This window comes from Burkholderiales bacterium (assembly GCA_036262035.1).
GTDB lineage: Bacteria > Pseudomonadota > Gammaproteobacteria > Burkholderiales > SG8-41 > JAQGMV01.
In genome coordinates this window covers 228,299-341,540 of the sequence record DATAJS010000013.1, presented here as the reverse complement: position 1 = coordinate 341,540, position 113,242 = coordinate 228,299, and the positions used below count along the sequence as shown (strand labels likewise).

The window sequence follows — 113,242 nt, the reverse complement described above, 5'->3', positions numbered from 1 at the left end:
CGCCGCCATGGCGCGCGCGAGCTCGAGCTTGCGCAGCTCCACCTGCGAGAGCTGGCTCGACGGTGTGTGCGCCTTGTCACTGAGCCCGATGCGCTCGAGGATGTCCATCACCTCCCGCTCGTTGCCGTGCGCGACGTATTGCAGCGGCACCAGCAGGTTTTCGAGCACCGACATGCTGGCGAACGGCCGCGGCACCTGGAACGTGCGCGCCACGCCGCGCCGCGTGCGCAGGTAGGCGGGCAGGCGCGAGATCTCCTCGCCGTCGAACACGATCGAGCCCGACTCGTTGCGCAGCGTCCCGGAGATGCAGTTGATGAGCGTGGTCTTGCCCGAGCCGTTCGGGCCGATCAGGCCGAAGCGCTCGCCGCGCGCGATGTCGAGGCTCACCCCGGCCAGCGCGGTGAACCCGCCGAAGCGCCTGGAGACGTCTTTTACCTGGAGGAACGCGTCCATTTCCTGAAGAGGCCGATGATGCCTTCCGGCGCCGCGACGACGAAGAGCACGAGCAGCACGCCGACGACCAGCACGTTGATCTCGTTCGAGATCGTGACCGTCACGATCTGCTGGAGCGAGGCGAGCAGCAGCGCGCCGATCACCGGCCCGAGCCAGTGCGTGGTGCCGCCGATCATCGGCGCGGCCAGCGCGCCGATGGCGTAATTCAGGTTGAAGCTCGACGCGGGCTCGATGAACGACAGGTACATCGGCATGGGCGCGCCCGCGGCGGCCATGAGCGCGCCCGAGACGACGCATGCGAAGAGCTTGAGCTTCAGCGTCGGCACGCCGCTCGCCTCGGCGGCCTCCTCGCTGTCGCGGATCGCGCGCAGGCCCCGGCCGAGCCAGGAGGTCTGGATGTGGCGTGCGATCGCGACCGCCGCGACCGCCATCAGCGCCATCACCGCGAACAGCATGCGCGTGTAGCTGCCGAACGGCGCCAGGGTCTCGGGCCGCAGCAGTTGCAGGCCGGTCGCGCCGCCGACGTAGCGCCAGTTGATCATCAGCGTTTCCATGATGAACACGACGGCGACGGTGGCGATGGCGAAGAAGATGCCGCGCAGCCTCAAGGTCAGCATGCCCACGCCGAAGCCGAGCAGCCCGCCGACGAGCGCGGCGCCGGCGATCTGCACCGCGAGCGGCGCGCCCGCGGCCTTGAACAGCACCACCGCCGTATAGGCGCCGATGCCGAAGAAGGCCGAGGTGCCGAAGTTCACGTACCCGGCGTAGCCGCCGAGGATGTTCCACGCCGTGGCGAGCACCACGAACTGGAGCACGACGAAGCCGGCGTAGAAGAAATACTCGTTGACACCGCTGAGCGCGGCGACCAGCGCGACGGCGAGAAGCACGGCAGTGCCGATCCAGAATCTCATCGGCCGAACAATCCCTGAGGCCGGATTCCCAGCACCACCAGCAGGAGGCCGAAAGCCACCGCCGGCGCCCACGACGCGCCGAACATCATGAGCACGATCGATTCCACGATGCCGAGGATCAGCCCGGCGGCGAGCGTGCCCGTCATGCTGCCGAGGCCGGCGAGCACGACGACGCAGAACGTGCGGCCGATGTAGAGGCGGTCCATCGCGGGCTCGACGGGACCGACGATGATCAGCATCGCGCCGGCGAGCGCCGACACGCCCGTCGCGATGCCGAACGCCCACTGCTTGATCCGCACCGGGTTGGCGCCCATCAGCCGCAGCGCCGGCTCGTCCTGCGCCACCGCCTTGATCGCGCGCCCGGTGAAAGTCTTCGAGAGGTACACCGTCAAGGTCGCGGTGAGGACGAGCGCGACCCCGAAGGCGACCAGCATGCGGTAGGGGAAGCGGTAGTCGCCCAGCTCGAAGCTCGATCCGATGTAGGGCGCCTGCACCGTGCGCTGATCGACGCCGAAGGCGAGGATCAGGCCGACCTCGACGATGAACGCGATGCCGAAGAAGAACGCGAGGCCTCTCACGCCGGCTTCGGTGCCGCGCTTCTCGAAGGACTCGTGGTACAGGCGGTAGATGAGGATGCCCAGCACGAAGAACGCCGGCATGAGCGTAACGCCCGCCACGATCGGGTCGAGCCCCCAGCCCGCGACGACCCACGTGCAGTACGAGCCGAAGACCATGATCGCCGGGTGCGCGACGTGCGGCACGTCGAGCAGCCCGAACGACACCGACAGCCCCATGCTGACCGCGGCGTAGAAGCTGCCGAGGAGGATGCCGAAGAGGACAGCCTCGAACAGCAGGTCGAAGGAGAACGTCACGGCCTGCTGTCCTTTTCCGAGGCGTCGTTATTTCGCGGAGCGGGCCTTTTCGAAAGGCGTGATCGCGTTACCGGTCTTGTAGGCGTCCGGATAGATCACGACCTGCTTGCCGGGCTGGCGGAACTGCTCGGTGTCCTTGTCGACCACGCCGCGGAACTGCGCCTGCACCACCCGCGGGTTGGCCCACTCCCCGTGCTTGTCGTAGCGGATCGGGCCGACCAGGGTCTTCATCTCGTTCTTGCGCAGGTACGCGGCGAGCTGCTTGTGGTCGAGGCTCCTGGTGCCGTTCACCGCCTGCTCGAGCATCTGCCCGATGGCGTAATTGAACGGCGGCAGGTAGAAGCCGAGCGGATCGACCCTGGCCTCGGCCGCGCGCTTGGCGTAGCGGGCGAGGAAATCCTCGATGCCCGGATACTTCATGCCCGGCACGTACGAGTTGTAGTTGATCACGCCGTTCATCAGGCTGCCGAGCGAGGTCATGATCGGCGTGAACTGGAGTCCCACCATGCCGCCGCCGAAGACCTGCACCTGCGAGCCCACCCCGATCTCGTTCACCGCACGGATGATCGCCACCGAATCGTTCGGGTACGACATGACGAACACCATCTCCGGCTTCGCCGCGCGTATGCCGCGGATGAGCGTCGAGAAATCGGTGGTGGTCGGCGGATAGTTCTGGTCGTAGACCGACTTGATGTTCGCCTTCTTCGCGAGCTCGCGCGCGCCGTTCGCGAGGTTCTGCGCGAACTCCTGGTCGGCGGCGAGGATCGCGATGGTCCTGGCGCCCGCGCCCTGTCCGGCCTTGATGAAGCCGTCGGACCAGCTCGCCGCGTCGTTCCAGGGCGAGTTGTTGAACCACATGTCGTGCTGCACCTTCGCGTTCACCTGGAACGAGAAGTTGCCCATCAGGAGCAAGCCACGCTCTTTCACCATCGGCATGACCGGCGCCGTCGGCACCGTGCCGTAGGGCGCGATCAGGAGGTCGACCTTGTCGACGTCGAGGAGCTTGGTGTAGATGCCGGGAACGTTCGCGGGATTGGTCTGGTCGTCGTACGCGATGAGCTCGACCTTGCGGTTGAGCAGGCCGCCGCGCTGGTTCACGTCGTCGACCCACAGGCGCAGCGCCACCAGCGCGGCCTGGCCGCCGGCGCCGAGCGAACCGGTCTGGGGCATGCTCATGCCGATCTTGACCGGGCCGGCTTGCGCGCGAGCGAACCGGGGCAGGGTCACGGCTGCGGCGAGCGCCGCGCCGGCTTTCAGAACCTTGCGACGGGATTGCCTCATGATGTCCTCCCCCGTGTCGGACTATCGGACCTGTCGAGCAATCTTAACTTTTCGGCGGGTGTGCCCGCACCGCGGCCTCGTTCACTTCCACACCCCAGCCCGGCTTCGTCGGCAGCACGAACTCGCCGTTGTCGATGACCGGCGGCGAGTCGACCAGCTCGTCGCGCCAGGGCACCGCGTCGACGTCGGTCTCCATGATACGCATGTTCGGCACGGCGGCACAGAAATGGGCCGAGATCACGCTGGAGAGATGGCCGTAGAAGTTGTGCGGCGCCACGTTCATCTCGTACACGTCGGCCATCGCCGCGATCTTGAGGGACTCCATGTAGCCGTTCCAGATGACGTCGACGATCGCGACGTCCATCGCGTACGCTTCGAAGAAGGGCTTGAAGTCGCGCCGCTCGCACAGCGTCTCGCACGAGGCGATCGGCGTCGAGGTGCTGCGGCGGATCAGCGCGAGCGACTGCGCGTCGTGCGTGTCCATCTCCAGCCAGGTCATGCCGACGGGTTCGACCGCCTTGGCGATGCGCAGATAGCCTTCGGTCTTGTAGTTGAAGTTCAGATCCATCATCACGCCCAGGCTGGATCCGCCGCCTTCGCGAAACGCATGGGCCGTTTTGAACGCGGCGTCGACGATGTCGTTGGTCCAGTTGAGCTCGGGATAGCCTTTGCTCGCGCCGAAACCCGGGCGATAGGCGGCCAGCGTTTTGCCGTCGTGGATCATCACGTTGGTCTTGCACGCGCGATAGCCGCGGCTCTTCACTTCCTCGGCGAGGCGCGAGAGATCGTCGTAGCTCGACACTCGCGGCACGCCGAGGAGCTCCGGATAGCGCGCGCGATAGCTGCCGCAGTGCGACCAGTAGACCGGGATGCGCTTGCGCACCGCGCCGCCGAAGAGATCGTAGACCGGCACGCCGAGCGCCTTGCCCTTGATGTCGAGCAGCGCGTTCTCGATCGCGGCCACGGCCTGGCGGTTGATGCCGCCGCGCGACTGCACGGTGTGCGTGCGAAGATGCGCGTTGATGAGCTCGATGTCGCGCGGATCCTTGCCGATCACGGTCGGCGACAGCGCCTCGATGACCGCGGAGAGACCGTGGCTGCCGAAGCTCTCGTTGTATTCCGACCAGCCGACGATCCCTTCGTCGGTCATGACCTTGAGAAACGAGAACGTGCGCCAGCCGGCGTCGCAGCGGAGCGTTTCGATGCGGGTGACTTTCATGGCCTCCTCCCTGAGCGGTTATGGTTTGCCCTTTACCTTATACTGCCCGGCGAGCAGCGACAAAAGGTTTGAGTTGGATGGGTGTTGCAAGGCGAACGATACGCGCGGTCACGCTCGACCTCGACGATACGCTGTGGCCGTGCGAGCCGACGCTGGTACGCGCCGAGCGCCTGGGTTTCGACTACCTCACCGCGCATGCGCCCCAGGTCGTCGCTCCGTGGTCCGTCGAGCGACTGCGGGAGCGGCGCATGGCGATCCACGCCGGTCGCCCCGATCTGAAGCACGATTTCGTCACCCTCCGCCGGCTTGCGCTTCAGGAGGTGTTTCGCGCCGCGGGTGCCGACGACGCGCAATCCGCTCCCATCATCGAAGGCGCGATCGAGGTGTACATGCGGGCGCGGCACGACGTCGAGCTCTATCCGGAGGTGCGGGCCTGCCTCGAGCGGCTGGCCTCGCGCTATCGCATCGCGTCGCTGTCCAACGGCAACGCGTGCCTCGTGACGATCGGGCTCGATCATCTCTTTCACACCATGATCGCGGCGCACACCCACGGTGCGTCCAAGCCCGACGCCGCGTTCTTTCATCTGGCGTGCCGCGAGCTCGGCTGTTCGCCGGAAGAAGTGGTGCACGTCGGAGACGATATCGAGCTCGACGTGCGGGGGGCGCGCGGCGCGGGGCTGCATGCGGTCTGGATGAACCGCGGAACTCATTCGTGGCCGGGCGAGGACGTGCCCGACACCGTCGCCGATCTCGAGGCGTTCGAGCGCTGGCTCGACCAGACGTGACCGTCATTCCCGCGACCCGACCGTCATTCCCGCGGAGGCGGGAATCCACCGAGCGTCATTCCCGCGGAGGCGGGAATCCATTTTGGACTTTTTCCATGACCATCAAAATCTACGAATACGCCGGCTGCAGCACCTGCAAGAAGGCGCTCAAGTATCTCGACGCGAAGAACAAGAAATACGAGAGCGTTCCGATCGTCGACCAGCCGCCGACGGCGAGCGAGCTGAAGAAGATGCTCGGCTACCTCGAGGCGAACGGCAAGACCTTCAAGAACCTGTTCAACAGCTCGGGCGAGCAGTATCGCGCGCTCAAGATCGGCGATCGCCTCAAGGCCGGCATGACCGAAGCCGAGGCGATCGAGCTGCTGTCGAAGAACGGCAAGCTGATCAAGCGGCCTTTCCTGCTCACGGACAAAGGCGGCACGACGGGGTTTCAGGAAGAAGCCTGGGACGCGCTGGTCTGAATACGTCATCGCGAGGAGCGCAAGCGACGAAGCGATCCCGTGGCGCACGGAACGGACGTTCCGAGATTGCTTCGTCGCGACTGCTCCTCTCAATGACCATTCACGCCATGCGCTCCAGCTTCTGCAGGCTGCGCAGGTACTCCGGCGCCGGCTTGCCGGGATTGATGTTGGCGTAGTTCGTATACGACACCTCGCCGACGTAGATGTCGCCGCGCGAGTCCATGCACACGCCGTGCGGCGCGAGGAACTTGCCGATCTCCTGACCGGGGCCGTGCTCGCCGCCCAGGCGCGCGATGCGCTTGCCGTACTTGTCGACGAACGTCAGGCGCGGTCCGAGGTTCGGGTGGTTGCGATTGACGTTCATGCCCGGACCGAGCTCGCCGATCAGGAACTCGGCGCGGGCGCCCTGATGGCGATACAGCCCGCACGGCCGGTGCAGGTTGTTCCACTGCATCTCGTACTTGCCGTTGCCGTCGAACACCTGCACGCGGTGGTTCTCACGGTCGGCCACGTACACCCAGCCTTCGTCGTCGGTGACGATGTTGTGGACGATGTTGAATTCGCCCGGATCGGTACCGGGCTCTCCCCACGAGAACAGGAGCTTGCCGTCCGGCGAGTACTTGTGGACGCGCGCGTTGCCGTAGCCGTCGGAGATGTACAGCTCTCCCTTCGGCGACAGCGCGGTGTGCGTGCAGCGATGGAACGGCTCGCCGCTCATGTACGGCGCCGGCTTGTCCGGGATGCCGATGGTGAACAGCACCTTGCCCTCGGTCGTGCACTTCCTCATGGTGTGATCGCCGTCGTCGGTGAGGTACAGGTTGTCCTCGCGATCGACGAGTATCCCGTGCGCGCGCTTGAAGAGACCCTCGCCCCACGAGCGCAGGAAACGGCCTTCGCGGTCGAACACGATCATCGGGTGCTCGCCGCGATTGAAGACGTAGACCCGGTCCTTGCTGTCCGTGCCGACGCCGCCGACGTCCTTGAAGCTCCAACCGGGCGGAAGTTGCGCCCAATTCTCGATCACGCGATAGCGATGCTCACCGCCGCCCAGGATGACCGACATGCCGCTCTCCTCATTGCGCCTTGATGCCGGCGCCGCGTATGACCTTGGTCCACTTCGAGATCTCGCTCACGACGTGCGCGGTCGCCTGTTCCGGCGTGTTGCCCACGGGGTCCGCGCCCTGATTGACGAGCTTCTCCTTCATATCCGGAGCGTTCAGCGCCTTGACGATCTCGCCATTGAAATAGTCGACGATCGCGCGCGGCGCCTTGGCGGGCGCCGCGAAGCCGTACCAGGTCGTGACCTCGAATCCCGGCACGCCGCTCTCGGCGACCGTCGGTACTTCCGGGGCCGCGCTCGCGCGTTTCGCGCCGGTCACCGCGATGCCGCGCAGCTTGCCCGAGCGCGCGTGCTGGATGACGCTCGGCAGGTTGCCGAAATAGAGCACGAACGTTCCGCTGAAGAATTCGATCATCGCCGGTCCAGCGCCCTTGTACGGGATATGCACCCATTTCACGCCGGTCATGTACTGGAACAGCTCCGCGGACAGATGCACGGTGGTCCCGATACCGGAGGAGCCGTAGTTGATGTCGCCGGGACGTTTCTTCGAAAGGGCGATCAGCTCCTTGACGCTTCTCGGCGGAAACGAAGGATGCAGCACCAGCAGATTCTGCGATTCCGCCGCGACCGTGATGAACTGGAAGTCCTTGATCGGATCGAAGTTGAGCTTGAGCATCGCCGGGTTGGTCGCATGTCCCGGCGCGACCTGCATGATCGTGTAACCGTCGGGTGCCATGCGCACGAACGCTTCCGACGCGATGGCGGTATTGGCGCCGGCTCGATTCTCGACCACGTACGAAACGCCGCTTTGCTCGGTGAGCTTCTGGGCGAGCAATCGGGCGATGATGTCGTTCGTGCCGCCGGGTGGGAACCCGACGATGAACCGAACCGGCCGGGACGGAAATCCCTGCGGCAGTTGCGCCACGGCTTGCGCGGCAGGGAAGAGCAATAGCGCTGCAACAACGACCCGCTTCAGTGCCTTCATGTCTCCTCCGACAGGGAAGGTGAAGATGGAGCGCCCGCCGTCGCGCGTCGCCGCGACCAGCGTTGTCTTCGTGCTACGTGCCGCCGCGTCGAGTCGCCTTGTCGATCGCCGCCAGATCGTCCGCGGACAGGCGCCAGTCGACCGCGCGTGCGTTCAGCTCCACCTGTTCGGGCGTGGTTGCGCCCGCGATGATGCTCGCCACCAGCGGATGCGACGCGAGCCAGCTCATCGCGAGCTCCAGCAGCGTGTGGCCGCGCGCTTCGCAAAACGCGGTCAGGCGTTCCACGACTTCCCAGTTGGCGTCGCTGATCCAGCGATCGGCCTGGCGCTTCTCGCGCGCGATGCGCGCACCCGCGGGCAGCGGCGCATCGCGCCGATATTTCCCGCTCAACAAGCCCGCGGCGAGCGGCGTGTGCGGGATCAAGCCCAACCCGTACGCCTGCATCGCCGGCTGGAGAGCGGTCTCGAAGCCGCGCTTGAGCAGGTTGTATTCGTCCTGGCAGGTCACGAAACGATTGAGCCCGTGGTGCGTCGCCGTCCACTGCGCCTCGACCATCTGCCATGCCGCGTATCCCGAGCAGCCGATGTAGCGAACCTTGCCCGCCTTCACCAGGTCGTCGAGTGTCCGCAGCGTTTCCTCGATCGGCGTCAGCGGATCGGGGCGGTGGATGTAATAGAGATCGATCCAGTCGGTGTTGAGCCGCTTCAGGCTCGCCTCGATCGCCGACTGGATGTAACGGCGCGAGCCGCCTTTCAGCGTGCCGGCCTCGTCCATCTGTATCCCGAACTTGGTCGCCAGCACGACGTCCTTGCGGCGATCGCCCAGACATTTGCCCAAGATCGTTTCGGATTCGCCGCGATTGCCATAGACGTCGGCGGTGTCGATGTGGGTAATGCCCAGATCGAGCGCCTTGTGGATGACCTGGCGCGAGGCCGCAAGATCGCATCGATCCCCGCCGAAGTTGTTGCAGCCGAGGCCGACGACCGAAACTTTCAGCTCGGATTTGCCCAGATTGCGCTGTTGCATCGAGTTTGCCGCTCCGTTGAGTAGCGCACTCTACCAAGCGCACGTCCGCGAAACCAGCCGCGGTTGCTCTCCGCGCGCACACCGGCGTAGCCTTTGTCGAGCCGCGAACCGTTCGCCTCACTCATCAAGGAGGGACCGTTTATGCCTATCGAGCAGGCGCCGCGCCTCAGCCACGTCGGCCTCTATGTGACCGACGTGCCGAAGATGGTCGATTTCTATACGAAGGTTCTCGGCTTCGTCGTCAGCGATTGCGCGGAGGACGGACGGATCACGTTCCTGAGCCGCAATCCGAGCGATCACCACCAGGTCGTGCTCGTGCGCGGCCGCACCACCGACGACGGCAAGCCGATGGTGCAGCAGGTCTCGTTCAACGTGGGTACCCTCGCCAACGTCAAGCGCGCCTTCCGCAAGGTGAGCGAGGCCGGCTGCAAGGTCGTCGACCCGCGCTGTCACGGCAACGCCTGGTCGGTCTATTTCAGCGATCCCGAAGGCAACCGCATCGAGATGTTCTGCGACACGCCGTGGTACGTGCCGCAACCGCTCGGCTTCGAGATCGACCTCACCAAGCCCGAGGACGATCTCTACCGCGAGACCGAAGCGATCTGCCGGGCCAAGCCGGGCTTCAGGCCGATCGAGGAGTGGCGCGCCGAGATCGGCCGCAAGATCGCGGCCCAGCTCGAATACGCCGACGAGGCCGAGGGAACGGCGCAGCGCGGTTAGGGCGACACCCGCTTGGCGGACCAGCTCGTGGTGGTCGCGCGCCCTTTCGCAGTACCGCTCATCGTGTCGCCGCTGATGCGGCCGGTGTATTCGACGCCGTTGACGAAGAAGTCGATCTCGTCGCCTTTGAGCCGCCCGTTCTCGACGTAGACGGTGATGCCGTCGTAGTCGTAGCTGCCCCACACGTACTGGAATGCCTGGTCCAGTATGAGGTCGCCTTCGGGCAGGCGCCACGTGCCCGCGACTCTGGCGGGCACGATGTAGAGATGCGCGCCGCACCAGCTCGCGCAGAGCGGCAGCCGCTGCGTGTCGTCGGGTTCCCAGCCGCCGCCGATCTCGTAGGTGTTGGAGACGATGCGCGTGCCGGGTTTCATCGCGACGAACTTGGGCGCGAGCTTTTCCAGGTTCTGCGGGATGAGGAAGAGGATCAGCGCGCTCGCCTGCGAGAGGTCGGCGGCGAACATGTCGCCCTGCGCGAACATCGCTTTATCGCCGACGCCCGCGGCCGCGGCGTTGCGCTTGGAGAGCTCGACGAGATCGGGGTTGTACTCCACGCCGAGCGCTTTCGCGCCGCGCTTCGCGGCGGCGATGACGTTGCGGCCGTCGCCGGAGCCCAGGTCGATCACGAAGTCCTGCGGCGTCACCTTCGCCATGTCGAGCATGAGGTCGACCATGCCGGTGGGTGAGGGGATCCAGACGACGTCCTTGCCTTTCTGCCCCATCACCGGCTTGTAGTCCTCGGCCGCGTGCGTCGGGGTGCACGCGAGCGCGAAGACGCACGCCAGGATGAAATGAGCCTGCTTCTTCATTCCAGCGATTCGAGGAGGGGACCGAGCATCGCCGCGCCGAGCTTGCGGCTGCGCTCGCCGCTCCAGCCGACGCGCGGATCGGGCATGTTCGCATTGTCCTTGAACGGCATCTCCAGCGTGAGCGAGAGACAGCCGTAGGTGTGGCCGACCCATTTCGAGGCGAGCTTGAGCGCGTCCTTGTTGTACTTGCTCGCGTCGTAGCCGTGCACGTCCTGGAAATCGGGGCTCGCGCGCTTGAAGCTCGCGACGAAGGCGTCCTGCTGCGCGCGCTGCGCGTCGGTGAAGCCCGGCAGCATCTCGCCGCCCGCGACGAAGACGTAAGGCAGACCTTCGTCGCCGTGGATGTCGAAGAACGCGTCGACGCCGGTCTCCTGGAGCTTTTGGCGAACGACGAAGACTTCCGGACTGCGTTCGGGCGAAGGCTCCATCCACTCGCGATTGAGATTCGCGCCGGCGGCGTTGGTGCGCAGGTTGCCGCGCACGCTGCCGTCGGGGTTCATGTTCGGCACGAGATGGAACACTGCGCGTTCGAGCAGCTTGCGGGAGATCGGATCGGAGTCGTCCAACAGTCGGTCGATCAGGCCTTCCATAAACCATTCGGCCATCGATTCGCCGGGATGCTGGCGGGCGATGATCCAGACCTTCTTCGAGTCCTGATGGGCTTTACCGATGGTGATCAGATCGATATCCCGCCCATCCACCGTCGCCCCCAGCCGTTCGGTCGTCACCAGCGGTGAGTCGGACGCGCGTCCGATCAGCGCCTGGTGGCGCTCCAGGGAGTACGGCTCGAAGTACGCGTACCACACCGCGTCGCGCTCGGGCGTGTGCCGCACGGTCATCACCGTGCCGTCGAAGGTCGTCGGCACGCGGAACCAGCGCTCGCGGTCGTACGACGCGACCGCGTTGTAATCCTTCCAGCCCTTGGTGTACGTGCACGCGGACGCGTTCTCGAAACGCAATGTGCACGCGAGCCCGCGCGCACCGGACAGGCGGAAATGGAACCACTGCGTGAACTCGGCATGCGAATCCTTGCGCACGCGCAGCGAGAAATCGGCCGCGCCGTCGCGCGTATCGCCGGCAACGACTTCGATCGCGCCCGAATCGAACGCGCAGGAGATGGCGGCAGTCACGGGTCATCCGTCACAAAAAAACGAGCGCCGAGTTTAGAAAAAATCCGGGTCGGAGTCACTTTATTGGGGAGAAATGTGACTCTGACCCGGATTTACGGGCGGGGCGTTACATCGCCGAAACAAACGGTTTCCGTAGCGACATTCGCCGAGCACAGACGCCCCCTAGACTCGCGCCCTGTCCCTGTCACGCAAAGGCGAACACATGACGACGAACGATGCAGAGCTGCTGGAAGCGATGATGCTCACGCGCGCTTTCGAGGAGCAGAACCGCGCGCTGCAGGCCGCCGGCAAGGCGCCGGGCACGTGCGCCTCGGTGGGGCAGGAAGCCGCCGCGGTCGGCGTGATCAAGGCGCTCGGGAAGGACGACCTGATCCTCACGAACCACCGCAGCGCAGGCCATCTCCTCGCACGCGGCGCGGAGCCCGGGCGCGTGCTCGCCGAGATCATGGGGCGCAGCAGCGGCTACTGCAAAGGCAAGAGCGGCTCGCTGCACATCTCGGCGAAAGAGCTCGGCGTGGTGCTGACGTCGACCATCGTCGGCGGCGAGCTTTCGATGGCGCCCGGCGTCGCGCTCGCGCTGTCCATGCAGAAGAGCCGGGCAATCGTGGCGTGCGTCTTCGGCGACGGGGCCGCGTGCGAAGGCAGCTTCCACGAATCGCTCAATCTCGCCGCGGTGTGGAACCTGCCGATCCTCTACGTCTGCGAGAACAACCAGTGGCAGGCCTACGTTCACCGCCGGGAAACGATGCTGACCGAGAAGATTGCGGCGCGCGCCGCCGCCTACGGCATCAAAGGCATCACCGTCGACGGCAACGACGTGCAGGCGGTGCACGCCGCCGCGCGCGAAGCCGCCGCCGAAGTGCGCGCGACCAAGAAACCCATCCTGCTCGAGACCTACACCTATCGCACCTGGGGCCATTACGAGCCCGACGACCAGTCCTACGTGGACAGTAAAGAGCTCACCGAGTGGCGGGAGCGCGACCCGATCGAATACCTCAAAGGCCGCCTGCTCGCGCGCCGCGAGATCGAGACGCGAGAGATCGAGGCGATCGAAACGCGAGTGAAGCAGCGCATCGCCGACGCGCTCGCGTTCGCGTCCGAATCGCCATTCCCGAGCGCCGCCGAGCTCGCCACCGACGTCTACGCGTAAGGAGCCCGCCATGACCCAGATGACCGTCAACGATGCGATCGGCCGCGCGCTGGCCGAAGAGATGCGGCGCGACTCGCGCGTGATCATGTTCGGCGAAGGCGTCGCCACCAAGCGGCAGGACCTCTTGAAAGAGTTCGGCGCCGAGCGCATCCGCAACACGCCGCTCGCCGAAGGCGTCATCGCCGGCACCGCGGTCGGCGCTGCCGCGATGGGCCTCAGGCCCGTGATCGACATGCTCTTCGCGCCGTTCCTCTGCTACGCCATGGACGAGATCGTCAACAGCGCGGGCAAGCTGCGCTACGTCTCGGGCGGCCAGTTCTCGTTCCCGATGGTGGTGATGGCGATGACCGGCGGCGGCTGGGGCGTCGGCGCGCAGCACAACCACAACCTCGAAGCGTGGTTCGCGCACGCCCCGGGGCTCAAGGTCGTCATGCCGTCGACCGCCGACGACTTCCGCGGCCTGTTGAAATCCTCGATACGCGATGACAACCCCGTCATGTTCTTCACCGACATGACGCTCGGCTACACGCCGGGTGAAGTCTCCGAAGCGGACGGCGCGATCCCGCTCGGCCAGGCGGCCATCCGCCGCGCGGGCAAGGACTTGACCATCGTGTCGTACTCGAAAGCGGTGCACGCCTGCGTCGCGGCCGCGCAGCAGCTCGAGGGAATGAACGTCGCGGCGGAAGTGATCGACCTGCGCACGATCAAGCCGCTCGACGAAGCGACCCTCCTCGCCTCGGTGAGGAAGACCGGGCGGCTGCTCGTCGTCACCGAAGCGAGCGGGCTTTGCGGGGTTGCTGCGGAAGTCGCGGCGCTGGCCGCGGAGAAGGCTTTCGGGGCGCTCAAGGCGCCGGTCGCACGCCTGACCGGGCCGGATGCACCGACGCCGTCGAGCCATGCGCTCGAGCAGGCGTACCTGCCGACCGCGGAGGGGATCGCCGCGGCGGCGAAGAAGCTCGTCAGCGCTGGCGGTTGACCGCGAAGTACGAGGCGAGGCTCTGCAGGATCGCCGGCGGCGACCGCTTGACCGTCGGCACCTCGTCGGCCGCGTAGCGGTCGATCGGAATGTCGTTCCCCGGTCCCAGCGTGAGCGGCGCGGTGCGGCGCATCGTGATCGATGCGTGGGCACTGGGGCCGGTGATCACCCGGTCGCCGCGATAGATCAGGGCGCCTCGCCCGGCCTTGAGGTGCTCGCCTTCGCGCTCGATGCGCACGTCGCCTTTCGAGCGGTTCACCACGCCGATAGGCTCGGCCGCCAGCACCGAACCCGCCATCATCGCGATCAGGGCCGCGACCGCCACCTTGCCCGTTGCTTCCACGTTGCCGCCAATGCCGAGAGTGTCATCCTGACCTTATCTAAGCATTTGGCGGGCCCAACCCGCCGGTGTTACTGCGCGCCTTCGGCAGTAATGCCGGCACTCTTGATGACTTTGCGCCAGCGCGCGGTCTCGGCGACGATCAATTCCCGGAACGTCGCGGCAGAGCCGGGCGTCGCCTCGACCCCCTGATCGAGCAGGCGCTGAACCACGGTCGGGTTGGTCAGGATGCGGTGCAGCTCGCCGCCGAACTTCTCGATGATCGGCTGCGGCGTACCCGAGGGGACGAGCAGCCCGTACCACGTGTTGCAGTCGAAGCCGGGGAAGGCCTCCGCCACCGGCGGCAGGTCCGGCGCGACCCGCGTCGGCTTGGTCGTGCCGACCGCGATCGCCCGCAGCCTTCCCGCCTTCAGCATCCCGGAGACCTGCGGCAGCCCCGAGAACAGGATGTGCACCCGTCCCGCGACGAGGTCGTTCACCGCCAGCGCCCCGCCCTTGTAAGGGACGTGCGTGAACTTCACCCCGGCGAGGATGTTGAGCAGCTCGATCCCGAGGTGGTTCGGCGTCCCGACGCCGGGCGAGGCGAAGTTGAGCTTGCCGGGCTGGGCCTTGGCGAGCTCGACGAGCTCCTTCACGTTGCGCGCCTTGACGTCCGCGTTCACGACCAGCAGATAGGGGATGTAGACCATCAACCCGATCGGCGCGAAATCGCGCAGCGGGTCGTACGGCATCTTCACCCCGAGCGCGGGATTCACCGCGAGCCCGGCGGACGTGCCGAAGGTGACGGTGTAGCCGTCGGCCGGGGCCTTGGCGCCGAGGGACAGCCCGAGCAGCGTCCCGCCGCCCGGGCGATTGTCGATCACGACCGACTGGCCGAACGCCTGCGACAACCCGTTGGCGACTTCGCGCCCGACGAAGTCGGTCGACCCGGCGGGCGGATAGGGGATGATCAGGCGCACCGGGCGCGTCGGGTACGACGCCTCAGGCTTGGGCGCAGGCGCTGCGAGTGCGACGGCGCTTGCGCACGCACAAAGCGTGGCGGCGGCCGCGCGTGACACCTTCTGCATGGACTCCTCCTTCCGCGCTTTCATGGACGACGGCTTCGTTGCATTATGCGAGTACCGTTGAAGAAGGAGAACAAACCATGCATCTCGAAGGCAAAGCCGCCGTCGTCACCGGCGCCGGGCGCGGCATCGGCCGCGAAGTCGCGAAGCTGCTCGCCGCGGAAGGCGCGAGCGTCGTCGTCAACGACCCGGGTGTCGGCCGCGGCGGAGAGAAGACCGAAGAGCGTCCCGCCGACGACGTCGTCGCGGAGATCCGCAAGGCGGGCGGGCGTGCGTCTGCGAACTACGACTCGGTCGCGGAGTACCTCAAGGCCGGTCTCATGATCAAGCAGTGCGTGGACGAGTTCGGCAAGATCGACATCGTCGTCAACGTCGCCGGCAACCTGCGCGAGCGCATGATCTGGAACATGTCGGAAGACGATTTCGACTCGGTCGTCGCGGTGCACCTGAAGGGCCACTGGAACATGTGCCATCACGCGATCAAGTACATGCGCCAGGCGGGCTTCGGCCGCATCGTCAACTTCTCGTCGGATGCGTTCAAGGGCTCGGTCGGGCAGTGCAACTACAGCGCGTCGAAGGCGGGGATCATCGCGCTCACGCGCTCGATCGCGAAAGAAGCCGCGAAGTTCGGCATCACCGCCAACGCGATCTGCCCGTCGGCGGACACCCGCATGACGCTGACCGACGCGGTGAAGGCAAATCGCAAGCGCAGGTTCGAATCCGGCCTCATGACCAAGGCCGAATACGAGCGCACGCTGCTCAACCGCGGCCCCGAATATATCGCGCCCATCGTCGCGTATCTCTGCAAGGACGAGGCGGACGTCATCAACGGCCAGGTGTTCCACATCGAGCGCAGCCGCATCCACACCTACTATTTCGGCGAGGAATACCGCTCGCTCTTCAAGGGCGGCGACGGCATGTTCAGCATCGACGACCTCGTCGAGACGATGCCCGGCCTGATGAGCGGCGTCACGCCGGTCGTGCCGCCGGTGAAGATGAGCGAGGCGGTGAAGTCCGGCGACGTCAAGAAAACCGCGTAAACCGCGGGTCTGACCCCGCAGGGTCAGACCCTGGTTCTGTCGCGGCACACCCATTGCCTCGTCAAGCTTGTCACATCGACGAGGCAGCCATCATGAAGAGGCTCATTCTCTTCGCGGGCATCGCGCTCGCGTTTGCTGCACCTGCGTTCGCGGTCACGCCGATCGGTCCCGACGTCAGCGGCATGGGCGGCGCCGACGCCGACAAATCCGATCCGGTGAATACGAGCAGGCAGCCCGACCGCGCGCTCGAGACGAAGCGGCCGGAAGGCAGCGAGCCGATCAGCGGCGACGCCAAAGCCGAGGCCGAGATCATCAAGCAGGACGCGCCGCGCAGCGCGACCCATCCGAGCGCCCCGGCGCCGACCGGCTCGACGCGCGGGCAGGGTGCGCGCGGCTCAACGCCCTTGCGATAACGGTGGGGTGCTGACCGGCGGCTTGCGCGGCTTGTACGCCTGCTCGAACGCGTAGGCGTACGCGAGCAGCCTCGCTTCGGTGTAGTCGAGCCCGAGCAGCTCCGCGCCCACCGGCACGCCCAACGGCGCACTCGCAGTGGGCGCCGAGAACCCGCCCGGGAACGTCACCGCCGGAAAACCCGTTCCATTCGACAGCGTACCGTTGCGCTCGAGCTGATCCGCGTCGGTCACTTTGGCGACGAGGATCTTTTGCAGTGGATAGAGAATCGCGTCCAGCTTGAGCTCCGCCATCTTGTTCGCGACCAGTATCTTGAGCTTCTCGCGATTCAGCGTGCGGTCCTTGTACGCGGCGCTGTTCATGCCGTCGACGATCGCGATCTCCGCTTCGAGCGTTTTCTGCACCGCCGACTTCTTCGCGGCGACGAGGTCGGCGAACGTCTTCACCGGTGCGTTCGGCGGCAGCGTCGCGAAATAGCGGTCCATCACCGTGCGCGCTTCGTACTGCGAAGTCGCGACGGCGCCGGCGAGCTTGTCGTATGCGGGAAGATCGAAGCGCACGAGCGTCGCACCGAGCGCGGCCATTTTCGCAGCGACGTCCTCCATCACCTTGTTCACTTCCTGATGGCGCTCGGCGCTGCCCATCAGGTTCGTCATCACGCCGATACGAGCGCCGCGCAGCGCGTCCCTGTTCAGAAGCTCGGTATACGACTTCGGGACGCGCCCCGTCGACAGCGCCGTGATCGGGTCGGCGGGGTCGTAGGCCGCCATGACGTCGAGCAGCAGCGCCGCATCGGTCACGGTGCGCGCGATCGGGCCGATCTCGTCCTGCGTGAGGCTGTTCGGGATGACCCCGGCGCGGCTGACGAGGCCGCGCGTCGGGCGTATGCCGACGAGGTTGTTCGCCGAGGCCGGCGAGCGTATCGACTGGCCGGTGTCGCTGCCGGTGCCGAGGATCGCCATGTTCGCCGCGATGGCGACACCCGTGCCGCCGCTCGATCCCCCCGGCGTGCGCGTGAGATCGTACGGGTTGAGCACCTGCCCGCCGAGGCTGCTGACCGACATGCCGCCGCGCGCGAATTCCTGGAGGTTCGCCTTGGCGAGGATCAGTGCGCCGGCCCTGCGCATGCGCGCGACCGTGAACGCGTCGCTCGCCGGCACCGAGTCTTTCATGCTGACGTTGCCGCCCGTCGTCGGCATGTCGGCGGTGTTGAAGTTGTCCTTGAGGATGACCGGGATGCAGTGCAGCGAACCGACGGCGTTCGGGTTCGCCTTGTATTGCCGATCCATCTCGGCCGCGGTTTCCAGCGCGCGCGGATTGACCGTGAGGATCGCGCGCAACGTCGGGCCTTTGAGGTTGTAGGCTTCGATGCGCTCGAGGTAGCGCGTCGTCAGCTCGGCGCAGGTGATGGCACCGCTCGCGAGCGCCTGGTGTACGCCGGCGACGGTGGCTTCATGGAGATCGAAGTTGGACATGGGGCCGGGTGTTGTGCATCCAGCGATGGCGATGGGGAGGAGGGCGGCGAACGAATGGGTATTCATCGGTCGAGCTCGGGATAGTGCCGGAAGATGTCCTGCCGGTTGAACTTCAGCCGCCGCTTCGATTTGAGATAGCGCTTGAGCCGCGGCCGCGCGAAGACTTCGTCGTGGAGCGCCATCACCCTGGGGTAACTGTCGAAGGCGGCCTTGGCGGCCTTCGGAAAAGCGTAGCGCAATCCCGCGACGACCTGCGCGAGCGACAGATCCGCGTACGTGATGGTCGCACCGACGAGGCCGCTGCCGCGGGTGTTGCGCTGGAGCACGCGCTCGAAATAGCCGAGGTATTTGGGGATGCGCGCTTCGATGAAGTCTTTGGCGCGGCGTTTCGCTTCGCGCTTCTGCTGCTCGTAATAGAGGCCGCTCGCGACCGGATGGTGCACGTCGTGCGCCTCGGCGACGAGGTCCGCGATCGTGAGCTGGAGCTGGTTGGTCCAGAGCCGGCCGTCTGCATCCCGCGGCGCGAGCCCGAGCCTGGGACCGAGGTAGAAGAGGATGTTCGCCGTCTGGCCGACGATCCGGCGGCCGGCTTTCAGAAAGGGCGGCGCGTACGGCGGGCGCGCGATGTCCTCGCCTGCCAGGTAACGCATCAGCGCGGGAACGCCGCCGCCTTTCTTCTCGGGCGCCAGCGCGATGTCGACGTAGTCCGCGCCCGCGTCTTCGAGCGCGAGGCGCACGTATTCGCCGCGGCCCTGGATGCCGGGCCAGTAGTAGAGCTCGTATTTCATGGGCTCGCCTTGGAGTAAACCGGGGTCAGACCCCAAAAATCGGGGTCTGACCCCGATCGCAAAGACTACACTGAAGTATCCGCTTCACGGAGAACCGCATGGCATCGACCCCGCTGCGCATACCGGCCGCCGACGGACACGAGCTCGCAGGTCGCCTCGAGACGCCCACCGCCACGCCGCGCGCTTACGCGCTCTTCGCACACTGCTTCACGTGCTCCAAGGATTCGAAAGCCGCCGCTTACATCGGCCAGGCGCTCGCCGCGCGCGGCATCGCGGTGCTGCGCTTCGACTTCACCGGGCTCGGCGCGAGCGGCGGCGAGTTCGCCGATTCGAGCTTTTCCTCGAACATCGAAGACCTCGTGTGTGCGGCGAACTATCTCAAGGAGCGCTACGGTCCGGCGCAGATCCTGATCGGCCACAGTCTCGGCGGCGCGGCGGTGCTCGCAGCCGCGGGCCGCATCCCGGAAGCGCGCGCGGTGGCCACGCTGGGCGCGCCGTACGACCCGCGTCACGTCGAGCATCTCATCCGGAACAAGGACGAGCTGCGCACCAAAGGCGAAGCGACCGTCGACATCGGCGGCCGGCCTTTCCACATCCGCAGGGATTTTCTCGAGGATCTCGCGCGTCACGATCCGTCGAAACACGTCGGCGAGCTGCACAAGGCGCTGCTGATCCTGCACTCGCCCCGCGACGCGATCGTGGAGATCGACAACGCCGCGAAGATCTACGCCGCGGCCAAGCACCCCAAGAGCTTTGTCTCGCTCGACAACGCCGACCACCTCCTGACGAAACAGGAAGACGCCGCGTACGTCGCCGAGATCCTGTCGGCGTGGGCCACGCGCTACATCGAAGCCGCGCCGCAGGAGAGCATCCCCGGCGTGCGCGTCGTCGAGGCGGGGCACGGCAAGTTCGCGCAGGACGTCTACGCCGGCCGCCATCGCCTGCGCGCCGACGAGCCGGTGTCGGTGGGCGGCTTCGACAGCGGCCCCAATCCCTACGATCTCTTATGCGCCGCGCTCGGCGCGTGCACGTCGATGACGGTGCGGCTGTACGCCGATCACAAGAAGCTCCCGCTCACGCGGGTCAGCGTGGATTTGAAGCACGGGAAAGTGCACGAAGCCGACTGCGAGCACTGCGAGGAGTCGGGCGCGAAGATCGACCACATCGACCGCGTGCTGACGATCGAAGGCGATCTCGACGCCGCTCAGAAAGCGAAGCTGCTCGAGATCGCCGACAAGTGTCCGGTGCATCGGACACTGCACTCGAAGATACGGATCGAAACCCGGCTGGCGGACTGACGCACGCGTTTCCGCATCAACGCGAGTCGGCGCGCCTGCGCGCCGCAGCGGCGTATCACGCCAGGGCGACGCTGACCGTGCGCAGCCAGTCGAGAAGCGCCGCGGAAAGCTGCTCGGGCGCGCTCACGACGGTGTAATTGCCGGCGCCGAAGAGCGGCGCGAGGTGCCGCGAAGCATGGCGCTCCACGGTCACGCAGTACGGCGCTATGCGCTGGAGCCTCGCCTCCGCGAGCGCCTGGCGCGCGTCTTCCACACCGTAACGGCCTTCATAGCGATCGCAGTCGTTGGGTTTGCCGTCCGACACGAGCAGCATGAGCCTGCGATACGCCGGCTGGCGCATGAACGTCGCCGCGGCGTGCCGCAACGCCGCGCCGGTGCGTGTGTACTCGTCGGGCTCGAGCGCGCCGATGCGCCGTCCGATGTCGCGGCCGTAGCGTTCGTCGAACCGCTTCACGTCGCGCACGCGCACGTCGCCCGGACCGCAGCCGCTGAACGCCTGAATCGCGAACGGCACGCGCAACGCGTCGAGCGCCGCCGCGACGATGACGAGAGCTTCTTTCTCGAGATCGATGATGCGATGCGCCCCGCCGCACCAGCTTTCGGTGGAGGCGCTCACGTCGATCAGCAGGAGCACCGCGAAATCGCGGCGCGCCGGGCGGCTCGTGAGGTATACGCGCTCGTTGCGGGGCAGGCGTGCGCGACGATCGGCGTGGCTGCCCACGAACGCGTTCAGGTCGAGGTCGTCGCCTTCGGGCTGCGCGTGCTGCACCGATCGGCGCGCCCGCAGCGCCTCGAACCGGCGCCGGACGCGCGCCAGCGTCGGCCGGTGACGGCGTATCGTGCCGTCTACCCACGCGTCGGGGCCCTGGTGTGCGTCGATCACGCGCACCACCGCGGCGCGCTCGTTGTAGGCGCCGACGGTGTAATCCCATTCGGGATACGCCAGTCGCCCGGCCTGTGAAGGCGCGGGCGGGACCGCAGCCGCGGCCCTCACGATCGATTCGTCGTCGGCGGTCAGGATTTCGCGCGTGCTGCCGGGCGTCGACACGAGACGCAGCGCCTCGAGATCGGCGATCGACTCGGCGGTGCCCGCGAGATCGGCATCGGGCTGTTTGTCCACGGGACGCTGCAAGCCCATCGCGTCCTCGACGTGCTCGTTGGGCGCCGAGGGCTGGATCATCCACAGCCCGGCGCCGTCGTCGTCCTCGTCGTCCTGCGCGCGGCGTGCTCGCGGGCGCCGCGTCATGGGCCGGGTGATCGCCGGGCGAGCAGACGCGTCGGCGTCCGCAGCCGCGCACGACCCGGAAGGCGCCGCATCGGCGCGCAGCACGGCGCCGAGGAACACGTCGGGCAGCAGTGCGCGGTAGCGACCGGAACCGGCAAGCGCCTGCGCCTGCGCTTGCGCCCACGCGAGCGAGCGCCGGGCGGTGCGGGCGTCGCGCTGCGGAAACGTCCCGCCGCTCAGATACGTGCGGTACAGCGACTCGACGGCGCCCGCCTCGTCCCTGTGCGCGTCGGCGCGGGACCGCAGCGCGACCGCGCGCGCGCGCCGCAACGCGCGTGCGAAGCCCGGCAATGCCTGCGCGAGCATTGCGTCGACGGCGGCCGCTTCGCTCGCGAGATACAGGTCCTGCACGATCGCCGGGGCGCGCCACGGAAAAACGTCGGCCGTGCCGCGGCGAATGCGGACGGCCTGCTGAAGCGCCGCCACGCGATAGACGTCGAGCGCCTCATCGATCGCGCCGTTCAGCCGCGCCGGCAGGTGGATCGCCGCGCCGTCGGTGCCGGGCACCGCTTCGGATCGCGCTCGGCGCTCGGCGCCGCCGAACATGCGCGAGAGCAGCGTACGCGCAGGGGGCGCGAACGCTGCGCGGATCGGGGCGGTGACCGCGACGGCCGCCTCGACGAACAGCGAGAGCCGCTCGCGCACGTCGCGCAGCTCGACGCCGGGCACGTCCGGGCGCACGCGGTTGCGGCGCCACAGATCCATGGCGTACGCCGTCGCGTGCCGCGCGGCATCGACGATGACGTCTTCGGCTTCAGGCACCGCAGATCACACGAAGGTGGCCTCGACCATGTCGCGCATCGCCGCGAGCAGCGTGGCCTCGTCCGAAAGCGGCATGACGATCGCGACTTCGCTCGCGCGCCGGCGTTCGACGCCGCTCGCGATGAGCTGTGCCGCCGCGACGAGGAGGCGGGTGCTGGGCACTTCGGCGAGACCACGGTCCTGCAGCGTCCGCAACCGCTGCGCGAGCGCGACCAGCGCGCGTGCGTCGGCCGGATCGGCGCCGCTCTCGTGCGCGACGACGCGCGCTTCGTGCTCGGGCGTTGCGTAGCCGAAGTCGAGCGCCACGAATCGCTGCCGCGTGCTCGGTTTGAGATCCTTCAGCGCGTGCTGGTACGACGGGTTGTACGAGATCACGAGCTGGAAACCTTCGGCGGCCTCGACCAGCTCGCCGGTCTTGTCGATCGGCAGCAGCCGGCGGTGATCGGCGAGCGGATGGATGACGACCGTGGTGTCCTGCCGCGCCTCCACGATCTCGTCGAGGTAGAGGATCGCGCCCGCACGCACCGCGCGCGTGAGCGGACCGTCCTGCCATACCGTCTCGTCGCCGCGCACGAGGAACCGTCCGACCAGATCGCTCGCCGTGAGGTCGTCGTGACAGGCGACCGTCACGAGGGGGCGCTTCACGCGCCAGGCCATGTGCTCGACGAAGCGCGTCTTGCCGCAGCCCGTGGGTCCTTTGAGCATCACCGCGAGGCTGCGTGCGTGCGCGTGCTCGAAGATCGCGACCTCGTCGGCGCTCGCAAGGTAATACGGCTCGGCGGCGATGTGCTGAAGCCCGTCGCCGGCGTGCGCGCCCGCAGCTTGCGCCGCCGCCCGATCGTTCATGCCGGCGCGGGACCTCGCGCGGCCGGGGATGCGCGGCCGGCCTCGGCTGCGTCGTCGGCGACTACCCGGAAGCGCGGCCGCGTCCTGAAGAAGTCGTAGATATAGAGCACGCCGCCGATCACGAACAGGGTCGCGGTGCCGATCAGCATGAGGAAATGCACCTGGATCTTGAGCTGCGTCTCGAGAAAGCCGACGCCGAGAATCCGCTCCAGATATACCTGGCCGATGCCGGCGGTGGCGAACGAGATCGTCATTCCGAACATGCCGGCGAGCTGGAGCCAGAATGCCCAGTAGCCCAGCGTGTGGCCGAGCTCGGCGGGCGCCTCCGCCGGCTGCGGCGTCTCGCTCGCGGGCCGGTTTTCGGTCAGCGTCGGCAGCGCGTAGGCGATCACCGCAAGCACGATCATCGCGTACGCCCCGTAGAACGCGGCGTGGCCGTGCATGGCGGTGATGAGCGTGCCGTGCGTCCATTTGTTCACCGACGGCCACGTGTGCGCGAGCCCCAGCAGCCCGGCCCCGAACATGGTGAAGACGGCGCTGCCCACGGTCCAGTGCAGCGCGAGCGTGTTCGGGTGCTGCAGACCCGAGCGTCTCAGCGCCGAGTACGCATAGATCGCCATGCCGACGAGCGCGACCGGCTCGAGCGCGCTGAAAAAGCCGCCGATCGGCAGCCAGTAGTGCGGCACGCCGATCCAGTAGTAATGGTGCGCGGTACCGATGACGCCGGCGATGAACACGAGCCCGACGATGACGTACAGCCACTTCTCCATCACTTCCCGATCGGCGCCGGTGAGGCGGATGAGGAGGTAGGCGAGCAGGCTTCCCTGGATCATCTCCCAGACGCCTTCGACCCAGAGGTGGATCGTCCACCACCGGTAGAAGGTGCCGACGGTGTAGTTGTCGAAATCGATCAGCGCCGGCAGATAGAGGATTGCCGCGAGACCGATGCCGCCCAGCAGCACGCCTTCGGTGGTCGTGAAGCGGCTGCCTTTGCGCACCGTCATGATCATGTTGTACAGGAACATCAGCATCACGATGATGATGACGATCTTGTGAGGGATCGGCTGCTCCAGGAGCTTCGTCCCGGTGCCGTAGCGGAAGAAGTAGCCGATGATCGCGGTGACTCCCATCACCGCCCACAGCGCGAGCTGCCAGTACGCGAGCTTCGTGCTGTAGAGCTCGGTGCGCGACTCTTCCGGCACCACCCAGTATGCCGCGCCCATGAACCCGGTCAGTACCCAGACCACGAGCAGGTTGGTGTGGATGACCTTGGCGATGTCGAACGGAAGCACGTTCAGCAGCGGGTCGGGACCGAGATACTTCGTGGCGGCGAGCAGGCCGAAGGCGAGCTGGAGCCCGAAGAGCACCATGGCAAGAGCGAAATACCAGTAAGCGACGGATTGCGAGCGGTAGCGCATGTTGCCTCTCCCCGACCTATTTCAACGTTGTTAGATACGCGACCAGATCGTCGATCTGCGCCGGTTGGAGCGTCTTGCCGAAGTGATCCGGCATGAACGAGCGGCCGTTCGCCGAATACGTCGCGCCCGGAACGAGGTAGGCGTGCGGATCGGTGATCGACTCGCGCACATAGCCGACGGCATCTTTCGCGGCGCCTTTATAGGCGGGGTTCTTCAGCGTCGCCTCGGCGCGGGTGCCGATGCCGGCGAGCGTCGGGCCGGCGAGATTGACCCCTGGCGCGACCGAGTGGCACGCGAAGCAGCCCGAGGAGGCGTTGTTGAACAAGGCCTGGCCGCGCGCGACCGGCTCGTCCGACGCGGGCGTGGGTTTTTCCGCTCCGGGAACCGGCGGCGTCGGCGCGGTGCCCGTGCCCGGCGGCACCGGCGTCGCCGTGGCGAGGTTGGCTCCGGGAATGGCCGAGCCCGACACGAGTATCGGGCGCGGCGGCCATCCCTGGGTATCGATCTTCGAAATCCATGTGAGGAACGTGATGACGTCGTCGATCTCCCGATCCGACAGTCCCTGCTTCGGCATCACGCGGCGATATTTCTGCTCGTCATAGAAAGCGGCGGGATCCTTGATGAACGCGCGCAGGTATTCACGCCCGCGCTGCGCCGCGATCTTCGTGAGGTCGGGCGCGTAGTAAGCACCCTCGCCGAGCAGCGTATGGCAGTTGGTGCAGTTGTACTTGTGCCACACCGTTTTGCCCGCGAGAACCTCGGGCGTGATGGCGTCCTCGTTGGTGAGCTTGGGGAATTGCCGGTGGCTGTCGATCGTCATGCCGAGGAAAACGACGACCGCGATGGCGGTCGAGACGATCGCGAAGAGACGTGTCTGCCTGCGATTCATGTGGCCTCCGCGTTCAAACGCCGATGCCGGGCCAGTAGCGCAGCGCCATGGACGCTGCGTACACGATCGCGCCGAGCGCCGCCGCGAGCGCCACCCAGCTCAGGATTTTCAAGGCCGTGAAAAAAGGCTCGCCGGTCGACTCGTTCATCGCGATTCCTCCTCTGCGTTATTGACTGCGTTCGCGTCGTGGCGACGGCTGTAGAGTTTTTTTACGTCTCCTCGCCGCGAAAAACCGACCGCTTGTAGCAAGCATCATGCCAACGACATGAGCGCCGAACCTCATTAGAATGGATCCGGGCCCAGACAGATTTGATCCAGATCAAGCCGCGGCCGAGTGAACAGTGATGCATTTCGACAACCGTGTGGTGAACGTGCCGGTCGACTGCGCGGGCATACCGCTTGCGTACCCTGCGCCGGCCGCCCCGTCATGAAACTCCGTTCGTCCGTCGTCGCTGTCTGCCTCCTTGCGTGTTGCGTCATGGCGCCGTCATCCGCCGCGCAGGACGACGCGCTGCCCGCTTTCAAGGATGTCGACTCGATGGAAGCGCGGGTGCAAGGCTGCGTGACCTGCCACGGTCAGAGCGGGCAGGGCACCCGCAACGGTTACTTCCCGCGCATCGCGGGCAAGCCCGCCGGTTATCTCTACAACCAGTTGATCGCGTTCCGCGACGGCACCCGCCGTTACGCGCCGATGAACTACCTCGTCGCGTATCTCCCGAACAGCTATCTGCGCGAGATGGCGGAGTATTTCGCCAAGCAGCGCCCGCCGTTCGTCGCGAGCGAAGCGCTCACCGTGCAGCCGCCCGTGCTCGCGCGCGGGCAGGCGGTCGTGACCACAGGAGACCCGAGCAAAGGCATACCCGCGTGCGTGGCCTGTCACGGCGCCGGACTGACCGGAATGGAGCCGGGCATTCCGGGTCTCGTCGGTCTGCGTCCGGCCTACATCGCCGCGCAGCTCACGCGGTGGCGCGTCGGCGAGCGCCGTGCCGCCGAGCCCGACTGCATGAAGCGCATCGCCTCGCGTCTGTCCGACGCCGACATCGCCGCGGTCTCGGTGTGGCTCGGGCAGCAGAGCGCGCCGAAGGACCCGTCGCCGGAATCGTCGAACCTCGTGCGCATGCCTTTTTCCTGCGGGAGCCAGAAGTAGCATGGCCAAGCTCGCCGGTTTCGTGCTCGTGCTGCTGGTCGTCGTCGGCATGACGCTGGCGGCGTGGTGGGCCTTGAAGCCCGGCGCGCTGCCGTCGCGCGGCGGCGGCGGCGCCGTCAATGCGACGACGCTGGTCATCAACAAGGGCGAGTACCTCGCGCGTGCGGGCGATTGCGTCGCGTGCCATACCGCGCCGGCCGGCATTCCGTTCGCGGGCGGCCGTGCCATGCCGACCCCTTTCGGGAATATTTACGCGCCCAACATCACGCCCGACGAAGAGACCGGCATCGGCAAGTGGAGCGCCGACGAGTTCTACCGGATGATGCACACGGGCATCTCGCGCGACGGCTCGCTGCTCTACCCCGCGATGCCGTTCGCGTCCTACACCAAGGTCACGCGCGAGGACAGCGACGCGATCTTCGCCTATCTCCAGTCGGTCGCGCCGGTGCACCAGAAGAATCGCCCGCACGAATTGAGGTTCCCCTACAACAAGCGCGAGCTCCTCGTCGGCTGGCGGGCCCTGTACTTCAAGGAAGGCGAGTACGTCCCCGATCCCAGGCAGACCGCGCAGTGGAACCGCGGTGCGTACCTGGTCGAGGGGCTCGGCCACTGCTCGATGTGCCATACCGCGATCAACGTGCTCGGCGGCAGCAGCGAGTCGAAGGAGTTCGAAGGCGGCATGATCCCGAACCAGAACTGGTACGCGCCTTCGCTCACGTCGAACCGCGAAGCCGGGCTCGGCAACTGGAGCCTGAAAGAGATCGCGGATTTGCTGCAGGTCGGCGTGTCCCATCGCGGCACGGTGTACGGGCCGATGGCCGAGGTCGTCTACAACAGCCTGCAATACCTCTCCGACGAGGACGCCTTGGCGATGGCCGTCTATCTCAAGTCGCTGCCTCAGCGCGATTCGGGGCCGCCGATCGAAAGCAGCGAGCGCCTCGTGCAGCCGGCGGTGATGGAGCTCGGGCGCAAGGTTTACGAAACGCAATGCCGCATGTGCCACGGCAGCGACGGCAAGGGCATGCCCCCGATGTATCCGCCGCTCGCCGGCAACCAGTCGATCACCATGGCCTCGCCGGTCAACTCGATACGCATGGTGCTGAACGGCGGCTATCCGCCGGGCACGCGCAAGAACCCGCGGCCTCACGGCATGCCGCCTTTCGCGCACATCCTGAACGACGACGAAGCCTCCGCGGTCGTCACCTACATCCGCGTCGCGTGGGGGAACACCGGCACGCCGGTCACGCCCGCGCAGACCAACGAGCTGCGCAAGCTCCTGCCCGAATGAGAGTGCATCGATGAGCGACAGCGATCAGGAAGAAGAAGACCGGCGCGTCGAGGAGATCGCGAGCCGCGGCCCGTCGGGTACGTTCGCCGTGGCGGGTATCGCGACGGCGATCGTGGTCGCGATCTATTTCGCGTTCTACGTCTTCGTCTACCTGCCGCGAGGTGCGGTGCAATGAGCGCCGAGCACGTCGCCGTCGCGGCCGAGCGGCGGTGGGCCTACATCGTCGGGGGCACCATCGCGGTGCTCGTGCTGATGATGATCGTCACCGGCATCCACTGGGCGTCGATGCCGCCGTCGCGCGTCGAGACGATCGATCCGCGCACGCTGCACGTCTCGGGCGAGTTCGTCGAATCGAATCTCGGCACCACGCTGACGCCCGACGGCAAGGCGATGGTGCGACTGATCGCGCAGCAGTACTCGTTCGAGCCGCAGTGCATCGTCGTGCCGGCGGCCATGCCGGTGACGTTCCGCGGCACCGCCACCGACGTCGTGCACGGCTTCATCGTCGGCACGACCAACGCCAACGTGATGCTCATACCGGGATTCGTGGCGACGTTCACCACGACTTTCCACACCGCCGGCGAGCAGCTCATGCCGTGCCACGAATACTGCGGCACCGGCCACGAAGCGATGTGGGCGCGCGTGCAGGTGATCCCGCGCGACGAGTTCCTCTCCCGCGCGCGCAACGGCGAAAGGCTCTCCTGTGTTCGTCGCTAGAAAGCTGGTCCTCGCCCACTTCTGGGTCGCGTTCGTCGCGTTCGGAGCCGCGATCGTGCTCGGCGAATGGCAGATGTTCGTGCGCAGCCCGCTCGCGCAATGGGTCAACAATCCCGAGCATTACTACCGCTCGGTGACGGGCCACGGCGTCGTGATGGGCTACGTGATGCCGACGCTGGTGGCGATGGGCTTCGGCTACGCGCTCACCGAGCTCTCGCTCAAGCAGGCGCTGATCGGTTTGCGCTGGGCGTGGGCCGGGTTCTGGCTCGTGGTGATCGGGACCGTGACGGCGGCGACGCCGATCGCGCTCGGCCAGGCGTCGGTGCTCTACACGTTCTATCCGCCGATGATCGCGAACGTGTTCTTCTATCTGGGCATCGTGCTGGTCGTCGTCGGCTCGTGGTTCTGGGTCGCGCTGATGTCGATCAACCTGCACGCGTGGAAGAAGGCGCATCCGGGCGAGACCGTGCCGCTCGCCATGTTCGGCAACGTCGCCGGCGCGTATCTCTGGGTATGGACGTCGGTCGGCGCGGCGACCGAAGTGCTGGTGCTGATCCTGCCGGTCGCGCTGGGGCTCAAGGACACGATCGATGCGGGACTCGCGCGCGTCTTCTTCTCGTGGACGCTGCACGCGATCGTGTATTTCTGGCTGATGCCCGCGTATATCGCGTTCTACACGATCGTGCCGCGCGCGATCGGCGGGCGGCTCTACAGCGATACCATGGGACGCGTCGCCTTCGTGCTGTTCCTGGTGTTCTCGATGCCGATCGGCATCCATCATCTCTTCGCCGATCCGCAGGTCGGCGCGGGCTTCAAGTTCGTGCATGCGACGCTGACCGCGATGGTGTCGGTGCCGACGCTGCTGACGGTGTTCACCATCGTCGCCTCGGTCGAGATCGCGGCGCGGCTGCGCGGCGGCAAGGGCGCGCTCGGCTGGGTGAAGGCATTGCCGTGGGACGAGCCGTTCATGCTCGCGGTCACGTTCGCTTTCGTCATGCTCGGCTTCGGCGGCGCCGGCGGCCTCGTCAACATGAGCTACCAGCTCAACGAGACGATCCACAACACCCAGTGGGTGACCGGCCACTTCCACCTGATCTTCGCCGGCGCGATCGTCATCATGTATTTCGTCGTCGCCTACGACCTGTGGCCGCAGCTCACGCGCTGCGCGCCGCTGCCGCGGGGCCTCATGCGGGTGCAGCTCTGGCTGTGGTTCGTCGGCATGATGGTGCTGACGATGCCGTGGCACTGGGTGGGCCTCCTCGGCATGCCGCGGCGCATGGCGTACTACGACTACACCCATCCCGCGCTCCAGCCGCAGGCGTGGACCGTCGTCGCTTCGACGTTCGGCGGGCTCGCGCTCGTCGTCTCGGCGTTCCTCTTCATCTACATCCTCGCGACCGCAAAACGCGGCGCGGCCGATCCCGGCGAATACCGGTTCAGCGTGCCGCTGCACCTGCCGGTGCGCGCGCCCGCGCTGCTCAACGGCTTCGCGCTGTGGGTCGCGATGATGATCGGGCTGACGATCACGAACTACGGTTTCCCGATCGTGCAGCTTGCGACGCTTCCGGATACCTCGGTGCCCGCGATCCGGATCGGCGACCGATGAGCGACAACGTCAACAACGCGAACGACCGCGCCGGCCGCTCGAGCGTCGTATGGCTGGTCGTGCTCGTCGTGGTCTCGTTCGCCGTCGGCTTTCTCGTCCTGCCGTCGGTGCAGAAGGACTACACCGCAGACGGCCTGTGGGCGGCGATCTGCCGTGCGGCGGGCGTGCCGACGAAATGGGGATCCGGCGAGCCGTCCGCGCCTCCCACGCGCACGACGCGCGTGGTGCTGGATCAATCGATGACGCGGGTCGAGTCGCCCGAAGCGATCGGCCGCGGCGGCTCGCTCGCGATCCAGCAGTGCACCATGTGCCACGGTGCGCAGGGCGTGAGCGCGGCGGACACGCCGAACCTCGCGGGACAGTATCGCGACGTGATGGTGAAGCAGCTGCTCGATTACAAGAACGGCGACCGCGAGAGCACGATCATGCAGGCGCTCGCGACGAGGCTCTCGGCCGGGGAGATCAACGATCTCGCAGCGTACTACGCGTCGCTCGAGAAGACCCGCCGCGCGCCGCGGCCTTACGACGAGCCCGCGCCCGCGCTGGTCAGGGTCGGAGATCCGCTGCGCAACATCGCGCCGTGCGCGTCCTGCCACGGCGGCATCGATCGCAAGCCCGGCACGCCGTGGCTCGAAGGAATGCCGAAGCAGTACCTCGTCGACCAGCTCAAGCGCTTCGCGTCAGGCGCGCGCCGCAACGACAGCCATGCGCAGATGCGCAACATGGCGCGCGAGATGAGCGCGGCGGAGATCGACGAGGTGGCCGAGTATTACGCCCGTCACGGCGAGGCGAAAGCGGGGCATTGAAGGGCGTCGAGCAAGCGTCTGACGAACTCGTCCGTCTTCTCCCGCTGTATCCACCGCAGCACCGCGACGACATCGTTCTGCGGGTCGACGTAGATGAAGTTGTCGCCGACGCCGCGGTGCCCGAACGCGCTGCGCGGCGCGCTCGCAAGCAGGTTGCCGTCCTTGTTGTTGTACCAGTTCATGAAGCCGTAAGACGGCTGCACCGGCGTCGGCGTCAGCGCGAGCTCGATCCACGATTCGGGGATCACCTGGCGTTCCTTCCAGCGTCCGCGATTGAGCCCGAGATAGCCGAAGCGCGCCATATCGTAGGCGTTGATGTACATCCCGCCGCCCCAGTGGCCGCCGCCGCTGACCGACTGCACCGGCAGGCCGTCGAGCACGATCCACGAGTTCTCGTAGCCGAACCAGCGCCAGGTGTTCGACGCGCCGATCGGATCGAACACGTATTCCTTCAGCACCTGCGGCAGCGGACGGCGCCACACGTTGAGCGCCGCGAGCGCGAGCACGTTGGTGCGCACGTCGTTGTATTCGTACGCCGTGCCGGGCGCGTTGCGCGGCCGCGTGCCCCAGCCGTTCGGGTCGGTCGGGCGGTCGCACCAGTCGGGCTTGCCCCACAGCGAGCCTTCCCAGTCGCTCACCTGGCGCAACAGGTGGTTCCACGTGATCTTGCGGTTGTGCTCCGAGTCGAAGAGCTCGAGGAAGTCCGAGCCTTTCATGCGGTCGACTTTGTTGGCGAGGGACACCGGGTTGTAGACCTGCACCGGCGGCATGTACTCGCGCACCGTATCGTCGACGCTGCGGATGAAGCGCCGCTCGTGCGCGAGGCCGACGACGGTCGACAGCATGCTCTTGGTCACGCTGTTGGTGAGGTCGACGCGCGCGGGCTCGCCCCATTCGGCGACGATCACGCCCTTGTGCAGGATCACGCCGGTCTGCGGCCCGCGGTCCTTCAGGGGCCCGATCGCGTCGCCGAAAGGCTCGCGGCCGAAGGTCTGCTGGTGGTTGAGCTGCAGGTCGCGCGGCGTTTTGTTCTCGCTCGCGATCGCGTGGTCGATCGCGCCCTGGAGCTTCGTCGGATCGAGCCCGGCTTCGCGCGGGGTCGTGCGCTTCCAGTCGGCATCGGGGAAATAGCGTGCTTGGCGTTCGGTCGTGTCCATGGTCTTCAATCCGTCAGGAGCGTTGTGTGAGCAATGCGACGATGCGGCTCAAAGCGGCTTCGGCTTTGTCGCGTAAGAGCGCGTCGTCGTTGTTCGCGATCGGGTGTGCGATGACACTGAAAGGATAGCCCGGCAGGCCGTTCACCTGCGCGACGACCTTGGCGCCGGGCTCGAAGCGATCGGTGATGATCGCGACCGCGGGGATGCCGAGGCGTTCCGCTGCGATGGCGTCGTGCAGACTGCACGACGAGCAGCTCCCTCAGTCGCCGATGCCGGATATCAGCGCGTCGGCGCCGCTCATCTCGGCGAGCATCTGCGCGGGAACCGGGCGCGTGGTGTCGGGCTTGCGGCGGCGGATGAACTCGCGCACGCCGTGCTCCTTGGTGAGTATCTCTTCGACGAAATCGTAGAAGCGCGCGGTACCGATCTTGGCGTTGTCGAGCAGCGCGATCACCGAGCCGTTCAGCGACGGCAGCGCGCGCGCGGGCTGGAGCGCTTCGCCGTGCGCGTCGAGCCGTGGATCGAGGACTTTCATGGGATTCTCCTTCAGATCTGCATCGTAACCGCGAGCGACTTCTGCCCGTACCACGGCGGCACGATCGCGCCGAATCCGCCGGCGGGCCCGCCCGCCGCGACGACGAGCAGGTCGTCCGGCGTGCGCAGCGCGCGGTAGACGCGCTCTTCGTCCTTGCGGCCGGCGACCGCGGCTTTGCCGACCGTTCTCCATTCGCGGCGCGCGACGCGGCAGGTTTCGTACAGGTACTCGCGGATCTGCTGCTTCGCCCAGCCCGCGGCGTTGAAGATCTGGCGGTGCTGCTTCGGCACCACGATCGCGTAATTCCCTTCCCAGATCGAGTAGGTGAGCATGTTCGCACGCACCGCGGCGGCGTAGGTGTCGAGGATCTCGCGCGGATCGTGCGTCCATTCGTTCATGATCTGGTGCGGCGATTCGACGGCCATCACCGTGATCGCCGACTCGCCGGGCGGTATGCCGCGCTCGACCGAGAGCGGCGTCCAAGCGCTGTCCTCCTCGTCCTCGGCGACGCAGAAGCTGAACTTACCGGGATGGCCGAGGGTCGAGCGGTCGAGCTGTCCGGGGATGCCGCCCAGCACGTTGAGGATGAAGAGGCGGATGCTGCGGCCGATCGCCGCGTTGGCGCGGCTGCCGTTGGCGAACACGTTGTGCGTCGCGTTCATGCCGAGCTCGTTACGGATGGGACCGTTGACGACGATGAACGGCGCGCTGCCGCCGGTGCTCGCGCTGCTGCCGTGCAGCCCGTATTGCGGCTCGCACAGCGCTTTGACGATCGCGACGACGACCGGCATGTATTCGGGCAGGCAGCCCGCCATCACTGCGGCGATGGCGATCTTCTCGGCGGTGATGCGGCGGCGTCGCACCGGCTCGACGCCCACGACGGCGTCCGGGCTCAGCGACGCGGCTGCGACGAAGGCGCGCACGCGCGATTCGGTCGGCGCGACGATCGGCAGGCCGTCGGTCCAGCCGTTCTTCTGGTAGAGCTCGTTCGCTTCGAAGTCGTCGGCGACTTCGTAGGCGGCGCTGGAGAGCGGCTCGGCTTCATTCATGTGCTTAAGCTACCATGACCCGCGCATCGCCCACACAGAAGGAAGCTGTGCGGTCCGTTCGCATGGAAGGACCGTCCCGACTTCACGTGCTTCCAGGCGCAGAACGAAGTGGCGCAGATCGACCGCGGCGCGCGGGCGGAGCTGGGGGATTTGCACAACGCGCAGGGGAAACCGGAGGTGGGGCCGTTCGCGAAATGAGCCGCGCCTGCTCGTCATTCCGGACACCCGCGGCAGCGGGTGATCCGGAATCCATTTTGACTTTCGCGGACTCCATAAAATGGATTCCCGCCTACGCGGGAATGACGATTAAACCTCAATCAGCTCGATGGCCTCCCGACCCGGCCCTTCGATCATGAACGCGCGCGTATCGCCGACCCGGTATGGCTCCTGGAGGATCGTCACGCCTGCGCCGCGCAGCTTCTGCACCCACGCATCGAGATCGGTGACGCCCAGGCCGATGTGATCGACGATGTTGCCGCGCGTGCCTTCGAGCGTGCGTTCGTCCTGCTTGGGATACCACATCAGCGCGACGTCGCTGAACGTCACCGCGGCGCGCGGCGAGCGATACATGCCTTCGCGCGTCAGCGAGGGAAAGGTGCGGTCCTCGCCGCGCGGCACCTTGCAGCTCTCTTCGGTCACCGGCGTCGCGCTCTCGCGTCCCGGCATCACCGGCGCGTTGAGGTGGCGCTGGTACCAGAGCAGGGCGCAGAACGGATCGTCCTGCCACAGGTGCACGTGGTTGAAGTACTCGGTCGCATGGTTGCCGGAGTATTCGAAGAGCGCGCCGTCGGGCCCTTCGACGTAGGAGAACCCGCCGCGCCGGGTCGGCTCCACGCCTTCGGATTTAGCGGCGGCAATTTGCGCCTGCGTGAGCCCGAGCACCCCGTCCTTGCCCGGCCAGGTGTCGCTGCTGATCTCGACGTAGCCGTCGCCGTCACCGGTGTAGAGCGGCAGCAGCTTCACGTCGAGGCTCTTGCGATAGCGCGCGAGGCTGGCGCGCGAATCGGGTACGTGCCAGCCGAAGTGCCAGATCGCGGTGCGCTGCGGGTCGGTCGGCGGCGGGCTCGCCACCTTGCCGAAGACGACGAGCACGCCGCGGCCGCAGTCGAGCGCGGGCTCGCCGTTCCACGTCGTGCGCGACGTGCTGTCGAAGCGCGCGGTGTAGAAGTCGACCGCCGCGTCGGGATCGACCGAGTTCAGGTGCAGATGATGGAACGTCGGTGTCGGGAGCATGGTCTTCCTCCGGTGATATGCCGTGAGCGTAACACCGCCCGGGCCGCTACCATCGCGGTTACGCGACAGAAGGACACGACGTATGGAACGCAGACTTTCGATCTCCTCACGCAAATTCCTCGGCCAGGTCTGGCAGCTCGCCGCGCCGTACTGGCGCTCGGAGGAGAAGGGTACCGCGTGGCTGCTGCTCGGCACGATCGTCGCCATGACGCTCGGCATCGTCTACCTGCTGGTGCTGCTCAACGAGTGGAACCGCGAGTTCTACAACACGCTCGAGACCAAGAATGCCGAGGATTTCTACGTGCTGATGCTGCGCTTCAGCTTCCTCGCCGCGGTGTACATCGCGCTGTCGATCTATCGCACGTATCTGCAGCAGATGCTCGAGATGCGCTGGCGGATCTGGCTCACCAAGCAATACCTTTCCGAGTGGCTGGGGCACCGCGTCTATTACCGGCTCGAGCTCGACCACCTCGGCACCGACAACCCCGACCAGCGGATCGCCGAAGACCTGCGGGCCTTCACCGGCGGCACGCTGCTCCTCACGCTGGGCCTGCTGCGCGAGACGGTGACGGTCGTCTCGTTCGTCGCGATCCTGTGGACGATCTCGGGACCGCTGTCGTTCATGCTCGGCGGCACCGAGATCACCATTCCGGGATACATGGTCTGGGCGGCGCTGCTCTACGCGATCGCGGGCAGCGTCGCGACCTACTACGTCGGACGGCCGCTCATCCCGCTCAACTTCCAGCAGGAGCGCTTCGAAGCCGATTTCCGCTTCAACCTGGTGCGCATGCGCGAGTACGCCGAAGGGGTCGCGCTGTATCGCGGCGAGGAGACCGAGCATCGCGGACACCTGGGCCGGCTCGAGCGCATCCGCCAGAACTGGTGGGCGCTCATGTACTACACCAAGCGCCTCGGCGCGCTGACGATCGGCTACGCGCAAGCCGCGGTCGTCTTTCCGTATTTCGTCGCCGGCGGGCGCTTCTTCTCGGGCGCGATCACGCTCGGCGGCCTCATGCAGATCGCCAATTCGTTCGGCCAGGTCCAGAGCTCGCTGTCGTGGTTCGTCGACAGCTACACCACGCTCGCCGGCTGGAAGGCGAGCGTCGATCGTCTGCTCACCTTCCATCATGCGGTGGAGATCGCGCGCTCGGAGGCGATGACGCACGCGAGCGAGCGCACGAACGTGCCCGCGGGCTCGGCGCTCGAAGCGGACATCGAGTCGCTCGCGCTGCCGGCGAAGGACGGCGTGCCCGGCCGCGTGATCCTCTCCGGCGAGTGGCTGGCGCTCAAGCCGGGCGAGAAGGTGGTTCTCACCGGTCCGTCGGGCAGCGGCAAGAGCACGCTCTTCCGCATGCTCGCGGGCATCTGGCCGTTCGGCACTTCGCGCGTCAAGGTGCCCGAAGGCGCGAAGCTGCTGTTCCTGCCGCAGAAGCCCTACATACCGATCGGCTCGCTGCGCGCCGCGGTGACCTATCCCGCCGCGTCGGGCGTGTTCTCCGACGAAGACGTGCGCGACGCGCTGAATGCGGTTGCGCTGGGTGCGCTCGCCGACAAGCTCGACGAGGAGCGCAACTGGAGCCTCACGCTCTCCGGCGGCGAGCAGCAGCGCCTCGCGATCGCCCGCGCGCTGCTGCAACAGCCCGACTGGCTGTTCCTGGATGAAGCGACGTCGGCGCTCGACGACGCGAGCGAGCGCGCGATCTACGAGCTGGTGCGCGAGCGTTTGCCGCGCGCGGCGATCGTCAGCATCGCGCATCGCCCGACCGTCGCGGAATACCACGACCGCAAGCTCGCGCTGGTGCCCTACGGCGAGCGCATGGCGCTGAGCGGGGTCTGACCCCGGTTTTTTGGGGTCAGACCCTGGTTTTTACTCAGGCCGTATTCCGGCCTCTTTGATGACCTTCGAGAAGCGCGCGATGTCGCGCTTCACGAAGGCCGCGAAGTCCTCGACGGGCGCCCCGGCCTCGTCGAGCCCGCTCGCGAGCAGGCGCTCCTGGACGTCGGGCAGCTTCAGGACCTGCCGGATGTCGGCGTTCATCTTCGCGACGACCGCGGCAGGCGTGCCTTTCGGCACGTGCACGCCGTTCCAGCCGATCACTTCGAAACCGGCGAGGCCCGATTCCGAGAGGGTCGGGACATCGGGCGCGAGGACATAGCGCCTGAGGCTGCTCACCCCGAGCGCGCGCAGCCGGCCGGCTTTCATGTGCGGCAGCACGGTCGGCGCGAACTGAAACGTGAGCTGCACCTGGCCGGCGAGGAGGTCGGTCATGCCGATCGCGACGCTCTTGTACGGCACGTGAACGATGCCGATCTTCGCCATGCTCTTGAACATTTCCGCCGCGAGATGCGGCGGCGTGCCCACGCCGGCGGACGCGTAATTGAGCTGTCCCGGCTTGGCGCGCGCGAGCTCGATCAGCTCGTGCACCGACTTCGCCGGAACCGAAGGATGCACCAGCAGGAAGAAGCTCGCGGAGGCGAGATTCGTCACCGGCGCGAAATCGCGGCCGAGATCGGCGGCGGGCTTCTCGTAGAGCGCGGCGTGTATGGTGTAGACCGCGGTGCTGAGCAGCCACGTGTAGCCGTCGGGATTCGCTTTCGCGACGGTCTCCAGCGCGATCGCGCCGCCGGCGCCGGGCCGCGCGTCGACGACGATCTGCTGGCCCCACATCGGCGTGAGCCTGGAGCCGACGAGGCGCGCGACGAGATCCGAGCCGGGACCGACGATGAGGCGGATCGGCTTGGTCGGGAAACCCTGTCCTGAGCCTGTCGAAGGGGGCTGCGCGGCGGCCGGCGGCACGCTCGCGAGCAGGATGAGCAACGCACACGCACCGCGGTCCATCGCGTCACCTCCTAGGGAATGATCTTCTCCGCGCGGTAGTGCTCGAACTGGCGCACCAGCACGTCACCCGAATCGAGCCGCTCCTCGAAGCCGAGCGAGCGCGCGAGTGACATCGACGAGACCACGTCCCAGCACGGCCGCAACTGGTAGTCGCCGTAAGACCAGAGCACGAGCGTGTGCAGGTCGGTCTTGCGCAGGCCGTGCTTCGCGACGACGCGATCCCACACCGGCGCCTTGTCCGCCATGTACTGCGGCAGGCTCGACTTGCGCGGCGCGCCCGGATCGAGGCCGAACCATGCGGCGAAGCGCGGCCACAGCTCCGACCAGCGCGGCGTGTCGCCGTCGACGACGTTGAACGACTGGTTCGCCGCGCGCGGCTCGACGGCCATCCAGTGGATGGCGCGCGCCAGCAGGCGCAGGTCGGTGAACTGCGTCAGCGTGTCGTAGCCGCCGGGGTCGCCGGGATAATCGAAGGGCAGGCCGAGCTCGCGCTGGATCGCGGCGTACACCGAGAGCACCAGGCCGATCGAGCGCGAGTGGTCGATGTCTTCGTCGAGGAAGGCGTGCGGGCGCGAGGTCGAGTACGTCCACTTCGAGGTTTTGGCGCGCTCGCGCAGATAATCCTCCTGCGCGAAGTAGTAGTTGTTGCCGCTCGCGCGCGGTGAATCCTCGGTGAGCGGCACCGGCACCGGGCCGAGCTGATGGCCGTAGTACTTGGTGCCGTGCACCGCGTGCACGTGCTCGAGCGCGCCGCTCTCGAGCGCTTCCACGAGGTTCACGAGCATCGCGGCGTTCGTCGCGACGTCCTCGGTCTGGCCTTCGACCGGATGGTCGTAGCGCGCGGCGTAGAAGATGTGTGTGACATCGCGCAGGCCGCGAAGGCTGTCACCCGGGTCGGCAAGGTCCACCGCCACCCAGCGCATGCGCTCCGCGCGTTGCGGCGGATTGCGCGCAAGGCCGGTCACGTTCCAGCCGGCGTCGATCAGGCGCTCGGCGATGCGCCGGCCGATGAAGCCGGAAGCGCCGGCGACGACTGCGTGCTTCGTGCTCATCTCAGTGCAGGGTCCGCGGCATCGCCAGCGTGAATTCGGGAATGGGGGCATCGAACTCCACGCCGTCCGCCGCGCGCATGTGGTAGCTGCCGCGCATCGTTCCCGCCGGCGTCGCGATGGCCGCGCCGCTGGTGTACGTGAACGACTGCCGCGGCTGGAGCAGCGGCTGCTCGCCGACCACGCCGTCGCCCCTGACCTCCTGCACGACGTCGCTCGAGTCGGTGATGATCCAGTGGCGGCTGATGAGCCTCGCCGCGACGGTCCCGAGATTGGTGATCGTGATCGTGTACGCGAACACGTAGCGGTTTGCTTCGACGTCGGACTGGTCGGCGAGGTACGTAACCCTGGCCGAGACATCGACGGCGTGTTTGGCGTCTGCCATGAGTGCCCTGGGCGCTGTGCGGTGATCCCCTGAATATCCGCGATAATCGAGCGGTTCCGCAACCCCACCGGATTGGGACTCCTGATTGAACGACCCGCAGCGCCCGGCCCCGAAATCCGCCGACGTCTCGTTCGCCGCGCTCCGCCATCCGCAGTTCCGCGCGTACTTCGCCGTGTCGGCGCTGGCGATGATGGCCGACAGCATCGAGCACGTCATCAGCTACTGGATGATTTACGCCAAGTTCGAGTCGCAGACGCTGGGCGGCTTCGCGGTCATCTCGCACTGGCTGCCGTTTCTGTTCTTCTCGGTCTACGCGGGGGCGCTCGCCGACCGCTTCGATCCGCGGCGGCTCATCCAGCTGGGCATGCTGTGCTTCATCGCGGTATCGATCGGCTGGGGGTATTTCTTCGTCACCGACACGCTCCAGATGTGGCATGCGGCGGTGCTGCTCGTCATCCACGGCTTCGCGGGCGTGCTGTGGGGACCCGCGAGCCAGCTCCTCATACAGGACGTGGTCGCGCCGGCGCAGCTGCCCAGCGCGGTGCGGCTGGCCGCGACCGCGCGCTGGCTGGGGCTGCTGCTCGGGCCTGCGATCGGCAGCGGCATCATGCTCGGCGTAGGGCCGTCGGCGGGCATCTTCGTCAACGTGCTGTTCTACCTGCCGCTGCTGCTGTGGCTGTGGAAAGCGCCTTACGTGCGCAAGGCGGTGCGCGGCGTCGCGGTGCGCGGCGTGTCCGACATCGTGACGACGATGCGCGCGATCGCGGGCAACCGCACCATCGTGTCGATGACGCTGCTCGCGGGCGGCGCTTCGCTTTTCGTCGGCAACGCCTACCAGGCGCAGATGCCCGAGTTCGCACAGCACCTCGGCCACGGCGACGCCGGAGCGGCTTACGGCATGCTGCTCGCCGCCGATGCGGCCGGCGCGCTCATCGCGGGCTTCGCGCTCGAGAGCCGCGGCTTTCTCCAGCCCAAGCCGCGGACCGCTTTCGTGCTGGCGATGCTGTGGTGTTGCGCGATCGCGGGGTTTGCGGTCGCGAGCAGCTATCCGCTCGCGCTCTCGCTGCTGTGCGTCGCCGGGTTTCTGCAGCTGGCGTTCGCGGCGATGGGCCAGACGCTGGTGCAGATCCACGCGCCGGCGGAGATCCGCGGCCGGGTCATCGGTCTGTACGCGATGTCGAGCCTGGGGCTGCGTGCTTTTTCGGGGGTCACCGTCGGCATCCTCGGCGCCGCCATCGGCATCCACTGGTCGCTCGCGCTGTCCGCGCTGGCGCTGCTCGCGCTGACGGCTTTCCTGCTCGGATTCACGCTCAAGCCACGCGCGCATTGACCGTTTTTTAAGCGTCCGTCATTCTTCTCCCGCGCATCACAACCCAAGGGAGGGAACCATGAAGAACGCCATACGCGTCGCCGCCGTGCTGTTCCTCGCAACCGTGCTGGGCGCCTGCGCCTACGGGCTGCGCAGCGGCTGGCAGACGCTGTTCGACGGGAAGAATCTCGATCACTGGACGCAGGTCGGCGGCGCCAACTGGCGGCTCGTCGACGGCGTGGTGCAGGCCGACAAGGCGAATGCGAAGGGCAGCGGGTTCCTGCTGTCGAAGGAGTCGTACAAGGACTTCGACCTGCGCGTCGAGTTCTGGGTGAGCGACGACGCCAACAGCGGCATCTACATGCGCTGCGCCGACCGCAACAAGATCACCGACCGCAGCTGCTACGAAGCCAACATCTTCGACCAGCGCCCCGACCCCTCGTACGGCACCGGCGCAATCGTCCACCGCGCGATGGTGAAGCCGATGCCCAAGGCCGGCGGCAAGTGGAACGTCTACGAGATCAGCGCCATCGGCCCCGACGTCACGGTGAAGCTCAACGGCGTGGTCACGGTGCACATGCGCGACACCGAGCTTCCGGCCGGGCCGATCGCGCTGCAGTGGGGCGCGGGGACGGTGAAGTTTCGGAAGGTCGAGATACAACCGCTGTAAACGCCAAATGGATCCCCGCCTTCGCGGGGATGACGAGTCAACGTCATTCCCGACCCGCGGCAGCGGAAACGATCGGGAATCCATTTTGACTCTCAAATTCAAAATGGGTCCTGGCGTACGCCAGGACGACGGCTCTACTCCACTTTGAGATTCAGCGCCTTCAGTATCTTCCCGTTCCGCTCCATCTCGCTGCGGACGAAGGCGGTGAACGCCTCGGGCTTCATGGGCGAGGGCGTGAGGCCGTGGCTGACGAGCGGGTCGCGCACTTCGGCAACGTCGACGGCGCGCACGATCTCGGCATTGAGCCGGTCGACGATCGCCTTGGGGGTGGTCGAGCGCACGACCATGCCGAACCAGTTGCCCGCGTCGAATCCCGGATAGCCCTGCTCGGCGATCGTCGGCACGTCGGGGAGCAGGTCGGAGCGCTTGATCGTCGTCACGCCCAGCGCGCGCAGCCTTCCGGCTTTGACGTTGGGTGCGATCTCGATCACGTTCGAGACCAGCAGCGTCACGTGGCCCCCGACCGCCGCGAGCGTGGCCGGCGCGCCGCCGTTGTACGGCACGTGAGTGATGTCTACCTTGGCGGCGTTCTTGAAGAGCTCGCCCGCCATGCGCTGGCTGCCGAGCACGCTCGCCGTCGCGTAGGTGAGCATCCCCGGCTTCGCGCGTGCGAGCGCGACGAGCTCCTTGATGTTTTTCGCGGGCACCGAAGGATGCGCGGCGATCAGCATCGCGGTTCCTGCGAGCTTGGTGACGCCGGTGAAGTCCTTCACCGAATCGTAAGGAAGCTTGCGCACGAAGGGGTTGGTCGTGAAGCTCGGCGAGATGACCAGGATCGTGTGGCCGTCGGCGGGCGCGCGGAACGTCGCTTCGGTGCCGATCACCGTGCTCGCGCCGGGACGGTTCTCCACGATCACGTTCTGGCCGAGCGACTTGCCGAGCTGCGGCGCGAGCGCGCGTCCCAGCGTGTCGGTCGCGCCGCCGGGCGCGAACGGCGAGACGATGCGGACCGGCTTGGTCGGGAATTCCTGCGATTGAGCGGGTAGTGCCAGCGCCGCGGCGAGCAGCACCAGCGGGCGCAACATTGCTGAGACCAATGCCTCCTCCTGTTTTTTCGAGATGTAGAAGCGTTACGCCTCATGGTAACTTGCTTCGGCTCATTTCAACGAAGAAAGAGGAAGGCCATGCGACTGCCCACCCTGAAATACGAAGAGCTGAACCCGCGCCAGAAGGAATCGTGGGATCGCCATTCGAAGCGCCGCGAGACCGTGCGCGGCCCGTACACCGTGTGGATGCACGATCCGGATCTCATGGACAAGGTGTCCGACGTCAGCAACTACTTCCGTTTCGACTGCGCGCTTCCGGTCAAGCTGCGCGAGTTCGGCATCTGCGTGATGTCGCGCTACTGGGATGCGCAGTTCGCGTGGAACGCGCACGTCGACAAGGCGATTGCGGCCGGCGTTCCCGAACAGGTGATCAAGGACCTCGCGGCGGGCAAGCGCCCGAGCTTCACCAACGAGGACGAGCGCGTCTTCTACGACTTCTCGATGGAAGCGCTGACCAGGCACTTCGTCAGCGACAAGACGTTCAAGGAGGCGCGCGACATGTTCGGCCTGAAAGGCGTGACCGACCTGATCGGCGCGGTCGGCTACTTCTCGATGCTGTCGATCTGCCTGAACAGCGCGGAGGTCGATCTTCAGGACGTGCCGCCGCCGTTCGCGGACGTGCGGGGCTACAAGAAGGTCGAGGGATAAAAGCCCCGTGCGCCACGGGATCGCCACGTCGCGCTGACGCGCTCCTCGCGATGACGGTCATTGCGAGGAGCGCCAGGCCGAAGCCCCGGAACAGCATCCGGGGGACGAAGCAATCCGTTGCGAACGGCTAGTGGTGTTTCGGCAGCTTGATTCGAACCACATTCCACCGCGTCACATCCTCCTCGGGCTCGTCGCCCACGGCGCTCGTGAGCGGCAGCGCGAGATTGGTGACGAACATTTCGTCGCCGAGGATGACCATGCTCGCGGGGAAGAGCAGACCGTCGGGCGTGCCGTCGCGGCGGATGCCTTCGAACTCGCCGACGCGCAGCGTAGGGCGTCCGTTCGCGTCGAGCGCGACGATCTCGTCGTTCTGATTGGCCGCGACCCAGAGGCGTCCCTGCTTGTCCATCACCAGGCCGTCCGCGCCGTTGATGCCTTCGGCGAACACGGTGAGCGCGTGCGAGGCCATGCTGAACTTGAGCACGCGGTCGTCGCCGGTGTTCGCGACGAAGAGCAGCGTCTCGTCGGCGTTGAACGCGAGGCCGTTCGCGCCGAACGGCGGGAAGCCCGCGGTTGCGAGCAGCGGATCGTGGCTGATCGGCGTCGCGGTGCACGACGGCGCGCACGTCGCGGCGTTGTTGATTCGGAACAACGCGCCCTGGAACGAATCGGAAACCCAGAGGTTGCCCGCGCTGTCGAAGGCGAGGCCGTTGGGCGCGGCGGCGCCGTTCGAGCCGAAGACGATCGAGTCGGACGAGCCGTCGGGATTGCCTTCGAGCCGCGCGAGCGGCGCGCCTATCGAGGGCAGCGCCGCGACGTCCTCGATCGGCGTTCCCGCGTTGAAATTCGCCGCGATACGCTGGACCTTGCCCGCGCCGAGGTTGGCGATGTACACCTTGCCCGAGCGGAAGGCGAGGCCGAGCAGCGGCGTCGAGCCGAAATCGCGCACCGCCTGCACCTTGCCGTGACGGTCGAAGCGCACGAGCTTGTTGCGATTGGGGCCGAAGTCGAGCGTGCCGACGACGATATCGCCGTTGGCCGGGTTGGCCGTGATGCCTTCGGGAAAGCGCACGCCGTCGGGCAGCGTGCCGAACTTCTGGACGGCTTCGCGGCGGTTGAAGTCATCGTCGGCAAAGGCAGGAACGGCGGCGATTGCGGTGAACAATGCAAACGTGCAGCTTGTCAGCCATGTTCTCATCGTCTCCTCCGTGCGGGTCGTGGGAACGCAGGGTGCGTGGTGACGCACCGCAAAGGGTCCCGCAACGCGTATACACGGTCAACGGGGCGGGTATTTCGTTTTAGGTAAGGGATAGCAATGCGCAGTGACATCGTCGTGCTGGGAGCGGGAATCGTCGGGATCTCGGTCGCCCTGCACCTGCAGAAACGGGGGCGGTCGGTGGCGTTGGTCGACCGCCGCGGCGCCGCCGAGGAGACCTCGTTCGGCAACGCCGGGCTGATCCAGAAGGAAGGCGTCTATCCGTACGGCTTCCCGCACGACTTCAGCGCGCTGGTGCGCTACGGGTTCAACCGCACCATCGACGCCTATTACCACGCGTCGGCGCTGCCGGGGCTCGCGCCTTTCCTGGCGCGCTACTGGATGCACTCGCGTCCGGCGCGGCACCACGAAGTCGCGCAGAAGTACGCGAAGCTGATCGAGCACTGCGTCGAAGAGCACGACGCGCTCGCGGCCGAAGCGGGCGCGCAGGATTTCTTCAAACGCACCGGCTGGATGAAGCTCTTCCGGACCGAGCGCGAGCGCGACAAGCGCTACGCGGAAGCCGACGCGACGCTGCCCGAGTTCGGCGTGAAGTACGCGAAGCTCGACCGCAGCCAGCTTCTGGAGATCGAGCCGCACCTCGTGCCGTGCCTCGCGGGCGCGATCCACTACACCGAGCCGACGAGCGTCGACGACCCGCAGGGGCTCGCGCTCATCTACCTCGGTCTGTTCGAGAAGCTCGGCGGGCGCTTCCTGCAGGGGAATGCGCAAAGTCTGGAGCCCGACGGCACGGGTTGGCGCATGCGTACCGCCCAGGGGCCGCTCGCGGCGGACGCCGCGGTCATCGCGCTCGGGCCGTGGGCGGATGTGATCACGCGCGCGCTCGGCTACGACTTTCCGCTCGCGGTGAAGCGCGGCTATCACATGCACTATCGCGCGGCCGGCGAGGCGCGGCTCAACCATCCGGTGCTCGATTTCGAGCGCGGTTACTTCCTCGCACCGATGCGGCGGGGGATACGATTGACGACGGGTGCGGAGTTCGCGCGGCGCGACGCGCTCAAGACGCCGGTGCAGCTCGGCCGCGCCGAGCCGATCGCGCGCGACCTTTTTCCGCTCGCGGAACGCCTCGATACCGAAGCCTGGATGGGCGCGCGCCCTTGCACGCCCGACATGCTGCCGATCATCGGCCGCGCGCCGCGGCACAACAACCTGTGGTTTTCGTTCGGCCACGCGCACCACGGGCTCACGCTGGGACCGGTGACGGGCAGGCTCGTGGCGGAGATGGCGACCGGCGAGACGCCGTTCGTCGACCCGTCGCCTTTCTCCCCCGACCGCTTCTAGGGCTTCGTCATTCCGGAGCGCCCGCTAGGCCGATGTGATCCGGAATCCATTTTGACGTCTTAAAAAGGTCAAAATGGATCCTGGCTTTCGCCAGGACGACGGCGCGGTATCTACTCGCTCTTGATGTTCGCGGCCTTGACGACTTTCGCCCAGCGCGCGATCTCGGAGGCGATCGATTTGCGGAATTCCTCCGGTGAGCTCGCGATGACCTCGAGCCCCATCGCCGCGAGCCGCTCCTGGTTGTCGGGAGCCCGCAGGACGCGCGCGAGCTCGGCGTTGAGCTTGTCGATCACCGGCTTCGGCATTCCGCGCGGCCCGAGGAGGCCCTGCCAGTCGCGCACTTCCAGACCCGGCACGCCCGCCTCGATCATCGTCGGCACGTCGGGCAGCTCGCGCGAGCGATCTTTCGACGACACCGCGAGCGGCCGCAGGCGCTGCGACTTGATGAACGGCAACGATGAGGTCATCGACGCGAAGCTCATGAACACGTTGCCGCCGACGAGATCGGCGATCGCCGGACCGCCGCCCTTGTACGCGATGTGGCGCAACCTGGTCCCGGTCTGCAACGCGAAAAATTCTCCGATGAGATGCGGCGCGCCGCCGAGCCCCGACGACGCGAAGGTGAGCTCGTCCGGCTTCTGCCTGGCGAGCGCGATCAGCTCCTTCACCGACTTGATCGGCGTCTTGACGTTGACGACGAGCACGTTGCCGACCGCCGCGGTCATCATCACGGGGTCGAAGTCCTTCACCGGATCGTACGGGAGCTTCAGGAGGCTCGGGTTCACCGAATAGCGCAGCGAGACGAGCACCAGGGTGTAGCCGTCGGGATTCGCTTTCGCGACGATGTCGGTGCCGATGATCTCCGCCGCGCCCGCGCGGTTGTCGACGATCACCTGCTGGCCCCACACATCGGTGAGCTTCAGCGCCGCAATCCTTGCCAGCCCGTCGCTGCTCCCGCCCGGCGGCACCGGCACCACCAGCCTGATCGGCCGCGAGGGATAACCTGCCGCGCCATCCTGCGCCGCCTGCGCCGCCTGCGCCGCCTGCGCCGGGCAGGCGGCTGCTCCACATAGACCGACGACCACAACCGCCTCGAATCTCATCGCTTGACCTCATGATTGGTCCGGCCACGCTATGCTCCGGGACTGTCATCATAGCAATGCCGGGGAGGGCCGATGTGGCTTGCCGTCTTCATCACGTGTTTCGCGCTTGCAGGCATCGCCGATGCGGCGCAACGGGAAGCGCAGCCGTATCCGGCACGGCCGGTGCGGCTCATCGTGTCGAACACCGCCGGCGGTCCGTCGGACGTCGTCGCGCGCCTCGTCGCAGCGAAGATCTCCGAATCGTGGGGCCAGCAGATCGTCATCGACAACCGGCCGGCGCGCTGGCAGAAAGCGCTGAATCAGGGAGGGACGATGCCGGCTCCCGGAGGCTAGGCCGGCGCCCCGTGCTCCTCTTCCTCGGCCGTGATGACGATGTGCTCGTAATCCGAATCGGCCGGCGTCACGTGCCAGCTCGCTACGTCGGCCAGCCGCGCGGCTCGCGCCGAGCCGCGATCCGCGACGTCGTACATGAAGCGCCATGAGGCTCTCACGCGCAGGCAGCCGAGCGCTTTGAGCGTGGTCTCGGTGCCGCTGTGGACCTGGTCGACGAACACCGCGACCGCGCCCTGGCGGTTGAGCTCGCGGAAGATCAGTGCGAGCAGCGGTGCGAGCGATTCGCGCGGGGCGAAGTAGTCGACGACGTTCGCCGCGGTGTAGCCGTTCCAGTTCTTGAGCCTCGTGACCGCATAGCCGACCACGGCGCCTTTGCGCCTGAGGTAATAGCGGCTGTACAGCCCGCGCTGCGGCGCGTCGTCGAAGCGCCACCCGAGCCAGGTCAGATCGCGCCTGGCGACGATCGGATAATCGCGGCTGGCGAGCGCCCAGATCGCATCGGCGCGCTCGTCGAACGCGGCGACGGGCTCGAGCTCGGCGCCGCTGGCGATGCGCATGACCGATCCCGCCAGTGCCGCGCTTCCACGGAACAACACCTCCGGCGCGAGCTGCGTGAGGAGCTTCGGCGCATTGAGCCCGGCGCCGCAGGCTTTGGGGACGAGCGGCCGCACGAAATACGACATGCGCGTGATCTCGGTCCAGCCGCGCCGGTTCAGGGTCTTGTATGCTTCGTCCTCGACGCCGAGGCCCAGCATGATGTCGGTGCTCGCGGCCGAGGTCTGGAGGAGCGCGGGAGCGATGCCTTTGAGCCGCCAGTCGGGATGGACCATGAGGTCGATCAGCCACGCCGCGCGGTACTCGGCGTCGTCGACTTTCAGCCGGACCGGAAGTATCCCCTGCTGGCCGACGACCACGCCGTCGCGCTTCGAGATCCAGAGTGTCGGTCCCTCGGCGTTGGGGTTGCGCCTGAAGAGCCAGTCTTCGAACGCGTCGTCGGCGTGTCGGGCGTTCTGGCCGAACTGCGCCCGCTGAAACTCGCGTAAAGGGACTTTGTCACTGGCATCGTACGGCGTGACCGAACGTAAAATCCTGTCGAGATAACTCATTTGCGCGGCGAGCTTAGCACGCTCTACGCGAGCGTGGATTTTTGAAGCTGGGACTCGTCATCTCCTCCATGGACTGCGGCGGCGCCGAGCGCGTCATGGCGCAGCTCGCGAATCACTGGGCGCGCCGCGGCGACCAGGTGACGCTCGTCACGCTCGACACCGCGGCCAGCGACTGGTTCGAGCTCCACCCGCGGGTGAAGCGCGTCGCGCTGGGCGTGCTGGGCGATTCACGCTCCCTGCCCGGCGCGATCGGAGCGAACCTCGTTCGCCTGCTTGCGCTGCGGCGTGCGCTGCTCGCCACCGGCGCGAGCGTCATCGTGAGCTTCGAGGAATGCACCAACGTGCTGGTGCTGCTCGCGAGCCTGTGGGCGCAGCTCACGCTCGTCGTCTGCGAGCGCAACGATCCGCGCATGAGCCCGATCGGGCGCGCGTGGAACGCTCTACGCAAGCTCACCTATCCGCTGGCCGATGCGCTGGTCGTGCAGACCAAAGCGCTGTTGCCCTGGGGACGCAGGATCATGCGCGGCCGCCGCGTTATCGAGGCGATACCGAACCCGGTGCGTCCCATGAACGGGTACGCGCTCGCGCTGCCGCACGAGATGAAGCATATCGTGTCGGTCGGCCGCCTCGCGCCGCAGAAAGGACACGACGTGCTGCTCCGCGCGTTCGCCGCGGTCTCACGCGAGCATCCGCAGTGGACCCTGACGATCGCCGGCGAAGGCCCGGAACGACAGGCGCTCAGCGCGCTTGCGGCCGAGTTGGGCATCTCGGACCGGGTTCGCCTCGTGGGTACCGTGCCCGAGCCCGGTGAGCTGCTGGTCGCATCCGACTTCTTCGTGATGGCGTCGCGCTACGAAGGTTTTCCCAATGCGCTGCTCGAAGCGATGGCGTGCGGCCTGCCGGTCATCAGCACGCGCTCGGTCGGCGCGCAGGAGATCGTCACCGACGGCCACGACGGGCTGCTCACGCCCGTCGACGACGAGGCCGCGCTCGCGGATGCGATGCGCCGTCTGATCGAGGACCCACAACTGCGCGCGCACCTCGGCCGCAACGGCGCCGAAGTCTCCGAGCGCTACAGCCTCGAGCGCATCGTCGAGCGCTGGGACGCCGCGCTTGCGGCCGCTGCCGCCAAACGCGGGGTCTGACCCCGCCTGGGGTCAGACCCCGGTTTTCTCGCCGATCCCGAACGCCTCGGCCAGCAACTCGTACGACCGGTGCCGCGCCGCCGGATCGTACGTCCACGTGACCACCACCAGCTCGTCCAGGCCGAGGCTTTGCGCGAGCGCGGTCAGCTTCTCGCGCACCTGCTCCTTGGTGCCGACGAACGCCTTGCGCCGCATCGAGTCGATCTTCGCGAGCTGTCCGGCGTTGTAGGGATACGCCGCCGCCTCGTCGGGCGGCAGCAGCGCGTCGCGCACCCCGAGGTCGCGCAGCACGCGCGCGTGCTCGCGGCTCGCGGCGAGCCGCCGTGCTTCCTCTTCGGTGTCCGCGGCGAGCGCCCAGACGCAGATCGTCGCCTGCGGGCTCGGATAGCGCTCGCTGGGCCGATAGCCGCGGCGGTAGAGATCGAGCGCCTGCTCGCACCCGATGCCGTCGGTGAAGAAGTAGGCGAACGCGTACGGCAGCCCGAAGTGCGCGGCGAGCTGGGCGCCGTAATCGGAGCTGCCGAGTATCCACAGCTCCGGACTGGTCGGCCCGCGCGGGTTCGCGACGATCGAACCGAAAGGATGACCCTGCTGCAGCGGCTTGCCCGAAGTCCATGCCATCAGATCGATCACCTGCTGGGGAAACGCTTCGTGCGAATGCGGATCGGGGTTCAGCGCGAGCGCGGTGCGCTGGTCCGAGCCGGGCGCGCGGCCGACGCCGAGGTCGATGCGTCCGGGCGCGATCGCTTCGAGCACCCTGAACTGCTCGGCGACCTTGAGCGCCGAGTAATGCGGCAGCATGACGCCGGCGCTGCCGATGCGGATGCGCTGCGTCGTCGCCCCGATGGCGGCCATCAGGATCTCGGGCGCGGTGCCCACGATCGTAGTGGTGTTGTGGTGCTCGGAGACCCAGTAGCGGTGGTAGCCGAGCGCGTCGCAGTGGCGCGCCAGCGCCAGCGTCTCGCGGATGGCCTCGTCGGGGCTGCGGCCTTTGGAGGCGGTGGATTGATCGAGTACGGACAGTCTCATTTTCGAAGTCTTCCGGTGTGCGCCGGGTGGTAACGCGTTAGGATACGCATCCGCACTCTCAACTCCAAGGAGGTCTCCATGTCACTCCACATCGGCGACGACGCCCCCGATTTCACCGCAGAAACCACCCAGGGCACAGTCCGCTTCCACGAATGGATCGGCGACAACTGGGCGATCCTGTTCTCGCATCCCAAGGATTTCACGCCGGTCTGCACGACCGAGCTCGGCTACATGGCGAAGCTCAAGCCCGAGTTCGACAAGCGCAAGACCAGGATCATCGGGCTCTCGATCGACCCGGTCGGCGACCACGGCCGCTGGGCGAAGGACATCGAGGAGACCCAGGGCACCGCGCCGAACTATCCGATCATCGGCGACGCCGACCTCAAGGTCGCGAAGCTCTACGACATGATCCATCCAAACGCCGCGGCGAAAGTCGAAGGCCGCACCGCGGTCGACAACGCGACGATCCGCTCGGTGTTCGTGATCGGTCCGGACAAGAAGGTGAAGCTCGTGCTCACCTATCCGATGAGCTGCGGGCGCAACTTCGACGAGGTGCTGCGCGTGCTCGATTCGCTGCAGACGACCGCCACGCACAACCTCGCCACGCCCGTGAACTGGAAGCCCGGCGAGGACCTCATCATTCCGCCGGCCGTCAGCGACGAGCAGGCGAAGCAGAAGTATCCGCAGGGGTTCAAGACCATCAAGCCTTATCTGCGGACCGTGCAACAACCTAAGTAACGCCTGCGGCGTTACTCAGGTTCTGCCGGTAAACGCCTCGGAGGGAAACCCATGGTTTCCCTCCGAGACCTCCTTTCCTGCGGCCGCGCGCGCTTCCTCGCGTTAACGCAATATCCACGAACCTTTTCCATGAAATCGAAACTGATCCTCGGCTGCTGCGCGCTCGCGGCCGCCAACCTCGCTCTCGCTCAAAACTATCCCACCCGACCCGTGCGCATGATCGTGCCGTTCCCGCCCGGAGGCGGTAACGACATCCTCGCGCGCGCTGTCGGCAACCGTTTCACCGAAGTCATCGGCCAGCAGGTCGTCGTCGACAACCGCGGCGGCGCGGGCGGCCTGATCGGCGCCCAAACCGCGGCCACCGCGGCGCCGGACGGCTACACGCTGTTCCTCGGCAGCGTCGGCAATCTCGCGCAGATCCCGTCGCTGCGGCGCGACCTGCCGTACCACCCGCTCAGGGATTTCGCGCCGGTGAGCCTGCTCGCGACGTCGGCGTTCGTGCTCGCGGTGCACCCCGGAGTCGCGGCGAAGAACGTGAAAGAGCTGATCGCGCTCGCCAAAGCGAAGCCCGGCGAGCTCAATTACGCCTCGGCCGGTCCGGGCTCTTCGCTGCACATGGCGGCCGAGCTCTTCAAGTACGCCACCGCCACCGATATCGTCCACGTGCCGTACAAAGGCGCGAATGCCGCGCTGACCGATCTCATGACCGGCCGCGTGCAGATGATCTTCAGCACCATGCCGCCGGTGCTGCCTCACGTGAAGAGCGGCAAGCTGAGAGGGCTCGCGGTCACCACCGCGAAGCGCGCGGCCGCCGCGCCCGACCTGCCGACCGTCGCGGAATCGGGCGTCGCGAACTTCGAAGTCTCGAACTGGCAGGGCGTGATGGTGCCGATCAAGACGCCGAAGCCGCTCGTGCAGAAGCTCAACAGCGATTTCCAGAAGACGCTCAAGCTGCCCGGCATGACCGACACGCTCGCGGCGCAGGGGCTCGAGCCGGCGGGCGGCACGCCGGAAGCGTTCGGCGCGCTCATCAAGCGCGAGATCGCGAAATACACCGAGGTCGTGAAAGCTGCGAAGATACAGGTCGACTGAGCCCGGGGGGCCGATATGCCGACAGCGCCGGCGAGCGAAGGCGCGGTGGATCGCCGCAGCGATCATCCGCACGCCTATCGTCCCGAGCGCGTGGCGCTCGCACGGCGCGTCGCTGCGCTGATCGGCAGCTACCGCGGCCGCGAAGCGCTCGTGGTCGGCATCGAAGGCGCGTGGGGGGCGGGCAAGGTCGAGTTCACCGGGCTCGTGCTGAAGGCGCTCGACGAGATCGGCTTTGCTGTCGTGCTGCCTTTCAACCCGTGGAGCGTATCCGAGCAGCGCGAGCTCATGTCCGAGTTCGTCGCGGCGCTCGCCGCGGCGCTCACGCCCGGCGAAAGCGCGGTGGCGCCGCACCAGGCGCAGTCGTACGGAGCGAGGCTGAGAGAGACCGCGGCGCGTTCATTGCGCCTCTCGGCGCAGCAACCCGATACGGTGCGCGTCGCCTACGATCGCGAGCGCAACAGCCCGCACGAAGCGCGCGGCCCCATCCACGACAAGCTCGCGAACCTGCCCGGCCGGCTCGTGGTCGTGATGGACGACGTCGACCGCATCGACGAGCAGCAGACCCGCATCGTGATGAAGCTCGTCAGGATCGCGGCGAGCCTGCCCAATCTCGTGTTCCTGTTGAGCTACGACAGGAAGCGCGTCGCCGCGTGCCTGCAGGAAGACGACAGGCCCGGCGACGACACGCTCAAGGCGCTCGTGCACATCGCGTTCACGCTGCCCGAGCCGAGCCGGCAGGAGCTCGATCACGTGCTGTTCGCGCGCCTGCGCGAGACGGTGTCGCGCATCCACGGAGACTCGCGCGTGCCGGACGACGACGAGCGGTGGCGCGATCTCGTCTATGCCGCGCTGCCGCCGCTCTTCTGCACCATCGCCGACATCGGCGGCTACACCGCTTCGCTGCGCTACGCGTTCGGTCTCGCGGGCGAGGATGCGATCGACACGATCGACTTCATCGGGATCGAAGCGATCCGCTATTTCGCGCCGCGCGTGTACGCGGTGATGGCGGCGAACCGCACGCTCTTCACCTCGAGCGCGAGCGGCGACGAAGCGTCCGAGCGGCGCGCGCGTTACGAAGACCTGCTGAGGGCCGCGCCCGAAGACGTGCGAGCGGCGATCGACGGCGTGTGCCGCTGCCTGTTCCCGGCATTGACCGGCGTTGCGGTCGAAACGGGCGCTGCGCGTGTGGCGTCGGCGGCGTCGTTCCCAGGCTATTTCCGGCTCGGTGTGCCCGAACCCCTCGTATCCGAGAGCGAGGTGCTGTTCCTGCGCCGGCGCTTCGGCAGCGCCGCCGCGGTGACCGGGCTGCTGCGCGAGTATCTCGACGACGGGCGGCTCGCGCCCTTGCTCCTGCAGCTCGTCAACCGCTCGGCGATCGTTTCGGAAAGCGACGCGAAAGCGCTGCTGCTGGGATTATGGGCGCTCGAAGACGACATCGAGCGCGGTGACGCCGGCGACGTCCACGTGTTCGCGCTGCAGCTCGCGCGCAACCTCGTGCGCGATTCGGTGAAAGCGGAGCGCCGCGAAGCCTTCCTCGCCGAGCTCGCCGAAGCGACGGGCGCGCGCCGCTTCCCGGAGGCGCTCGTCCGCGCACTCGAGCAACAGCCGTTGCAGGGTGCGTCGTAACGCGCCGCCGACACGTCAGTTCAGCTTCAATCCCGCCTGCTTCGCCAGCGCGATGTTGGTCTTGATCTCCTGCGCGATCATCGCGTCGAACTCCTTCGGCGCGAGCGGCATCGGCTCGACCCCGAGCGGCTTGAGCTTGTCCTGCACCGCCTGGATCTTCAGCACCTTCGTCGTCTCGGCGTACAGCTTGTCGACGATCCATCGCGGCGTCCTGGCCGGCGCGAGCACCGCGTTCCAGAACGTGTAGTCGCTGTCGGGGAAACCCGCTTCGATCGTCGTCGGAACGTCGGGCAGCGCCGCCGAGCGTTTGCGCGTCGCGACCCCCAGCGGCAGCAGCCGGCCCTGCTGGATGAACTGCATCGCCGAGGACACGCCGTTGCTCATCCAGTCGACCCGCCCGGCCATCACGTCGGTGAGCGCTTCGATACCGCCCTTGAACGGTACGTGGGTCCCGGTGAAACCGGCGCTCAGGCGGAAGCGCTCGGCGCCCCAGTGGCTGGCGCTCGCCACGCCCGCGGACGCGTACGACATGTTGCCTTTCTTCGCGGCGTCGGCGAGCTGCCTGAGCGTCTTGATGCCTTTCGAAGGCGCGACCACGACGACGTTCGGCACGACGCCGATCATCGCCACTGCCGCGATGTCGCGCTGCGGATCGTACGGCAGGTGAGCGTAAGCCGCCGGCGCGACCGTGTGGGCCGACGCGTTGATGAGGATGGTGTGGCCGTCGGGCTCGGCTTTGGCGACCACCGCGGTCCCGATCGTTCCTCCCGCGCCGCCGCGATTGTCGACGACGAAAGGCTGGCCGAGCGCCACGCTGAGCTGCTCGCAGACGACGCGCCCCAGGATGTCGATCGTCGAGCCCGCGCCGAAAGGAATGATCACCCGGACCGGACGCGCGGGCCATGCCTGTGTCGCGCCGACTGCGGGCAGTGCGGTCGATGCGAGAGCGGCTCCGCCGAGCTTGAGAAACGTGCGACGCGAGTTCACGTTCGATCTCCTCCCTCGTTGTTGGTCCGGCGATTGTAGAATCATCGTCGCGCCCGCACCAAGACGGGCCCCGAGGAGGGCTGGACCGTGATCCATGGTCGGTTGGTCGTGACGTTCATCGCCTGCGCGCTGCCCGCATGCGCGGCGCACGCGCAGTCCTATCCCGCGAAGCCGCTGCGCATGATCGTCGCGAGCTCCGCGGGCAGCAATCCCGACACCGTCGCGCGCGTGCTCGCGCAGGGCATGTCGCAGGTGATGGGACAGCAGGTCCTCGTCGACGACCGCGCCGGAGCCGGCGGCAACATCGGCGCCGAGATCGCGGCGAAAGCGCCGCCCGACGGCTATACGATCTTTCTCTCGCACACCAACCACAGCATCAACGCGGCGCTGTATCGCAAGCTCAACTACGATCTGGCGAACGATTTCCAGCCGCTGACGCTGGTCGCGACGTCGGCGTTCGTGGCGACGGTGCATCCTTCGCTGCCTGTGAAGACGATTCGCGAGCTCATCGCGCTCGCCAGGGCGCGGCCCGGCGACATCAACTTCGGTCATGCGGGGACCGGCAGCGGCACCTATTTCTCCGGCGAGTATTTCAACCGCCTCGCCGACGTGAAGCTGGCGCCGGTGGGCTACGCGGGCGGCGGCCCGGCGCTGACGTCGATCCTCTCGGGAGAGACGTCGGTGTATTTCACGCCGCTCGCGACCGGGCTTTCGAGCATACGCGCAGGCCGCATACGTCCGCTCGGGGTCACCGCGCTCAAGCGCGTGCCCGAGCTGCCCGACGTGCCGCCGATCGCCGAGACGCTGCCGGGTTTCGAAGTGCTGTCATGGGCGGGCTTGATGGTGCCTTTGAGGACGCCGAAGGACATCGCCGCAGCGGTGCACAAGGCCGCGCTCGCGGCGCTCGCGCGGCCCGAAGTGAAGAAGCGCTACGACGACCTCGGCTTCATGGTCGCGCCCGGGCAGCCGGAGGAGATGGCGGCGTACATCCGCCACGAGAGCGAGAAGTACGCGAAGCTCATCAAGGCAGCGGGGATACCTCAGCAATGAAGTCGGTGACTTCAAAATGGATTCCCGCCTTCGCGGGAATGACGACGGTCGCCTTCGCGGGAATGACGACGGTCGCCTTCGCGGGAATGACGACGGTCGCTTCCGCGGGAATGACGACGGTCGCCTTCGCGGGAATGACGATCGGGCTCGCCGCGTCGGTCGCGAGCGCTGCGCAGCAAGCGACCGATTATCCGTCGCGTCCCGTCCGCCTCGTCGTCCCTTTCGTCGCCGGCGGCAGCACCGACATCGTCGCGCGAGTGATCGGGCAGAAGCTCGCGGCCGAATGGGGCAGGCAGGTCGTGGTCGACAATCGCGCGGGCGCGAACGGCGTCATCGGCATGGAGATCGTCGCGCGCGCGGCGCCCGACGGCTACACGCTGGTGCTCGGCTATATCGCCAACCTCGGCACTGCGCAGGCGCTGAATCCCAAGCTTCCGTACGACCCGATCAAGGACTACGCGCCGATCTCGCACATCGTGAGCGCGCCCAGCATCGGCGCGGTGCATCCGGGCGTTCAGGCGAAGAACCTCCAGGAGCTGCTCGCCGTCGCGCGCGCAAAACCCGGTGCGATCTCGTTCGGCACCGCGGCCGTCGGCAGCATGGGCCATCTCACCGGAGAGCTCCTGAACCGCATGGCGAACGTGAAGATGCAGCACGTGCCTTACAAAGGCGGCGGGCAGGCGGTGACCGACGCGGTGTCGGGGCAGATCCCGCTCATCATCATCGGCATGACCGCGGTGACGCCTCACGCCAAGGCGGGGAGGCTGCGGCCGATCTTCACGACCGGTCTCAAGCGCTCGTTCGCGTTTCCCGAGGTGCCGACGATCGCCGAGCAGGGTTTTCCCGGCTTCTCGACCGACGCGTGGTACGGGCTCCTCGCGCCCGCCCGCACGCCTCGCGCGATCGTCGACAAGGTGAATGCCGCGGTGAATCGCGCGCTCGAGCTTCCCGACGTCAGGCAGCGCATGGCGGACGTCGGCTTCGAGATCGTCGGCGGGAGTCCCGGCGATTTCGCGAAGCTCATCCGCGAAGAGATCCCACGCTGGAACAAGGTGGTGAAAGAGGCGGGAATACGAGGGGAATGATCGCGGCTAGGCGCGCTTGCGCATGACCAGCGTCAGCACGCCGTCGGCCTCATCGAGGGAAACGAGCTCGTTGCCGCTCGCGTCGGCGAACACCCTGAAGTCGATCTCGGCGCCGGGATCGGTGGTCCGTATCCGCAGCAGGTCGCCCGGCGCCATCGTCGCCAGCGCTTTTTTCGCCCGCAGCAGCGGAATGGGACAGTTGTAGCCTTTGACGTCGAGCTCGGTGAGTGTGTCCGCCATGGGCGGCTATTGTAGAGGGTGCGTGCCGGCGCACCGCTCAATCGACCGGCTCGACGACCGTCTTCGATGTCACCTTGCCGTCCGCGATCTTCAGCTCGCACGTGTAGGCGTTGAAGATCGGACCGCGAAAGCTCGCGAAATACGTGCCCTCGTTCTTGATGAACCCGTGCCGCACGTCGGGCATGCCGCCGAGCTTTTCCGCCGCGGCGTCCATCGGCGAGCCGATCGCGATCGAATCGCAGAAAGCCGAAGCGGCGGTACGCGCGTGGTCGTCCTGCCAGAACCAGTGCCCGACGTACGCCGCGATGACGAGCGCGATGAAGCCGAAGATCTTGATCGCGCGGCGCATCTATAACGCCGCGAGCACGATCTTCTTCTTGCCGTTGCCCATCCACGCGCGCTGGAAGCGCGCTTCGACCGCCCTGGCTTCGCGCTTCAGTCCTTCCTTCTCGTACGCCTGCGCCAGGCCGTAGAGCGCCCAGGCATTGTTCGGGGTGCGGGCCAGCGCGCCGCCGAAAGCGTCGCGGGCGGCCCTGGGGTCGCCTTTGAGCAGCAGCACCGCGCCGAGCGTCTGGCGGATGGGGTAGTACCAGTACGCCGGCTCCATGTAAGGCAGCTTGTCCTGGAGCGCGATGGCGGCTTCGAGCTCGCGGATCGACGCATCGAGGTCGCCGCCGGCCTGCGCGATCCGCGCGCGCAGCACGTGCGCCGAGATCTTTCCGACCTCTTTCGCGGGGATATTGAGCGGCTCGAACGCCTTGTAATCGTTGGCGGCGTTGATGCGCTCGAGCTCTTCGAGCTCGCGCGCGGCGCCTTTCACGTCGCCGTTCTGCGCGCTGGCGATGCCTCGCGCGTAACGCCACGCAGTCTCGACGAACGGCAGGTCGATCGCCGGACGCGGCAGGCGCATCACCGTGCCCGCTTCGCTGAACTGCGCGTGCGCGAAGTAGGGCGCGGCCTTGATCGGCTGGAGCATCAGCACGTCGCGTGCGGCCTCCGAGGGGATGAGCGCAGCGAGCTTCTCCGCCGCGGCGATGGCGGTATCGCCGTCGCCGCCCATCTGCGCCGACACCATCACGAAGTGCACGTTGTGCGGGTAATAGCCGAGCGGATAGACGCCGGACGGCTTGCGCGCGGCGAGGTACGTTTCGTCGACTTTCACCGCCTTCAGGTTGGTCGCGAGCGAATCGCGATAGCGGCCGACCACGAAATAGATGTGCGCGGGCATGTGCACGAGATGGCCGGCATTGGGCGCGAGCTGGGCGAGCTTGTCGGCATAGCGTTCCGCGCGCCTGGGCCGGTCCGAGGCTTCGACCGCATGGATGTAGAGGTGTATCGCGGCGGTATGGTCGGGATCGGCCTTGAGCACGCGCTCGAGCGTCGGCACGAGGTCCGCGGTGGCCGGTTTCGCGCGTCTGCCGCCGGCTTCCCAGTAATCCCACGGCGCGACGTTCATCAGCGCGTCGGCGTACAGCGTCGCGACCTCGAGATCGTCCGGAAACGCCTTGACCGTATTGCGCATCGCGGCGACGTACGCAGCGTCGAGCTTGGCACGCTCGGCTTTGGGATCGGCCGAATAGCGCTCGGCGAGCGCGCCGATCAGCGCCTGTTCAGCAGCCGATGCGCCCGATGCGAGCTGCTTCGCTTTTTCCAGCGCGGCGAGCGCAGGCGCGTTCGCCTTCGCGTCCATCGGCACGTTGATGTTCGGTCCGAGCGCCCACGCTTCTCCCCAGTAGCACATCGCGCACTGCGGATCGAGCTCCTGCGCCTTTTTGAACGCGCGGATCGCTTCGTCGTGATTGAAACCCCAGCCGAGGCGGTAGCCCTGGTCGAAGTACTGGCGCGCGAGCGCGGAGGACGACGTGATCCTGATCGTGCGGGTGCCCAGCCCCTGCATCAGCGGCGGCTCGGCGCCAGCGGCGCCGCTGCTCACCGCCTGCGCCGCGGCGGGCGCGGCGGGACTGATCTCGGTCTTCTTCGTCGCGGCCTGCGCGAGGCGCACCAGCGGGAAGCCTGCGGCCCCCGGCGAGCGGCAGAACGCGCCGTCCATGGTCGCGAGCTCCGGAACGAAGACGTGGGTCGACTCGGCGAAAGGCACGGCCGCGGCGGCGCACAGCCCGGCGGCGGCGAGAGCGAGCAGCAGCTTTTTACGCGTATGCATGACAGACCTCCCACAGGGCGAGCTGGCAAGTCTACGAAGCGCGTGTATACGCCGAATATCCGCCGCCAGGCAGAGTGTTTCAGCGCGGTTTCAACGGCTGCGGGGTATGGCGGACTTCACAAAGCATAATACAGTCGGGAGACGCCCGACACGGAGATTTGGATGGACCAGTTCAACGGTGCGGAAGCCGCGGTGCGCATGCTCGAGCTCAACGGGGTCACGCACATCTTCGGACTCTGCGGCGATACGAGCCTGCCGTTCTACGACGCGCTCTACCGCGTGGACCACGCCATCACGCACGTGCTCACGCGCGACGAGCGCAGCGCCGCGTACATGGCGGACGGTTACGCCCGCGTGAGCGGACGGCCGGGGGTGTGCGAAGGACCCAGTGGCGGGGGCGCGACCTACCTGCTGCCGGGGCTGGTCGAGGCGAACGAATCGTGCGTGCCGGTGCTCGGCATCACCTCCGACGTGCCGGTGCTGTCACGCGGGCGCTATCCGCTGACCGAGCTCGACCAGGATGCGTTGTATCGGCCGCTGACCAAATGGAACACCGTCGTCGACCGCGCCGAGCAGATCCCGCAGGCGATCCGCAGCGCGTTTCGCGAGATGACGACGGGACGCCCCGGCGCGACGCACATCGGCCTGCCGTTCGACGTCATGAAGCAGAGCGTCGATCCGGGCGACCTGTGGGCGCAGCAGGGCCATCAGCGCTGTCCGGCGTGGCGCACGAGCGCCGATCCCGGCGCCGTCGCGCAGGCCGCGGAAGCGATCGTGCGTGCGAAGTGCCCGGTGTTCGTGTGCGGCGGCGGCGTGATCGCTTCGGGTGCGAGCGACGCGCTGGAGCGCATCGCGACGCTGCTCGACGCGCCGGTGTGCACGACCGTCAGCGGCAAAGGCAGCCTCGCGGAAACGCATCCGCTGTGCGCGGGAGTGGTCGGCGCCAACGGCGGCGTCATCGCGACGCGCGAAGTGGTGCAGCAGGCCGATCTCGTCGTGTTCGTCGGCTGCCGCGCAGGCTCGACCACGACCGAGCACTGGAAGAATCCTTCGCGCGAGATCCCGATCGTGCACATCGACGTCGACGCCTCGGCGATCTCGGCGAACTATCGCACCGCCCACGCACTGGTGGGCGACGCGAAGCTCACGCTCGAGCAATTGCTCGCGCAGCTTCAGGAAGGCACGCGCATCAAAGGCGCCGCCGACGGCAAGGCGATCGTCGCCCGAGCCCGCAAGACCAAATGGGACGCGTTCGAAGCGCTCGCCGCCGCAACCTCGCGGCCGATCAAGCCCGAGCGCGTGCTCGCCGAGCTTGCGCGCGTGCTGCCGCCGGACGCGATCGTGGTCGCCGATCCGGGCACGCCGTGTCCTTATGTCTCGGCGTATTACCCAATGCGGCAGGCCGGGCGATACTTCCTCACCAACCGTGCGCATGGCGCGCTCGGCTATTCGATGGCCGCGGCCACCGGCGCGTGGTTCGCGAAACCTGCGAGCAAATGCGTCTCGCTCATGGGCGACGGCAGCTTCGGCTTCGCCGTGGGCGAGCTCGAAACCGTGGTGCGTCACAAGGTGCCCTTGCTCATGGTCGTGTTCTCGAACTCGGCCTACGGCTGGATCAAGGCGAGCCAGCGCGCGAGTTACGGCCAGCGCTATTTCTCGGTCGATTTCGACCGCACCGACCACGCGCTGATCGCCAGCGGCTATGGTGTGAAGTCGTGGAAGGTCGAGGATCCTGCGCAGCTTGGTTCGGTTCTGCGCCAGGCTGCCGAGCACGACGGTCCCGCGCTCGTCGACGTGATCGCGCAGTCGCTGGAGGAGGCGGCCGCGCCGGTTTTGCAGTGGATGGGATGATGGATGGAGAGGTGACGGATGAAACGGTGACGGGTAAGGCGGTGACGGATAAAGCGGTGACGAAAAGCGGTGACATGAAACGGTGACGTAAACACTGATACGAGGAGCTGCTATGCGATGGATCGCGGTCTGCTTCTGCTTGTGTGTTTCGTTGGTGGCCATTGCCGCGGAGGATTTCCCCGCGCGGCCGGTGCGCATGCTGGTGCCTTACCCGCCGGGCGGCGGGCTCGATCTTCCGGGACGCGCGGTCGGCGAGAAGTTCGCGCAGCAGACCGGCAAGCAGCTCGTGCTCGACAACCGCGGCGGCGCGGGCGGACTCATCGCGGGCGAGATCGTTGCGAACGCCGCGCCCGACGGTTACACGCTCCTCCTCGGCAGCAACGGCCAGATCTCGATCGCGCCGGCGCTGTACCACAAGATGCCTTACAACCCGGCGAAGGACCTCGTGCCGGTCACGCACTTCGTCGACACGCCGATGTTCCTGTTCGCCAACGTCGGCTTTCCCGCGAAGACCGTGAAGGAAGTGATCGAGCGCGCCAAGGCGCAGCCCGGCAAGGTCGGCATCGCGCTGTCGGGTGTGGGCGGGGTGTCGCATCTGACGATGGAGCTCTTCCGCCAGCGCGCGGGCATCAATCTCCTCGGCGTGCCTTACAAAGGCGCGGGCGCCGCGATGACCGATGTCGCGTCGGGCGACGTGCCGATGATCTTCACGACCGCGTCGTCGGGCAAGCCACTGCTCGACAGCAACCGCATCCGCCCCATCGCCGTCGCCTCGAAGAAGCGCACGCAGGCGCTGCCCAACGTGCCGACCTTCGAAGAGCTCGGGCTCACCGGAATGGATGCGCCGCTGTGGATCGGCATGGTCGCGCCGAGAGGCACGCCGCAACCGGTCATCGCCAGGCTGCACTCCGAATTCTCCAAGGCGCTCGCGAGCAAGGACGTGCAGGACCGGCTCGCGTCGGCGAGCGCGGAGATCGTCGCCAGCGGCCCGAAGGAATTCGGCGAGATGATCCGCCGGGATACCGAGCGCTGGGCGACGGTGGTGAAGACGGCGAATATCAAGATCGAGCAGTGAAACGGGTGATCAACCGATCGTCATCCCCCGCGCAGGCGGGGAACCATTTTGACGCGATCGTCGGAAAACGGATCCTGGCTTTCGCCAGGACGACGCTACGCGTCGCATGGATTCCCGATAGCCCCCGCTGCCGCGGGTCGGGAATGACGGCCAACCAGGGAGGAGCGGTGAATTCCAGAAAAGCGACTGGCAGGAAGACGGTCTACGGCGCTCGCCTCGGCATTTCGATCTTCGACGTGACGACGTTCGTGCGCTGGTTCCACTCGGGGCTGGAGCCGCGCGACTACGGCCATCCGGGCTCGTCGACGCCGGTGTGGCGGGAGCGATGATGGAGGAGATCGTCGGCCTCGCGCCCTCGGGCTCGATGGGGAGCGGTTACAACCTCGACGCGTTCAAACGCGGGATGTCGCTCGACCCCCACTTCATCGGACAGGACGCGGGCTCCACCGACATGGGGCCGTACTACCACGGCACCGGCGCGACGTTCCTGCCGCTCGCGACCTATCGCCACGACCTGTCGATCATGCTGCGCGCGGCGCGCGCCAAGCGCATTCCGCTGATCGTCGGCTCGGCGCTGACGAGCGGAGCGAACGTCTCGCTCGCGCAATGCGTGCAGATCGTGCGCGAGATCGCGCGTGAGGACGGCCTGTCCTTCCGGATGGCAGTGATCAGCGCCGAGATCGACAAGGCCGAGCTGAAGCGGCGCAACGCGCAGGAGGCTTTCGAAAGCCTCGGCCCCGAGCCGCTGACGAACGAGGTGATCGACCGCTGCGGGCCGATCGTCGCGCAGATGGGCGTCGAGCCTTTCATGAAAGCGCTGGATGCCGGCGCGGACGTCATCGTCGCCGGGCGCGCGTGCGACGACGTCATCTTCGCCGCGCTGCCGATGCTGAAAGGCTACGACGCGGGGCTTTCGCTCCACTGCGGCAAGATCCTCGAGTGTGCGGGCCTGTCGGCGGTGCCGACCGATCTCGCCGAGCCGCTGATCGGGCGCGTGCGCCGCGATCACTTCGAAGTGGAGCCGTGCCACCCCGATCACCGCTGCACGACGGTATCGGTTGCGGGGCACTCGCTGTACGAGCGCGGCGATCCGTGCCTCCAGCCCGGCCCCGGCGGCATGAACGATCTCACCCACGCGCAATTCGTGCAGCTCGACGAGCGGCGCGTGAAAGTGACCGGCAGCCGCTTCATCCCGGACGCGCGCTACCGCGTGAAGCTCGAAGGCGCCGAGCACCTGGGTTACAGGAGCGTCGTGCTCGTGGGCATCCGCGATCCCTACATGATCGCCGCGCTCGATCTGCTCTTCGCCGACGTGCGCGAGCGCGCCGAAGCGCGCTTCGGCCTCACGGCCAAAGGCGTGCAGCTCAACTTCAGCGTGTACGGCAAGAACGCGGTGATGGGCAAGCTGGAGCCCGTGACCGACGCGCACCCGCACGAAGTCGGGATGCTGATCGACGCGGTCGCGCCCGAGCAGGAGCTGGCGACCGGGGTCGCGATGTTCGTGCGCGGCACGCTCCAGCATGCGAGCTATCCGGGCATCCGCAACACCGCGGGCAACATGGCCTATCCGTTCTCGCCGTTCGGCGTGCCGCTCGGGCCCGCGTACCGCTTCGCGGTGTATCACCTCATGCCGCTCGAAGAGCCGTGCGAAGTCTTCCCGATGACGATCGAGGAGGTCAGGAACTGATGGCGACGCTCCTCGACCTCGCTCAGTCAAGGAGTGCGTGATGGCCACACTCCTTGACTTGGCTAAAGTGATCCGCAGCAAGAACGCCGGCCCTTTCGAAGTGACCTTCGACGTGATGTTCGACGATCCGGAGCAATACGAGCGCGTGAAGCGCTCGGGTGCGATCAACGCCGCGCGCATCGCCGAGATCTACCGCGTGCGCGCCGACGACGTGCTCGTCTGCCGGCCTTACGATCCGGCGGTCGCGTTCAAGATCACGATCCGCAGGCCCGTGGGTTCCGGCGACATTCAGGACCGCGACGTCTACGGGTGCCAGCAGCATGTGCCTTTGATGAGTATAGAGATTGAATAAACAGGACATCACCATCATCGGCGCCGGCATCGTCGGCGTCGCCACCGCGATCTACCTCCAGCGCGACGGTCACCGCGTGACCGTCGTCGACAAGGGCGAGCCGGGCAAGGGCACGTCGTTCGGCAACGCCGGGTCGATCGCGCCGAGCTCGATCATTCCGTTCGCGCTGCCGGGCACGCTGAAGAACGTGCCGAAGTGGATCACCGATCCGCTGGGGCCGCTGACGCTGTCGTGGCGGCAGCTGCCTTCGCTGCTGCCGTGGTTCCTGCACTTTCGCAGCGCGTGCACGCGCGAGCGTGCGTCTCAAGGCGCGCAAGCGCTGCGCTCGATCAACGGTCCTTCGCTGGAGAATTACACCGAGCTCCTCGCGTCCGCCGGCGCGCCGGACCTGCTGCGCCACGACGGCATGCTTCACGTCTATCGGACCGAAAAGGGATTCGCCGGCAGCGCGTTCGCCAGAGAGCTCCGCGCCGAGCACGCCGGCGAAGTCGAGATCGTCGACGCCGCGCGCATACACGACATCGAGCCTTCGCTCGCCGAGGACTACCGCTACGGCTTCTTCCTGCGCGACAACGGCCACGTGCGCAGCCCGTGGCGCGTCGTCGACGTGCTCGCGAAGCATTTCGTCGCGAACGGCGGGACGCTCGTGCAGGCGGCGGTCGAACGGATCGAGGTAGCGGCGGGCCGCGCGACCGTGAAGACGAGCAACGGCGACATCGACGGCGATGCCGCCGTCGTGGCGGCCGGCGCCGCGTCGCCGCGCCTCGTGCGCGGCCTCGGCGTCACCGTGCCGGTCGCGCCCGAGCGCGGCTATCACATCGAGCTCCCCGACCCGAAGGTGAACCTGCGGGTGCCGGTCACCGATGCCGACGGCAAGTTCGTCGCAGCGCCGATGGAAGGCGGCATCCGTCTCGCGGGAACGTCGGAGTTCAGGCGCATGGATGCACCGCCGAACTGGGGCCGCGCGGAAGCGCTCGCGAAGCTCGCGCCGAGGCTGCTGCCCGGTATCAACGTCGAAGGCTACCGCCAATGGATGGGCACGCGTCCGTCGACGCCCGATTCGCTGCCGGTGGTCGGGCGCGCCCCGCTTGCGGCAGGTATCTTTCTGGCATACGGTCATGGGCACTTCGGACTGATGGCCGCGCCCGCGACGGGCCAGGTGATCAGCGATCTCGTCGCCGGTAGAACGCCCCGCCTCGACATTGCACCCTTCAGTCCGGACCGCTTCTAGGACCGGTGCGGGGCCTCACCCTTCGATGGAGGCATGCATGAGCGAAAGAGACGACTACGTCGCCCGGATGAACTCCCAGCTCGACGCGTGGAACAAACAGTTCCAGGACTGGCAGGAGAAAGCCAAGCAGGCGCAGGCGGGGCAGAAGGCCGAATACGAAAGACAGCTCGATCTGTTCAGACAGCGGCGCGACGACGCGATGGAGCAGCTGCGCAAGGTACAGAACGCCTCGGGCGACGCGTGGCTGGAGATGATGAAGGGCGCCGATCAGGCGTGGAACAGCATGCGCGAGGCGTACGAGAGGGCGAGCGAGCGGTTCTATAAGTGACGGCACCGACAGGCGCCGTCATCCCGGACGCGTCCGCGGTAGCGGCCGCGATCCGGGATCCATTTTAACCTTCAAGGACTCAAGTTTCCGGCCGCACCGGCGTCGCCGCCGCATCCCCCACCACCGTCGCCCATTCCCGCACGCGCCAGCGGCTGACGAGGCCGTTGCGAACGTAGGGATCGGCCTTCACGAACGCTTCGGCTGCCGCAGGCGTATCGCCCCTGAAGTGAAAGACCGCGCCGTCCGCGGGATTGGCGAGCGCGCCCGCCAGCACGAGATGTCCTTCCGACTGGAACTTCCACGCGAGCGCGAGATGCTCGGCGCGAAACGCGCCCCGGCGCTCGAGATAATCGGGTGCGACGTCGTAGAAGAGCAGGTAGTCCATGGTTTTCCTCAATCCAGTCGGCTGCCGTAGATCGGCTTCCTCGGTATGTCCGAGTGGTCCACGCCTTCGAGGCAGCGCACGTTCACGCCCCAGACGTCCTCGACCGTGCGCGGCCGCCTGAACGGCAGGATGCCGCACGTGGGACAGAAATAGTCCTTCGCGACGCGCGTGTGCCACTCGTACACCTCGAGGCCTTCCCACGGCGTCAGGAGGCGCAGGGCGTCGGGCGGCACGCGATGGATGAGCGCGCCGCGGCGATGGCAGATCGAGCAGTCGCAGACGCGCACGTGATCGAGGTCGGCGTCGACTTCGAAGCGCACCGCGCCGCAATGGCACGAGCCCTGGTAGGTCTGCTTCACGGGTCTTTACCTCCCGCGTGGCGCTCGACGAGCGCCGCCATCGCTGCGGCGGCTTCGTCGCCGCGCGCATAGAGGCCCGCGATCGTGCCGAGCTTGTCCCCGGTCGCCCTGTTCTGACTGGTCTTCCACTTGCCCGCGATCCTCGCGATCGGGATCTCGATGCCGACGATCGCTTTCAGCATGGTGTCGACGTAATCGGCGGGCGCGTCGCTGACGCGCCACGGTGTCTCGCGTCCGGCTTCGTTCGTATCGGTGAGCCTGGTGACGAGCCCGAGCAGCCAGTCCCGGTCTTCGATCGCGCGCGGCATGCCGTAGGCGTGGACGACCGCGTAGTTCCACGTCGGCACGACCTTGCCGTGAGCCGCCTTGCTCGCATACCACGACGGCGTGATGTAGGCGTGCGGGCCCTGGAAGATCACGACCGATTCGGCATCCTTCGAAAACGAGCGCCAGATCGGATTGGCGCGTGCGACGTGGCCGATGAGCGTGCCGTGCTCTCCGCGGGTCGGGTCGAGCAGCAAGGGAATGTGGTTGACCTCGAGCCCGGTGTCGGTCTGGGTGACCCACGCGCCCAGCGGATGCGACCGCACGAGCGCGTGGAGCACGGCGATGTCTTTTTCTTCGAAATGCTTCGGTATGTACACGATAGAGCGACTATCCTTTCAATGCTTCGGCGGCCTTGCTCGCGTCATCGGCCGTATCCAGCGCGAGATACGCGACGAACTGATTGCCGATCACCGACGCCGACAGCCCGCGCAGGTTGATGCCGGCGCTCGCGAGCGCGCGCGTGATCTCCGCGCCGATCCCGGGCTTGTCGGCCCCCGAGAGCCGCAGCGACTGCACGCGCTGCGTCACGTTGAATCCCGCCTGCGTGGCGGCGCGGACTTCGCGGTCGCCCTGCAGCGGGGTCACGAACACCACGCCGGTCCCCGGATTCTCCGGCGCCCGGCGCGCGATGACGAACTGCACGTTCGCGCCCGCTTCGGCCAATGTCGTCAGCACGTTCGCAAGCGCACCCGGCGTGTCCTTGATCGACGCCGCCCAGACCTCTGCACGTTCCACGGTCAGATTCATGTCAGCCTCCGTACGCTAGGCGCTGCGTCGGCCGAGCCCGCGAAATGTCGGTGGTCGACGCAGGCTGTAGCCAGCTTACGCCCGCGCGACCCGTCGTCACAACCGCAACAGACGCTGCGCGTTGCCGCCGAGGATGAGGTCGCGCTGCGCCGCGCCTTGCGTTATTTCGGAATCCCTGCGAAAAGCTCGCGCACCTCTTTGCGTTCGTTCACGACGTCGGCGATCTCGCCGTGGGTGGTGAAAAGCCAGCGCGGCGTCACGCGCTCGAATTCGTCTCGCATCCAGCGCTTCAGCGCGCGCCAGTCCTTCACCATGACGAGGCGCGGTCCCACCTGGTTCCACTTCAGCCCCGGCGCGCTGGCGGTCATCCTGAAGAGCAGGTTGAAGATCGGGTTGCGCGGCATGCGCCGGATGTTGAGGACGATATCGGTGAAGTACCACGCGCGGCCGCGCGCGGTGTCGAAGCGCGCGAGCACCTCGCCGGTGCGGTAGTACGGCATGTCGACGAGCTCGAGGCGCGGGCCTGCAAGCGCCGCGGCTTTTGCGAGCGGCTCGACCGCTGCGATGCCGGTCTTGGCGCGCACCCGGCCGAGCGCCTGCTCGGGCGCGAAGATCGCCGCGTTCGGAAACCGCGCTTTCCACTCCGGGATGCCCATGTGGTGAAACGCGTTGGTCGCGACCAGCGCGCGGACTTCGCCGTATCGCGCGAGGTCGTCGAAAGCGCTCTGCGGCGCGCGGTACGGCGGGCTGAGGACGAAGAGACCTTCCGCTCCGCGGACCGCGAGCGAGGTCACGCGGCCGGGGCCGAACGCGTCGCGGTACGTGAGCACCGGCGTCTCGGCGTCGAAGGCGGTCCACAGGCCGCGGCGGGATTCGCTCATCTCGTCATTCGGTTTTTGTTTTCGTCCGCATCATAGCCGACTGTCGCCGATCCGCGACGGGAACCGGGCCGGTCGTTTGCTCGGGGTAGAGGTGTCTACACACGATGGCGCCCGCTCATGTTCGGTCAGCATAAACAGCGCTCACTCAAACGCTTGCCTCGGATGAGAAAAATTGCGATTTCCGCCGCGGTTGTCGTCGCGTTCCTGGGTATCGGGGTGTGGGTGCTCTCGCGCGAGGAGACGCTCAACTGGGCGGCCGAGCACGTCGCTGCGAAAACCGGCGGCCGTCTCCAGTATGCCGATCTGCGCGGGTCGCTGCTGCGCTCGATCGACGTGCGCGAGCTGCGCTACGAGGACAAGTTCGGCAGGATCGCGATCGACGACGCGCACATGACGTGGCGCCCGATCCGGCTGCTGATCGGGCAGGTCGCGGTCGGCGCGATGAGCGCGAAATCGGTACGCCTCGAGCTCGCGAAATCGGACGAGGAGAAAAAGCCGCCAGAAACCTTGCGTGCGCCCATGTCTTTCGCGATCACCGATGTCCGGATCGGCACCCTCAGCGTGACGAACGAAGCCGGCACGCACGAAGTACGCGACCTCACCGCCGCGTTCTCGGGCAACCGCAAAGAGCTGCACGGCGAGGTGAAGTCGCTCTCGACGCAGTACGGCAAGGTCAAAGGGGCGCTCAAGATCGGCGCCGACGCGCCTTTCCCGCTCGACGGCAAGGTCGAGCTCGCGTCGCTGGAGGAAGGCGTTTACAACGCCACGACGAAGCTCGAAGGCTCGCTGATGAACGCGGTGGCGAACCTCGAAGCCAGGGCGCGCGAAGCGACCGCGTCGATGAAGCTCGCGGTGGCGCCGTACGACGCCCAGCCGCTGACCGAGCTTCAGTTCACCGCGAAGGATTTCGATCCGAGCGCATGGAGCAAAGGCGCGCCGACGGCGGCGCTCAGCGGCGAAGGTCACATCGTCACCGATGGCGAGCGCAGGCTCTCCGGCCCGATCGTGCTGACCAACGGCAAGCCCGGCACCGTCGACGCGAAGAAGCTGCCGTTCGCACGCTTCTCCACCGCGCTTGCCGGCGTACCGGACGATCTCGCGCTCAACGACGTCAGGCTCGACCTCGGCAACGCCGGCCAGTTCGCGGGTGCGGGCGCCGTGAAAGACGGCCAGGGCGAGGTGAAGCTCGTCACCCGCAACTTCAACGTGGGCGGCCTGCAGACCGGGCTGCACGCCACGCATCTGGGCGGACAGCTCGCGCTTCAAGGCGACACCGACACCCAGCGCGTCAAGCTCGCGCTCGGTCAGCAGGGCTACCAGGTGCGCGTCGCGGCCGCGCTGCACGACCGCGTCGTGCAGATCGACGAAGCCTACACGCGCGCCGGCAAGGCGGAGGTCACGACGCGGGGCCGCGTCGCGCTCAACGCCCGCAAGGATTTCGCGATCAGCGGGCGCCTCGCGAACTTCGACCCGTCGCAGTTCGGCAAGTACGAGAAGGCGCAGATCAACAGCCGCTTCGAGTTCAAGGGCCGGATCGAACCGGTGATCCAGCTCGCCGCGAACGTGAACGTGACCGACAGCCGTCTCTTCGGCCTGCCGGCGACCGCGACCGGGACGATGCGCACCCAGCGCACCGACCATCCGGAAGTCGCGATGGGCGTGCAGCTACGCGTGGGCAACACGCGCGCGACCGCCAAAGGCACGGTCAAGGACCCGGCGCGCATGGAGGCGATGGATCTCGCGCTCACGATCGCGGGCGGCAGCCTCGACGAGCTCTACAAGATCGTCGGCGTGCCGCTGCCGCCGACGCCGCCGTACAAGCTCGACGGACATCTCGTGCAGAACGGGCAGGTGTGGGAGCTGCGCAAGTTCACCGGCGCGGTCGGCGACAGCGATCTCTCGGGCGACTTCCTGCTCGATCGCAACCGCGCGCCGCAGTTCATGAAGGCGGATCTCACGTCGAAGCGCCTCGACCTCGCCGACCTCGCGGGCTTCGTCGGCGCCGAGAAGACGGCACCCGGCAAGGTCGCGACACCGCAGACCACGCGCGTCCTGCCCGACACGCCGTACGACCTCGCCAAGCTCAAATCCGCGGACGCCGACGTGCGCTTCGAAGGCAAGCGCGTCATCACCGAGAAGCTGCCGATCGACGACATGAGCGCGCACCTGATCCTCAGGAACGGTGTGCTCACGCTGGCGCCGCTCAACTTCGGCGTCGCGGGCGGCAAGCTGGTGTCGGACATCACCCTCGACGGCAGCAAACAGGTGATCGCCTCGCGCGCCGACGTGCGCGTCCAGCAGCTCCAGCTCGGCAAGCTCCTGCCTCAGCTCAAGATCTCCAAGGCGAGCGTGGGCGAGCTGGACGGCCGCGTGAAGCTCGCCGCGCACGGCAACTCGATCGCCGCGATGCTCGGCAGCGCCAGCGGCGACACCGCGCTCGTGGTCGGCGAAGGCGAGGTGAGCGACCTCATCCTGCGGCTGTCGAACCTCGACGTCGCCAACACCCTGCTCGTGCTCATGCGCGGCGACAAGAACATCCCGATCCGCTGCATGGTCGCGGACCTGTCGTGGGACAACGGCGTGGTGCAGCCCCGCACCTTCGTCTTCGACACCCGGCACACCACGCTGGTCGGGCAGGGTAAGGCGAACTTCAAGGACGAGACGCTCGACATGCGCCTGGTCGCCAAGCCCAAGGGCAAGAGCCTCGTCTCGCTGCGCGGTCCGATCAACGTGCGCGGCACGTTCGCGAACCCGTCCGTGATGCCCGACATCCCGCAGCTCGGCGCGCGCACGCTCGCGGCGGCCGCGCTCGGCGTCATCGCGCCGCCGCTCGCGGTGCTGCCGTTCGTCCAGCTCGGCGGCCAGAGCGACGTGCAGTGCGGCCCGCTGGTCCAGCACGCGCAGGCGCAGATCCGCTCGCCGGTGCAGCCGCCGCAGCAGGTGGCAACCGCGAAGCGTTAGAGATCAGCGACTTTAAATCGGGGTCAGACCCGATTTAAAGTCTGCTGAGGCAATTGCAGCCTTGACAATAGTTGCCTAGGCAATTATCGTCCGGTCCTCGCGATCGAATGAGACCTGCCATGGCCGCTATCTACGACCCCCAGACCTACGACCTGCGCAACAGCGTTCCGTACCTGATGGCGCGCACGCGCGCGGCGATGGTGGCGGAAGTCGACACCGCGCTGGCGCCGTTCGGCATGAAGGCCGCGGACTACTTCGTGCTCCTCGCGCTCGCCAACGACATCTCCGACACCGCGTCGGGCATGTGCTCGTTCATCGATCACGACCCGGGCGCGATGACCCGCAAGATCGACAGCCTCGAGAAGAAGAACCTGGTGCGTCGCGTGCGCGATCCCGCGGACCGGCGGGCGTTCAAGCTCGAGCTCACGCCCGAAGGCAAGGCCGTCTATCCGAAAGTCGTCGCCGCGTCGGTCGGCGTGGTGAACCGCTTCCTCGCTGGTTTCAGCAAGACCGAGGTGCGGCAGATGGAGGACATGCTCAAGCGCATGCTGGGCAACGCGGGCTGCGTGATGGCGGAAGCCGCGAAGAAAGAGGCGAAGCGATGAAGAAGGCGTTGCTGACCGTGGCGCTGTCCGCCTTCCTCGCGAGCTGCGCCGGCACCGGCGGGTTGAAACCGCAGGCGAGCGGCACGCCGCCGGATACGCTCGAAGCGAGCCGCTCGTTCGAGGGCATAGCGCTCGCCGACGCGGCGTGGCCGAGCGCCGACTGGTGGACGCGTTTCAACGATCCGCAGCTCGACGCGCTCGTCGACGAAGCACTGAAAGGCAGCCCGACGCTGCGCGCGGCCGATGCGCGCGTGCGCAAAGCGCTCGCGGCCGCGGGAATCGCGAACGCGGCGCGCCTGCCGCAGATGACCGGCAACGCGAGCGTCACCCGCGAGCGCCTGCCGGAGAAAGGCCTGTTCCCGCCGCCTCTGGGGGGCTCGTGGATCACGCAGGGCGATCTCTCGACGAACCTGTCCTACGACCTCGACCTGTGGGGACGCAACCGCTCGGCGTACGAGAGCGCGCTGGACGAAGCGCACGCGTCCTCCGTCGATCGTTACGCTGCGCAGCTCTTCCTGTCGACGTCCATCGTACGCGCTTACGTGCAGCTCCAGCGTGCGTACGACCAGCTCGACGTGGCGCAGGCGCTCGTCGCCGACCGCGAGCGCGTGCGCGCGCTGACCGAGCAGCGCACCGCCAACGGCATCGACTCCCGTGTGGAGCTGCGCCAGGCCGAAGCCGCGCTGCCCGAAGCGCGCGAGCGCGTGATCCGGCTCGAAGAGACGATTGCGCTCACGCGCAACCAGATCGCCGCGCTGCTCGGCGCCGGTCCCGATCGTGGATTGCAGATCGAGCGTCCGCGCATGCGATCGATCGGCGCGCTCGCGCTGCCGTCGGCGCTGCCGGCCGATCTCATCGGCCGCCGTCCCGACGTCGTCGCGTCGCGCTGGCGCGTCGAAGCCGCGCGCAAGGACATCGCGGTCGCCAAGGCGGAGTTCTATCCGAACGTCAACGTGGTCGCGTTCCTCGGGTTGCAGGCGATCGGGCTCGGAAACCTGCTGCACGCCGGCAGCACGATGGCGGGCGTCACGCCTGCGTTGAGGCTGCCGATCTTCGAAGGCGGACGGCTGCGCGCCAACCTCGCGGGCAGGAACGCCGATTACGACGCGGCGGTCGAGCGCTACAACCAGAGCCTCGCGGATGCGCTGCGCGAAGTGGTCGACCAGCTCGCCTCGATGAAGTCTGTCGACGCTCAGCGCCGCGAAGCGAACCAAGGTCTGAAGACCGCGCAGGGCGCTTACGACCTCGCGCTGCTTCGCTACAAGGAAGGGCTCGGCAACTACCTCCAGGTGCTGAACGCCGAATCGCAGGTGCTGGGGCAGAAGAGCCTGCAGGCCGATCTCGACGCGCGCGAGCTCGACATCGCGGTCAACCTCACGCGCGCGCTCGGCGGCGGTTATCAGGACAAGGACAACGCGCCGATCGTCGGCGCTCTGAAGTGATGGGTGAGAACATGGCTGAAGAACAAGTCACGCAGGACACCGAAGTACCGCCCGCTGCGCCGAACGGCAACAAGGCGAAGCGCAGGAAGCTGGTCGCGCTGGTGCTCGGCGTCTTTGCGGCCGGCGGCATCGCCTACGGCACTTACTGGGCGTTTTTCGCGAAAGACCGCCAGAGCACCGACGACGCTTACGTGAACGGCAACGTGGTGCAGATCACGTCGCAGATCGGCGGTACGGTCGTCGCGATCGATGCCGACGACACCGATTTCGTCGAGGCGGGCAAGACGCTGGTGCGGCTCGATCCGGCCGACACCAAGGTCGCGCTCGAAGAAGCCGAGAGCGCGCTCGCCAAGACCGTGCGTCAGGTCCGCAACCTCTACGCGACGACGGGTCAGCTCCAGGCCGGCGTGCGCCAGCGCGAAGTCGACTACACGAAGGCCCAGGAAGATCTCGCGCGCCGCGAGCGGCTCGCCGCGTCCGGAGCGGTGTCGGGCGAAGAGCTCCAGCACGCGCGCGACGCGCTGCGTGCGGCCGATGCCGCGCTCGTCGCCGCCAGGCAGCAGCTCGGCGCGCAGCAGGCGCTGGTCGACCGCACGACGATCGAGAGCCATCCCGACGTGAAGAACGCCGCGGCGCGCGTGCACGAAGCGTATCTCGCGTATGCGCGCACCGCCATCCCCGCGCCGGTGTCCGGTTACGTCGCCAAGCGCAGCGTGCAGCTCGGCCAGCGCGTGAACGCCGGCGTGCCGCTGATGGCGGTGGTGCCGCTCGACCAGGTATGGGTCGATGCGAACTTCAAGGAAGGGCAGTTGAAGAGCATGCGCCCGGGCCAGCCGGCGACGCTCACCGCCGATCTCTACGGCGGGAAGGTGAAGTATCACGGCAAGGTCGTCGGTTTCGGCGCGGGCACCGGCGGCGCGTTCGCGCTGCTTCCGGCGCAGAACGCCAGCGGCAACTGGATCAAGATCGTGCAGCGTGTGCCGGTGCGCATCGCGATCGACCGCAAAGAGCTCGAGCAGCATCCGCTGCAGGTCGGGCTCTCGATGCAGGTCGACGTCGACACCACCGAGCAGGGCGGCGAGCGCCTGCCGCGCGCCGCGCAGAGCGCGCCGGCGGACGCGACCCAGGTGTACGGCTCGATCGACCAGGCGGCGGACCGGCGCGTGAAGTCGATCGTCGCCCGGAACAACGGAACCGGACGCGGCGCGAGCTCGCCGGCGATCGACCCTGCGGGTCAGGCCGCCGTCGCGGTCGCGGCGAGCACGCATACCGCGGAAGCGAAGTCGCGGCAGTAACCTCATGAGCGCCCAGAACCCCGCGCCGCTCCAGGGCGGCGCGCTCCTCGCCGGCACCGTGGCGCTTTCTCTTGCGACGTTCATGAACGTGCTCGACACGTCGATCGCGAACGTGTCGCTGCCGGCGATCGCGGGCGACCTCGGGGTCTCGCCCGAGCAGGGCACGTGGGTGATCACGTCGTTCGGCGTCGCGAACGCGATTTCGCTGCCGCTCACCGGGTGGCTCTCGCAGCGCTACGGGCAGGTGAAGCTCTTCATCGCGTCCATCCTGCTGTTCGTGCTGGCGTCGCTCGCGTGCGGCTTCGCGCCCACGATCGGATCGCTGATCCTGTTCCGCGTCATCCAGGGTTTCGTCGCGGGCCCGATGATCCCGCTGTCGCAGACGCTGCTGCTCTCCAGCTATCCGAAGGAAAAAGCGGGCACCGCGCTCGCCATGTGGTCGATCACGACGCTGGTCGCGCCGGTGATGGGGCCGCTGCTCGGCGGCTGGCTGACCGACAACGTGTCGTGGCCGTGGATCTTCTACATCAACGTGCCGGTCGGCCTCGCGGCCGCGGCGGCGACATGGGCGATCTATCGGCGCCGCGAGACGCCGACGCACAAGCTGCCGATCGACAGGGTGGGGCTCGGTTTGCTGGTGCTGTGGGTCGGCGCGCTGCAGGTGATGCTCGACAAGGGCAAGGACCTCGACTGGTTCCATTCGGGCCAGATCGTCGCGCTGGCGATCGTCGCGGCGCTGGGGCTCGCGCTCTTCATCGTGTGGGAGCTCACCGACGAGCATCCGGTCGTCGACCTGAGGCTCTTCGGTCGCCGCAACTTCGCGATGGGCACCGCCGCGATCTCGCTCGGCTACGGCGCGTACTTCGGCAACGTGGTGCTGCTGCCGCTGTGGCTTCAGCAATACATGGGTTACACCGCGACGTTCGCCGGGCTGGCGATGGCGCCCGTCGGCCTGCTCGCGATCTTCATCACGCCGCTGGTGGGCAAGAACCTGAACAGGGTCGATCCGCGGATCTTCGCGACCGCGGCGTTCGGCGTGTTCGCGGCGGTGATGCTGATGCGCTCGAACTTCAACACCCAGGTGGACCTGAAGACCATCCTCATCCCGACGATCATCCAGGGCGCGGCGGTGGCGTGCTTCTTCATCCCGCTGGTGACGCTCACGCTTTCGGGCTTGCGGCCCGACCAGATCGCCGCCGCGAGCGGCCTGTCCAACTTCACGCGGATCACGCTGGGCTCGTTCGGCACGTCGATCTCGACCACGCTGTGGGACCATCGCGCGACCCTGCACCACGCGCAGCTCGCCGAGCACATCTCGGTCTACAACCCCAACGCGACGCAGGCGCTGGCGGGCATGCAGGCGGGCGGCATGACGCCGGACCAGACGGCCGCCGCGGTCAATCGCATGATCGACCAGCAGGCGTTCATGATGTCGGCGAACGACATCTTCTACGTCTCGGCAGTGCTCTTCGTAATGCTGATCGGGCTGGTGTGGCTCACCAAGCCGGCACGCGTCGGCGCCGGTGCGGACGCAGCGGCGGGGGCGCACTGACGTAGGGTGCGTGGCCACGCACCGCAAAAGGCGCGGTGCGCTCGCGCGCACCCTACATGGTGGGCGTGACGAACCCTCGCGGGGAGACCCCCAGCGACCGCCTGAACATCGTCGAGAACGCGCTCGCGCTCTCGTAGCCCAGATCGAGCGCGACCGCGGTCACCGGCGCGCCCTGTGCGAGCCGTTGCACCGATTCGAGCAGCCGCGCCTGATGCTTCCAGCGCGCGAAAGTGATCCCGGTTTCCTTGAGAAAGCGACGATAGAGCGTGCGGCTGCTCGTCTGCATGTCGTGCGCGTCGCCGGCGCACGTCCGGCGCGTGGACAGGTCTTCGAGGATGCGCTCGCAAAGCTGCACGAGGTCCTCGCTTTCGGGCAGCGGCAGGTCGAGCGAGCACTGCGGCAGCTTGCGCATCTCCGCCACCAGCAACCGCATCAGCAGGCCGTCGTCGCCGTTCTCGTCGTAGCCGGGCGGGAGCGCCGCGGCGCGCACCACGAGCTCGCGCAGCAGCGGTGTCACCTCGAGCACCACGCAGTCGTTCGGCATCGCCGCGGCGGCCGCGTCGGCGAGGTAGACGCTGCGCATCTCCACGGTGCCGTGCATCTGGATCTCGTGCACGGTGCGCGCGGGTACCCACAACGCGCGGCTGGTCGGCACCATCCACGTCCGCCGGTGGGTTCGCACGCTCATCGTCCCGGCCACCGCGAACACGAACTGCGCGCGGTCGTGCCAATGCGGCTCGATGTGATGGCGTCCGGGGTAGGAGGTAGTGCGGGTGACGACGGCCGGAGCGCGGTCATCGGCGATCGGGCGTTCGGGCGCGGCCGGGAGGCGTTTGTCCATTTCGAGAAGATTCGGTGGAAAACGGCGAGAGCAGGACGATTGTAGCTCAGGCACACTCGGAGGCCCAAAAGACATCCACCCGACCATGACTACGCCCGACGCCGCTCCCGTCACGCATCGCCGGCTCGTCTCGCTGCTGCTCAACTTCGCGCACGGGATCGACCACATGTTCCTGCTGATCTTCGCGACCGCCGTCGCGGCGATGGCGGCCGATTTCGGCTACGCCAAGTGGGAAGACCTGATGCCCTATGCCGTCGGCGCCTTCGCGATGTTCGGCCTGGGATCGCTGCCCGCCGGACGCCTGGGCGACCTGTGGGGCCGCCGCGTGATGATGATCATCTTCTTCGTCGGCATCGGCGCTGCGGCGATTCTGACCGCGTTCACCCAGAACGCCTGGCAGCTCGCGGCGGCGCTGACCCTGATCGGGGCGTTCGCCGCGATCTACCACCCGGTCGGCATCCCCATGCTCGTGCAGAACGTGAAGAACCCCGGCGTGGTGATCGGCGTCAACGGTCTCGCCGGCAACCTCGGCATCGCGGTGGCGGCGATCGTCACCGGGTTTCTGGTGAAGTGGTTCGGCTGGCGCGCGGCGTTCATCGTGCCGGGCCTGTTCTCGATCGCGTGCGGCATCGTCTTCGCGATCGTCTGCCCGAAAGAGACCGAAGCGCCGCACAAGCGCAAGGAGAAAGCGAAAGTCGCGCTGTCGAAGACCGACATGGTCCGCGCGTTCAGCGTGATGACCGTCGCGGCGGCGGCCGGCAGCCTCGTCTTCAACTTCACCACCAACGGCAACGCACAGCTGCTCAGCGAGCGCTTCGCGGGCGTGATCAGCGATCCGGCCGTGATCGGGACATTGCTCGCGGTGATCTACGCGGTCGCTTCGCTGGCGCAGCTCGTCGTCGGCAAGCTGATCGACACCATGCCGTTCAAGCCGCTCCAGCTCTGGATGTCGGTGATCCAGGTGCCGCTGCTCATCGTCGCCGCGTATACCCAGGACTGGTGGATGTTCCTGGCATTGCTCGCGGTGATGGTGTTCGTCTTCGGCTCGATCCCGTTCACCGACGCGATGATCGTGCGTTACGTCGACGATCGCCTGCGCTCGCGCGTGGCGGGCATGCGTCTCACGGTGGCGTTCGGCATCAGCTCGCTCGCGGTGTGGCTGCTCGGGCCGATGGTGAAGACGATGGGCTTCGCCACCGCGCTGTGGGTGATGGCGGTGATCGCCGCGCTGCGCGCCGCGGTCGTGCTGCTGCTGCCGGACGAGCCGCGGATCGAAGCCGCGCCGGCGCCGGCGCGCTGACGCACGTCGTGCTGGCGCAGGCCGGCACCCATTGCGAAAATGGATCCGGGCATTCGCCAGGATGACGACAGTTATGACCCTGACTTCAGGACCGACGCGGCGGCTCGCCGAATTCTTCGCCGCGGCGACGTGGGACGACGTGCCTGCGCACGTGAAGCACGAAGCGAAGCGCTCGCTCGTGAACTACTTCGCGTGCGCGCTCGGCGGGTGCCGGGACGACGCGGTCGAAGCGACCTCGCGCGTGCTGCGGCGCTTCGCCGGCGCGGCGACCTCGACGGTCATCGGACGCGGCGAGCGCCTCGATGCGCTTTCGGCCGCTTTCGTCAACGCCGCGAGCGCGAACGTCTTCGACTTCGACGACACTCACCTCTACACCGTTTTGCATCCGACCGCGCCGGTCGCGGCGGCGCTGTTCGCGCTTGCCGAGGCCCGGCGCATGTCCGGACGCGATCTCCTGCTCGCATTCGCGCTCGGCGTCGAAGCGGAATGCCGCGTCGGCAACGCGGTCTCGCCCGGTCACTACCGCCGCGGCTGGCACATCACCTCCACGTGCGGCGTATTCGGCGCGGCCGCGGCGGCGGGCAAGGTCCTCGGGCTGGATGCGGAGCGTTTCGTCTGGGCGCTCGGCGACGCGTCGGCACAGGCCGGCGGGCTGCTGGAGACGCTCGGCACCATGGCCAAGAGCATCAGCGTCGGCAACGCCGCGCGCAACGGCCTCGCCGCGGCGATGTACGCCGCCGAAGGCGTCTTCGGTCCCGCCGAGCCGCTCGCCGGGACCTACGGCTTCCTGCGCGTCACCGGCAACGAGTGGGACGCCTCGCGCCTCGACAGCGGCCTCGGGCGATCGTGGGAGCTCGCATCGAACACTTACAAGCTCTACCCGGTGGGGATCGTGCTGAGCCCGGTCATCGAAGCGTGCTTCGCGCTGCGCGAGCGCGTCGATGCCGCGGCGATCGAGCGCGTCGCGATCGCGGGGCACCCGCTCCTGCGCGAGCGCACCGACCGCGTCCATCCGACTTCGGGGCGTGAAGCCCAGGTGAGCGCGCAGCACGCGGTCGCGGTGGTGTTCGCGCGGGGTCGCGCGGGTCTCGCCGAGTTCGATGACGCAGCCGCGAACGACGCGGCGCTGCGTCCGCTGCGCGAGAAAGTGCAGGTCATCGACGATGCACGCTGTCCCGTCGAAAGCGTGACGGTCTCGGTGCAATTGCGCGGCGGCGGAACGTTCACGCAACGGGTCGAGAGCGCGCGCGGCAGCAGCGCACGGCCGCTCACCGACGACGACCTCGAGCGCAAGCTGCGCGATCTCGTCGAGTTCGGCGGCTCGACATGCGATGTGCCGCGTCTCATCGAGGCGATCTGGAATATCGACGAAACGCAGGATGCGGGCGCAATCACCGCGCTGGCTTCGAACTGATACCTCGGGAGGACGTTCGCAGCCTCGCCGAGATGACCGAAGAGCACTGGGACACGGTCATGGCGCTCAATCTGAAGAGCGTCTTTCTCTGCTCGCGCGCCGCGGTGCGGCGCATGCTGCCGAGGAAGCGCGGCGTCATGGTGTTCCTCGCGAGCGACCTGTCGGCGCCGCTCAACGGCGAGTTCGTCAATCGCGATCTGTATCGCTAGCGGTGCGTTACCACGCACCCTACGCGATTCATTCGTAGGGTGCGCGCAAGCGCACCGCTCCTTTGAAGCAAAGGCTTTAACCGCAGAGGACGCAGAGGAAAAGCAAAGCTAAACAGGTAGCCACTCCCTGCGCCTCCATGCTTTACCGACCGTGATCTCTTTCTGCGTCCTCCGCGTCCTCCGCGTCCTCTGCGTTAATGCTTTGTTCGGCGTCAGCCAACGCTTCAGAGCAGAGCATCGCGAAGCTCAGCAGCCAGTGCGTCGCCACGAACTCGCCGCCGGTGACGTACGGCCAGCCGGCTTTCCAGTGGTCCTCGGCGGCTGAGATCAGCGTGTCGCGCTGCTCGGGCGGCACGGCATCGCGAAGCGCGATGAGACACCACGCGCGCGAGAGATTGAGGCCGGCGATGTGAACGAGCTGGCCGTCCGCCGCATCGGCGACCACCGCGGGTACGCGCCAGTGCCCGATCGCCTTGCCCGAGCGATCGAATCGCGCCCACCACGCGGTCAAGTCGGCGCCGAGCAGGCGGCTCATGAGCAGCGCTTCGCACAAGCCCGGCGACAGAAAATCGGTCGCCCCGGGCTCGTAGCGTGCGGGGCAATCTTCGTCGTGCAGGAACCACGAGCGCGCCGCGGCCTCTATCGCGCGTGCGAGCCGTTCGTCGCGCAGCGCCAGCGCGTAATCGCGCGCGAGCACCATCGCGAAGGCGGAGTTCGGATGCGCGCCATAGCGCACCGGATACGGCGTGCTCGAAAGAAACGCCGCGAGCCGGCCGGCCACTTCCGAAGCGAACGGCGCGAGCGCGGCCGCCCACCCGGCGATGCGCGCGTCGCCGCTGCCGCGGGCATCAAGCTCGGCATGCAGCTTGAGCAGCCACGCCCAGCCGTACGGCCGCTCGAAGCCGCCGCGCTGCGGCTCGCCCGCATAAGCGCGCTCGACCGCGACGAGCGCGGGAGTGAACCGGGATTCGAAATGGCGCCCGATCCCGGAGCGCAGATCGGCATCCTGCACCGACTCGTACAGGCGCAGCAGCGACCAGTGCATGTGCACGCTCGAATGCCAGTCGTAGCAGCCGGAGAACACCGGGTGGATCTCGCCGGGCAGCGGGTTGTCGCGCTCGTGCAGGATCAGGTGGTCGAGCTTGTGCGGGTAGCGCCGGCGCAGCACGTCGAGACAGAGCGCGGCGAGGCGATCGGCCTCTGCGGCGAGGATGCGTGAGATGTCCATCGGACGATCTTAAAGGCCGGGAGCGAATCCTGCTGCGGTCAGCGCATATGAAAAAAGAACTCTCCGGTTTCGTCCACGTGCGCGGCGCGCGCGAGCACAACCTGAAGGACGTCGACGTCGAGATCCCGCGCGATGCGCTGGTCGTCTTCACCGGGGTCTCGGGCTCGGGCAAGTCTTCCCTCGCGTTCGGCACGCTCTACGCCGAAGCGCAGCGGCGTTACCTGGATTCGGTGTCGCCGTACGCGCGCCGGCTCTTCGACCAGCTCTCGATCCCCGAAGTCGACACGATCGAAGGCCTGCCCCCGGCGGTCGCGCTCCAGCAGCACCGCGGCGCGCCGACCTCACGCTCCTCGGTCGGCAGCGTGACCACGCTCTCCAACCTCCTGCGCATGCTGTACTCGCGCGCGGGCCATTACCCGCCGGGGCAGGGCATCCTCTACGCCGAATCGTTCTCGCCAAACACGCCCGAAGGCGCATGCCCGACGTGCCACGGCCTCGGCCGCATCTACGACGTCACCGAGAGATCGCTGGTTCCCGACGACACGCTGACCATACGCGAGCGCGCGATCGCCGCATGGCCGCCGGCGTGGCAGGGACAGAACCTGCGCGAGATCCTGATGACGCTCAACTACGACGTCGACAAGCCGTGGCGCGAGCTCCCGAAGAAGGACCGCGACTGGATCCTCTTCACCGACGAGCAGCCGACGGTGCCGGTGTACTCGGGGCTCGATCTCCCCGACGTGCAGCGCGCGCGGAAGCGTAAGGAAGAGCCGTCGTACATGGGCACTTTCACCAGCGCCAAGCGCTACGTGCTGCACACTTTCGCGACGACGCAGAGCGCGATGGTGAAGAAGCGCGTGTCGCGCTATCTCGTCAGCGCCGATTGCCCCGAATGCGACGGCAAGCGCCTCAGGAAGGAAGCGCTGTCGGTGAGCTTCGCGGGGCTCGACATCGCCGAGATGTCGGCGAAGCCGTTGAAAGCGCTCACGGGCATCTTCAGGCCGGCGGCGGAAGGCGCAAGCGCTGAAATTCGGAAGATGTCGCGCGATCACCCCGAGCAGGCGATCGCCGCGCGGCGCATCGCGGAAGACCTCGTCGCGCGCATCGGCACGCTGATGCAGCTCGGCCTCGGCTATCTCTCGCTCGAGCGCAGCACGCCGACCCTCTCCCCCGGGGAGCTCCAGCGATTGCGGCTCGCGACCCAGGTGCGCTCGAACCTCTTCGGCGTCGTGTACGTGCTCGACGAGCCTTCCGCGGGCTTGCACCCGGCGGACACCGAAGCGCTGCTCGTCGCCCTCGATCACCTCAAGCAGTCGGGCAACTCGCTGTTCGTCGTCGACCACGAAGTCGACGTGATCCGCCATGCCGACTGGATCGTCGACATCGGTCCGGATGCGGGCCAGCACGGCGGCCGGGTGCTGTACAGCGGACCGCCCGACGGGCTCGCGAACGTGAAGCCGTCGAAGACGCGGCGCTATCTCTTCGACGACCATGCGCCGTTCACGCGCGAGCCGCGCTCGCCGTCCGGCTGGCTGAAGCTCGAAGGCGTGACGCGCAACAATCTCGTCGAGCTCGACGTCGAGATCCCGCTCGGCGTGTTCACCAGCGTGACCGGCGTGTCGGGGTCCGGCAAGTCGACGCTGGTGTCCCAGGTGCTGGTCGAGCTGGTCGCTTCGCATCTCGGTCACGAGGTTCCCGTGGAGCAAGAAGAGGGCGAAGCGCTCGAGCGCGCAGCGGTGATCCCGACCGAAGGCCGCATCGCGGCCGGTATGGAGACGATCAAGCGGCTGGTCCGCGTCGACCAGAAGCCGATCGGCCGCACGCCGCGCTCGAATCTCGCGACGTATACCGGGCTCTTCGATCACGTGCGCAAGCTGTTCGCCGCGACCAAGGTCGCGCGCTCGCGCCGTTACGACGCGGGACGTTTCTCGTTCAACGTGGCGAAAGGGCGCTGCGAGAACTGCGAAGGCGAAGGCTTCGTCTGTGTCGAGCTTCTGTTCCTGCCGAGCGTGTACGCGCCGTGCCCGGTGTGCAAGGGCGCGCGCTACAACGCGAAGACCCTCGAAGTGACCTATCGCGAGAAGAACATCGCGGAAGTGCTCGGAATGACCGTGGACGCTGCGTTCGAGTTCTTCGAAGACGAGCCTCACGTGCGCCGCGCGCTGGACGTGCTGCGCCAGGTCGGGCTCGGTTACCTGCGGCTCGGACAACCCGCGACCGAGCTCTCCGGCGGCGAAGCGCAGCGCATCAAGCTCGCGACCGAGCTCCAGCGCATCCAGCGCGGCGACACGCTGTACGTCCTCGACGAGCCGACGACCGGGCTGCACCCGGCCGACGTCGAGAAGCTCAAGGCACAGCTCGACGGGCTCGTCGACGCCGGCAACACCGTGGTCGTGGTCGAGCACGACATGCACATCGTCGCCGGCAGCGACTGGGTCGTCGACATCGGTCCCGGCGCGGGCGACGAAGGCGGGCGGATCGTCGCGGCTGGCACTCCCGCGGAGCTCGCGCGAGCCAAGGGCAGCCGGACGGCGCCTTATCTCGCCCGAACGCTGCGCGCCTAACGTCATTCCCGCGAAGGCGGGAATCCATTTTGACGCTTGAAAGGCGTTGAAAACGGATTCCCGATCGCTTCCGCTGCCGCGGGTCGGGAATGACGTATACTGGACATGCATACAGATCATGTCCCGCACCGGTTTCGCCCATCTCCCGCTCCACGGCGGCAAAGCGCCGAGCTATCTCTTCAAGCGCATGGTCCCGCTGTCGCGGGAGATCGTGATCTACATCGCGCAGGAGTTCGGGCGGGAAGAAGTGCTGCGCAGGCTGTCGGACCCTTACTGGTTCCAGGCTTTCGGCTGCGCGCTCGGCTTCGACTGGCATTCGAGCGGCCTCACGACCACGGTGTGCGGCGCGCTCAAGGAAGGCCTCAAAGGCACCGAGCGCGAGCTTGGGCTCTTCGTCGCGGGCGGCAAGGGCGCGACCTCGCGCAAGACGCCCGCGGAGATCACGTCCGCGTGTGAAAAGCTCGGCCGCGATCCTCATCCGCTGGTCTACGCGAGCCGCATCTCGGCCAAGGTCGACAACTCGGCTGTGCAGGACGGCTACCAGCTCTACCACCACGCGTTCGTCTTCACCGCGGCCGGCCAGTGGTGCATCGTGCAGCAGGGCATGAACGACGAGACGTCGATGGCGCGGCGCTATCACTGGCTCTCCGACGGCGTGTCGAGCTACGTCGACGAGCCGCACGCGGCGATCTGCTGCGACGCCGCCACGCCGACGCTCAACCTCGTCGCAACCGAGAGCGCGAAGGTGAGATCGGCGTCGGCGGCGCTCGCGCGCGAGAAACCCGGCGTGACGCTCGAAGCGTTCCACCACCTGCCGCTGCTGGACATGCCGCGGCATCACTGGATACGGGACGCCGACGTCGATCCCAAGTACCTGAAGAAGATCCTGCTCAGGACCTACGAAGAAGCGCCGGCCGACTTCGAGGCGCTGCTGGCTATCGAAGGCGTCGGCGCGAAGACCTTGCGCGCGCTGGCGCTCACCTCCGAGCTCATCTACGGCGAAGCCGCGAGCCGCAGGGACCCGGCGCGCTACTCGTTCGCGCACGGCGGCAAGGACGGCACGCCGTTTCCGGTCGACTGCACGACGTACGACAAGACGATCGAGGTCATGCGCGACGCGCTCAACAAGGCGAACGTCGAGCGCGGCGAGAAGGTGAAGGCGTTCAAGCGGCTCGCCGCGTTCGCGGGCTGAGCGGTTATCGCGGCGAGGGCGGCAGCTTGCCGCTGTCGTAGAGCATATAGCGCGCGTCGAATCCGGGCCCCGGGGCTGGAAGATGGATCCCCGCCTGCGCGGGGATGATCGAGTGACGCGTCGCGTCACTCGGTCAATTTGATCCCTGCTTCGGCGATGACCTTCGCGGCTCTGGCCGACTCGCCGCGGATGAACTCGCGGAACTGCTCGGGCGTGGTGGGCGAGGGCTCGAAACCCATGTTGCGGAATTTCGCGGCGATCTCGGGCGTTTTCAACGTCTGGACTGCCGCGGCGTTCAGCCTGCGCAGGATCGGATCGGGCAGCCCCGCGGGACCGAAGAAGCCGAAGAAGTTCACGAGCTCGAAACCCGCGAGCGGCGGATGCTCGGCGATCGCCGGCACGTCGGGCAATACCGAGACGCGCGTCGCCGAAGTCACCGCGATCGGACGGATGCGATTGCTCTGCACGAACGGCAGCGCCGCGCCGATGCTGACGAACGTCATCGTGATGTGCTTGCCCGCGACGTCCGCGATCTGCGGCGCCGCGCCCTTGTAGGGCACGTGCCTGATGTGCACGCCGGCCATCTTGTTGAAGAGCTCTCCGGTGAGCTGCTGCGGATTGCCGACGCCGCTCGACGAGAAGGTGAGCTTGTTCGGGTTCTGCTTGGCGTACGCGATCAGCTCCGCGACGTTCTTCGCGGGCACGTCCATGTTCACCGCGAGCAGGTTGGGCACCTTCACCATCAGGGTGATCGGCTGGAGGTCGCGGTCCCAGTCGTACGCCATCTTGGGATAGAGGTGCGGGTTGACCGCGATCTCGCCCGACGCGAGGAGCAGCGTGTAGCCGTCCGGCTTCGCTTTCGCGGCGACGTCGGTGCCGATCATGCCGCTCGCGCCGGTGCGGTTGTCGACGACCACCGGATGGCCGAACGTCCTGGAAAGCTGCTCGCCGAGCAAGCGCGCGGTGAGGTCGGTGCCGCCGCCGGCCGGGAACGGGCAGACGATGCGGATCTGCTGGGTCGGGTACTGCCCTTGCGCTTGAGCGGCGAGCGACGCCAGCGCGAGCGCCGCGCAGGCGGCGGTGTACGGTACTCTCATCTCTCCTCCTTGCGATTCCTGTTATGGGTGCAGCCCAAGAATGGCACATTTCGGTCGGCCTTGATGCGACCGTGGCGCGTTACGAGCCGGCGACGGCGAGCCGCCGCGCGACCTTCGTCTGCGCCCACGGCGCGGGCGGCCACATGGACGATCGCGGCATGCTCGCGCTGGTGCGCGAGCTGCGGGGACGCGGCCTCGACGTCGTGCGCTTCAACTTCCTCTATCGCGCGAAAGGGGCGAAAGCGCCGGACCGCATGCCGCTCCTCCAGGACTGCTACAAGGCGGTGATCGAGCGCGCGCGGACCGAGCTCGCGCCTGAAAAGCTCCTCATCGGCGGCCGCTCGATGGGCGGACGCACCGCGTCGATGCTCGCGGCGGACGGTTACGGCTGCGACGGCCTGCTGCTGTTCGCGTATCCGCTGCACCCCGCGGGCAAGCCCGAGAAGCTGCGCGACGAGCACCTGCCGCGCATCCGTGTGCCCGTGCTGTGCTTCAACGGCACGCGCGACACGCTGTGCACGCAAGCGCTGATGGAGCAGACGCTCGAACGGCTCGGCACGAGCTGGACGATGCACTGGCTCGACGGCGCCGATCACTCGTTTCACGTGCTCAAGTCCTCGGGACGCAGCGATGCGGCGGTGCTGGACGAGGTCGGTGACGCGTGCGAGCGCTGGCTCGCGGAGAACTACTGAAAGGGTGAGAGCCTGCGGCGAGGAGAGGGGTGACCGCAGCGCATAAGATTGCTCGCGCAGCATACCACGGCGTTTGCGCAAGCGGCCGGCTGTCTTCTAAAAACGCGGTCGCCGGCTCACTCTCGGGCTCGCCCTCAAGGAGATTTCAATGACGAACCGCATCGTCCACATCGCGCTCAAGGTCGACGACCTCGAGAAGACCACCGCCTTCTACGAGAAAGTCTTCGGTTTCTGGGAGGCCGAGACCCGCAAGACCCGCGATCACCTGTCGCGCCACCTCACCGACGGCGAGCTCGATTTCACGCTCATCAAGTACGACGAAGGCACCGACTCCGCCGAATCCAGGGCTTCGGGCGAAGGCCCGTGCATCCACCACTTCGCGGTCGAAGTCGAAGACCTCGAGAAGTCGACCAAAGAGATCCTGAGCTACGGCTGCGAGATCATCAGCGATCCCGGCGTAATCCCGGTGAAATTCCGCGCGCCCGGCGGCACCGTCGCCGAGCTCGTGCCGGTCGGGCGCTACAAGAAGCCGGTGCGCCCGCAGAAAGCGTAAGCGATCAGGCTCGGGCGTCGGTTCGCGCAGCGCGGAACGACAGGCGCTCGAGCGCTTCGCCGGCGAGCATGCGGTTGCTGCAGCCGGGACCGAGCACCCCGGCGAACGTGGGGATGGGCACGCCCATGATCTCGCCGAAAGTGCGGTAGGCCGAGTTGCTGTTGACCGTCGCGGAGAGCACGTTGAAGCCGAACGGCGGATAGTCGAGATCGAGGCCGTCGAGGAGCGGCATCGCTTTCAGCGCCGCGTTCCAGCGCGCGAGCGCGTCCTCGCCCTGGTAGACCGCTTTCACGCGGCTCTTCCAGTACATGCGCGTCGAGCCCATCGGCAGGCCGCTCGCGCGCGCATAGCTTTCGTCGTGCGCGTACGCGAACACGCGCAGGCCGTGGTTTTTCGTGGTGCCGATCGGCAGGACCTTCTTGTTGACGCGGTCGTACGCGAGGCCGTGCAGCTCGGCGAGCGTGTGGCCGTTCGCGTTCTTCAGCACCCAGAAGTTGTGGCAGCCCGCGAACAGGACGCGGAAGGAGCGGGCTTCGATGAGATGCTTCAACGGTCGAAAAGTAGGGTGCGTGCTAACGCACCGCTAACGGACGCGATAGCGTTCCACCATGTCCGGATCGAGCTGGATGTCGAACCCCGGGCCAGGCGACACCGTGAACCATCCATTGTCGATCTTCGGCCGGTTCACCCACAGGGTCTGCCACACCGGGTCGCGCGCAGGATCGCCGAAGCATTCGGCGTACGTGCCGTGAGGCACGGCGGAGAGCAGTTGCTGCGAGATCTGCGATTCCTCGTGGTGCGCCATCTCGATGCCCGATGCGGCGCAGATCGCCGCCGCGCGCCGCCAGTCGGTGACGCCGCCGCCTTCGGAGACGTCGTAGTTGACGAAGTCGACCGCGTTCGCGTCGACGAGCCGGCGGATCGCGTGGCTGGTGATCTCCGATTGGCCCGCGGTCACCGGAATGCGAATCGACTGACGAACGCGCGCCATCATCGCCGCGTCGTCGTACCAGTGGCACGGTTCTTCGAACCAGCGGATGTTCAGGTGCTCGACGCGCCGCGCGAAGTCGATCGCGTCCTGCGCGCCCCAGCCCCGGTTGGCGTCGACCATGAGGACGAAATCGTCGCCGGCGGCCTTGCGCGCCGCGGCCACGCGCTGCGCGTCTTCCTCCGGCGAGCGGCCGCCGACCTTGAACTTGCAGCCGGCCATGCCTTCGGATCTGTACAGCTCCATCTCGCGGCCGATGTCGGCGAGCGTCTTGCCTTCCATGTAGTAGCCGCCGATCGAGATGATCTGCAGCCGGTCGCGATAGCCGCCGAGAAGCTCGCGCACGCTCTTGCCCAGCGCCTTGCCGACGAGGTCCCACACCGCGCAGTCGACGCACGCGATCGCTTCGAGCAGCAGCTTGCGGTCGCGGCTGACGTGCGAGAGCGCGAACATCTTCTCCCAGATGCGCTCGGTCTCGAAGAGGTTCATGCCCTCGATGACGGGGAAGATCTCGTCGCGCACGAGGCGCACGATCTCGCCGACGTGATCGCGGTTGTCGCCGTTGTACACTTCGCTCGTGAGACCGTCGCTCGTCGTTAGGCGGGTGACGACCGTGCAGCGCTTGAGGACCGAATAAGTCGCGCCGCCGAAGTTCTTCGACAGCGGGATGTCGATGGCTATGGGTTCGATGCGTTCGAGCTTCATCGGGGGAGTTCGCTTGGTAAGAAGCGCTTCATTGTAGTGGACGCGCCGTGGCGGCTGCGCGTCGTGCATGCGTTGTTCGTGCTGCTGCTGTCGTCGGCCGCCGGGACGGCGGGCGCGCACACGCGGCTGCTCGCGGCCGAGCCGGCGGGCGGCGCGGTGCTCGACGCGGCGCCGGCGCGGATCACGCTGCGCTATTCGACGCGGGTTGCGCCGGTGCGTCTCGCGCTGAGCGGCGCCGACGGCACGCAGGTCCCGGTGACGGCCTCGGCCGAGGGCGCCACGCTGATCGTAGCGCCGGCGTTCGCGGCGGCGTCCTCCGGTGTGTATACGTTGCGCTGGCGCGTCGCCGGCGCGGACTCTCACGCCGTTTCGGGGGCGCTCTCTTTCCGCGTCGGAGCCGGCCCGCCGCCCGCCGCAGAGCCGCCGGCCGCCGCTGCGGACGACGACGAGAAGATCCGGATTGAAGCCAGTCCCGACCACGCGCTGCTGGTCGCTCTGGTGTTGCTGCGCGCGGTGTTCGTGTTCGCGATCCTCGCCGCGGCCGGCGCGATCCTGTTCAGGCTGGTCATCGCGGAATCCGACGGCGTGCCCGTGCGCGCCATTGCAGTGCTCGGGATCGCGGCGCTGGCGGCGCTCCATGCGCTCATGCGCGGGACGATCGGCGCGGCCGCGACCCCGCTGCTCGGTCCCGCGCTCGCCGTGGCAGGGCTCGCGGGCATGGCGGCGTCGCGTCGCGCGATCGCGACCGCAGGGGTCGTGCTCGCCATCGGCGGACTCGCGCTTTGGGGCCACGCGTCGTTGGGGCCGCCGGTCGTCGGGCAGGCGCTATTCGCGCTGCACGTGGCCGCGGCAGCGTTCTGGGCCGGCTCGCTGTGGCCGCTGTACACGCACGTGCGCAGGGGCGAGCGCGCCGGCGCGATCGTCGCCCGCTACTCGCGCATCGCGCTGTGGGTCGTCGCCGCGCTCGCCGCTATCGGGCTCGCGCTGGCGTGGTCGCGGCTCGGCTCGGCGGCGGCCGTCGTCGACAGCGCCTACGGCCGGGTGCTCCTCGTGAAGATCGCGTTGTTCGCGGTGCTGGCGTGCATCGCGCTCTGGAACCGCTTGCGTCTCGCGCGGCGCCTGCCGCACAGCGCGACGGCGCTCGCCCGCACGATCGACCTGGAGCTCGCGCTGATGGTGCTCGTCGTGATCGCCGCGGCGTGGCTGAGCGCGCTGCCGCCGCCCGCCGCTTAACCGACGCGGCGCGCGGCGTCGGCGAACGCGGCGAGATAGATCGCGGCGACGATCACGCCCGCCGCGGTCCACGCGCAGACCCACGCGACGCCTTCGATCTGGTGCGCATCCGTGAAGATCGCGAAGCTCATCTGGCCGCTGAAGAAGAGGTACGCCGCGGCGAGCATGCAGATACCATACTCGGCGCGCCGGCCGGCGACGCGAAACGCCGCCGCGATCAGCGCGAACACCGCGGATGCGTTGTGCGACAGCACGCTCGCGGCGCCGTGCTGGTGGTGCCCGGTCACGAACAGCGCGAAAGCGGCCGAGAGGATGAGCGCGTGCACGCCGGTCGCGCGGTCGAGCGCGCGCACGTAAAGCAGCGCGAAGACGCCGACGGCCGCGATCAGCGCCATGAAGCCGACGTGGAACTGCTCGGCGGCGCCCGGGTTATCGAGGATGCCGAGCGGCGGGTGCGAGTAGAAGGTATCGCCGAGGATGTAGGCGACGCCGGCGACGACCGCGAGGCGGCCTTCCCATCGCACCAGCGTGCGCGCATCCGAGGGCCCGACCATGGTCAGCACCGCGCTGGCCGCGAGCAGCGCGCACGGGAGGAGGTGGCCGAAGTATTCGTTGGTCGCCGGCTTGACCGTGAACGTGCCGACGGCCGCGCACGCGAGCGTCACCAGCGCGCATTGCGCCGCGAGCAGCAGCGTGTGCTTGAACGCCGGCGGCGCGCTCGCGGCGTGCGCGTCCATGCGCGCTACTTGATCTTCATTCCGGGCTCCGCACCCGAATCCGGCGACAGGATGAACAACCCCGGCGCATCCCCCGAAGCGGCCAGCACCATCCCTTCCGACATGCCGAACTTCATCTTGCGCGGCGCGAGGTTGGCGACCATCACGGTGAGACGGCCTTTGAGCTTCTCGGGATCGTAGGCCGACTTGATGCCGGCGAAGACCTGGCGCGTGCCCAGCGGGCCGACGTCGAGGGTGAGCTTGAGCAGCTTGTCCGCGCCTTCGACGTGCTCGGCGTTCGCGATGCGCGCGACGCGCAGGTCGACCTTCGAGAAATCGTCGATCGAGATATGCGCCAGCTCCGCGGACGCCGCGGGTTTCTGGCCTTCGTTCGTCGTCTTCGGTGCTGAGCCTTCCACTGTCTTCTCCTGTCGTTTCGGCGCCGCCGGCTGCAGCGTCTCGGCGTTCGCCTTGACCAGCGCATCGATCTGCTTCGCGTCGACGCGCGTCAAAAGGTGTGTATAGGGGTTGATTACATGGCCGGGAGCGAGCTCAGCTTCGATATCTTTCCATTCGAGCGTCGCCAAATTCAGCATTTTCGCGACGCGGCCGGCCGTTTCGGGCAGCACAGGAGCGAGCATCACGCTGATCCAGTGAAATGCATTGAGCGCGATGGTACAGACGACCTGCAATTCGTTGTCGCGGCCCGGCTGCTTTGCAATTTCCCAGGGCTTGATGCGATCGATGAACTGGTTGGCCTGATCGGCGTAGGACATCACAGCGCGCAAAGCCTTGCCGAACTCCCGTTTGTCGTAGGCGTCGGCAGCCGCTTGTGCGGCCTCGCGAGCCGCTCCCCGCAGATACCCTTGCTCAAAGGCGAGCGCGTCTGAAACTGTCCCGCCGAGCCGGCCGCCGAACCGCTTCACGATGAAATTGGCGCACCGGCTCGCGATGTTCACGTACTTGCCGACGAGGTCGCTGTTCACCCGCGCGACGAAGTCGTCGAGGTTCAGGTCGATGTCCTCCATCGTGCTGCCTAACTTGGCTGCGTAGTAATAGCGCAGCCACTCGGGGTTGAGCCCCTGCTGCAGATAGCTCTCCGCGGTGATGAAGGTGCCGCGCGACTTCGACATCTTCTCGCCGTTCACGGTGAGGAAGCCGTGGGCGTAGACGTGCGTCGGGGTGCGCTTGCCCGAGAACTTCAGCATCGCCGGCCAGAACAACGCGTGGAAATACAGGATGTCCTTGCCGATGAAATGCACCATCTCGGCGGTGGAATCGGGGCCGACGAAGCTGTCGAAGTCGAGCGATGCGCGTTCCGCCAGCTTCCTGAAGCTGCCCAGATAGCCGATCGGCGCGTCCAGCCAGACATAGAAGTATTTGCCCGGCGCGCCGGGAATCTCGAAGCCGAAGTACGGCGCGTCGCGCGAGATGTCCCAGTCGTTGAGCCCCTGGTCGAACCACTCGCGGATCTTGTTGCGCGCTTCGGGCTGGAGGTGCTCGTCGGCCTGCGTCCATTCTTCCAGAAAGGCCTTGCAGCGCGGGTCCGAGAGCTTGAAGAAGTAGTGGTCCGAGGTCTTGCGCACCGGCGCGGCGCCCGAGACCACGGAGTAGGGGTTCCTGAGGTCGGTCGGGCTGTAGGTCGAGCCGCACACCTCGCACGAGTCCCCGTACTGGTCTTTCGCCCCGCACTTCGGACACTCGCCCTTGATGAAGCGGTCCGGGAGGAACATCGACTTCACCGGGTCGTAGAACTGCTCGACCGGTTTGACGTCGATCAACCCGGCGGCCTTCAGGCTCCCGTAAATTTCGTTCGAGAGCTGCCGAGTCTCGTCGGAATGCGTGGTGTAGTAGTTGTCGAACGCGATGTGGAAGCCCGCGAAATCGCGCTGGTGCTCCTCCAGCACGCGGGCGATCAGCGCCTCGGGCGTGATGCCTTCCTTCTCGGCGCGCAGCATGATCGCGGTGCCGTGCGTGTCGTCCGCGCAGACGTAATGCGCCTCGTTGCCGAGCATCTTCTGGAAGCGCACCCAGATGTCGGTCTGGATGTACTCGACGAGGTGCCCGAGGTGGATCGAGCCGTTGGCGTACGGCAGGGCGGAGGTGACGAGGATGCGGCGGGCTGCCATACGAACGAATGTGAACGGCTAAAGGGGCGAATTCTAACCGATCGCCCTCGCAGACACCCCGTTACGGCGCCCGCCGACGATGCAGAAAACGCCTGCGGTCAGCAGGGCCGGCTCGCGCCACGGCGCGAGCCGGACGAAACCTGTCCGCACCGCCACGGTCAACAAGAGCATGGACACGCAGAAGGTCGCGGCGTAGCCGCGCAGGCCGCCGAGCGGCCGGTGGCGGCCGGGGCGGCATCACTGCCTGCTGTCCATTGTTGCAGTCCGGCGCCCGAGCTTGCCGGCGCCGGATGGCGGCCGATTCTGCACCAATCCGCGCTCAATTGTTTAGAATTCGGCCCTTATCTTCTCCGCGGCGGCGCGAAGCCGCGGCGCAATCGAGGTCTCCCATGGCAGTCACCGAGCAGCAGGTGCTTGACGCACTGAAAGAGCTTACCGATCCCAACACGCGCAAGGACTACGTCTCGTCCAAGTCCGCGCGCAACGTCAAGGTCGACGGCGATGACGTCTCCGTCGACGTCCTCCTCGGCTATCCGGCGAAGAGCCAGGTCGAGCCGATCCGCAAGGAGATCACCGCGAAGCTGCGGGCCATTCCCGGCGTGGGCAGCGTCACCGCGAACGTCTCGATGAAGATCGTGCCGCATGCGGTCCAGCGCGGCGTGAAGCTCATCCCCGGCGTGCGCAACATGATCGCGGTCGCGTCCGGCAAGGGCGGCGTGGGCAAGAGCACGACGGCGGTCAACCTCGCGCTCGCGCTGGCCGCCGAAGGCGCGTCGGTGGGGGTGCTGGACGCGGACATCTACGGTCCTTCGCAGCCGATGATGCTGGGCATCACCGGCCGCCCGCAGTCCAAGGACGACAAGCACATGGAGCCGATGGAAGGCCACGGCATCCAGGCGATGTCGATCGGTTTCATGATCGACGTCGACAATCCGATGGTCTGGCGCGGCCCGATGGCGACCCAGGCGCTCGAGCAGCTCGCGAACATGACCCGATGGCGCGATCTCGATTACCTGATCGTCGACCTTCCGCCCGGGACCGGCGACATCCAGCTCACGCTCGCGCAGCGCCTGCCGGTCACCGGCGCGATCATCGTCACCACGCCGCAGGACATCGCGCTCATCGATGCGCGCAAGGGCCTCAAGATGTTCGAGAAGGTCGGCATCCCGATCTTCGGCATCGTCGAGAACATGAGCCTGCACATCTGCAGCCACTGCGGGCACGAGGAGCCGATCTTCGGCAGCGGCGGCGGCGAGCGGATGGGCAAGGACTACAACGTCGAGCTGCTGGGCCAGCTGCCCCTGGACATCAAGATCCGCGAGCAGGCCGATTCGGGCATGCCGAGCGTGGTGGCCGACCCCGACGGCCGCGTCGCCCGGATCTACAAGCAGATCGCCCGCCGCGTGGCGGTGAAGATCGCCGAGAAGCAGCAGGACCACTCGGCCGCGTTCCCCAAGATCGTCGTGCAAAATACGTAATCGGTGCAATGAGAGGAGACAGGGGAGAGGAGAGAGGAGAGCCGCGTCGCAGCGCTGACGCTCTCGTGCTCCCTGCGCTTTTTCTCCTCTCTCCTTTCTCCTATCTCCTCTCCAGATGAGCATAAAGAGCGACAAGTGGATCCGCCGCATGGCGGACACCCACCGCATGATCGAGCCTTTCGAGCCCGGTCAGGTCAAGCAGGCGAACGGTCACAAGCTGGTGTCCTACGGCACGTCGAGCTACGGCTACGACATCCGCTGCTCCAGGGACTTCAAGATCTTCACCAACATCAACACCACGATCGTCGACCCCAAGGCGTTCGACGAGCGCTCGTTCGTCGACTTCCACGGCGACGTGTGCATCATCCCGCCGAACTCGTTCGCGCTCGCGCGGACGGTCGAGTACTTCCGCATCCCGCGCAACGTGCTGACGATCTGTCTGGGCAAGTCGACCTACGCGCGCTGCGGCATCATCGTCAACGTGACGCCGCTCGAACCCGAGTGGGAAGGCTACGTCACGCTCGAGTTCTCGAACACCACGCCGCTTCCCGCGAAGATCTACGCGAACGAAGGCGTGGCGCAGGTGATCTTCCTGGAGTCCGCGCCGGGCGACGAGTGCGAGACATCGTACAAGGACCGCGGCGGCAAGTACCAGGGCCAGGTCGGTGTCACGCTGCCGAAGATCTGAATCGGCCGCACGAACCTTGCATGTCTCGCCGTTTCGGCCGGAGGAATAATCCGTGAGATTTCGCTTTCCCGTCATCATCATCGACGAAGACTTCCGCACCGAGAACGCGAGCGGGATGGGCATACGCGCCCTCGCCAAGGCGATCGAGGAAGAGGGGATGGAGGTCGTCGGCGTCACGAGCTACGGCGATCTCTCGAGCTTCGCGCAGCAGCAGAGCCGCGCGAGCGCGTTCATCCTGTCGATCGACGACGAGGAGCTCGGCGTCTCGACGCCCGAGGAAGCCGCGGCGACGGTGGGGCAGTTGCGCAAGTTCGTCAAGGAGATCCGGTTCCGCAACGCGGACATCCCGATCTTCCTGTACGGAGAGACGCGCACCTCGCGCCACATTCCGAACGACGTGCTGCGCGAGCTCCACGGCTTCATTCACATGTTCGAGGACACACCGGAGTTCGTCGCGCGCTACATCGTGCGCGAATCGAAGACCTATCTCGACAGCCTCGCGCCGCCGTTCTTCCGCGCGCTGGTGCACTACGCGCAGGACGGCTCGTACTCGTGGCACTGCCCGGGGCACTCCGGCGGCGTGGCGTTCCTCAAGAGCCCGGTCGGCCAGATGTTCCACCAGTTCTTCGGCGAGAACATGCTGCGCGCGGACGTCTGCAACGCGGTGGAAGAGCTCGGCCAGCTCCTCGACCACTCGGGCCCGGTCGCGGCTTCGGAGACCAACGCCGCGCGCATCTTCAACTGCGACCACCTCTTCTTCGTCACCAACGGCACGTCGACGTCGAACAAGATGGTGTGGCACTACAAGGTCGCGCCCGACGACGTGGTGATCGTCGACCGCAACTGCCACAAGTCGATCCTGCACGCGATCACGATGACCGGCGCGGTGCCGGTCTTCCTGATGCCCACGCGCAACCACCTCGGCATCATCGGCCCCATCCCGCGCGAGGAGTTCCGCTGGGAGAACATCGAGAAGAAGATCCGCGAGAACCCGTTCGCGCGCAACTTCAAGGGCAAGCCGCGCGTGCTCACGCTCACCCAGAGCACGTACGACGGGATCATCTACAACGTCGAGACGATCAAGGAGATGCTCGACGGCAAGATCGACACGCTGCACTTCGACGAGGCGTGGCTGCCGCATGCGACGTTCCACGAGTACTACCGGAACATGCACGCGATCGGCAAGGACCGGCCGCGCTGCAGGGAATCGATGATCTTCTCGACGCAGTCGACTCACAAGCTGCTCGCGGGATTGTCGCAGGCCTCGCAGATCCTGGTGCAGGACTCGCAGAAGCTCGTGCTCAACGCGCACGCGTTCAACGAGTCGTATCACATGCATACGTCGACCTCGCCGCAGTACGCGATCATCGCCTCGTGCGACGTCGCGGCGGCGATGATGGAGCCGCCCGGCGGCACCGCGCTGGTGGAAGAATCGATCCAGGAGGCGATCGACTTCCGCCGCGCGATGCGCAAGGTCGACGCCGAGTTCGGCAAGGACTGGTGGTTCAAGGTGTGGGGGCCGGAGCGCCTCGCGGCCGAGGGGATCGGCAGCCGCGAGGACTGGATGCTGCGCTCGAACGAGCGCTGGCACGGTTTCGGCGACCTCGCGCCGGGTTTCAACATGCTCGACCCGATCAAGGCGACCGTGCTGTCGCCCGGCCTCGACGTAACCGGCAAGTTCGCGAAGACCGGGATCCCGGCGATCATCGTCACGCGCTATCTCGCCGAGCACGGCATCATCGTCGAGAAGACCGGCCTGTACTCGTTCTTCATCATGTTCACCATCGGCATCACCAAGGGCCGGTGGAACACGCTCGTCACCGAGCTCCAGCAGTTCAAGGACGATTACGACAAGAACAGCCCGCTGTGGCGCGTGATGCCGGAGTTCCTGAACCACTTCCCGTCGTACGAGAAGATCGGTCTGCGCGACCTCTGCGACCAGATCCACGGCGTGTACAAGGCGAACGACGTGGCGCGGCTCACCACCGAGATGTATCTCTCGAACATGGTGCCGGCGATGAAGCCGGGCGACGCGTGGTCGAAGATGACCCACGGCGAGATCGACCGCATCGGCATCGACGACCTCGAAGGGCGCATCACCAGCGTGCTGCTCACGCCGTACCCGCCGGGCATCCCGCTCCTCATCCCCGGCGAGCGCTTCAACAAGACGATCATGGGCTACCTGCAGTTCGCGCGTCAGTTCAACGGGCAGTTCCCGGGCTTCGAGACCGACATCCACGGGCTGGTCGTCGAGAAGCGCAACGGCGAGCTCAAGTATTACGTGGATTGCGTGAGAGCCGAGGTCTGAGGCGATGCGTTACGGCTGCCGCCTGACGCACCCTACGCGCTCGTGCGCGTCAAAATGGATTCCCGATCACTTCGCGCTGGCGCGCGGTCGGGAATGACGGACATCGTCATCCCCGCGAAGGCGGGGATCCATTTTGACTTTCGACCTCACTCCAGCTTCAGATTCACATCCTTGATCAGCTTCGCCCACTTCTTCTGCTCGTTCTTGAGGAACGCCGCGTAATCCGCCGGCGAGCCGCCGGCGGCCTCGATCCCTTCTTTGAATAGCTGAGCTTTCGCGTCTTCACTCGCGAGCACTTTCGCGATGGCGCCGTTCAAGGCCGTGACGATCGCGAGCGGCGTCTTGCCGGGCACGACCACACCCCAGTAGCCGACCGATTCGTAACCGGGCACGCCCGCTTCGGAGATCGTCGGCACGTCGGGAACGACCGCCGTACGCTTCGCGCTGGTGACGCCGAGCGCGCGCAGGCGGTTCGCGCGAACCTGCGGCAGCGCGGGCGGCAGCGTCGAGAACATCATCTGCATCTCGCCCGCCAGCAGCGCCGTCACCGCCGGTCCGGTGCCTCGATACGGCACGTGCTCGATGTTGGCGCCGGTGCGCAGCTTGAAGAGCTCGCCCGCGAGATGGGTGTTGCCGCCGGCGCCGCTCGAGCCGAAGTGCAGCCGGGTGCCGCCGGGGCGTGCGAGCGCGATCAGCTCCTTCACCGAATTCGCGGCGACCGAAGGATGCACGACGAGGATGTTCGGCGCGACCGCCGCGAGCGACACCGGCACGAAATCGCGGTCGCTGTCGTACGGCAGCTTCGAATAGATGAGCGGGTTGAGCGAATGGCCGGTGCCGGCGAGCAGCATCGTGTGGCCGTCCGCAGGCGCCTTGGCGGTGAGCTCCGCTGCGATGATGCCGTGCGCCCCGCCGCGGTTGTCGATCACGACCGGCTGGCGGAAGAGGTCCGACAGCCGCGGCGCGATCACGCGCGCGATGAAGTCGTTGCCGCCGCCGGGCGGGTAGGGAACGATGAAGCGCAGCGGTTTGGAGGGATAGGCGTCGGCCGCGTGTGCGCTCACCGCCGCCAGCAGCAATGCGGCCGCGAGCGCCCTCACGCGACTTTCACCACGACCTTGCCCACCATCGCGTTCGATTCCATGTAAGCCTTCGCCGCCGGCAGCTCGTCGAACGCGAACACGCGGTCCACCACCGGAGAAATGCGGCCGTCTTCGAGCGCCGGCAGGATGTCCCGCACGAAGCCGCGCGTGGTCTCGAAGCGCTTCTCCGGCGGGAGCTTGGCGTTCGAGATGCCGAAGACGTGGATGCGGTTCAGATGCACGTCGGCGAGGTCGATCTGCGAGAGATACTCGCGGTCGACGTAGCCGACGATCGCGATGCGCCCTTCGTAGGCCATCGAGCGCAGCAATTGCGGGAAGACCGAGCCGCCGACGAGGTTCACGCCGAGATCGGCGCCGCCGGTCGTGGCCTGTTTGACCGACCTGGCGAAATCGGGCGAGCGCGAGTCGACGACGAGGTCGCAGCCGATCGCTTTGAGCTTTTCGCCTTTGTCGGGCGAGGTCGTGGTGCCGATCGAGCGCGCACCGAGCACCCTGGCGATCTGGATCGCGCACACGCCGACGCCGGACGAAGCGCCCGCGACGAGCAGCCATTCGCCGCTTTCGAGCCCGCCGTATCTCACCGTCGCTTCGTACGCGGTGAGGAAGCCGGAGGGTATCGCAGCGGCTTCTTCCCACGACAAGCGCTCGGGCATGCGCATGATCTGGCCTTCGAACATCGCCGAGTACTGCGCGAACGTGCCGCGGGCGCGTCCCATTACGCGATCGCCGACCTTCCACGCGGTGACGCCCGGGCCGACCGCGTGTATCACGCCCGACGCCTCGGTGCCGCCGAGCTTCTCCGCGCCGCCGTGCACCGCGCCGCCGACGATGAGCTCGCCGCGATTGAGCCCCGCGGCGTGCACCTCGACGACCACTTCGCCCGCTTTCGGCTGCGGCATCGGCACTTCGCGCGCTTCGAGCACCGACTCGCTGCCGCGCTCGAGTATCCAGTACGACTTCATCCGTTCCTCCTCTGTCTCAGCCCCCGCACTTCGAACTTCACGCGGTCGAGCTCTTTGCCGTCCGCCGATTTCAGCACGAGCTCGCGCCGGCCGGGCGGCGGCAGCCACATGAACGGTTTGTCCGCGCGCGCTTCGCGCCCGTCCTCGAAGACGAAGCGCGCGTTCTTCGGCGCGCCGCGCGCGCTGACCACCAGACGCTGGCGCGCCGCGGGAATGTCGGGATCGATGGCGTAGATCGCGCCGTTCGCAGGCGTCTCGATCTTCGCGCCGACCGAGCGCGCGAGCGTGACGACCTCGGCGCGCTCGGTGCCGGCGAGAAAGAGCTCGTCGCGGTCGGGCTCGACGTTGCCGGTGTAGTGGATGCGCTGCCGCACCACGCCTTCGGGCACCGGCGGCGCCGCGGGGGCGTCGCCTTCGTGCAGGTAATCCATCACCTCGCGCCAGATCGGCGCCGCGCCGTCGATGCCCGAGACGTCGTGCATCGGCGCGCCCGAGAAGTTGCCGACCCATACCCCGACGGTGTAACGGCCCGAGTAGCCGACGGTCCAGTTGTCGCGCATGTCCTTGCTCGTGCCGGTCTTCACGCTCGCGCGGTAGCGCGTCGCGAGCGGGCTCGCGAGGCCGAAGGTCATCGCTCGCGCGGCGGGATCGGCGAGGATGTCCGAAACGATGTAGGCGGCGCGCGGATCTACCGCGGAACCTTCCCTCCCCCTCAGGGGGAGGGCTAGGGTGGGGGTGGATTTGACCGGCGCGACCCTGCCGCCATTTGCAAGCGCACGATACGCATTCGAGAGCGTCAGCAGCGTCACCTCCGCCCCTCCGAGCGCCAGCGAATAGCCGTAGTGGTCGGCATCGCGCGGAAGCTCGAACCCCAGGTCTTTCAGCCTGCGATAGAACGCCTCGTAACCGGTCAGCGCGAGCGTGCGCACCGCCGGGACGTTGAGCGACGACGCGAGCGCCTGGCGCAGCGAGACGTGGCCCTTGAACGTGTGATCGTAGTTCTGCGGGACGTACAGCCCGGTCGGCAGGGTCACCGCGAGGGGGGAATCGTCGAGCACCGACGCGGCGGTCAGCAGACGCTTCTCGATCGCGAGCGAGTAGAGGAAAGGCTTCAGCGTCGAGCCGGCGAGGCGCGGCGCGGTCACGCCGTCGACTTCGCGCGCGCTCGACAGCTCGCCGCTCGAGCCGACCCACGCGAGGACCTCGCCGCTGTCGTTGTCGAGCACGACCAGCGCGCCGTCCTCGACGTTGCGTCCGGCGAGCTCGCGGATGTGGCGTTGCAAGGTCGACAGCGCGAATCGCTGGAGCGGGGCGTCCAGCGTGCTCTTCAGACGCTCGCCCGGCGTCTTCAGCAGCTTGTGCGCGAGATGCGATGCCGCGCCGTCGAGCTCGCGCTCCAGCCGGCCGGGGCGCAGCCCGGCCGAGGCGAGTCCTTCGGCGATGAGACAGTCGTACTCCACGCGATCCAGCAGCCCACACGCACGCTTCGCCACGCGCGACGCAGCGGCGTTCGGCGAGCGCACCAGCGCGGCCAGCAGCGAGCTTTCGATGCGGTCGAGCCCTTGCGCGGTCTTGCCGAACAGCGCGCGCGACGCGGCGTCCAGCCCTTCGAGCTCACCCCGGAACGGCGTCAGGTTGAGCCACGCTTCGAGCACCTGCCGCTTGTCCCACGCCCGCTCGATGGCGAGCGCCTGGCGCATCTGGCGCCACTTGTCGAGCAGGTTGCGACGGCCGCTCGCTTCGAGCTCCGGATTGAGATATGCCGCAAGCTGCATCGTGAGCGTGCTGCCGCCGCGCCGCGCACCGGTGACCGTCTGCTTGAGCGCCGCCGGCAGCGCGGCCCAGTCGACCCCGCCGTGCTCTTCGAACCGCCGGTCCTCGGACGCGAGCACCATCGCCTTCAGCGCCGGCGAGACGTCGCCCGCCGCGACCCACTCACCGCGCCTGCGCTCGTGATCGATGCGCACCTTCGACAGCGGCACACCATTGCGGTCGAGCAACCACGCGTCGGAGGAATGCCACGAGCCTTTGACCGATTCGAAAGAGGGAACAGGATAGGGCGCGATGAAGAACGACGCGGCAAAAGCGGCCGCGGCGATAGCCGCAGCGGCGCCGGTCCGGCGCCAAAACGCGCGGTGCGTTACCACGCACCCTACGGCTCGTCGCGCAACCACGAACGGCTGCACGAGCCGCTTGGCGCCCATGGTTTTCACCTTGCTCTGATCTTGCTTTGCGCCCTTGCCTTTCACCTTCGCGTCCTTGTCCTTCCCTGCTGTGCTCTAGGGCTTAACCGCCACCGCCTGGTTCGGCAGCTCACCAAACATCTCGGGCGCATAAAGCGCTTCGACGCGCGTCGAGGGCAGATCGAAACGGCCGGGATTATTCAATCGAACCGTGTACTCGATCTTGAATTTCCCCTTCGGCACGAACTGGTAATACGCGCGATAGGCCTCGTGCGTGCGCTCGATGAACGTCGGCGTCGCCCAGCCCGCCTGCTTCTCGCCCTGCGTCAGCGTCGCCGCGTCGCGCCCCAAACCCGAGCCGAGGATCAGCGCGCCGCTCGGGATCGGATCGTCGATCACCACCCACGTCATATCGCTCTGTGCGTCGACGTCGAGCGTCACGCGATACACGTCGCCGCGCGACCAGGTCCCGCGCTCCTTCTGCTCGACCGGCGTCACCGTTCGCGCGATCGAGTAGCCGGTGAAGAGCGGCGCTTTCAAAGGCAGCGCCGCGCGCGACTGCACGATCGCCCATGGCGCGCCCGGACCGCTGTGCGCGATGGTCAGCGTCTCGCGGCCCGACGGCCATTCGATGTTCTGCGTCTGGCGCTCCTTGCCGACTTTGGCGGGCAATGATCTGTCGCCCAACGTGATCGTGGCCGTGCCGCCCGCGGCGGTCTTCTCGAAAGCTTCGGAGAAACGCGCCATCGCCACCGTGCCCCACGCGTTCGCGACCGTCGTTCCCCAGTGCCCGCGCTTCTGCCGCGACAGCGTGCCGCGCACCAGGCGGCCGACGTCCTCTTTCCAGTCGGCGTCGTCGAGCACCGCGATGAGCGCGCGGTTGGCGTTCACGTCCGCCGACGCCATCAGCCACCACAGCGCGTCGTTGCGCTCGGTGGAGAACGTCATCACCGTGCCCTGGAAGTTCATGCGTCCGCGCAGCAGCCCGAGCGCTTCCTTGAGACGCTCGTCGCGCTGCGGCACGTTCTTCACGCGCTTCAGGATGCCGATCCAGTCGATCAGCGCGGAGGTCGGCCACAGCGCCGGATCGATGGTGATCGAGTCGAGCATCTTCGGCCGCGCCTTGTCGTGGCGCGACAGCGCCTCGATCGCCGCCAGCTTTCGGATCGTGAGATCCGCGGTCGGCAGCGCGCCGTAGCGCGTGATGCGTCCGGTCGCGAACGCCTCGAGGCCGGCGAGCATGCGGTCGATCGCGCCGTCCGGCCATTCGCGCCCGCTGTCGTCCGCGATCTGTATCAGGTAAGCGGTGAGCGCATCGCTGCCGTCGATCCGATCGATGGGGAAGTAGCGCGCGAGCCCGTCGCGGTCGAGATAGTTGTAGATGCTCGACGACAGCGCGTTCCACAACGGGTCGTCGCCCAGCCCGATCGCTTTCGATGTGCGCTGCTCGAGGCAGGTGTACGGGTACTTCGTGAAGTACTCGCGCACCGCGGACAGCTCCGAGCCCAGCGAGCCCATGACGTCGACCCGCACGCCGCCGCGCCCGGCGATCGCATCGGCCGGGCGCTCCACCGGGAGCTCCAAAGGCTTGTCGACGCGCGCGAGCGTCGCCTGGAACACGCGCACCGGATGCACTTCGATCACTTTCTGATTGGTCCGCAGCCGATCCTGTCCGCTGCCGCCGGCGGCGATCACTTCCCAGTACAGCCGCTCGACGCCGACGGGCGTTTTGGTCGGCACGGTGACGATTCGCGCTTCGTTGGCAGTGAGCTGGATGCTCGACTCGCCGCTCGAGAGCGTCTTGCCGGTTTTGTCGTCGGCGGGCTTGTCGCGCACCGTCCACGAGAACCTGGTCGCGAGCGGCTGCGCGGTCGAGTTGCGCAGCGTGAACATCGCGTTGAACTCGTCCTGCTCGCGCACCACCGGTGGCAGCCCCGAGAACAGCATCAGGTCCTGCGTGGTGCGCACCGTGGTCGAGCCGTGGCCGAACTTCATCGCGCCCGCGTTGGCGACCGCGACGATGCGAAAGCTCGTCAACGAATCGTTGAGCGGGATGTCCATCGAGGCGCGGCCCTGCGCGTCGAGCGGCACGCGGCCTTTCCACAGCAGCAGGGTGTCGAAAAGCTCGCGCGCGCCGCCGCGCCCGCCGCCGCCGCCCGGTGCGACCGCCTTGCGCCCGAAGTGACGCTTGCCGATCACCATGCCCTGCGCGGTCGCGGTCATCACTTCGACCGGACGCTCGCCGAGCAGCGCTTCGAGGACGTTCCACGAAGTGTTGTCCATGAGCTCGAGCAGACCCTCGTCCACCGCCGCCAGCGCGATCTCGCCGCCTGCGGCGGGTTTGCCGTCGGCATCGGCGACCTGGATCGCGACGCGCGCGGTATCGCGCACCTTGAGCACGTCGCGCTCGGGCGTCACCTTGACGTTGAGCGTGTAGTCGCGGCGGCCGACCTTGATCTCGGTCATGCCGAGCTTGTACGCGGGCTTGGCGAGATCGACCAGCGCGGTGGGACGCGTATCGCGCTCGACCGGCACCTCGTCGACCAGACCGAGCCAGTAACCGATCTTGTAGATCCAGCGCTTGAGCCATGCATACGGGCCCGGCTGCTCGGGATCGACGCGGCCGCGCAGCGCCAGCGCCGAGACGTAGACGTTGGGGCAGTAATTGCCGAGCACCGGCACTTCGACCGTCGGCGACTTGGCGTCGAGCTCGACGACCTTCTGCCACAGCACGCCTTCGCGCTCGACCGTGACGAGCACCGTCGCCTGGCGGAACGGCATGCGCACCTGGAACTTCGCGGTCTCGCCGGGCTCGTAGCGCTTCTTCTCGGCGATGAGATCGATGCGGTCGTTATTGCTCGGCTCGAACCACCATTCCTCGTCGCCCTGCACCCAGACGCTGGAGGTCGCAAAGCCTTCGTTGCCTTTGTCGTCCTTGGCGCGCGCGACGAGGATGAGCTCTCCCGACGCCTTGGGCTTCACGGTGCAGAACATGAAACCGCGCGCATCGGTCGATCCCGAGCAGGCGGAGCCGACGCGCCTGGTCTCGGTCGTCGTGTCGTAGGCGTAGAAACCGCCGACGAGGCGCCGCCGGTTCGAAAAGCTCTTGCGCTCGTACACGTCGACGGTGACCGAACGGTTCGCGAGCGGTTTGCCCGCGGGGTCGAGCGCGACGACCTGCGCGCGCACCGATTTCTTGTTCGCCGCCCAGCCTTCGGGTTTGATGCCGACGTACACCCCCGACGGGTGCAGTGGTACGCGGCTGGAGACTGCGAGCACTTCGCCGTTGGGGTCGGCGTATTCCATCTCGACGAGCAGCGTCGCCGGCCGGTCGATCGGCGGCAGCTTGTCGACAGGCAGCTTCGCGGTGCCGGCGGCGTCGAGGGACAGCGAGCGGACGGTGGTCGGTCCGCCGGACGACGTGGCGGGCCCGGTGCTGTCCTCGTCGGGGTCGTACGTCGCCCACAGGTCTTCGATCTCGCCTTTCTCGACGCCTTCCTTGACCGGCTTGCCGCCGAACTGGAAATCGGAGTAATCGCGGAAGTCGACGCTGCGCTGCTCGACGCGATAGCGCATCTTCACCGGGATGTTCGCGGCTGCGCCGCCGGAGAGATAGGTCACCGCGGCGTCGAGCTTCAGCTCTTTGGGCCTGACCGCCGGCTCTTTCGGCGGATTGAGCACCGCACGCATGAGCGGGACGCGGAACGCTTCGACGCGGAAGCTCGCGCGCGAGACCACGCCGCGCTTGCCGGGCCACGAGATCTCGTAGGTGCCGAGCTTGGCTTCCTGCGGGATCTGCCAGGTGCTCTCGGCGATGCCTTGTGCGTCGAACGACGTCGACACCTTGTATTTCTGGCCGCTGCCGACGTGCTCGATCTCGAGGCCGGTCGGCTCCTCATCGCTCTGGGGAATGCGAAAGCCCGCCCCGACCGGCACGCGCGCGATGTGCTTCATGCTCACCGTCTCGCCGGCGCGGAACAGCATGCGGTCGAGCACGGTGTGCACGTTCACCGGCCCGCGCGCGCGCCGCGTGTGGTTGAGCCTGAAGTTCCACGGCTGTATGCCTTCGTTCCAGCTCGAGTACGTGAAGGCGAGGTCTTCGCCCACGCGCGCGAACGCGACGAGCACGCGCTCGTAATCGCCGCAATGCGTCACCGTTTCCTCGGGCGGCAGCTTGTCGCCCGCGAGCGCGAGGCCGCTGGCGTCGGTCTTGCCTTCGAACCAGACCTTGCCGGTGCAGTCGCGCACCGTGACGGCGGCGTTCGGTACCGGCTTGCCCTTGTCGAGCGAAGTCACCCAGACGAGCGAGCTTTCGCGCCCGTGCTTCAGGTGCACCGCGAGGTTGGTGACGAGCACGCTGGTGGAGACGTAGTACGGCTTGTCCTCGCCGTGCAGCGCGCGCCCCAAGCGCGGGCTCGCGAGCTCGACGACGTAGAAGCCCGGGCGCTTCAGCGGAATGCCGATGACCTCCATCTCCTTCTCGCCCTGGGCGCGGGGCACTTCGAAGGTCGCGGCTTTCTCGTTGCGGCCGATCGCGGGAATCTCGCCTTCGCGGATGTCCTTGTCGGTTTCCTTGCGCGCGCGCGTCTCGTGGCCGCGGCGCATGAAGTCGCGATGGCGCTTGAGGATGGCGGCCTCGTCGTCGAGCCGCAGCGTGCGCCCAGGAATGGCGGCGCCCATCTGCACCTGGCGGCCGGCGAGCTTCGCTTCGACGTTGCGCACCGTCAGCGGCAGCAGCGGATCGGCATTGAGCTCGAGAATGCCGAAGCGTCCGGGAAACTTCGCGAGCGGCGGGAACTCGTCGGTCTGCGTGGTGAGCGGGAACGCGTCCTTGTTCGCCGGCTCGCGGTCGGCGTCGTCCTTGAAGCTGCGCGGAAGCTCGACGGTGAAGCTCGTCTTCTCGGGGAAGGGCGGTTTGAACTCGACCGAGCCGACGCTGCTCACGTCCTTGTCGAGCGTGGGCTCGAAGGTCTTGCCGTCCTTCGCCTTGAGACGGATCTTTTCGGCGGCGTCGCGCGGCACGCTCGCGTTGAAGTCGAGCACGATCGGCGTCACCGGCAGGCACGCCGCGTCCTTGTTCACGCGCTGGCACGTGAGCTTGACCGTGAACGCATCGCGAACCTTGTACGCGAGGCGCTGGGGCTGGCCGCGCTCGATGCCGCTCCTGGTCTTGACCGTCGGCCCGATGACCAGCGCCGCCTTGGCGCCGGCGGGCAGCCGCTGCGCGCAGCGCACCGCGACGATCGGCAGATCCTTCCAGCGCTTGTCCTCGAGCTTGAAGCGCGCGAACGGGATCTCGATGCGCCGGCTCTCGAAGTACACGTTGTAGAGGTAATAGGCGCGGCGGCGGTTCGCTTCGAGGAGCTCTTTGGTCTCTTTCTCGGACACGAGCTTGACCGGGATGCGCTCGTTGACGCCGTCGGCTTCGCACCACGCGCCGGAGAGGCTGCCGGTGTCGATGGCCGAGTCCATGGCGAGGATGAAGACCTGTTCCTCGTCGATCTCGTCCTCGCCTTCGTGCGGCATCGAGGTCTTCACCGCGGGACCGCCGGTGTTGAACGAGAACTCCTTGTTGCCTTCGATCGGCTGGCCGTTCACCGCCTTGAAATCGCCTTTGAGCGTGAAACGGCAGCGCTGACCGGCGGGAAGATCGGATTCGAAGTCGTAGACCCAGTTGCGCGTGTCGGCCCAGCGCCCGCGGCCTTTCGCGGCGTCGCCTTCGCACTGCACGTTGAAGGGATCGGCCAGCCGCGGATCGCCGAACGCGACCACCGGCTCGGAAAAGCGCGCGGTGACCTGGCGCACGCCTTTGGCCTGGCCCTGCGGATTGAAGAACTGGACCGAAGGCGCGGCGAGCGCGCCGGAGCCCGTCAGGGCGAATGCTGCGCAGATCAGCGCGCGGCGGACCGTTTCTTTATGACGGCGGAAATGCATGACCTCTCCCGCAACGATTCTTGTTGCGGGGGATCATAGCGCACGAGTGCGGTTTATCTCGGCTGTCGACGACGACGTTGACCGACGAATGCGGCATCAGACCCGACCCGCCGCGCCTCCTGGTCGCCGCAACCCACGTCCTTTCGAGCGCGAAACCCCGTTCGCGGAAGGTCAACACACGACCATCCGCCACGAACGGCGCGCTCGAACGGACTGCGGCTCTAAGTCGGCGCAACGGGCCGGGTCTGACGCCGTGGTCTTATCCGAGCGTTTGGAGCGCCGGCGTGCGCGTATGCCACTCGGTCGCCTGCTCGTAGGCCCAGCCGATGCGCAGAACCCGCGCTTCGTCGTAGCCGCGTCCGACGAACTGCAGCGAGAGCGGCAGGCCGCGGCTCGTGTAGCCGCACGGCAGCGCGAGCGCGCACATATCGAGAAGGTTGACCGCGCGCGTGAGCAGGCTCATCGGCGCGACGCGCTGGTCGACTTCGGTGAGCGGGATCGCGGGGAACGGCGTGGTCGGCGTGACGAGGGCGTCGCAGCCTTTCATGTTGCTTTCCAGCTCTTCCGCGAGGCGGCGGCGCTCCTCGAGGATGCGGATGTACTCGAAAGCGGGAATCTTGCGGCCCCAGTCGAGGCGCTTGCGGACGTCCGCATCCATCGGCGGCTCGTTCGAGTCGATGCGCGCCTGCATGCGCGCATACCCTTCGGCGGCGATGACCTTGCCGGTCGCCTCGGCGAGCGCGCTGTAGGTCGCGGGCACCGCGACCGGGACGATCGTCGCGCCGAGCGAGCGCAGCACCTCGAGCGCGTGCTCGAACGCTTTCGAGGTTTCGGCGTCGATCTCGCCGAGCGCTTCGGCGGGCAATGTGCCGAAGCGCATGCCGCGGATGCCGTTCTTCAGGTCGCGCAATACGTCGGTGCGCTGGTGTGCGAGCGTGCGCGCGTCGTTCGCGTCCGGACCGTGGATCGCATCGAAGATGAGCGCCGCGTCTTCGACGTCGCGCGTCATCGGTCCGAGGGTGTCGAGGGTGTCGGAGAGCATCATCGCGCCGAAGTTGCTGACGCGGCCGACGGTCGCCTTGAGGCCGACGATGCCGCAGAGGCTCGCGGGGATGCGGATCGAGCCGCCGGTGTCGCTGCCGATCGCCGCCGGCGCGAGCCCGGCGGATACGGCGACGCCCGATCCGCTGCTCGATCCGCCGGGAACGCGATGCGTCGCGAGATCCCACGGATTCCACGGCGCGCCCGCGACGGTGTTGGTGCCCCAGCTTCCGAACGCCGCTTCGACCATGTGGGTCTTGCCGAGCGCGATCATGCCGGCGCCGGTCAGGCGGCGCACCACGGTCGCGGTGATGTCGGGATGCTGGTCGGCGCCGACCGATCCGCCGCGCGAGACCTTGCCTTCGATGTGCAGCAGGTCTTTGAAAGCGATGGGAATGCCGTCGAGCGTTCCCATCGCTTTGCCTGCCTCGCGGCGCGCATCGGCGCGCTCCGCCGCTGCGCGCGCGTCGCGCTCGTAGACCTCGGCGTATGCGTGCAGCTTCGAATCGAGCCGCTGTATGCGCCCGAGATACGCGTCGACGAGCGCGGCTGCGGTGAGCTCGCGTGTCTTCAGTCCGGAAGCGAGGACGTGGATGGGATCGAAGGGGTTCATGGACGTGTGCTACGCTCGATGAAGAAGCTTCGAGTTTAGCGAGGACGCATGAGCGCAGCGCAACAGACGCGGATTCCCTACGAGCTTGCAGACGAGCGCGCGCCGCTCGCCGCGCCGCGCGGCAAGCCCCTCATCGTCCATGTCGTCGTCAACGTCGAAGTCTGGCCTTTCGACAAGCCGATGCCGCGCGGCATCCTGACGCCCCCGCACGGGCAGGGCGCGGTGCCCGACCTTCCGAACTGGAGCTGGGCCGAGTACGGCCTGCGCGCCGGCATGCCGCGCTTCTTTCGGGTGCTCGACGGACTGCCGGTGAGCTGCGCGATCAACTCGGACATCATTACCGCGTATCCGGGGCTCGCCGAGCGCATCCGGGCCGCTCGCTGGGAATGGATCGGCCACGGCGTCTACCAGCAATCGGTCAAGAGCGTGCCCGACGAGCGCGCCATGATCGCCGAGGCGAAAGCCGCGGTCGAGCGCTACACCGGCACGCGCATGCGCGGCTGGCTCGGCCCGGGCCTGCAGGAGACGTTCGAGACGCCCGACGTCTTGAAGGCGCTCGGCTTCGATTACGTCTGCGAGTGGGCGATCGACGACCAGCCTTCGTGGATGCGCACCGAGCACGGGAAGCTCGTGTCGATCCCGTACAACTTCGAGACCAACGACAGCGTGATCTACGCGGTCGAGAAGCACAGCTCCTCGCAGGCTTTGAAGCGCCTCGAAGCGACGCTCCAATGCTTCGAGCGCGAGCTCGCGCAAGGGCCGCGCCTACTCACCGTCCCGCTGCACCCGCATCTCATGGGCGTCCCGCACCGCATCGCTTTTCTCGAGCGCTTCATCGAGCGCCTGAAGGCCCGCAGCGACGCGGTGTTCATGACCGGTGCCGAGATCGCCGACTGGTTCGTCGAGGCTACTGCGTGAAGCGCGCGACGACCGGCCCTGTTCTCCGGGCGCGCGACTTCACCTTGGGACGGATCACGGGCATCCAGCGGCCGGTGTCGGACAGCGCTTTCCACTCGGGCGTGAGGTGCAGGTTCTCGCGGTCCATGAAGTACACCGCGGTATAGACGAGATAGCCTTTCTCGTTGGGCTCGGCGTCCTTGAAGCGGATGACTTCACGCACGCCCTCGAGCTTCATGATGGTCGGGATGTGGTCGTTGTCGTAGATGTCGTTGAACTCGGCTTCGTCTTCGGGCGAGATCTCGAAGGTGATGGTCATGCAATAGGGAGCGACGTTCGATGATTTTTTCGCGGGCATGTCGTGGCACCTCTCCTCAAGTCGAGGCCCATCATACGATGAGAGCCGCTCTCGCGGGCGCGCTCGTCGCGCTGTTCGCTGCAAGCGTGCAGGCGCAGGAATATCCTGTTAAGCCGATCCGCTGGATCATCCCGTATCCGACCGGCGGCACCTCGGATTTCCTGGCGAGGCTCATCGGGCAAAAGCTGACCGACGCCTGGAAGCAGCCGGTCCTCGTCGACAACCGCTCGGGCGCCAACGGCAACATCGGCACCGAGATGGCGGCCAAAGCGCCGGCAGACGGTTACACCATCCTGCTCGTCGCGAGCACGTTCACCATGAATCCGTGGGTGTATCCGCACATGCCGTTCGACACCGAACGCGATTTCGCTGCCGTGACGACGATCCTGTGGCAGCCGTACCTGCTGTCGGTGCATCCGTCGCTGCCGGTACGGACCGTGAAGGAGCTGATCGCGCTCGCGCGCGCACGTCCCGGCGCGATCGATTACGGTTCGGGCGGAGTGGGCAATGCGACGCACATCGCGGGCGAGCGCTTCGCGTCCATGGCGAAAATCAGGCTCAACCACGTGCCGTATCGCGGCGTCGGTCCCTCGATCACTGCGCTCCTCGGAGGCGAGGTGCAGGTGCTCTACGCCTCCTCGGTCGCGGTGCAGCCGTACATCAAGAGCGGGCGCATGCGCGTGCTGGCGGTGACCGGCGAGAAGCGCGTCGCGCAATTGCCGGACGTCCCGACGGTCTCCGAGTCCGGCGTGCCCGGATACGTCGAAGGCAACTGGCAGGCGGTACTGGCGCCGGCGAAGACGCCGCAGGCTGTGATCACGCGCCTGAACCACGAGCTGGTGCGGATCATCCGGACGCCGGAGATCACCGCGCAGATCCTCCAGGTCGGCGCCGACGTGATCGCGAACTCGCCCGAAGAGACTTCGGCGCTCATCCGCACCGACCTCAAGAAATACGCCGAGGTCATCAAGCGGCTCAACATCAAGATGGAATGACGATGACGCGAGGGCCGAGCGCCGCGGGAGCGGGAGAGGGGACGCCGGAGTATCTGGATGCGATCGCGCGCTTCGTCTGCACGACGCGGTTCGAGGACTTGCCTGCCGCTGTCGTCGAGCGGACGAAGCACCTGCTCGCGGACCTTTTCGCGATCGTCACCGCCGGCAACCAGAGCGACGAGATGCGAGCGCTCGCGGCGCGCTATCTCGCCGACGCGCCTCCAGGCCCGAGCTGGGTGATCGGCACGCGGCATCGCGCGAGCGCGCGCGACGCGGGCTTTCTCAACGGCGCCGCGAGCACGTGGCACGACTACGACGAAGGGAACACGATCGCGTGGTCGCATCCCGGCAGCCAGACGTTTCCGGCGGCGTTCGCGGCCGCACAGGCGCTGGGCGTGTCCGGACGCGATCTGCTGCTCGCGTGTGTGCTCGGCTACGAGGTCTGCGCGCGCGTCGGCATGGCGGCGCAGATGCGCATGTCGGTGCATCCCCACGGCACCACCGGCACGATCGGCTCGGCGGTCGCGATCGCGCGGCTGAAACGATTCGACGAAGCGCGGGTGCGCTCGGTGGTGAACGTCGCCGCGACGATGGCCATGACGACCAACCGCCAGGCGATGCTCGACGAGGCGACCGTGCGCAACGTCTATTCCGGCCACAGCGCGCTCGCGGGCAGCCTCGCGGTGCAGCTCGTCGACTCGGGTTTCACCGGCCAGCGTGACGGCATCGGCTTCACGTACGGGACCGTGATCGCCGACGGTTTCGATCCGGCGCGTTATGTGGAGGGGCTCGGGCGCGACTGGCTCATCCTGCACGGCTATTTCAAGCTGCACCCGTCGGGGCGATACTCGCACGCGGCGATCGATGCGTTGCAGGACGCGCTCGCCAGGCCGGAGAGTCATAGCCTCGATATCGATGCGATCGAGCGCATCGAGGTGAAGGCCTTCCGCATGGCCGCGCTGCTGTCGGGCAAGAAGATCACGACCAGCTTCGGCGCCAAGTTCTCGATCCCGTTCGCGCTCGCGACGATCCTCGTGCACGGAAAGTCCGGCATCGGGAGCTTCGACCTGCCCGCCGTGCAGAGCCCGCGCGTGCAGGCGCTCGTCGCGAAGATCGACGTGACCGAAGAGCCGGCTTACACCGGGGCTTATCCCGACCAGCAGATCTGCGACGTGGCGATCCACCTGCGCGGCGGGCGAAGGGTGACGGGACGCTGCGAGACGATGAAAGGCGAGCCTTCCGATCCTCATCGTCCCGAGGACGTGCGGCAGAAATACTTCGACCTGATGACGCCGGTGTGGGGCGAAGCGCGCGCGGCGGACCTCTACCGGGAGCTGCTGTCACTCGAGAACGTCAGCGACATGCGCACCTTCGGCCAACAAAAATCCGGGTCAGAGTCAGATTTCTTGCACGTAATGTGACTCTGACCCGGATTTTCGCTGGATGAAGTTGGCGATCCAGCGGGCGGTCACGTCGTGGTCGGTCGGCGTGG

The 113,242-nt window shown here is 67.2% G+C and carries 106 protein-coding genes (2 of these 106 cut by a window edge); 52 read left to right on the top strand and 54 right to left on the bottom strand.

The genetic code is table 11. The features are described from left to right. The 5 genes in view from VHP37_17025 to VHP37_17005 are tightly spaced (at most 43 nt apart) and all read right to left on the bottom strand, a layout consistent with a single transcriptional unit that may run on beyond the window. Window positions 1–453 carry the 5' portion of an ABC transporter ATP-binding protein gene (locus tag VHP37_17025; GenBank protein ID HEX2828059.1) on the bottom strand. Its footprint begins 252 nt before the window's first position, so only the first 453 of its 705 coding nucleotides appear in the window; it begins with the start codon at window positions 451–453; its stop codon lies off the left edge, out of view. Continuing rightward, window positions 432–1,364, bottom strand: a complete 933-nt coding sequence (locus tag VHP37_17020; protein HEX2828058.1) for a branched-chain amino acid ABC transporter permease — start codon at window positions 1,362–1,364, stop codon at window positions 432–434. The genes VHP37_17025 and VHP37_17020 overlap by 22 nt, the downstream gene beginning before the upstream one ends. Continuing rightward, a complete protein-coding gene (locus tag VHP37_17015; GenBank protein HEX2828057.1) occupies window positions 1,361–2,236 on the bottom strand; it encodes a branched-chain amino acid ABC transporter permease in 876 nt (291 codons plus the stop codon). Before VHP37_17015 ends, VHP37_17020 begins: the two co-directional genes overlap by 4 nt. 27 nt (window positions 2,237–2,263) lie before the next feature. After that, entirely contained in the window at window positions 2,264–3,517 is a 1,254-nt protein-coding gene (locus VHP37_17010; protein HEX2828056.1) for an amino acid ABC transporter substrate-binding protein, read from the bottom strand. 43 nt (window positions 3,518–3,560) lie between these two features. Further along, window positions 3,561–4,736 (bottom strand): mandelate racemase/muconate lactonizing enzyme family protein, encoded by a 1,176-nt coding sequence (locus VHP37_17005; GenBank protein ID HEX2828055.1) that lies wholly within the window; start codon window positions 4,734–4,736, stop codon window positions 3,561–3,563. A gap of 77 nt (window positions 4,737–4,813) precedes the next feature. Between VHP37_17005 and VHP37_17000 the strand changes: the two genes are divergently transcribed. Both VHP37_17000 and VHP37_16995 read left to right on the top strand, forming a co-directional pair. Beyond that, window positions 4,814–5,521 carry an HAD family hydrolase gene (locus VHP37_17000; protein ID HEX2828054.1) on the top strand — a complete coding sequence of 236 codons (708 nt, stop codon included), beginning with the start codon at window positions 4,814–4,816 and terminating at the stop codon, window positions 5,519–5,521. A 95-nt stretch (window positions 5,522–5,616) separates the two neighbouring features. Then, window positions 5,617–5,982 (top strand): Spx/MgsR family RNA polymerase-binding regulatory protein, encoded by a 366-nt coding sequence (locus VHP37_16995; GenBank protein ID HEX2828053.1) that lies wholly within the window; start codon window positions 5,617–5,619, stop codon window positions 5,980–5,982. 100 nt (window positions 5,983–6,082) lie between these two features. On the opposite strand, the gene VHP37_16990 is transcribed toward VHP37_16995, so the two are convergent. From VHP37_16990 to VHP37_16980, 3 genes are all read right to left on the bottom strand, one after another. After that, the gene (locus VHP37_16990) at window positions 6,083–7,045 is read right to left on the bottom strand and encodes a peptidyl-alpha-hydroxyglycine alpha-amidating lyase family protein (protein ID HEX2828052.1); all 963 of its coding nucleotides are present in this window, start codon (window positions 7,043–7,045) and stop codon (window positions 6,083–6,085) included. Between the two features lie 10 nt (window positions 7,046–7,055). Next, entirely contained in the window at window positions 7,056–8,027 is a 972-nt protein-coding gene (locus VHP37_16985) for a tripartite tricarboxylate transporter substrate binding protein (GenBank protein ID HEX2828051.1), read from the bottom strand. A gap of 73 nt (window positions 8,028–8,100) precedes the next feature. Beyond that, window positions 8,101–9,054, bottom strand: a complete 954-nt coding sequence (locus VHP37_16980; GenBank protein ID HEX2828050.1) for an aldo/keto reductase — start codon at window positions 9,052–9,054, stop codon at window positions 8,101–8,103. A gap of 141 nt (window positions 9,055–9,195) precedes the next feature. On the opposite strand from VHP37_16980, the gene VHP37_16975 reads away from it, so the two are divergent. Continuing rightward, the gene (locus VHP37_16975) at window positions 9,196–9,774 is read left to right on the top strand and encodes a VOC family protein (GenBank protein ID HEX2828049.1); all 579 of its coding nucleotides are present in this window, start codon (window positions 9,196–9,198) and stop codon (window positions 9,772–9,774) included. Here VHP37_16975 and VHP37_16970 read toward each other — a convergent pair. Beyond that, the gene (locus VHP37_16970) at window positions 9,771–10,583 is read right to left on the bottom strand and encodes a methyltransferase domain-containing protein (GenBank protein HEX2828048.1); all 813 of its coding nucleotides are present in this window, start codon (window positions 10,581–10,583) and stop codon (window positions 9,771–9,773) included. The two genes, VHP37_16975 and VHP37_16970, sit on opposite strands and share 4 nt — an antisense overlap. Further along, complete coding sequence (locus VHP37_16965) at window positions 10,580–11,713, bottom strand: M14-type cytosolic carboxypeptidase (protein ID HEX2828047.1); 1,134 nt, start codon at window positions 11,711–11,713, stop codon at window positions 10,580–10,582. The genes VHP37_16970 and VHP37_16965 overlap by 4 nt, the downstream gene beginning before the upstream one ends. Window positions 11,714–11,915: 202 nt before the next feature. On the opposite strand from VHP37_16965, the gene VHP37_16960 reads away from it, so the two are divergent. Both VHP37_16960 and VHP37_16955 read left to right on the top strand, forming a co-directional pair. Beyond that, on the top strand, window positions 11,916–12,863 hold the full coding sequence (locus tag VHP37_16960; GenBank protein ID HEX2828046.1) for a thiamine pyrophosphate-dependent dehydrogenase E1 component subunit alpha: 948 nt from the start codon (window positions 11,916–11,918) through the stop codon (window positions 12,861–12,863). Window positions 12,864–12,873: 10 nt separating this feature from the next. After that, window positions 12,874–13,839: a pyruvate dehydrogenase complex E1 component subunit beta gene (locus VHP37_16955; GenBank protein ID HEX2828045.1), complete on the top strand. Its 966-nt coding sequence runs from the start codon at window positions 12,874–12,876 to the stop codon at window positions 13,837–13,839. Here VHP37_16955 and VHP37_16950 read toward each other — a convergent pair. Together VHP37_16950 and VHP37_16945 are read right to left on the bottom strand one after the other, a co-directional pair. Further along, entirely contained in the window at window positions 13,823–14,182 is a 360-nt protein-coding gene (locus tag VHP37_16950) for a hypothetical protein (GenBank protein HEX2828044.1), read from the bottom strand. The genes VHP37_16955 and VHP37_16950 overlap by 17 nt on opposite strands. A gap of 68 nt (window positions 14,183–14,250) precedes the next feature. Then, window positions 14,251–15,246 carry a tripartite tricarboxylate transporter substrate binding protein gene (locus VHP37_16945; GenBank protein ID HEX2828043.1) on the bottom strand — a complete coding sequence of 332 codons (996 nt, stop codon included), beginning with the start codon at window positions 15,244–15,246 and terminating at the stop codon, window positions 14,251–14,253. A 77-nt stretch (window positions 15,247–15,323) separates the two neighbouring features. Here VHP37_16945 and VHP37_16940 point away from each other — a divergent pair, with 77 nt between their 5' ends. Both VHP37_16940 and VHP37_16935 read left to right on the top strand, forming a co-directional pair. After that, window positions 15,324–16,283 (top strand): SDR family NAD(P)-dependent oxidoreductase, encoded by a 960-nt coding sequence (locus VHP37_16940; GenBank protein ID HEX2828042.1) that lies wholly within the window; start codon window positions 15,324–15,326, stop codon window positions 16,281–16,283. Between the two features lie 92 nt (window positions 16,284–16,375). Beyond that, a complete protein-coding gene (locus VHP37_16935; protein ID HEX2828041.1) occupies window positions 16,376–16,696 on the top strand; it encodes a hypothetical protein in 321 nt (106 codons plus the stop codon). Here the strand turns inward: VHP37_16935 and VHP37_16930 are convergent. Both VHP37_16930 and VHP37_16925 read right to left on the bottom strand, forming a co-directional pair. Continuing rightward, a complete protein-coding gene (locus VHP37_16930) occupies window positions 16,679–18,169 on the bottom strand; it encodes an amidase family protein (GenBank protein HEX2828040.1) in 1,491 nt (496 codons plus the stop codon). The genes VHP37_16935 and VHP37_16930 overlap by 18 nt on opposite strands. Before the next feature lie 62 nt (window positions 18,170–18,231). Then, window positions 18,232–18,957 (bottom strand): glutathione S-transferase, encoded by a 726-nt coding sequence (locus VHP37_16925; protein HEX2828039.1) that lies wholly within the window; start codon window positions 18,955–18,957, stop codon window positions 18,232–18,234. 98 nt (window positions 18,958–19,055) lie between these two features. Between VHP37_16925 and VHP37_16920 the strand changes: the two genes are divergently transcribed. Beyond that, the gene (locus VHP37_16920; GenBank protein HEX2828038.1) at window positions 19,056–20,255 is read left to right on the top strand and encodes an alpha/beta fold hydrolase; all 1,200 of its coding nucleotides are present in this window, start codon (window positions 19,056–19,058) and stop codon (window positions 20,253–20,255) included. A 55-nt stretch (window positions 20,256–20,310) separates the two neighbouring features. Here VHP37_16920 and VHP37_16915 read toward each other — a convergent pair whose 3' ends face one another. From VHP37_16915 to VHP37_16895, 5 genes are read right to left on the bottom strand one after another with little or no spacing between them, the layout of a single operon-like run. Continuing rightward, window positions 20,311–22,302 carry a VWA domain-containing protein gene (locus tag VHP37_16915; GenBank protein HEX2828037.1) on the bottom strand — a complete coding sequence of 664 codons (1,992 nt, stop codon included), beginning with the start codon at window positions 22,300–22,302 and terminating at the stop codon, window positions 20,311–20,313. A 6-nt stretch (window positions 22,303–22,308) separates the two neighbouring features. After that, on the bottom strand, window positions 22,309–23,148 hold the full coding sequence (locus tag VHP37_16910) for a CbbQ/NirQ/NorQ/GpvN family protein (GenBank protein ID HEX2828036.1): 840 nt from the start codon (window positions 23,146–23,148) through the stop codon (window positions 22,309–22,311). Then, window positions 23,145–24,566, bottom strand: a complete 1,422-nt coding sequence (locus VHP37_16905) for a cbb3-type cytochrome c oxidase subunit I (GenBank protein ID HEX2828035.1) — start codon at window positions 24,564–24,566, stop codon at window positions 23,145–23,147. The genes VHP37_16910 and VHP37_16905 overlap by 4 nt, the downstream gene beginning before the upstream one ends. Window positions 24,567–24,582: 16 nt before the next feature. Continuing rightward, window positions 24,583–25,455 (bottom strand): cytochrome c, encoded by an 873-nt coding sequence (locus VHP37_16900; protein ID HEX2828034.1) that lies wholly within the window; start codon window positions 25,453–25,455, stop codon window positions 24,583–24,585. 13 nt (window positions 25,456–25,468) lie between these two features. Beyond that, complete coding sequence (locus VHP37_16895; protein HEX2828033.1) at window positions 25,469–25,603, bottom strand: hypothetical protein; 135 nt, start codon at window positions 25,601–25,603, stop codon at window positions 25,469–25,471. A 330-nt stretch (window positions 25,604–25,933) separates the two neighbouring features. Between VHP37_16895 and VHP37_16890 the strand changes: the two genes are divergently transcribed. Genes VHP37_16890 through VHP37_16865 form a run of 6 tightly spaced genes read left to right on the top strand, consistent with a single transcriptional unit; the run spans window position 25,934 to window position 31,019 of the window. Then, window positions 25,934–26,602 carry a cytochrome c4 gene (locus VHP37_16890; protein ID HEX2828032.1) on the top strand — a complete coding sequence of 223 codons (669 nt, stop codon included), beginning with the start codon at window positions 25,934–25,936 and terminating at the stop codon, window positions 26,600–26,602. A 1-nt stretch (window position 26,603) separates the two neighbouring features. Then, window positions 26,604–27,890 (top strand): cytochrome c, encoded by a 1,287-nt coding sequence (locus VHP37_16885; protein HEX2828031.1) that lies wholly within the window; start codon window positions 26,604–26,606, stop codon window positions 27,888–27,890. A 10-nt stretch (window positions 27,891–27,900) separates the two neighbouring features. Then, a complete protein-coding gene (locus VHP37_16880) occupies window positions 27,901–28,065 on the top strand; it encodes a hypothetical protein (GenBank protein HEX2828030.1) in 165 nt (54 codons plus the stop codon). After that, on the top strand, window positions 28,062–28,607 hold the full coding sequence (locus VHP37_16875) for a cytochrome C oxidase subunit II (protein HEX2828029.1): 546 nt from the start codon (window positions 28,062–28,064) through the stop codon (window positions 28,605–28,607). Before VHP37_16880 ends, VHP37_16875 begins: the two co-directional genes overlap by 4 nt. Continuing rightward, the gene (locus tag VHP37_16870; protein HEX2828028.1) at window positions 28,594–30,213 is read left to right on the top strand and encodes a b(o/a)3-type cytochrome-c oxidase subunit 1; all 1,620 of its coding nucleotides are present in this window, start codon (window positions 28,594–28,596) and stop codon (window positions 30,211–30,213) included. The genes VHP37_16875 and VHP37_16870 overlap by 14 nt, the downstream gene beginning before the upstream one ends. Continuing rightward, window positions 30,210–31,019: a c-type cytochrome gene (locus VHP37_16865; protein ID HEX2828027.1), complete on the top strand. Its 810-nt coding sequence runs from the start codon at window positions 30,210–30,212 to the stop codon at window positions 31,017–31,019. Before VHP37_16870 ends, VHP37_16865 begins: the two co-directional genes overlap by 4 nt. Here the strand turns inward: VHP37_16865 and VHP37_16860 are convergent. From VHP37_16860 to VHP37_16845, 4 genes are all read right to left on the bottom strand, one after another. Continuing rightward, window positions 30,992–32,176 carry a serine hydrolase gene (locus VHP37_16860; protein HEX2828026.1) on the bottom strand — a complete coding sequence of 395 codons (1,185 nt, stop codon included), beginning with the start codon at window positions 32,174–32,176 and terminating at the stop codon, window positions 30,992–30,994. The two genes, VHP37_16865 and VHP37_16860, sit on opposite strands and share 28 nt — an antisense overlap. A gap of 259 nt (window positions 32,177–32,435) precedes the next feature. After that, window positions 32,436–32,711, bottom strand: coding sequence for a hypothetical protein (locus VHP37_16855; GenBank protein ID HEX2828025.1), 276 nt, complete (start codon window positions 32,709–32,711; stop codon window positions 32,436–32,438). Window positions 32,712–32,722: 11 nt separating this feature from the next. Then, window positions 32,723–33,760 carry a hypothetical protein gene (locus tag VHP37_16850; protein HEX2828024.1) on the bottom strand — a complete coding sequence of 346 codons (1,038 nt, stop codon included), beginning with the start codon at window positions 33,758–33,760 and terminating at the stop codon, window positions 32,723–32,725. 306 nt (window positions 33,761–34,066) lie between these two features. Then, entirely contained in the window at window positions 34,067–34,993 is a 927-nt protein-coding gene (locus tag VHP37_16845; GenBank protein HEX2828023.1) for a VOC family protein, read from the bottom strand. A gap of 82 nt (window positions 34,994–35,075) precedes the next feature. Here VHP37_16845 and VHP37_16840 point away from each other — a divergent pair, with 82 nt between their 5' ends. Beyond that, window positions 35,076–36,830 carry an ABC transporter ATP-binding protein/permease gene (locus tag VHP37_16840; GenBank protein ID HEX2828022.1) on the top strand — a complete coding sequence of 585 codons (1,755 nt, stop codon included), beginning with the start codon at window positions 35,076–35,078 and terminating at the stop codon, window positions 36,828–36,830. A gap of 30 nt (window positions 36,831–36,860) precedes the next feature. Here VHP37_16840 and VHP37_16835 read toward each other — a convergent pair whose 3' ends face one another. The 3 genes from VHP37_16835 to apaG are packed head-to-tail and all read right to left on the bottom strand — an operon-like array spanning window position 36,861 to window position 39,266. Then, window positions 36,861–37,832, bottom strand: coding sequence for a tripartite tricarboxylate transporter substrate binding protein (locus VHP37_16835; GenBank protein ID HEX2828021.1), 972 nt, complete (start codon window positions 37,830–37,832; stop codon window positions 36,861–36,863). Window positions 37,833–37,843: 11 nt separating this feature from the next. Continuing rightward, complete coding sequence (locus VHP37_16830; GenBank protein ID HEX2828020.1) at window positions 37,844–38,884, bottom strand: SDR family oxidoreductase; 1,041 nt, start codon at window positions 38,882–38,884, stop codon at window positions 37,844–37,846. A gap of 1 nt (window position 38,885) precedes the next feature. Beyond that, window positions 38,886–39,266, bottom strand: coding sequence for a Co2+/Mg2+ efflux protein ApaG (gene apaG / locus VHP37_16825; GenBank protein ID HEX2828019.1), 381 nt, complete (start codon window positions 39,264–39,266; stop codon window positions 38,886–38,888). 85 nt (window positions 39,267–39,351) lie between these two features. On the opposite strand from apaG, the gene VHP37_16820 reads away from it, so the two are divergent. Next, window positions 39,352–40,596 carry an MFS transporter gene (locus tag VHP37_16820; protein HEX2828018.1) on the top strand — a complete coding sequence of 415 codons (1,245 nt, stop codon included), beginning with the start codon at window positions 39,352–39,354 and terminating at the stop codon, window positions 40,594–40,596. A 58-nt stretch (window positions 40,597–40,654) separates the two neighbouring features. Then, window positions 40,655–41,245, top strand: coding sequence for a DUF1080 domain-containing protein (locus tag VHP37_16815; protein HEX2828017.1), 591 nt, complete (start codon window positions 40,655–40,657; stop codon window positions 41,243–41,245). 134 nt (window positions 41,246–41,379) lie between these two features. Here VHP37_16815 and VHP37_16810 read toward each other — a convergent pair whose 3' ends face one another. Next, window positions 41,380–42,330 (bottom strand): tripartite tricarboxylate transporter substrate binding protein, encoded by a 951-nt coding sequence (locus VHP37_16810; protein HEX2828016.1) that lies wholly within the window; start codon window positions 42,328–42,330, stop codon window positions 41,380–41,382. Window positions 42,331–42,429: 99 nt separating this feature from the next. Here VHP37_16810 and VHP37_16805 point away from each other — a divergent pair, with 99 nt between their 5' ends. Beyond that, a complete protein-coding gene (locus VHP37_16805; protein HEX2828015.1) occupies window positions 42,430–42,999 on the top strand; it encodes a carboxymuconolactone decarboxylase family protein in 570 nt (189 codons plus the stop codon). Between the two features lie 127 nt (window positions 43,000–43,126). Here VHP37_16805 and VHP37_16800 read toward each other — a convergent pair whose 3' ends face one another. Next, complete coding sequence (locus VHP37_16800) at window positions 43,127–44,197, bottom strand: SMP-30/gluconolactonase/LRE family protein (GenBank protein ID HEX2828014.1); 1,071 nt, start codon at window positions 44,195–44,197, stop codon at window positions 43,127–43,129. A 117-nt stretch (window positions 44,198–44,314) separates the two neighbouring features. On the opposite strand from VHP37_16800, the gene VHP37_16795 reads away from it, so the two are divergent. Next, window positions 44,315–45,556 (top strand): FAD-dependent oxidoreductase, encoded by a 1,242-nt coding sequence (locus VHP37_16795; protein ID HEX2828013.1) that lies wholly within the window; start codon window positions 44,315–44,317, stop codon window positions 45,554–45,556. Between the two features lie 110 nt (window positions 45,557–45,666). Here VHP37_16795 and VHP37_16790 read toward each other — a convergent pair whose 3' ends face one another. Next, window positions 45,667–46,659, bottom strand: coding sequence for a tripartite tricarboxylate transporter substrate binding protein (locus VHP37_16790; protein ID HEX2828012.1), 993 nt, complete (start codon window positions 46,657–46,659; stop codon window positions 45,667–45,669). A 72-nt stretch (window positions 46,660–46,731) separates the two neighbouring features. On the opposite strand from VHP37_16790, the gene VHP37_16785 reads away from it, so the two are divergent. Further along, on the top strand, window positions 46,732–46,992 hold the full coding sequence (locus tag VHP37_16785) for a hypothetical protein (GenBank protein ID HEX2828011.1): 261 nt from the start codon (window positions 46,732–46,734) through the stop codon (window positions 46,990–46,992). Here the strand turns inward: VHP37_16785 and VHP37_16780 are convergent. After that, window positions 46,989–48,098 (bottom strand): GNAT family N-acetyltransferase, encoded by a 1,110-nt coding sequence (locus tag VHP37_16780; GenBank protein HEX2828010.1) that lies wholly within the window; start codon window positions 48,096–48,098, stop codon window positions 46,989–46,991. The two genes, VHP37_16785 and VHP37_16780, sit on opposite strands and share 4 nt — an antisense overlap. A 41-nt stretch (window positions 48,099–48,139) precedes the next feature. Between VHP37_16780 and VHP37_16775 the strand changes: the two genes are divergently transcribed. Beyond that, the gene (locus VHP37_16775; protein ID HEX2828009.1) at window positions 48,140–49,243 is read left to right on the top strand and encodes a glycosyltransferase family 4 protein; all 1,104 of its coding nucleotides are present in this window, start codon (window positions 48,140–48,142) and stop codon (window positions 49,241–49,243) included. A gap of 12 nt (window positions 49,244–49,255) precedes the next feature. On the opposite strand, the gene VHP37_16770 is transcribed toward VHP37_16775, so the two are convergent. Further along, complete coding sequence (locus tag VHP37_16770; protein HEX2828008.1) at window positions 49,256–50,272, bottom strand: LLM class flavin-dependent oxidoreductase; 1,017 nt, start codon at window positions 50,270–50,272, stop codon at window positions 49,256–49,258. Between the two features lie 78 nt (window positions 50,273–50,350). Between VHP37_16770 and VHP37_16765 the strand changes: the two genes are divergently transcribed. The 3 genes from VHP37_16765 to VHP37_16755 all read left to right on the top strand — a co-directional run bounded on the left by VHP37_16765 (window position 50,351) and on the right by VHP37_16755 (window position 53,728). Beyond that, on the top strand, window positions 50,351–51,010 hold the full coding sequence (locus VHP37_16765; GenBank protein ID HEX2828007.1) for a peroxiredoxin: 660 nt from the start codon (window positions 50,351–50,353) through the stop codon (window positions 51,008–51,010). A 129-nt stretch (window positions 51,011–51,139) separates the two neighbouring features. Beyond that, complete coding sequence (locus VHP37_16760; protein HEX2828006.1) at window positions 51,140–52,102, top strand: tripartite tricarboxylate transporter substrate binding protein; 963 nt, start codon at window positions 51,140–51,142, stop codon at window positions 52,100–52,102. Window positions 52,103–52,117: 15 nt separating this feature from the next. Next, a complete protein-coding gene (locus VHP37_16755; GenBank protein ID HEX2828005.1) occupies window positions 52,118–53,728 on the top strand; it encodes a P-loop NTPase fold protein in 1,611 nt (536 codons plus the stop codon). Between the two features lie 15 nt (window positions 53,729–53,743). On the opposite strand, the gene VHP37_16750 is transcribed toward VHP37_16755, so the two are convergent. Further along, entirely contained in the window at window positions 53,744–54,715 is a 972-nt protein-coding gene (locus tag VHP37_16750) for a tripartite tricarboxylate transporter substrate-binding protein (protein ID HEX2828004.1), read from the bottom strand. An 87-nt stretch (window positions 54,716–54,802) separates the two neighbouring features. Here VHP37_16750 and VHP37_16745 point away from each other — a divergent pair, with 87 nt between their 5' ends. Together VHP37_16745 and VHP37_16740 are read left to right on the top strand one after the other, a co-directional pair. Beyond that, window positions 54,803–55,765 (top strand): tripartite tricarboxylate transporter substrate-binding protein, encoded by a 963-nt coding sequence (locus VHP37_16745; GenBank protein HEX2828003.1) that lies wholly within the window; start codon window positions 54,803–54,805, stop codon window positions 55,763–55,765. Beyond that, a complete protein-coding gene (locus VHP37_16740; GenBank protein HEX2828002.1) occupies window positions 55,762–56,850 on the top strand; it encodes a tripartite tricarboxylate transporter substrate binding protein in 1,089 nt (362 codons plus the stop codon). The genes VHP37_16745 and VHP37_16740 overlap by 4 nt, the downstream gene beginning before the upstream one ends. A gap of 6 nt (window positions 56,851–56,856) precedes the next feature. Here VHP37_16740 and VHP37_16735 read toward each other — a convergent pair whose 3' ends face one another. From VHP37_16735 to VHP37_16725, 3 genes are read right to left on the bottom strand one after another with little or no spacing between them, the layout of a single operon-like run. After that, window positions 56,857–57,090, bottom strand: a complete 234-nt coding sequence (locus tag VHP37_16735) for a sulfurtransferase TusA family protein (protein HEX2828001.1) — start codon at window positions 57,088–57,090, stop codon at window positions 56,857–56,859. A 37-nt stretch (window positions 57,091–57,127) separates the two neighbouring features. Continuing rightward, window positions 57,128–57,439, bottom strand: coding sequence for a hypothetical protein (locus VHP37_16730; protein HEX2828000.1), 312 nt, complete (start codon window positions 57,437–57,439; stop codon window positions 57,128–57,130). Next, entirely contained in the window at window positions 57,440–59,251 is a 1,812-nt protein-coding gene (locus VHP37_16725; GenBank protein ID HEX2827999.1) for a tetratricopeptide repeat protein, read from the bottom strand. It abuts the gene before it with no gap. Between the two features lie 162 nt (window positions 59,252–59,413). Between VHP37_16725 and VHP37_16720 the strand changes: the two genes are divergently transcribed. The 7 genes from VHP37_16720 (at window position 59,414) to VHP37_16690 (ending at window position 65,775) form a co-directional block, all read left to right on the top strand. Then, a complete protein-coding gene (locus VHP37_16720) occupies window positions 59,414–61,102 on the top strand; it encodes a thiamine pyrophosphate-binding protein (protein ID HEX2827998.1) in 1,689 nt (562 codons plus the stop codon). Window positions 61,103–61,256: 154 nt separating this feature from the next. Then, entirely contained in the window at window positions 61,257–62,177 is a 921-nt protein-coding gene (locus VHP37_16715) for a tripartite tricarboxylate transporter substrate binding protein (GenBank protein HEX2827997.1), read from the top strand. 167 nt (window positions 62,178–62,344) lie between these two features. Beyond that, window positions 62,345–62,506 carry a hypothetical protein gene (locus VHP37_16710; protein HEX2827996.1) on the top strand — a complete coding sequence of 54 codons (162 nt, stop codon included), beginning with the start codon at window positions 62,345–62,347 and terminating at the stop codon, window positions 62,504–62,506. Further along, the gene (locus tag VHP37_16705; protein ID HEX2827995.1) at window positions 62,506–63,864 is read left to right on the top strand and encodes an acyclic terpene utilization AtuA family protein; all 1,359 of its coding nucleotides are present in this window, start codon (window positions 62,506–62,508) and stop codon (window positions 63,862–63,864) included. The genes VHP37_16710 and VHP37_16705 overlap by 1 nt, the downstream gene beginning before the upstream one ends. Before the next feature lie 40 nt (window positions 63,865–63,904). Further along, window positions 63,905–64,216, top strand: coding sequence for a DUF4387 domain-containing protein (locus VHP37_16700; GenBank protein ID HEX2827994.1), 312 nt, complete (start codon window positions 63,905–63,907; stop codon window positions 64,214–64,216). Beyond that, entirely contained in the window at window positions 64,209–65,447 is a 1,239-nt protein-coding gene (locus tag VHP37_16695) for an FAD-binding oxidoreductase (GenBank protein HEX2827993.1), read from the top strand. Before VHP37_16700 ends, VHP37_16695 begins: the two co-directional genes overlap by 8 nt. 37 nt (window positions 65,448–65,484) lie before the next feature. Continuing rightward, entirely contained in the window at window positions 65,485–65,775 is a 291-nt protein-coding gene (locus VHP37_16690; protein HEX2827992.1) for a hypothetical protein, read from the top strand. Between the two features lie 79 nt (window positions 65,776–65,854). On the opposite strand, the gene VHP37_16685 is transcribed toward VHP37_16690, so the two are convergent. The 5 genes from VHP37_16685 to VHP37_16665 all read right to left on the bottom strand — a co-directional run bounded on the left by VHP37_16685 (window position 65,855) and on the right by VHP37_16665 (window position 68,474). Further along, window positions 65,855–66,160, bottom strand: a complete 306-nt coding sequence (locus VHP37_16685; GenBank protein HEX2827991.1) for a YciI-like protein — start codon at window positions 66,158–66,160, stop codon at window positions 65,855–65,857. An 8-nt stretch (window positions 66,161–66,168) separates the two neighbouring features. Further along, window positions 66,169–66,519, bottom strand: coding sequence for a GFA family protein (locus tag VHP37_16680; protein HEX2827990.1), 351 nt, complete (start codon window positions 66,517–66,519; stop codon window positions 66,169–66,171). Further along, window positions 66,516–67,163 (bottom strand): FMN-binding negative transcriptional regulator, encoded by a 648-nt coding sequence (locus VHP37_16675; protein ID HEX2827989.1) that lies wholly within the window; start codon window positions 67,161–67,163, stop codon window positions 66,516–66,518. The genes VHP37_16680 and VHP37_16675 overlap by 4 nt, the downstream gene beginning before the upstream one ends. Before the next feature lie 10 nt (window positions 67,164–67,173). Then, the gene (locus tag VHP37_16670; GenBank protein HEX2827988.1) at window positions 67,174–67,593 is read right to left on the bottom strand and encodes an ACT domain-containing protein; all 420 of its coding nucleotides are present in this window, start codon (window positions 67,591–67,593) and stop codon (window positions 67,174–67,176) included. Window positions 67,594–67,754: 161 nt separating this feature from the next. Beyond that, the gene (locus VHP37_16665) at window positions 67,755–68,474 is read right to left on the bottom strand and encodes a hypothetical protein (protein ID HEX2827987.1); all 720 of its coding nucleotides are present in this window, start codon (window positions 68,472–68,474) and stop codon (window positions 67,755–67,757) included. A gap of 162 nt (window positions 68,475–68,636) precedes the next feature. On the opposite strand from VHP37_16665, the gene VHP37_16660 reads away from it, so the two are divergent. From VHP37_16660 to VHP37_16640, 5 genes are all read left to right on the top strand, one after another. Beyond that, window positions 68,637–71,435, top strand: coding sequence for an AsmA family protein (locus VHP37_16660; protein ID HEX2827986.1), 2,799 nt, complete (start codon window positions 68,637–68,639; stop codon window positions 71,433–71,435). Window positions 71,436–71,554: 119 nt separating this feature from the next. Beyond that, window positions 71,555–72,040 (top strand): MarR family transcriptional regulator, encoded by a 486-nt coding sequence (locus VHP37_16655; protein ID HEX2827985.1) that lies wholly within the window; start codon window positions 71,555–71,557, stop codon window positions 72,038–72,040. Further along, window positions 72,037–73,482, top strand: a complete 1,446-nt coding sequence (locus tag VHP37_16650) for an efflux transporter outer membrane subunit (GenBank protein HEX2827984.1) — start codon at window positions 72,037–72,039, stop codon at window positions 73,480–73,482. The genes VHP37_16655 and VHP37_16650 overlap by 4 nt, the downstream gene beginning before the upstream one ends. Before the next feature lie 11 nt (window positions 73,483–73,493). Then, entirely contained in the window at window positions 73,494–74,777 is a 1,284-nt protein-coding gene (locus VHP37_16645; protein HEX2827983.1) for an HlyD family efflux transporter periplasmic adaptor subunit, read from the top strand. Window positions 74,778–74,781: 4 nt separating this feature from the next. Next, on the top strand, window positions 74,782–76,329 hold the full coding sequence (locus tag VHP37_16640) for a DHA2 family efflux MFS transporter permease subunit (GenBank protein ID HEX2827982.1): 1,548 nt from the start codon (window positions 74,782–74,784) through the stop codon (window positions 76,327–76,329). Between the two features lie 52 nt (window positions 76,330–76,381). Here the strand turns inward: VHP37_16640 and VHP37_16635 are convergent, their stop codons facing one another. After that, window positions 76,382–77,170, bottom strand: a complete 789-nt coding sequence (locus tag VHP37_16635; GenBank protein HEX2827981.1) for a helix-turn-helix transcriptional regulator — start codon at window positions 77,168–77,170, stop codon at window positions 76,382–76,384. Between the two features lie 85 nt (window positions 77,171–77,255). Here VHP37_16635 and VHP37_16630 point away from each other — a divergent pair, with 85 nt between their 5' ends. The 3 genes from VHP37_16630 to VHP37_16620 all read left to right on the top strand — a co-directional run bounded on the left by VHP37_16630 (window position 77,256) and on the right by VHP37_16620 (window position 80,093). Then, window positions 77,256–78,470, top strand: a complete 1,215-nt coding sequence (locus VHP37_16630) for an MFS transporter (protein HEX2827980.1) — start codon at window positions 77,256–77,258, stop codon at window positions 78,468–78,470. 73 nt (window positions 78,471–78,543) lie between these two features. Continuing rightward, window positions 78,544–79,884 carry an MmgE/PrpD family protein gene (locus tag VHP37_16625; protein HEX2827979.1) on the top strand — a complete coding sequence of 447 codons (1,341 nt, stop codon included), beginning with the start codon at window positions 78,544–78,546 and terminating at the stop codon, window positions 79,882–79,884. Continuing rightward, window positions 79,797–80,093: an SDR family NAD(P)-dependent oxidoreductase gene (locus VHP37_16620; GenBank protein ID HEX2827978.1), complete on the top strand. Its 297-nt coding sequence runs from the start codon at window positions 79,797–79,799 to the stop codon at window positions 80,091–80,093. Before VHP37_16625 ends, VHP37_16620 begins: the two co-directional genes overlap by 88 nt. A gap of 142 nt (window positions 80,094–80,235) precedes the next feature. On the opposite strand, the gene VHP37_16615 is transcribed toward VHP37_16620, so the two are convergent. Beyond that, entirely contained in the window at window positions 80,236–81,321 is a 1,086-nt protein-coding gene (locus tag VHP37_16615; GenBank protein ID HEX2827977.1) for a DUF2891 domain-containing protein, read from the bottom strand. A 47-nt stretch (window positions 81,322–81,368) separates the two neighbouring features. Between VHP37_16615 and uvrA the strand changes: the two genes are divergently transcribed. Together uvrA and VHP37_16605 are read left to right on the top strand one after the other, a co-directional pair. Continuing rightward, window positions 81,369–83,885 (top strand): excinuclease ABC subunit UvrA, encoded by a 2,517-nt coding sequence (gene uvrA, locus VHP37_16610; GenBank protein ID HEX2827976.1) that lies wholly within the window; start codon window positions 81,369–81,371, stop codon window positions 83,883–83,885. Window positions 83,886–84,003: 118 nt separating this feature from the next. Next, window positions 84,004–85,077, top strand: a complete 1,074-nt coding sequence (locus tag VHP37_16605) for a DUF763 domain-containing protein (protein HEX2827975.1) — start codon at window positions 84,004–84,006, stop codon at window positions 85,075–85,077. A 125-nt stretch (window positions 85,078–85,202) separates the two neighbouring features. On the opposite strand, the gene VHP37_16600 is transcribed toward VHP37_16605, so the two are convergent. Continuing rightward, window positions 85,203–86,174, bottom strand: coding sequence for a tripartite tricarboxylate transporter substrate binding protein (locus VHP37_16600; protein ID HEX2827974.1), 972 nt, complete (start codon window positions 86,172–86,174; stop codon window positions 85,203–85,205). Window positions 86,175–86,197: 23 nt separating this feature from the next. On the opposite strand from VHP37_16600, the gene VHP37_16595 reads away from it, so the two are divergent. Both VHP37_16595 and VHP37_16590 read left to right on the top strand, forming a co-directional pair. Then, complete coding sequence (locus VHP37_16595) at window positions 86,198–86,866, top strand: alpha/beta family hydrolase (protein HEX2827973.1); 669 nt, start codon at window positions 86,198–86,200, stop codon at window positions 86,864–86,866. A 148-nt stretch (window positions 86,867–87,014) separates the two neighbouring features. After that, the gene (locus VHP37_16590; protein ID HEX2827972.1) at window positions 87,015–87,419 is read left to right on the top strand and encodes a VOC family protein; all 405 of its coding nucleotides are present in this window, start codon (window positions 87,015–87,017) and stop codon (window positions 87,417–87,419) included. Between the two features lie 4 nt (window positions 87,420–87,423). Here VHP37_16590 and VHP37_16585 read toward each other — a convergent pair whose 3' ends face one another. Then, window positions 87,424–87,969 (bottom strand): hypothetical protein, encoded by a 546-nt coding sequence (locus VHP37_16585; protein HEX2827971.1) that lies wholly within the window; start codon window positions 87,967–87,969, stop codon window positions 87,424–87,426. Between the two features lie 33 nt (window positions 87,970–88,002). Continuing rightward, on the bottom strand, window positions 88,003–89,112 hold the full coding sequence (locus VHP37_16580; GenBank protein HEX2827970.1) for a mandelate racemase/muconate lactonizing enzyme family protein: 1,110 nt from the start codon (window positions 89,110–89,112) through the stop codon (window positions 88,003–88,005). 36 nt (window positions 89,113–89,148) lie between these two features. Between VHP37_16580 and VHP37_16575 the strand changes: the two genes are divergently transcribed. Next, window positions 89,149–90,345 carry a CopD family protein gene (locus tag VHP37_16575; protein HEX2827969.1) on the top strand — a complete coding sequence of 399 codons (1,197 nt, stop codon included), beginning with the start codon at window positions 89,149–89,151 and terminating at the stop codon, window positions 90,343–90,345. Here the strand turns inward: VHP37_16575 and VHP37_16570 are convergent. Together VHP37_16570 and metG are read right to left on the bottom strand one after the other, a co-directional pair. Continuing rightward, on the bottom strand, window positions 90,342–91,082 hold the full coding sequence (locus VHP37_16570) for a hypothetical protein (GenBank protein HEX2827968.1): 741 nt from the start codon (window positions 91,080–91,082) through the stop codon (window positions 90,342–90,344). The genes VHP37_16575 and VHP37_16570 overlap by 4 nt on opposite strands. A gap of 5 nt (window positions 91,083–91,087) precedes the next feature. Further along, entirely contained in the window at window positions 91,088–93,190 is a 2,103-nt protein-coding gene (metG, locus tag VHP37_16565) for a methionine--tRNA ligase (GenBank protein ID HEX2827967.1), read from the bottom strand. Between the two features lie 389 nt (window positions 93,191–93,579). Between metG and apbC the strand changes: the two genes are divergently transcribed. The 3 genes from apbC to VHP37_16550 all read left to right on the top strand — a co-directional run bounded on the left by apbC (window position 93,580) and on the right by VHP37_16550 (window position 97,664). Continuing rightward, on the top strand, window positions 93,580–94,668 hold the full coding sequence (gene apbC, locus VHP37_16560; protein HEX2827966.1) for an iron-sulfur cluster carrier protein ApbC: 1,089 nt from the start codon (window positions 93,580–93,582) through the stop codon (window positions 94,666–94,668). Window positions 94,669–94,783: 115 nt separating this feature from the next. Further along, window positions 94,784–95,356 carry a dCTP deaminase gene (gene dcd, locus VHP37_16555; protein HEX2827965.1) on the top strand — a complete coding sequence of 191 codons (573 nt, stop codon included), beginning with the start codon at window positions 94,784–94,786 and terminating at the stop codon, window positions 95,354–95,356. A 52-nt stretch (window positions 95,357–95,408) separates the two neighbouring features. Further along, complete coding sequence (locus tag VHP37_16550) at window positions 95,409–97,664, top strand: arginine/lysine/ornithine decarboxylase (GenBank protein ID HEX2827964.1); 2,256 nt, start codon at window positions 95,409–95,411, stop codon at window positions 97,662–97,664. Between the two features lie 146 nt (window positions 97,665–97,810). Here VHP37_16550 and VHP37_16545 read toward each other — a convergent pair whose 3' ends face one another. The 5 genes from VHP37_16545 to VHP37_16525 form a co-directional block, all read right to left on the bottom strand. Then, window positions 97,811–98,764: a tripartite tricarboxylate transporter substrate binding protein gene (locus tag VHP37_16545; GenBank protein HEX2827963.1), complete on the bottom strand. Its 954-nt coding sequence runs from the start codon at window positions 98,762–98,764 to the stop codon at window positions 97,811–97,813. After that, entirely contained in the window at window positions 98,761–99,729 is a 969-nt protein-coding gene (locus VHP37_16540; protein HEX2827962.1) for a zinc-binding dehydrogenase, read from the bottom strand. The genes VHP37_16545 and VHP37_16540 overlap by 4 nt, the downstream gene beginning before the upstream one ends. After that, entirely contained in the window at window positions 99,726–101,876 is a 2,151-nt protein-coding gene (gene pbpC / locus VHP37_16535; GenBank protein ID HEX2827961.1) for a penicillin-binding protein 1C, read from the bottom strand. Before pbpC ends, VHP37_16540 begins: the two co-directional genes overlap by 4 nt. Before the next feature lie 132 nt (window positions 101,877–102,008). Beyond that, on the bottom strand, window positions 102,009–107,846 hold the full coding sequence (locus VHP37_16530) for an MG2 domain-containing protein (GenBank protein HEX2827960.1): 5,838 nt from the start codon (window positions 107,844–107,846) through the stop codon (window positions 102,009–102,011). 259 nt (window positions 107,847–108,105) lie between these two features. After that, window positions 108,106–109,500 (bottom strand): amidase, encoded by a 1,395-nt coding sequence (locus VHP37_16525; GenBank protein ID HEX2827959.1) that lies wholly within the window; start codon window positions 109,498–109,500, stop codon window positions 108,106–108,108. 48 nt (window positions 109,501–109,548) lie between these two features. Between VHP37_16525 and VHP37_16520 the strand changes: the two genes are divergently transcribed. After that, a complete protein-coding gene (locus VHP37_16520) occupies window positions 109,549–110,418 on the top strand; it encodes a hypothetical protein (protein HEX2827958.1) in 870 nt (289 codons plus the stop codon). Here VHP37_16520 and VHP37_16515 read toward each other — a convergent pair. Beyond that, entirely contained in the window at window positions 110,408–110,755 is a 348-nt protein-coding gene (locus VHP37_16515) for a hypothetical protein (GenBank protein ID HEX2827957.1), read from the bottom strand. The two genes, VHP37_16520 and VHP37_16515, sit on opposite strands and share 11 nt — an antisense overlap. Window positions 110,756–110,793: 38 nt before the next feature. Between VHP37_16515 and VHP37_16510 the strand changes: the two genes are divergently transcribed. Together VHP37_16510 and VHP37_16505 are read left to right on the top strand one after the other, a co-directional pair. After that, on the top strand, window positions 110,794–111,750 hold the full coding sequence (locus tag VHP37_16510) for a tripartite tricarboxylate transporter substrate binding protein (protein HEX2827956.1): 957 nt from the start codon (window positions 110,794–110,796) through the stop codon (window positions 111,748–111,750). Beyond that, the gene (locus VHP37_16505; GenBank protein ID HEX2827955.1) at window positions 111,747–113,171 is read left to right on the top strand and encodes an MmgE/PrpD family protein; all 1,425 of its coding nucleotides are present in this window, start codon (window positions 111,747–111,749) and stop codon (window positions 113,169–113,171) included. Before VHP37_16510 ends, VHP37_16505 begins: the two co-directional genes overlap by 4 nt. Here the strand turns inward: VHP37_16505 and VHP37_16500 are convergent. Further along, window positions 113,148–113,242, bottom strand: partial view of a hypothetical protein gene (locus tag VHP37_16500; GenBank protein ID HEX2827954.1) — the final stretch only. It continues 643 nt past the right edge of the window; the window shows 95 of its 738 coding nt (coding positions 644–738); the start codon falls outside the window, past its right edge; its stop codon occupies window positions 113,148–113,150. The two genes, VHP37_16505 and VHP37_16500, sit on opposite strands and share 24 nt — an antisense overlap.

Coding starts and splice junctions, on each gene's coding strand:
- VHP37_17020 (HEX2828058.1), bottom strand. CDS start 1,364: ATGAGATTCTGGATCGGCACTGCCGTGCTTCTCGCCGTCGCGCTGGTC.
- VHP37_17010 (HEX2828056.1), bottom strand. CDS start 3,517: ATGAGGCAATCCCGTCGCAAGGTTCTGAAAGCCGGCGCGGCGCTCGCC.
- VHP37_17005 (HEX2828055.1), bottom strand. CDS start 4,736: ATGAAAGTCACCCGCATCGAAACGCTCCGCTGCGACGCCGGCTGGCGC.
- VHP37_17000 (HEX2828054.1), top strand. CDS start 4,814: ATGGGTGTTGCAAGGCGAACGATACGCGCGGTCACGCTCGACCTCGAC.
- VHP37_16995 (HEX2828053.1), top strand. CDS start 5,617: ATGACCATCAAAATCTACGAATACGCCGGCTGCAGCACCTGCAAGAAG.
- VHP37_16990 (HEX2828052.1), bottom strand. CDS start 7,045: ATGTCGGTCATCCTGGGCGGCGGTGAGCATCGCTATCGCGTGATCGAG.
- VHP37_16985 (HEX2828051.1), bottom strand. CDS start 8,027: ATGAAGGCACTGAAGCGGGTCGTTGTTGCAGCGCTATTGCTCTTCCCT.
- VHP37_16980 (HEX2828050.1), bottom strand. CDS start 9,054: ATGCAACAGCGCAATCTGGGCAAATCCGAGCTGAAAGTTTCGGTCGTC.
- VHP37_16975 (HEX2828049.1), top strand. CDS start 9,196: ATGCCTATCGAGCAGGCGCCGCGCCTCAGCCACGTCGGCCTCTATGTG.
- VHP37_16970 (HEX2828048.1), bottom strand. CDS start 10,583: ATGAAGAAGCAGGCTCATTTCATCCTGGCGTGCGTCTTCGCGCTCGCG.
- VHP37_16960 (HEX2828046.1), top strand. CDS start 11,916: ATGACGACGAACGATGCAGAGCTGCTGGAAGCGATGATGCTCACGCGC.
- VHP37_16955 (HEX2828045.1), top strand. CDS start 12,874: ATGACCCAGATGACCGTCAACGATGCGATCGGCCGCGCGCTGGCCGAA.
- VHP37_16945 (HEX2828043.1), bottom strand. CDS start 15,246: ATGCAGAAGGTGTCACGCGCGGCCGCCGCCACGCTTTGTGCGTGCGCA.
- VHP37_16940 (HEX2828042.1), top strand. CDS start 15,324: ATGCATCTCGAAGGCAAAGCCGCCGTCGTCACCGGCGCCGGGCGCGGC.
- VHP37_16935 (HEX2828041.1), top strand. CDS start 16,376: ATGAAGAGGCTCATTCTCTTCGCGGGCATCGCGCTCGCGTTTGCTGCA.
- VHP37_16930 (HEX2828040.1), bottom strand. CDS start 18,169: ATGTCCAACTTCGATCTCCATGAAGCCACCGTCGCCGGCGTACACCAG.
- VHP37_16925 (HEX2828039.1), bottom strand. CDS start 18,957: ATGAAATACGAGCTCTACTACTGGCCCGGCATCCAGGGCCGCGGCGAA.
- VHP37_16920 (HEX2828038.1), top strand. CDS start 19,056: ATGGCATCGACCCCGCTGCGCATACCGGCCGCCGACGGACACGAGCTC.
- VHP37_16910 (HEX2828036.1), bottom strand. CDS start 23,148: ATGAACGATCGGGCGGCGGCGCAAGCTGCGGGCGCGCACGCCGGCGAC.
- VHP37_16905 (HEX2828035.1), bottom strand. CDS start 24,566: ATGCGCTACCGCTCGCAATCCGTCGCTTACTGGTATTTCGCTCTTGCC.
- VHP37_16900 (HEX2828034.1), bottom strand. CDS start 25,455: ATGAATCGCAGGCAGACACGTCTCTTCGCGATCGTCTCGACCGCCATC.
- VHP37_16895 (HEX2828033.1), bottom strand. CDS start 25,603: ATGAACGAGTCGACCGGCGAGCCTTTTTTCACGGCCTTGAAAATCCTG.
- VHP37_16890 (HEX2828032.1), top strand. CDS start 25,934: ATGGCGCCGTCATCCGCCGCGCAGGACGACGCGCTGCCCGCTTTCAAG.
- VHP37_16885 (HEX2828031.1), top strand. CDS start 26,604: ATGGCCAAGCTCGCCGGTTTCGTGCTCGTGCTGCTGGTCGTCGTCGGC.
- VHP37_16880 (HEX2828030.1), top strand. CDS start 27,901: ATGAGCGACAGCGATCAGGAAGAAGAAGACCGGCGCGTCGAGGAGATC.
- VHP37_16875 (HEX2828029.1), top strand. CDS start 28,062: ATGAGCGCCGAGCACGTCGCCGTCGCGGCCGAGCGGCGGTGGGCCTAC.
- VHP37_16865 (HEX2828027.1), top strand. CDS start 30,210: ATGAGCGACAACGTCAACAACGCGAACGACCGCGCCGGCCGCTCGAGC.
- VHP37_16860 (HEX2828026.1), bottom strand. CDS start 32,176: ATGGACACGACCGAACGCCAAGCACGCTATTTCCCCGATGCCGACTGG.
- VHP37_16855 (HEX2828025.1), bottom strand. CDS start 32,711: ATGAAAGTCCTCGATCCACGGCTCGACGCGCACGGCGAAGCGCTCCAG.
- VHP37_16850 (HEX2828024.1), bottom strand. CDS start 33,760: ATGAATGAAGCCGAGCCGCTCTCCAGCGCCGCCTACGAAGTCGCCGAC.
- VHP37_16845 (HEX2828023.1), bottom strand. CDS start 34,993: ATGCTCCCGACACCGACGTTCCATCATCTGCACCTGAACTCGGTCGAT.
- VHP37_16840 (HEX2828022.1), top strand. CDS start 35,076: ATGGAACGCAGACTTTCGATCTCCTCACGCAAATTCCTCGGCCAGGTC.
- VHP37_16835 (HEX2828021.1), bottom strand. CDS start 37,832: ATGGACCGCGGTGCGTGTGCGTTGCTCATCCTGCTCGCGAGCGTGCCG.
- VHP37_16830 (HEX2828020.1), bottom strand. CDS start 38,884: ATGAGCACGAAGCACGCAGTCGTCGCCGGCGCTTCCGGCTTCATCGGC.
- apaG (HEX2828019.1), bottom strand. CDS start 39,266: ATGGCAGACGCCAAACACGCCGTCGATGTCTCGGCCAGGGTTACGTAC.
- VHP37_16815 (HEX2828017.1), top strand. CDS start 40,655: ATGAAGAACGCCATACGCGTCGCCGCCGTGCTGTTCCTCGCAACCGTG.
- VHP37_16810 (HEX2828016.1), bottom strand. CDS start 42,330: ATGTTGCGCCCGCTGGTGCTGCTCGCCGCGGCGCTGGCACTACCCGCT.
- VHP37_16805 (HEX2828015.1), top strand. CDS start 42,430: ATGCGACTGCCCACCCTGAAATACGAAGAGCTGAACCCGCGCCAGAAG.
- VHP37_16800 (HEX2828014.1), bottom strand. CDS start 44,197: ATGAGAACATGGCTGACAAGCTGCACGTTTGCATTGTTCACCGCAATC.
- VHP37_16795 (HEX2828013.1), top strand. CDS start 44,315: ATGCGCAGTGACATCGTCGTGCTGGGAGCGGGAATCGTCGGGATCTCG.
- VHP37_16790 (HEX2828012.1), bottom strand. CDS start 46,659: ATGAGATTCGAGGCGGTTGTGGTCGTCGGTCTATGTGGAGCAGCCGCC.
- VHP37_16785 (HEX2828011.1), top strand. CDS start 46,732: ATGTGGCTTGCCGTCTTCATCACGTGTTTCGCGCTTGCAGGCATCGCC.
- VHP37_16780 (HEX2828010.1), bottom strand. CDS start 48,098: ATGAGTTATCTCGACAGGATTTTACGTTCGGTCACGCCGTACGATGCC.
- VHP37_16770 (HEX2828008.1), bottom strand. CDS start 50,272: ATGAGACTGTCCGTACTCGATCAATCCACCGCCTCCAAAGGCCGCAGC.
- VHP37_16765 (HEX2828007.1), top strand. CDS start 50,351: ATGTCACTCCACATCGGCGACGACGCCCCCGATTTCACCGCAGAAACC.
- VHP37_16760 (HEX2828006.1), top strand. CDS start 51,140: ATGAAATCGAAACTGATCCTCGGCTGCTGCGCGCTCGCGGCCGCCAAC.
- VHP37_16755 (HEX2828005.1), top strand. CDS start 52,118: ATGCCGACAGCGCCGGCGAGCGAAGGCGCGGTGGATCGCCGCAGCGAT.
- VHP37_16740 (HEX2828002.1), top strand. CDS start 55,762: ATGAAGTCGGTGACTTCAAAATGGATTCCCGCCTTCGCGGGAATGACG.
- VHP37_16735 (HEX2828001.1), bottom strand. CDS start 57,090: ATGGCGGACACACTCACCGAGCTCGACGTCAAAGGCTACAACTGTCCC.
- VHP37_16730 (HEX2828000.1), bottom strand. CDS start 57,439: ATGCGCCGCGCGATCAAGATCTTCGGCTTCATCGCGCTCGTCATCGCG.
- VHP37_16725 (HEX2827999.1), bottom strand. CDS start 59,251: ATGCATACGCGTAAAAAGCTGCTGCTCGCTCTCGCCGCCGCCGGGCTG.
- VHP37_16720 (HEX2827998.1), top strand. CDS start 59,414: ATGGACCAGTTCAACGGTGCGGAAGCCGCGGTGCGCATGCTCGAGCTC.
- VHP37_16705 (HEX2827995.1), top strand. CDS start 62,506: ATGGAGGAGATCGTCGGCCTCGCGCCCTCGGGCTCGATGGGGAGCGGT.
- VHP37_16700 (HEX2827994.1), top strand. CDS start 63,905: ATGGCCACACTCCTTGACTTGGCTAAAGTGATCCGCAGCAAGAACGCC.
- VHP37_16690 (HEX2827992.1), top strand. CDS start 65,485: ATGAGCGAAAGAGACGACTACGTCGCCCGGATGAACTCCCAGCTCGAC.
- VHP37_16685 (HEX2827991.1), bottom strand. CDS start 66,160: ATGGACTACCTGCTCTTCTACGACGTCGCACCCGATTATCTCGAGCGC.
- VHP37_16670 (HEX2827988.1), bottom strand. CDS start 67,593: ATGAATCTGACCGTGGAACGTGCAGAGGTCTGGGCGGCGTCGATCAAG.
- VHP37_16665 (HEX2827987.1), bottom strand. CDS start 68,474: ATGAGCGAATCCCGCCGCGGCCTGTGGACCGCCTTCGACGCCGAGACG.
- VHP37_16660 (HEX2827986.1), top strand. CDS start 68,637: ATGAGAAAAATTGCGATTTCCGCCGCGGTTGTCGTCGCGTTCCTGGGT.
- VHP37_16655 (HEX2827985.1), top strand. CDS start 71,555: ATGGCCGCTATCTACGACCCCCAGACCTACGACCTGCGCAACAGCGTT.
- VHP37_16650 (HEX2827984.1), top strand. CDS start 72,037: ATGAAGAAGGCGTTGCTGACCGTGGCGCTGTCCGCCTTCCTCGCGAGC.
- VHP37_16645 (HEX2827983.1), top strand. CDS start 73,494: ATGGCTGAAGAACAAGTCACGCAGGACACCGAAGTACCGCCCGCTGCG.
- VHP37_16640 (HEX2827982.1), top strand. CDS start 74,782: ATGAGCGCCCAGAACCCCGCGCCGCTCCAGGGCGGCGCGCTCCTCGCC.
- VHP37_16635 (HEX2827981.1), bottom strand. CDS start 77,170: ATGGACAAACGCCTCCCGGCCGCGCCCGAACGCCCGATCGCCGATGAC.
- VHP37_16630 (HEX2827980.1), top strand. CDS start 77,256: ATGACTACGCCCGACGCCGCTCCCGTCACGCATCGCCGGCTCGTCTCG.
- VHP37_16625 (HEX2827979.1), top strand. CDS start 78,544: ATGACCCTGACTTCAGGACCGACGCGGCGGCTCGCCGAATTCTTCGCC.
- VHP37_16620 (HEX2827978.1), top strand. CDS start 79,797: ATGCGATGTGCCGCGTCTCATCGAGGCGATCTGGAATATCGACGAAAC.
- VHP37_16615 (HEX2827977.1), bottom strand. CDS start 81,321: ATGGACATCTCACGCATCCTCGCCGCAGAGGCCGATCGCCTCGCCGCG.
- uvrA (HEX2827976.1), top strand. CDS start 81,369: ATGAAAAAAGAACTCTCCGGTTTCGTCCACGTGCGCGGCGCGCGCGAG.
- VHP37_16605 (HEX2827975.1), top strand. CDS start 84,004: ATGTCCCGCACCGGTTTCGCCCATCTCCCGCTCCACGGCGGCAAAGCG.
- VHP37_16600 (HEX2827974.1), bottom strand. CDS start 86,174: ATGAGAGTACCGTACACCGCCGCCTGCGCGGCGCTCGCGCTGGCGTCG.
- VHP37_16595 (HEX2827973.1), top strand. CDS start 86,198: ATGGGTGCAGCCCAAGAATGGCACATTTCGGTCGGCCTTGATGCGACC.
- VHP37_16590 (HEX2827972.1), top strand. CDS start 87,015: ATGACGAACCGCATCGTCCACATCGCGCTCAAGGTCGACGACCTCGAG.
- VHP37_16580 (HEX2827970.1), bottom strand. CDS start 89,112: ATGAAGCTCGAACGCATCGAACCCATAGCCATCGACATCCCGCTGTCG.
- VHP37_16570 (HEX2827968.1), bottom strand. CDS start 91,082: ATGGACGCGCACGCCGCGAGCGCGCCGCCGGCGTTCAAGCACACGCTG.
- metG (HEX2827967.1), bottom strand. CDS start 93,190: ATGGCAGCCCGCCGCATCCTCGTCACCTCCGCCCTGCCGTACGCCAAC.
- apbC (HEX2827966.1), top strand. CDS start 93,580: ATGGCAGTCACCGAGCAGCAGGTGCTTGACGCACTGAAAGAGCTTACC.
- dcd (HEX2827965.1), top strand. CDS start 94,784: ATGAGCATAAAGAGCGACAAGTGGATCCGCCGCATGGCGGACACCCAC.
- VHP37_16540 (HEX2827962.1), bottom strand. CDS start 99,729: ATGAAGTCGTACTGGATACTCGAGCGCGGCAGCGAGTCGGTGCTCGAA.
- VHP37_16530 (HEX2827960.1), bottom strand. CDS start 107,846: ATGCATTTCCGCCGTCATAAAGAAACGGTCCGCCGCGCGCTGATCTGC.
- VHP37_16525 (HEX2827959.1), bottom strand. CDS start 109,500: ATGAACCCCTTCGATCCCATCCACGTCCTCGCTTCCGGACTGAAGACA.
- VHP37_16520 (HEX2827958.1), top strand. CDS start 109,549: ATGAGCGCAGCGCAACAGACGCGGATTCCCTACGAGCTTGCAGACGAG.
- VHP37_16515 (HEX2827957.1), bottom strand. CDS start 110,755: ATGCCCGCGAAAAAATCATCGAACGTCGCTCCCTATTGCATGACCATC.
- VHP37_16510 (HEX2827956.1), top strand. CDS start 110,794: ATGAGAGCCGCTCTCGCGGGCGCGCTCGTCGCGCTGTTCGCTGCAAGC.
- VHP37_16505 (HEX2827955.1), top strand. CDS start 111,747: ATGACGATGACGCGAGGGCCGAGCGCCGCGGGAGCGGGAGAGGGGACG.